The following is a 115,343-nucleotide window of genomic DNA, read 5'->3' on the forward strand; positions in this document are numbered from 1 at the left end:
GCCCGGCTCGCCCTGACCTGCGGCGCCCCGGTCATCCCCGTCGCACAGTGGGGCTCCCACGAGGTGCTGCCCTACCAGGCGCCCAAGGGTCTCCTTCGCGGCATCGCCCGCGCGCTGGTGCGCCGCCCGACGGTGCGGGTGCACTTCGGCGACCCGGTGGACCTCGCCGACCTGGTCCACGGCGTGCCGGGCGGTGCCCGACGCGCCACCGACCGGATCATCGACGCCCTGACCGACACCCTCGTCCCGCTGCGGCCGGACGAACCCGACCGGCCCCGACACGTGGACCTGGGCCGGCCGGTCGACACCAGCCGCGCCCACCGGCGCCGCCCCGCCGCCGGCTGAGCTGCCCCGTCCGGCTCAGGTCGCCTGCTGCACCGCCCGCAGCACCTCGGTCACGGCCGAGGCCACCGGGGCCACCGGCGCGGCCAGCTCCGCCAGGCGCCGCAGCAACGCCGTCACCCGGGCCGGTTCGGGATCCGGCCGGGCCAGCTGGGCGCGCAGCTCCGCCGCCACCGACCGCGCCTGCTCCGGCAACTCGTCGCGGTGCCGGTCGAGCGCGTCGACCAACTGGGCGACCAGGGCCGGTACGTCGACGCCGGGGGCAGTGGCCCACAACGCACCACCGACCGCCTGGGCGCCGTGACCCACCGCCTGACTGCCGACCTGGCTCACCCCACCGGACTGCTGGATGCCGTAGTTGGCCGACGACTCGGACATGCCTCATCCTCCGCTCTCACGCTGGTCGTGGTTTCTCGCCCGCCGGTGCCGGCTGCGCGTGCTGCTCGGCCCGGGCGCCGGCGCCGACCGCCTGGTTGCCGATCACGCTGAGCCCGCCGGTCTGGATGACTCCCTGGTTGAGGATCATCATCTGCCGGCTGTGGAACTCCGTGGTGTCCACTCCCCGATCGTCGAGAAAGTCCACGATCGCCGCGAGTACGTGCCGCTCCACCACCTTCAGATGCTTCGCGGCGTCCAGCATCTGGAAGTAGTTGTGGTAGTCGGAGCCGGCCGCCAACTCCCGCGCCCCCGCCCGCGCCCCGTAGTCGTAGCCGAGGTCCTCGCCGGCCAGCCGTCGCAACCGCGCCTGCCGCCGTTGGTGGCGCAGCGTCTGCACCAGCTCGTCGACGAGGCGCCCCACCGCGGTGGCCGCCGTGGTGAGCAGGGCGTGGGAACCGGCCGCGAGCAACTGCACCAGCTGGCTCGCCGGCAGCCACTCGGTCAGCCGGTCGACGTCGTGGTAGGCAAGCCGTGGGGGTTCCAGCACGGTCCGGGCGCACTCCAGGTAGAGCAACCGGCCGTCGGTGGAAAAATGCAGGAAGGTGCTGGCCACCACCTCACCGCCCCAGGACGGCACCATCGCGCACAGGTAGTGCCGCACGGCGCCCTGCGGGTGGGCGGCGACCTGGTGCACCTGCTCGCTCGTCCAGTGCTGCCGCGGCATCCGCTGCCGCACCGGAAGCAGCCGGGCGTCGTCGGTCAGCAGCCGCCCGACGACGAAGACCCGGTCCTGCAGCACCAGCCCCGCCAGCCGATCAGCGCCGCCGTCGCTGTCCAACGCGGCCAGCCGCTGCCGCACGTGGTCGATCAGTTCGTCGACGACGAAGGGCGTCGGCACCTGGTCACCGTCGGCGCGACGAGGGCCGACGACGTGCTCGGCCGGCCGGATCGGCAGGGCGAACGACCAACCTGCCACCGGGGTGCCATGCCCGACGAAGGGGACGTACCCGCTGTAGACGGTGACATTGCCCCGTTGCGCCTCGTCGACGGCGGCCAGCCGGGCGGCGTACCGGGAGGGCACCGCCGCCTGCGCCGTCGCCTCCGCCGAGAACCGGTCACGTCGCAGTTGGGTCACGAGCAGCCACCGGGTGCCGTGCAGGTGGACCACGAGCGCCAGAAACGCGGCAATGCCGGCCGGCAACGCCAACCACGGCCGGCCGATGAGCCAGTTGGTCCCCTCGTTGGCGGCCACCTGGACCAGCAGCACCATGGCTGCGAAGGCCATCGAGATCATCCCCAGCAGCGGCCCGAGCTGACTCTGCCGGGTCGGCCGGAACGGCGCCAGCGAGGTCGCGGCGCGCATCGCCACGGCCACCGTCACCGTCCACAGCGGTGCGAGCAGCACGGCCAGGGTGCCGAAGAGCAGCAGCAGCAGATCGCGTCGGCGGCGGCGCCGGCGGGCCGCCAGGCAGTGCCGCAGGACGGGCGACAGATCGAAGTCCACCGACGGTGCGACGGCCCGCAGTTCGTCGCCGAGCACCTCGTAGAGCAGCCGGTCGGCGAACGTCTCGTCGACGTGCGCGGCGACGCAGAGGTACCGGGTGGCCTCGGTGTCGGCCAAAGGTTGCGGCGGTCGCTGCGGCGGCACCGTCGGAGTGCTGGATCGTAGAGTCAACTCAGCCACCCTCGGCGGGACGATCGGCCGCGACGGGCCGCGTCACGAGCCAGGCAAGCAGCAGGCCGTAGACCAGACCGCCGGCGAGCGCACCCCAGGTGGCCGTCTCCGCGTCGCTCCACGGGCTACGACGCCCTGCCGGATTGTTGACGACACCGATGAGTGCGATGAATGCGACACAGGCGATGGCGCCGAGGGCGGCCACCACGGCGCTGACCATCGTCGCTCCCAACACCGCCAGCGCCCGGTAGGCCCGGGCCGGCGAGGGCAGAGCGTTCAGCCGGCTCAGCAGCCACAGCGTGAGCGCGACGAACAGCAGGGTGCGGAGGTCGTTCCAGAGCCAGGACGAGTACGCCCGCGGGGTGTCCGGCGGCAGCTCCCACTGCGGCCACATCAATCCGATCAGCACGAACCTGGCCAGCTGCACTCCCGTGGCGGCGATCCCGTCGGCCCGGGGCAGGTCGCGGATCATCCCTGTGAGCAGGTCGTGTCCCGACGGGCTGCCGGCGACCAGCACCAGCGGAACGAACACCCAGGTGCCTGCCGTCAGTCGGCGTACCGGTGGCGGCGGGGCGGGCGGCGTCAGTCGGGGTGGCAGCGGATCCACCGGCTGCGCGGTCAGCGCGCCCTGCGGCGCGGTCAACGTTCCAGGCTCTGCGGACGACGGCCACGGCATCACGTCCACATGGTGCCGGCTGTGACCTGGATCGTGATCGTGACTGTCCGATATTCGGCAGTGGGTGCGGACCGACAGGTGGCACGCTTCCGTCGCCGGCCGGTCGCCCGCAGGTCACCGGGGCCGGGCATACTGCGCGGCGTGCCACCGACCCCGCACCCCTACCTCGACGCTCCGGCACCGCTGGCCTTCGCCCACCGTGGCGGCGCCGCCGACGGCGACGAGAACACCAGCGCGGCCTTCGCCCGGGCGGTCGGCCTGGGGTACCGGTACGTGGAGACCGACGTGCGCGGCACCGCCGACGGGGTGGCCGTGGTGTTCCACGACGACACCCTCGAACGGGTCACCGGGCAGCGCGGCCGGGTGGGCGCGCTGCGCTGGGCCGACCTCGCCTCGGTGCGCGTCGGTGGCGCGGCCGTGGTGCCCCGCCTCGACGAGGTGCTGACCGCGTGGCCGCAGGTGAGGTTCAACATCGACGTCAAGTCCGACCGGGCGGTGGCACCGACGGTGGCCACCGTCGCCCGGGCCGGGGCGGGTGACCGGGTGTTGCTGGCCTCGTTCAGCGACGCCCGGCTGGCCCGGCTGCGGGCCCTCACCCACGGGCGGGTCGCCACCAGCCTCGGCGTGCGCGGGGTGGCCCGGCTGCGGATGGCCTCGCTGACCGGCCGGCCGGTGCGGCTGCCGCCGTCGGTGGTGGCCGCGCAGGTTCCGGTGCGCTACGGCCGGGTGCCGGTGGTCGACCGCCGGTTTCTTCGGACGGCTCACCGGCTCGGTTTGCAGGTGCACGTCTGGACGATCGACGAACCTGCCGAGATGCACGAATTACTTGATCGTGGTGTTGATGGCATCATGACCGACCACGTCGGCGTGCTGCGCGACGTCTACCGCAGCCGCGGCCACTGGGCCGCCTGACCGACCGGGCAAAGGATCTCTCATGGCCGAGACGGCGACGCCTGCCGCGCAGGACAACCCGCCACCGATGAGCACCCGCCGGGAGCGCACCGGCTGGTACTTCTACGACTGGGCCAACTCGGCCTTCCAGACCACCGTCATCACGGTCTTCCTCGGGCCGTTCCTGACCAGCGTGGCCAAGGTCGCCGCCGGGTGCGAACTCGGCGCCGACGGCTGCACCGGGTACGTCTACCCGCTGGGCATCAAGGTGGCCGCCGGCTCGTACTACCCCTACCTGATCTCGCTGTCGGTGCTGCTGACGGTCTTCGTGCTGCCGGTGATCGGGGCGATCGCCGACCGGTCGCTGCACAAGAAGCGGCTGCTGGCCGCCACCGCCTTCACCGGCGCCGGTGCGACCGTCGGCATGCTCTTCGTCACCGGCGACCGGTATCTGCTCGGTGGCGTGTTGTTCATCGTCGCCAACATCAGCTTCGGCGCGGCGATCGTGGTCTACAACTCGTTCCTGCCACAGCTGGGCGGGCCGGACGAACGCGACGCCATCTCCAGCCGCGGCTGGGCGCTGGGCTACCTCGGCGGTGGCCTGCTGCTGGCGTTGAACCTCGTCGCGGTGCAGTCGTTCGACAACGGCACCGCCGAGCGCACGCTCGACCTGGCCCGCTGGTCCATCGTCTCGGCCGGCCTGTGGTGGGCGGCGTTCACCCTGGTGCCGCTGCGGTGGCTGCGCGAGCATCCCACCGCCGCGGCACTCGCCACCGGTGGTCGTGGCAACGTGCTCACCGACGGGTTCCGGCAGCTCGGCCGCACGCTGCGGGAGATCAAGGCGTACCCGCTGACGCTGTTCTTCCTGCTCGCGTTCCTGGTCTACAACGACGGCATCCAGACCGTCATCACGCTGGCCAGCCAGTACGGCACCGAGGAACTGCGGCTGGGGCAGAGCACCCTGATCGTGACGATCCTGCTGGTGCAGTTCCTCGCCTTCGGCGGCGCGCTGGCGCTCGGTGCGCTGGCCGGGCGGATCGGGGCGTGGAAGACCGTGCTGCTGAGCCTGGTGCTGTGGACCGTGGTGATCGTCGCCGCGTTCCGGCTGCCCGCCGAGGCGCCGCTGCCGTTCATGGTGCTCGGCGCGGCCATCGGCCTGGTCCTCGGCGGCAGCCAGGCGTTGAGCCGGTCCCTGTTCAGCCAACTGATCCCCGCGGGCAAGGAGGGTGAGTACTACGGCTTCTACGAGATCAGCGACAAGGGCACCAGCTGGCTCGGCCCGCTCGCGTTCGGGCTGGTGTTCCAGCTGACCAACTCCTACCGGGTCGGCCTGGTCTCTCTGTTGATCTTCTTTGTGGTGGGTTTCCTGCTGCTGCTGGCCGTGCCCGTCCGGCGGGCGATCGTCGCCGCCGGCAACACCCCGCCCCGGGTGCTCTGACCGGGCCGGCCTCCGGCCGCCGGTGGTGCGACGACCGACACCACCGGCCGGACCACCCGGTGAACGCCGGGAGACATCGCACTAGGCTGCCGGTCCGTGACCACCGACGACGCCGTACCAACCTGCCTGGCCCGCCCCCCGCTGCCCGCGGAGGGCGACAACCCCGCCGGGTGTGTCGCCGCCCGCGGCGTCGACGGCCGGCCGGCACACGCCGCCGCGCTGCGGTTCTACTGGGGGCCGATGGACTGCGGCAAGTCCACGATGGCGCTGCAGATGAACTACAACCACGCCCGGCAGGGCCGCCGGGGTCTGGTGACCACCCGCATCGACCGGTCGCTCGGCCCGCAGGTCACCACCCGCATCGGACTGGCCCACGAGGCGGTCGAGGTCACCGACTCCCTCGACCTGCGCACCCTGGTCCGCGACGCCTGGGCCGATGGGGTCCGCGTGGACTACCTGATCTGCGACGAGGCCAGCTTCTACTCCGTCGAGCACGTGGAACAGATGGCCGAACTTGTCGACAGCTACGACGTCGACGTGTACGCCTTCGGCCTGGCCACCGACTTCCGCTCCTGCCTGTTCCCGGCCGCGCAGCGGCTGTTCGAACTGGCCGACTCGGTGGCCCGCATCCAGGTGGAGGTGCTCTGCTGGTGCGGCCGGGAGGGCCTGCTCAACGCTCGCGTCGCCGGTGGGCGGGTGGTCCGCGAGGGCGAACAGGTCGTCATCGGTGACACCGCCGACACCGTCGACACCGCCGAGCTGCGCTACCAGGTGCTCTGCCGGCGGCACCACCGCACCGGCGACCTGGGGCCCCGCGGCACCACCGGCGGCGCCTGAGCGTCCCACCCGGCAGCACGCATAACGAAACGATCACTGCGCGAACCTTTCCCGAGTGCCCGCCCCTCCTGGTGGGTGGCAGTAGGCGACCACGGGCCGTACCGGCCCGCGAACCGGCGGGGGTAGAGGACGAATGAGGTTCGCGTTGCGGCGCGTCCGGGCCACCAGCGGACTGCTGCTGGCCGCGGCCGGGGCGGCGCTGGTGGCGACCGTCGCGCTCACCGGCCTGGCCGCGTACAACCGGGACGTCGTCGACGCCGGCACCCGCAACGTGCTGGGCGCGGCCACCGCCGAGGAACGATCGATCCTGGTACGGGCCTCCGCCGGGCGCACCGCCGAGGCGCTGCGGGAGCGGGACACCGCGCTGCGGGAACGGGTGACCGCCGACCTGCGTGGACTGCCCGCCCAGGTCGCCACCGCCGGGTACGCGGCCGGCCGGCAGCTGCGCGGCGACACCGGTGACGCCGTCGCCGACCGCACCGGCGCCACCTACGCGTCGGTGATGTTCCTCGACGACCTGCCCACCCACGCCCGACTGACCTCCGGTGCCTGGCCCGAGGCCGGGGCGCTGCCGGTGCAGACCGCCATCGCCGAGGCGGCGGCGACGACGCTGCGGGTGGGCGTCGGTGACCGCATCCCGATCACCGACGGGCTCAGTGGGCAGGTCACCGAGGTCACCGTGACGGGCGTGTTCACCCCCGTCGACCCCGACGCCGCGTACTGGCGGCTCGCGCCGGAGACCGCCACCGGGACGCTGCCGCAGGCGGCCACCTACGGCCCGATGGCGGTCTCCCGCGACGACTTCGTCACCCGCTTCCTGGCCAACGCCTCCGCCGGCTGGCTGATCGAGCCCGACCTCGCCGGGATCAGTCCCACGGTCCTGGACCGGCTGGGTGCCGCCGCCGCGCAGATCACCGGCGGCACCCCGGCCGAGGCCGGACTCGGTGACTCCGCGGTGACCAGCAGCGACCTGGTCGCCCTGGTGCGCCGCCTGCAACAGGCCACCCTCGCCGGTCGGTCCGCCCTGGTCACCCCGATGCTGCTGGTGGTGGTCCTCGGCGGGTACGCGCTGCTGCTGGTCGCGGTGCTGCTGACCGAGCACCGCCGCGCGGAGACCGCGCTGCTGCGGGCCCGGGGCGCGGCCCGCTGGCAACTGGCCGGGCTCACCGCCCGCGAGGCCGCCCTGGTCGTCCTGCCCGCCGCGGTCCTCGCCCCGCCGCTCGTCGTCGAGTTGCTGGGTCTCGCCGACCGGCTGCCCGGACTCGCCGCCGTCTCGCTGCGCCCGGACGCCCCGCCCGGCCCGATGCTCTGGCTGGTCGCCGGGATGGCCGCCGCCGGCTGCGCGCTGGCGATGATCGGGCCGAGCCTGCGCCGCGGCGACAGCTACGTCGCCGACCTGGCCAGCCGCTCCCGACCGAGCCGGCGCGGCATGGTGCAGCGGGCCGGGCTGGACGTCCTGCTGGTCGGTCTGGCCCTGCTCAGCTGGTACCAGCTCAGCCGGTACTCGTCGCCGCTGTCCCGCTCCCTCGGCGGCGAGTTGGGCCTGGACCCGATGCTGGCCGCCGCGCCCACGCTCGGCGTACTGGCCGGGGCGGTGCTCGCGCTGCGGCTGCTGCCACCGCTGGTCCGGCTCGCGGAACGCTGGGTGAATCGCAGGGCGTGGCCCGCCACCATGCTCGGCACCTGGCAGGCCGGCCGCCGACCGCACGCCGGCCCGGTGCTGCTGCTGGCCCTCGCGGTGGCGGTCGGCACCCTCGCCTGGTCTCTCGCCGGCACCTCGCAACGTTCCCTGGACGACCAGGCCGCTCACCGGGTCGGCGCCGACCTGCGGTTGACCGAGAGCAACGGCTCCGCTCCCGAGGACCGGGCCGACCAACTCGCCGCCCTGCCCGGCGCGCAGGCCGTGCTGGCGGCCTGGCGGGACACGGTGCGTCTCGGGCCGGCCGCCGAGCCGGCCACCATGCTGGCGGTGGACGCCGGCGCCGCCGGCCAGGTGGTGCAGTTGCGGGCCGACCTGGCCGGCGGATCCACCGACCGGTTGCTCGGCGCCCTCGGCGACGAGCGGGTCGAGGCGCCGCAGACTTCCCTGCCGGCGGGTACCCGGCGGCTGACCGGGCAGCTGCGTACCCGCGTCGACGACTTCGACTCCGGCCCGCCCATCCGTCACCACGCGGTGCTCACCGACCCCGGCGGCGGCTACCGGCGGGTGGCGCTCGGCTCCACCGGCCGCGACGGCGCCGCACTGCGGTTCTCCGTCGAGCTGCCGGCCGGCGACGGGCCGTGGCGGCTGGCCGGCTTCACCGCCGAGACCGTCGGTGGGTCGCGACTGACCTTCGACTGGCGGCTGGCCGGTCTGCGGGCCAGCCCGGACACCTCCGCCGGCACGCCGGTCGACCTGGCCGCGGACGGGCCGTGGCGGCTGGTGGACCGGGCCGGCGCCGCCACCGGGTCGACCGCGTCCGGCGGCACGCTGACCGCCCGCTACGAACGCGACCTGCCGGCGGGCTGGTTCTCCCGCGGGACGCCCCTGCAACTGGCTGTCTCCCGGCCGGCCGGCGTGGCGCCGGTGCCGGTGGTGGCCACCCCGCGGGCCCTGGACATGCTGCATGTGGACGTCGGGACGCGGACCCGGCTGTTCCTGGGCGGTGCCGAGGTCGACGCCGCCGTGGTCGACGGCGTGACCGCCCTGCCCGGCGACGCCGAGGACGCGGCGCTGCTGGTCGACCTGCCGTCGTTGAGCACCCGGCTCTTCCACGACCACGGCATCGTCCGCTCGCCGCAGGAGTGGTGGGTCTCCGCCCGGCCCGGTGCGGCGCAGCAGGCTGCCGCGGCGGCCGCCGCGCTCGGCGGGTTGACCGTGCTGGACCGTGCGGACGTCGCCGCCGACCTGGCCCGTGACCCGTTCGGTGTGGGAGCGCGCGGGGCGCTGTTCGCCGCCGCCCTCGCCGCGGTGCTGCTGGCCGCCGTGGGTGTCGCCGTGGACGTCAGTGCGACGGCGCGGCGACGGGCCACCGAACTCGCCGTGCTGCACACCCTCGGCGCCGGTCACCGCCTGGTGGCCCGGTCCCTGCTGGCCGAACAGTCGTTCCTCGCGGGCATCGGTGTGCTGGTCGGGCTGGCCGTCGGTGTCGGTGTGGCGGGGACGATGGCCCCGCTGGTCATCCTGACCCCGGCTGCCGACCGGCCCGATCCGCCGCCGCTGCTGAGCGTCGACTGGCCGCCGGTGCTGGCCACCGCCGTGGGCCTGCTGGCGCTGGCGCTGGTGTTCAGCGCGGCCGTGTCGATGGGCACCCGTCGGCGGCTGACCGCCACCCAACTCCGCATCGGGGAGGCCCGGTGAGCGCGAGGAACGCAGCGCAGCGGAGTCCCGCAGTCGCGAACGAAAGGCCGGCCCGGTGAGCGCGAGGAACGCAGCGCAGCGGAGTCCCGCAGTCGCGAGGCGGATCAGGGCGTACGGCGCCCATGTGGCGCTGCTGGCGGCGTTGGGTCTGGTGGCGGCCCTGCTGGTCACCGCCGCGCCCCGGCTGTCCAACGGGTACGCCGACCGGGGCTGCGCGCCGACGTGGCCCGGCTGCCGCACCTGGTGCGTGACCTGTCCCTCGCCGCCGAGCGGCCCGTGCCGGCCGCGGCCGGCCAGGCCGAGTTGGACCGGTACGCCGCCGCGCTGCCGCAGCCGCTGCCCGGCCTGGTGGACCGCCGGTGGTACGCCGCCTCGCTGGACGAGGAGCGGCTGCTCGCCATGGGCGACGACCCGCCGATGGACGGTGGCGCCTCGAAGATGTTCGGCCTTCGTGCCCAGACCGGCGTGGCGGAGGCGGCGGAACTGACCGCCGGGCGGTGGCCGCGCACCGGGGCGGACGGTCCGGCGGAGGTGACGGTGTCGGCGGCGGTGGCGCAGACGCTGTCCCTGCGTACCGGCGAGCAACTGCGGTTCATCGGCCCGGACGGTACGGCGCGGGCGCGGATCGTCGGGGTGTTCGAGCCACGCGATCCCGGTGACCCGGTCTGGGACGACCTTCAGCAGGCACTGCACCCGATTCTCCCGCTGCTCGACGGTGACCCCTACATCGTGGTCGGGATCACCGACTGGGCCGGTGTGGACGCCGTCTCCGCCGCCAGCGGCGCGCCGACGGTGAGCGGTTGGCGGTACCGCCTCGACGAGCAGCGGCTGGACACCGCGTCGGTGCCGGCCGTCACCGCGGCGGTGGCCGAGACCCGCCGCATGCGGTGGGCGGCGGAGGCGACGGTGCAGACGTCGCTGGACACCGCGCTGGCCCGCTTCGCCGGGCAGCTGTACGCCGTGCAGGCGCTGCTGGCCGTCGTGCAGGCCGGGCTGGTCGCCAGCCTGCTCGGGTTGATCCTGCTGGCCGCGCGGCTGGCCGTGCTGCGCCGCCGTGACGAGTTCGCGCTGCTGCGGGCCCGAGGCGCGTCGCTGGCCGCGATCGGCCTGCGTACCCTCGCCGAGGCCGCGCCCGTGCAACCGGTGGCCGTGCTGGTCGGCTGGCTGGCCGGCACCCGGGTGCCGGGGCGGGCCGGTGGGGTGCCCTGGCTGGTGCTGCTGCTGGCGGTGCTCACCGTCGCCGTGGTTCCGGTGCTGGCCGTGCTCTCGCAGCGGCGGGTCGGGACGGTCGCCGGGCGCACGGACGTGGCGCGGCAGCGCCCGTCGGTGCGGCGGCTGACCGTCGAGGTGGGCGTGCTGGTGCTGGCGGGTCTGGGTGTGGTGCTGTTGCGGCGCCGGGGCCTCGACCCGGCCGAGGGTGTCGACGCGTACCTCAGCTCGGTGCCCGTGCTGGTCGCGGTCGCCGCCGCGCTGGTGGCGGTGCGGCTGTTGCCATGGCCGCTGCGGCTGGCCGGCCGGCTGGCCGTGCGGGCCCGGGGAGCGTTGCTGTTCCTCGGTGTGGCCCGCGCCGGGCGGGGTGCGCCGGTGTCGCTGGGTCCGCTGGCCGTGCTGATCGTCGCGGTCAGCACGGGCGTCTTCGGTGGGGTGGTCGCCACCACGGTCAGCGCGGCGCGGGACCGGGCCGCGACCCTGACCGTGCCGGCGGACGCCTGGCTGACCGGGTACACCTTCTCCCCCGACGCCGCCGACGCCCTGACCCGGGTGTCCGGGGTGGAGGCGGTGGCTCGGGTGTGGGTGGGCTCCAACCGGCGGCTGGTGCCGGCGGCGGGGGCGCCGTCGCGGCAGATCGGCACGGCCCGGGTGCTGGTCGTCGACGCGCCGGCCTTCGCCGAGGTGGTGGCGCGCAGCGGCGTCGACGTGAATGTGCCGGCCACGTTGCGCGCCGCCGCCCGGGGCGACGGGCCGGTGCCGGCGGTGGTGTCGGCGAAGGTGGCGACGCAGGCCGGCGACCGGGCCGCGGTCGACGTGCAGGGCCGGCTGTACGAGTTCCACGTCGCTGGTGTGGCCGACGCCTTTCCCGGGGTGGGGCTGGGCACGGAACGGTTCGTGGTGCTGCCGTGGCAGGCGCTGCCCGAGTACGAGTACACGCCGATCGTCCCGAACCGGTATCTACTCGCCGGCGACGACATCGACCAGGCGCAGCTGCTCGGGGTCGCCGACGAGACGCAGCGGCAGCGGCAGTCCGCGGTGCTCGGCGTGCCGGTGACCCGGACGCAGCTGCCGGCGGAGTTGCAGACCTGGCGGGCGTACCGCGAGGGGTTGGATCGCACCGGGGCCAACGACGTGCTGACGCTGGCGTTCACCGCCGGCGCGGTCGGCGGTGCCGCGCTGGCCGTGCTGGCCGTCGGCTTCGCGGTGGTCGCCGACGCCGCCGGGCGGGGCCGGATGCTGGTCCCGGCTGCGCACGCTGGGTCTGTCCGCCGGCAGTGGCCGCCGGCTGCTGGTCTACGAGCTGGTACCGCTGGTGGTGGTCGCGGCGCTGACCGGCGCGGCGGTGGGGGCGGCCCTGCCCTGGGTCCTGGGCTCCACCCTGGGATTGTCCGCGTTCGCGCCGGACGTGCCGGTCGGCTACCACCTCGATCCGCTGATCGTGGCGTCGGTGTTGGGGCTGGTGGTGCTGGGCCTGGTGACGGGGCTGGCGGTGGAGAACCTGTCGAACCGGCGGATGCGCCTCGGTGAGGTGCTGCGGCTGGGAGAGGAGAACGCATGACCGAGCGAAGCGGAGTGCCGTCATGACCGTCGTCCGGGACGTACCGGATCTCGCGACCCTGCAACGGCGGGCGGCGGACCGAGCCGCCGCCCGCGCCGGCGGCGCGGACCGGTTGCGTGGGCACATCGTCTGCGACGCACTGGTGCGGATCTTCACCACCGAGGGCGTGGAGGTCGTCGCGTTGCAGGGCCTCGACCTGGTCGTCGACCGGGGTGAGCTGCTGGCCATCGTGGGTGCGTCCGGGTCCGGCAAGTCCACCGTGCTGAACATCCTGTCCGGGCTGGACACGCCGACGGCGGGGATCGCCCGGGTGGCCGGCTACGACCTGCTGACCATGTCGGCCCGTAAGCGCCTGCGGTACCGGCGGCACACCGTCGGGTTCGTGTGGCAGCAGACCGGACGCAACCTGTTGCCGTACCTGAGCGCCCGGGAGAACGTGGAACTGCCGATGCGGCTGTCCCGGCGGGGTGGCCGGTCCGGGCGGCGGCGGGCCACCGAGCTGCTGGAGATGGTCGGCGTCGGCTACTGCGCGGACCGCCGGCCGGGCCAGATGAGCGGCGGCGAGCAGCAGCGGTGCGCCGTCGCGGTGGCCGTGGCCAACGACCCGGAGGTGCTCTTCGCCGACGAGCCGACCGGTGAGCTGGACGAGGCGACGGCCGCGGAGGTGTTCGCCGCGCTGCGCACCATCAATGCCGAGTTGGGGGTGACCGTCGTGGTGGTCACCCACGACCCGCAGGTCGCCTCCCAGGTCCGGCGGACCGTCGCGATCCGCGACGGCCGCACCGCCTCGGAGGTGCACCGCACCGCGCGGGTCGGCGTCGACGGCGTCGAGGAACTGGTCACCGAGGAGTACGCGGTGCTGGACCGGGCCGGACGGATGCAGTTGCCGGCCGGCTTCGTCGACGCGCTGGCGCTGCGGGATCGGGTGCGGCTGACCCTTGAGCCGGATCACGTCCAGGTCCGCTCCGGCGACGAGAGGGGTAACCGGTGAGCGAGCACGATCTGATCCGGGTCGAGGGGCTCAGCCGCGACTACGGCAGCGGCGAGCGGGTGGTCCACGCGGTGCGGGACGTGTCGTTGCGCGCCGGGCGGGGTGAGCTGGTCGCGGTGCGGGGGCGCTCGGGCGCGGGCAAGACCACCCTGTTGAACCTCATCGGCGGGTTGGACCGGCCCACCTCGGGGCGGGTGTGGGTGGCCGGCCAGGAGATCACCGCGGCCGGCGAGAAGGATCTGCTGCGGCTGCGCCGGGACACCGTCGGGTTCGTCTTCCAGTCCTTCGGGCTGATCCCGATCCTGTCGGCGGCGGAGAACGTCGGGGTGCCGATGCGGTTGGCGAAGGTGCCGGCCGCGCGGCGCGAGGAGCGGGTGTCGGTCCTGCTGGAACTGGTCGGGTTGGGGGCGCACGCCGCGCAACGACCGTACGAGATGTCCGGCGGGCAGCAGCAGCGGGTGGCGATCGCCCGCGCGTTGGCCAACGATCCGGCGTTGTTGATCGCCGACGAGCCGACCGGCCAGCTGGACTCGGAGACCGGCCGCGCGGTGATGGACCTGCTGCGGGCGCTGGTGCGTGCCCGGGGAATGACCGCGCTGGTCGCCACGCACGACCCGACGCTGGTGGAGCTGGCCGACCGGGTGCTGGTCCTGCGTGACGGCCGGCTGGTCGAGTCGACCGAGCCGGCACCCGTGTGATCAGTACGGATCGCCGCAGACCCGCCAGCCGCCGTCCTCCCGCACCACCGACAGGTCCCGTTGCTCGGTGTCGCCGGTGTCGCGGGTCAGCCGCACGGTGACCTCGCCGTGCGGCTGACCGCCGCGGGTCGCCACCGACACGTCCACGATCTCGTAGTCGCGCACCACCGGCGGGGTGCGTACCCAGCTGGTGAAGCCGAGCTGGCTCCACCGGGTGCGCGCGTCGGCGCAGAGGCGCTCGTACGCGCTGTCGGTGTCACCCGCGGTGACCTCCCGCAGGAACCCTTCCGCGGTCTCCCGGACCGGGCCGGCGGCCCGGGTGACGAGTTGCACGTTCCAGGCACCCAGCCCGGCGATCCCGACGCAGCACAGCGCCGTCGCCGCCGCGGCGACGGCGAGTCCGGTCCGCGCCGGATGGCGTCGCCGGGCCGGTCTGCTCCACGGTTGTGCAGCGCCCACACCATTCGACGGTAGAGAATCGGCCGCTCCGGCGGGCGGAAAGCCGGCCGGGCGCACCGGCCCGGTGCGCCCGAGGCCGGGCGGCTCGGCTGCGCCGGCCGGCCACGGCCTCGTCTCCGTCCCGGTCGGGGCCGGCCGCGGGTCAGCCCTTGATCTGCCGGCGGCCGTCGCCGGTCGCGCTGATGGTCACCCGGCGGGGCTTGGCCCGCTCGGCCACCGGGATCCGCAGCGTCAACACACCGTTGTCGTAGCCGGCTTCGAGCTTGTCGGTGTCGAGGGTGTCGCCGAGGAAGAGCTGCCGGCTGAACACGCCCATCGGGCGTTCGGCGGCGACGAGCTCGACGGTCTCGCCGGCGGGGCGGCGACGCTCGGCGCGGACGGTGAGCACGTTGCGCTGCACCGTGCAGTCGATGCTCTCCGGGTCGACGCCGGGCAGGTCGAACGCCGCGTAGAAGTGGTCGCCGTCGCGGTAGGCGTCCATGTGCATGACGGCCGGACGGCTGGTGGTGCCGAAGAACTGCTCGGCGAGCCGGTCGATCTCACGGAACGGGTCGGTGCGCATCAGCATCTCGTGCCTCCTCGGTTCTCCTGGCCGAAGGTTCCTAGTTGAGCCTGGTGGACTCAACTTCCACTTCAGTATTTAGCGCTCGCACCGCCGTGCCGTCAACCCGGTCGCGGGTGACGTGGGCGACACCGGTTTCCGCAGCCGGGTGCCGGTGTCGCCCACGCCGGCGTCAGCGGTCGCGCCTCGGCATCAGGGCGATCAGCGCGGCGGGCACCGCCAGGTGCATCGCACCCAGTGCGACCTTGGCGCCGCCCGTCGCGTCGACCTGGAAGAGCGGAACGAACGACAACAGGGCAACCGCCACCGCCAGTGCGATCCAGACGACCGTGGCCCGGCGGCCGACGAATCGCTCCATCAGGGCGAGGGCCGCCCAGCCGAGCAGTGCCGAGCCGAGCGAGAAGGCGACCACCGGGACGAGGTTGACGACCGCCTCCGGCTGCCCCGGGCTGCGCACGGCATAGTCGACGCCGCCGAGCGCGCCGATGATCCAGATCACCACACAGGACGCGGCGGCGACGAGCACGCCGACGGCGCGGCGGCGGCGCGGCGAGGTGGTGCTGCTGACGGGTTGCGCGGTAGTGCTCACGGCCACTCCTCAGGCGGGGGGACACCAACGGCCCGACCGTAACAGATTATCTCGTACGGGACTATATTTTCAGCAGACCGATCCGGTCGTACCACAGGAGCCGGTGCCGGAGAAGCGCTCGTCGACCAGACGCCGGATCGCCCGCAGGAACACCTCCCGGTCGACCTCGGGCAGCGCGGCCAGCACGTCCTCCTCCAGCCGGGCGGCGATCTCCTGTGCCTGACCGAGGACCCGTTCGCCCTCGGCGGTGACCTCGACCAGCCGGGCGCGCCTGTCGGTCGGCGTCGGCACCCGCCGCGCCAGCCCGGCCGCCTCCAACTGGTCCAGGGTCACCACCATGGTGGTCTTGTCCACCCCGCACAGCTCACCGATCTGCCGCTGGGTGAGGCCACCGGCCCGGGCCCGGGCCAGCACGCAGTGGGCCCGGGGTGAGATGCCGAGCTCGGCCAGGCCGGCGGCGTGCTCCGCGCGCAGCGCGTGGCTGGCCCAACTGAGCAGAAACATCAGGTCCGACGGGCGACCCGGCGACGGGAAGGTCATTCACCGAGGCTAACAAGATGTTCCGGCGCGGGATCGTTGTCCGGTCAGGTAGTCGCCGGGCCGGTGGTCGCGGCGCGTGACGTTGGGTGACGGTATGTGTCGGCAACGCCACGCTCCCCCTACCGGCGGGCTAGGGTGCTGCGATGGGCACGCATTCCGCCGCGGTCGAGGCGCTCAAGGCCGACCCCACCACCGCCTCGCTGCGCCGATCGTTGGAGGTCTACTACGGAGACCCGGGGCGGGACGCCGCGATGGACGCCTTCTACGCCCGCTTCGTGCGCCCCGGCGACCTGGTCTTCGACATCGGTTCGCACGTGGGCGACCACATCGGCAGCTTCCGCCGGCTCGGCGCCCGGGTCGTCGCCGTCGAACCGCAACCGCTGTGCCTGCGTGCGCTGCGCGCCATCTACGCCGACGACGACCAGGTCACCCTGGTCGAGGCGGCCTGTGGTGCCCAGCCCGGCCGGATCGGGTTCCTGGTGAACTCCGCCAACCCGACCGTCTCCACCGCCTCGACCGACTTCGTCGCGGCAGCCGCCGGCGCCGGTGGCTGGGAGGGCCAGGTCTGGGACGGCCAGATCGAGGTGCCGGTCACCACCGTCGACACACTGGTCGCCGAGCACGGCACGCCGACCTTCGTCAAAATCGATGTGGAGGGCTTCGAGGACGCCGTCCTCGCCGGTCTGAGCCGCCCACTGCCCACGCTGTCGTTCGAGTTCACCACGATCGGGCGGGCGGTGGCGCTGCGGTGCCTGCAACGGCTCGCCGCACTCGGCTTCGGCGGCTTCGACCTGGCGCTCGGCGACCAGAAGGCGCTGACCCTCGGGCGGTGGGCCGCGGCCGAGGAGATGGCCGCCCACCTCCTCGCCCTGCCGCACGAGGCCAACTCCGGCGACGTGTACTGCGTCAGCCGGCCCTCCTGATCGGGCCGGCGTGGCCCGGCGTCGACCTGCTTACGACCGCATCGGCGCTGTGGTCGGCGGCGGGCAACGCTCGGGCGTCCCCCAGGCTGGCGCTCACCCCGGGCCGGGCCACGGCCTCCGCCACGTGTTCGGGCACCGGATCGACCACATGCACCCGGTAGCCGGCTCACGTCAGTGGCTCGGCGTACACGCCGGTCGCGCCGCCGACATCCAGCACCGTCGCCGGTGGTCCGGGCAACACCCGGGTCAGCACGTCCCACGTACGCAGGAACTCCAACCTGCCCTCACCGGCAGCGCGCCGATCCCGGTCGCCGCCCCGCCGGTAGTAGTCCACGATCTCCGGTCTCAGCATTCCGCCGATACTGCGACCGGCACCGGCGGCGGCCAACCGGTTACCGCTCGCCGCGTCGGCCGGTCAGCCCCGGCGGCGGGCCCGGGCGGCCCAGATCGTGTATGCCGGGTCGCGGTCGAGGTTGTGCCGATCCCGGTCGTACCGGCGGGTGGTGCGCGGGTCGGCGTGACCCATCGCGTCCTGCACGTCCTCCAGCGGCACCCCCTCGGCGCGGGCCGTGGTGGCGAAGGCGTGCCGCAGCGAGTGCGGTGACAGTCGTGCCCACGCGGGTATCCCGGCGCTGCGGGCAAGCCGCCGGACCAGCCGGAACACCGAGTGCCGGTCGAGACGGGCACCGCTGGCGGTGACCAGCAACGGCCCGGTGAGCTGATGGGCTGCCACGCCCTGATTGGCGGCCCGCTGGGCCAGGTAGGCGTCCACCGCGTGCGCCGTGCCGGGGTCAGCGCCCGGCGGCGCGGCCGGCCGCCCTTGCCGACGAAGCGCACGCTGCGATGCCCCTGCTCCACCGCGAGGTCGGTGACGTCCAGCGAGACCAGTTCGCCGACCCGCAGCCCGAGGTCGGCCAGCAGGCTGACGGTGGCGCGATTGCGGGCGGCGGTCGGTCCCGTCTCGGCATCGGCGGCGGCGAGCAGCGCGTCCACCTCGTCGGGGGCCAGGCCGACGGTGGCCGAGTGGTCGCGATCGATCCGGGGCCGGTCGGCGTCGCCGACCGGATTCGCGTCGACCGCCCGCAGTTTGACCAGGAAGTCGTACCAGCTGGACAGGGCGGACAGCTTCCGGGCCACGGTCGCCGGGGTCATCGGGCGGCCGGTGCGGGCGACCAGGGTTGCTTCCAGCGTCCGCCCGTACTCGTTGACGTGCAGGAAGTTCGCCCGCAGCGGATCGAGCCGGCGGGCACTGCACCAGGTCAGCCAGTTGGCGACGTCGCGGCGGTACGCGTCGCGGGTGTGCGCACTCAACCGCCGGTTACGCAACCACGCGTCGGTGACGGCCATCGGCCCGTCGGGCAGGGCCGGGTGGGCCGGCGGGCGATACAGCACCGGAGTGTCGAGCGGACGCATGCGAGAAATGTTCTCAGCCCCGTTTCGGGTTGCCGATCAGGCGCGCCGACGCGATCAACGTCCGGCACGCCGAGGCCGGGACGGATCCCGGCCGCGTTCACCAACCGCCGCGAGGCCGACCGCCGAGCTGGGCCGCGGCGTCGGGCCCGACCCGTACGCTGACGTGGTGCTGTCCCAGATCAACGGTCTGTCCCGACACTTCACCGAGGACACTCTCCGGGCGTACCTGCTGAGCCGATCGGAGCGCACCGAGAGCGGATGTCTCATCGTTCGCGGCTACGGCGACCAGCGCGGCGTGCACCAGAAGCTCGCGGGCCGGGCGTGGGCACACATCGCGGCGTACGTGGTCTTTGCCGGCGGCTACGACCCCGCTCGCGAGATCCACCACGACTGTGCGGTGCCGGACTGCATCGAGCCGACCCACCTACGTCAGCTCAGCCACGCCGACAACTGCCGTGAACGGAGCCAGCGCCCGCGTTGTCGCAACGGACACGACCGGGAGGTCGAGCCGGCGACCGGCCGCCTGCGGCGGTCCTGCCGGATCTGCAACCGCCAGGCGCAGCAGCGCTGGCGCGAGCGTCAGGCCGCGGAAGTCGCCGAAGCACGTGCGTCGTACGGGCGGATTCCTACCTGATCCGCGGCCCGCCGGAGGGATCCGGGTCGAATCGGCAGGGATTTACACCAGCCTAAGTGCTTACGCACACTAACAGCCATTATGGTGTGCTCACAGCATGTCCCTTTTGTGGCTTTGATTATCTGAATGTCGTAACTGGTAATCCGGTAATTAGCTCAGGTCGGTGCGACGCCGGTGACCGAGGCATCCGCCCCGCATCCGCCCCGCATCCGCCCGACTTGATCAGTCCTCGGCGTTCGACCCCGGTGTCGGGCGAGTGCCCAGGACTCTGGCGGTGAAGGCCGCCAGTTGCGTCCGCATTCGTTCGGGCGGTACGCGCTCCTGGCCGGCCAGGTGTTCGACGAGGTCGGCTCGGGTGGCGGCGAGTAGTGCATGGGCGATGAAGTCGCTGTCGGCCATACCGGGAATCTGCTCCAGCATGACCTTGAGCAGGCTGTGCCATCGCTCGTAGTTCGCTGCCCGGTAGGGGCCGGCGCCCGCCGTTCCCTCCAGGGCCAGCGCGAGACGGCGGTTGTCGAGCTTGAAGCACAACAGGGCGTCGAGCAGGGCGGGTATGCGCGCAAGCGGCGGGGTGGTGGGCCCCAGGGGTGGCGGACCTGCCTTGACGGCGTCCATGGTCGGTTCGAGTCGCGCCTCGTACAGCGCCCGGAGCAGCCCGGTGCGGTCACCGAAGGCACGGAACAGCGTTGCTTTGCCGACACCGGCCGCCGCTGCGATGTCAGCCATGGTGAGGTCCTCCGGGCTCTCCCGGCGATTGAAGAGGGCGTCGGCGGCGGCCAGGACGGCCATCCGGTTACGGACGGCGTCCTTGCGGGGCCTGCGCTCGGTCATGCGACTCCCTGTTTGCGATCCGGACCTCGGGTCCGTATCTTTGGGATTCCGGACCGCTGGTCCGGATTTCGAGATGGAGATTACCCATGTCCGTACACACCCCGCCAGCGGACCTGTTCCGCAACAGTCTGCGGCTGCTGCTGGACAAGAACATTGCCGCCTGGGTCGACCTGTGGGCCGAGAACGGGCAGCTGGAGTTCCCCTTCGCCCCCGACGGCTGGCCCAGTCGTCTGGCAGGTAAGGAGGCCATCGCCGCCTACATGCGCCACTACCCCGACCACATCGACCTGCACGACTTCCCCGACCTGACGATCCACCAGACCACCGACCCGGAGACCATCGTGGTCGAGATGCGCGGTATCGGACGCCTGAGGGAGACCGGCAGCCCCTTCGACATGACCTACGTCGCCGTCGTCGCGATTCGGGACGGGCGCTTCACCTCCTACCGCGACTACTGGAACCCCCTCGCCGTCGCCGAGCCCGGCACCGACTTCACCAGGAGCAGCCGATGACCACCACCGGCACCACTCTGGTCATCGGCGCCACCGGCACCACCGGCAGCCGCACCGCCGCACGGCTGACGGCCGCGGGCCACCGGGTCCGAGCGGCCAGCCGGCAGGCCACCCCCGTCCCCGGTACGGAGCCGGTCACCTTCGACTGGTACGACCCGGCCACCCACCTCGACGCCCTCGACGGAACCGACCGCGTCTACCTCCTGCCACCCCTGGGCGAATCCGACCCGGCGCAGGTCATGCTGCCGTTCCTCCACCGGGCCCGCGCCGCCGGCGTACACCGCGCCGTGCTGCTCAGCTCCTCGGCCATCGCCCGAGGCGGCCCGGCGGTGGGAATGGTGCACCAGGCCCTGCCCGACCTGTTCGAACAGTGGGCGGTGCTGCGGCCATCCTGGTTCATGCAGAACTTCACCGGTACGCACGCGCACGCCGTGAGCATCCGTGCGGACGGCACCATCTGGACCGCAACCGGGAGCGGCCGGGTCGGCTTCGTCGACGCCGAGGACATCGCGGCCGTCGCCGTCCACGCCCTGACCGACGAACACGGCCCCAACACCGACCTCATCCTCACCGGTCCCGAGGCACTCAGCTACGACGACATCGCCACGATCATCACCGAGGCCACCGATCGACCCGTGGCCCACCGCCGCCTGCCCTACGAGCACATGCGCGATCGCCTCACGGCGCTGATGCCGGTGGAGTTCGCCGCGATGCTGGCCGACATGGACAGGGCCATCGCCGAGGGGTCCGAAGACCGCGTCACCGACACCGTCCAACGCCTCACCGGCCGGCCCCCACGCAGCTTCCGTGCCCTGCTGGAGAAGGAGACGCCATGGAACGATTGACGTGCACGGACGACCAACAGTGCTGGTTCGAGACCCTGCGCACCTTCGGCCTGGCCGTCGACGCCGGTGGAGCCGGCATTCCAGCGGCGGCATAGCAGCCGCTGCCAGCCTCGGAGATGATCAGGATGTCGCCGCCGCGTCCTCGGCGCCGGTTCCGCCGACTGCCGTGTTGACCGCGTGTCTGGCGGTCCCCGTCGCCGTCGTGCTGGTCGGCTGGTGGCTGCCGCTACTCGTGCCCATCGGTATGCCGCTGGCCGCGATCTGGCTGATCGCACTGTGGCTGTTGCGGGCAGCCCGACGGGTGGACCCACCAACTCGACCAGGCCCACTTTCCGGTCCCACGACGACCCGGTCGATCAAACTGGATTGATGTATTGTCCGGTCATGGCCTTGTCGCAACCCGCTCCGGCGTTCATCCGTCTGGCCGGGCACCCGTTGCGCTGGCAGTTGCTCGCCGCCCTCGCCCGCAGCGACCTGCGGGTCCGTGAGCTGGTCGCCCTGGTCGGCCGGCCGCAGAACCTGGTGTCCTACCACCTGCGGCTACTCCGCGACGGTGGCCTGGTCGCGGCCACCCGCAGCAGCTTCGACGGCCGCGACAGCTACTACCGCCTGGATCTCGACCGCTGCGCCGACGCGCTGGCCGGCAGTGGCGCCGCCCTGCACCCCGCCCTGCACCTGGGCAGCACCACACCGCCCCGGCCCGGCCGGCTGGCCCACCTCTCGGTGCTGTTCGTCTGCACCGGCAACAGCGCCCGGTCACCGATCGCCGAAGCCCTGCTCCGCCGGCACACCGCCGGGCGCGTGCGGGCGACCAGTGCGGGAAGCCACCCCCAAGCACGGCTGCATCCCCACGCGGTGCGGGTGTTGGCCGACCACTTCGACGTCGACGTCGCCGCACAACGCCCCCGGCACCTGGACACGCTCACCGGCGGCCGGTTCGACTACGTGATCACCCTGTGCGACAGGGCCCGGGAGATCGGTCTCGACGTCGGCGGCCGACCCCGCCTGATGCACTGGAGCGTTCCCGACCCGGCCGGCGGCGGTGCCGGCTACTCCGCCTTCACCGCGGTCGCGGCCGGCATCGACACCCGGGTGCGGCAGCTGCTGCCCGTCCTCGCCACCACCAACCCGAAGGAGGTCCAGCCGTGACCGGAGCCGATGAGTACGCCAGCGTCCGCTACCTCGTCGACGACGTACAAGCCGCCGTCGACTTCTACACCACCCACCTCGGCTTCCGCCTCAACACCAGCGCCGCGCCGGCCTTCGCCGACGTGGTGCGCGGGCCGCTGCGGCTGCTGCTGTCCGGATCCGCCAGTTCCGGCGCCCGCGCCACTCCCGTCGACGCCACCGGCCCCGGCCGCAACCGCATCCACCTCGTCGTCGACGACCTGGACGCCGACATCGCCCGTCTTCACGATGCGGGCCTGTCGTTTCGCGGCGAGCCGGTCGCCGGGCCCGGCGGGCGCCAGATCCTGCTCGCCGACCCCGCCGGCAACCTGATCGAGCTGTTCCAACCCGCCCACGAATCCCCTGCCGCGCCCACCGGCTGACCACGGCCCGCCTCGGCAGTGGCCGGACCGCCGGGTGGGACGCCAGACCAGGCTCGTCGCCCGATCGTCGGGTCGTCGCTGGAAGACGCTACGGCCCGGCCGGGCCGACCTCGGTCACCCGCCGCCGGCGGCGGCGGAACGGGAACCAGGACCGCCGGGGCGCGGGCGACGCCGTCGGCGGGCCGGCCGTGGGCGGCGCGCCGGCGGCGGGACGCGGCCCTCGGCCCGCCAACCCGCCACGATGGCGTCGGCGTTGACCGGACGCACCGCGACCCGGGGGCCGGACGGATTGCGCAACCATGCCATCACCTCGGCGTTCAGGTCGGCGACGCACGCCCGTACGGCCTGCTCGGTGGGCAGGTCGCGGACCTCGTCGGGCAGGCGTTCGATCCGGCGGCGCAGCAGCAGCGGGGTCGGCAGCAGCAGGTCCGTGGGCAGCTGCTCACGCTCCAGGAAACTCCTGATCCACCAGGACTCGTCGTAGGGCAGTCCTCGGCCGGGGATCGGTTTGCCTGCGCCGGGCAGGTTGTCGAACTCACCGCGTTCCTGTGCCGACCGGATCTGCGCCTCGACCGAGGCCGCCCACGCCTTGTCCAAGATCCGCCTCCTCCCAGGGCCAACCGTAACGTGCCGGCCGTCTCTCCGAACGGCAGCGCCGCCGCCTGGGCCGGCATTCCCCGGTGGCCTAGGCTCGGGCATGACGTGGGACGGGGGTCACGCAATGGTGAGTACCGCAGGGGTCGTCGGGATCGGGCTGGTCGCCCTGGGGCTGGTGCTGACGCCGGGGCCGAACATGGTCTACCTGGTGTCCCGGTCGGTGACCCAGGGCCGGCGGGCCGGGTTGATCTCGCTGCTCGGGGTGGCGGCCGGTTTCGCGGTCTACCTGGCCGCGGCGGTGGCCGGCATCGCCACCGTGTTCGTGCTGGTGCCCGCGCTGTACACGGCCGTCAAGCTGGCCGGTGCGGCGTACCTGCTCTGGCTGGCCTGGCAGGCGGTGCGTCCGGGCGGGCACTCGCCGTTCACCCCGGCGCCGCTGCCGCCGGACCCGGCCCGGCGGCTGTTCACCATGGGACTGGTCACCAACCTGCTCAACCCGAAGATCGCCATCCTGTACGTCTCACTGCTGCCGCAGTTCATCGACCCCGCCCGGGGCAACGTGGCGGCCCAGAGCCTGCTGCTCGGGCTGACCCAGATCACCGTGGCGTTGACCCTGAACGCGCTGATCGTGCTGACCGCCGGTGGCATCGCCGGTTTCCTGAGCCGGCGACCGCTGTGGCTGCGCGTACAGCGGTTGCTGATGGGTACGGTGCTGGCCGCACTGGCGGTACGGATCGCCGCCGACCGCTCCCGTGCCGCCGTGGCCACGCCCTGACCGGACCGGTCAGCCGGTGCGCTCGCGGAGCACGGCGACGCCGCCGGGCGGCAGGGTCACCGCCGCCTCGACCGGTTTCGCGGAGAGCAGTTCCACTCCCCGGGCCGGTACTCGCTGCTCGCGGTCGGTGTGGTTGAACAGGAACAGCCAGCTCGCGTCCTCGTCGCGGCGGCGTACCGCCTCGACGCCCTCGGGTGCGGTGGCGCAGACGGGGGCGACACCGGCGGTGCGGGCGACGGTGTCGAGCAGCCCACGGTAGGTGGCGCCGTCGGGCCGGGTGGACACGTACCAGGCCGCGCCGGCGCCGGCCCGGTGGCGGGTGACGGCGGGCCGGCCGTCGAGCACGCCCCCGGCGTACGAGGCGACGGTGTCGGCTCCGCTCAGGCGTAGCGTCTCGGCCCAGATCCGGCCGGTCCCGCCGTCGTCGAGGCGGACGTGGTCGTCGTCGGCGAGCGGGTGGAACTCCTCGGCCAGGACGCCGAGCAGGTCGCGCAGGGCACCCGGGTAGCCGCCGAGCCGCACCCGGGCGTGCTCGTCGGCCGCGCCGCTGAGGTACGTCGCCAGGAGGTGACCGCCGCCGCGGACGTACCCGCTCAGCCAGCCGGCGGTGGCATCGTCGACCAGGTAGAGAGCGGGCAGGACGAGCAGCCGGTACCCGTCGAGGGGGTCGCCGGCGGTGACGGTGTCGCAGCCGAACCCGGCGCGCCACAGGGCCCGGTGGACGGCCGCGACCTCCTCGTGGTGGCCCAGTCGGGTCGACGGCAGGCCCGGATGGCGCAGCGCCCAGCCACTGGCCGCGTCCACGACGAGCGCCACGGACGCCTCGACGGTGCCGCGAACCTCGCCGAGCCGGTCCAGCGCGGCACCGAGTTCGACGGCCTCGCGGAACACCCGGCTGTCCGGGCCGGCATGCGGCACCAGCGCGGAGTGGAAACGCTCCGCGCCGCCGGCCGGCGCCCGCCACTGGAAGAACATCGCGCCGTGGGAGCCGCGGGCGACGTGGCCGAGGCTGTGCCGGAGCATCCGCCCCGGCTCCTTGGTGTGCATCCGCCCGGCGGTGTGGATCTGGTTGGGCGCGCTCTCCATCAGCAACCAGGCCCCGGCGGTACCCGGCAGGCCGGCCGGCGGTGGTGCGGTGACCGGCCGGCGGCCGGCGGCGTGCCGGGCCCAGCCCCGGGCCAGGTCGGCGACGAGGGCGGTCTGCTCCTCGGCGGCGCCGTCGACGGCCGACGGGTAGTGGTCGACGGCGACCAGGTCCACCTCGGTGGCCCAGCGGGCGTGGTCGACCGGCACCCAGTCGCCGAGGACGTAGTTGGTGGTGACCGGGATTGCCGGGTTCGCGGCGCGCAGCCGGTCGCGCTGTTCGGTGTACGCGGCGAGCAGCGTGTCCGACCAGAAGCGGCGGAAGTCGAGCAGCTGACCGGGATTGGCCAGGTACTGGGTGGCCCGGGGGGTGCTGACTTGCGCCCAGTCGGAGTAGTGCTGGCCCCAGAAGCTGGTGACCCAGGCGTCGTTGAGACCGGCGAGGTCGCCGTGCCGGGCGGTCAGCCAGCGCCGGAACGCCCGGGCGGTGTGCTCACAGTGGCAGGTGGTGCCGTACTCGTTGTGCACGTGCCACAGCGCGACGGCCGGATGGTGGGCGTACCGGTCGGCGAGGGCGGCGGCGATGCGCAGCGCGGCGGTCCGGTAGGCGGGCGTGGCGGCGCAGTAGGTGTCCCGGCTGCCGTGGTGCAGGCGGACGCCGTCGGCGGTGACCGGCAGCGCGCCCGGATGGGCCAGGGAGAACCACGGCGGCGGCGAGGCCGTGGGGGTGGCCAGGGCGACCCGGATGCCGCCGGTGTGCAGCAGGTCGAGCACGTCGTCGAGCCAGTCGAAGGTGTACCGGCCGGGTGCCGGTTCCAGGCGGGACCAGGCGAACACGCCGACGGTGACCAGGGTGACCCTGGCCTGTCGCATCAGCGCGACGTCCTCGGCCCAGACCCGCGCCGGCCACTGCTCCGGGTTGTAGTCGCCGCCGTAGCAGAGCCGATCGCCGATCCCCATCGCACCACCACCATTTAGTTTAGGATGTGTCCAAACTATGGACCGAATTTGCCCATGTCAACGGCGTCCGCCCGTCTGAGATTGATGACCCTCGTTGACAGTTCGTTGGATACTTAAAGAAACTGTCGGCACCGCCCGAACGTCGTCGAGGAGACGCCGATGCCGTACCGACCGCCCCTGGTGCCGTACGAGACCTTCGTCGCCGACCCACCCGACCTGCCCGTGCGTGCCCCCGGCGAGGGCGGCCCGGCCGTGGTGAGCCGGGCCGAGGTCGCCGGCACCGACCCCACGGCGCGACGTTCAAGGCCGCGCTGGCCGACGGGGTGACCGCGGTCGTGCGGGTGGACGCGGCCGGCGACGGGGTGATCCGGGTACGCCTCGCCGAGGATCCCCGGGCCCGCAGCCGCTCCGCCCGCGTCATGCCGCTGGTCCGGCCACGCGCCCACCCGGCCATGGTCACCGCCGACGACCGGTACGTGCACGTCGACGCCGGTGCGGTGGTCGCCGAGATCCGGCTCGACCCGTTCCGGATCCGGTTCCTGCGCCCCGACGGTTCACCCCTGCTCGAGCAGGACGCCGGTACGGTCGACATCAGCGGCCGGCGGCGCACCCTGCCGTTCGGACACTCCACGGCCGACGGGGTCCGGGTCGCCTGGCACGAGAGCTTCGTCGCGCCGGGCGACGAACGGTTCGTCGGCTTCGGCGAGAAGTTCACCCCGCTGGACAAGCGCGGCCAGCGCGCCCTGATGTGGAACTTCGACGCGTTCGGCAGCGAGTCCGACCGGGCGCACAAGAACGTGCCCTTCTACCTGTCGAACCGGGGCTACGGAATGCTGGTCGACAGCGGGCTGCCGGTGCAGTTCGACGTCTGCCAGTCGACCCACAGCGCGGTGCAGATCCTGGTCCCCGACGAGCTGCTCGACTACTACGTGCTGGCCGGGCCCTCCCCCGCCGAGGTGCTGGGCCGCCTGACCCGGCTGACCGGCCGGCCGTACCTGCCGCCCCGATGGACCTTCGGCACCTGGATCTCCTCGGGCTTCTATCCCGACAGCCAGCAGCAGGTGCTGGATCGGGCGGCCCGCATCCGCGAGCGGGACGTCCCCTGCGACGTGCTGCACCTGGACTGCTACTGGCAGGTCGCCGGGAACTGGTCGGACCTGCGGTGGGACGCCGAGGCGTTTCCCGACCCGGCCGGGATGCTGCGTACGCTCGCCGGGCAGGGGTTCCGGGTCTGCCTGTGGACGAACCCGTACCTGATGACGGCGAGCCCGCTGTACGCCGACGCCGAGCGGGCCGGCTACTTCCTGCGCCGGCCCGACGGCACCACGTACGTCGCCGACGTGTGGCACGGCAGCTATCCGGCCTCGGCCATCGTGGACCTCACCAACCCGGAGGCGGTCGGGTGGTTCACCGGGCTGCTGCGCCCGCTGCTGGAGCAGGGCGTGGCGGTGTTCAAGACCGACTTCGCCGAGGGCGTGCCGGCCGACGCGGTGGCCCACAACGGGATGACCGGCGTCGAACTGCACAACGTGTACGCCCTGCTCTACAACGACGTCGTCGCCGGGGTCACCGACGAGGTGGCCGGCCACCGGGCGGTCTGGGCCCGCTCGTCGTACCTGGGTGGGCAGCGGCACAGCGCGCAGTGGAGCGGAGACGCCAACGCCACCTGGCCGGCGCTGGCCAGCACGATGCGCGGCGGGCTGTGCCACGGCCTGTCCGGGATGCCGTTCTGGAGTCACGACACCGGCGGGTTCCACGGCACCCCCGAGCCCGAGCTCTACGTCCGCTGGTCGCAGTTCGGCGCGCTGTCACCGCTGATCCGGTTGCACGGCACCACCAGCCGGCTGCCCTGGGACTTTCCGGCCGAGGCGGAACGGCTCGCGGTCGACGCGCTGCGGCTGCGCTACCGGCTGATGCCGTACCTCTGGTCGGCGGCGGTGCAGGCGGCTGCCACCGGCGTACCGATGATGCGTGCCCTGCTGCTCGACACGCCGGACGACCCGACGGCCTGGACCACCGACCTGCAGTACCGCCTCGGCACTGACCTGCTGGTCGCGCCGGTCACCGGTCCGTCCGGCCGGCGCGACGTCTACCTGCCCGCGGGCGACGACTGGCTGGACGCCAGCAGCGGCGAACGGCACCCGGGCGGCCGGCACCTGCGGGTGGCGGTGCCGCTGTCCCGGATGCCGCTGTACGTCCGCCGGGGGCGCTGCTGCCGCTGGTCGCCCCGGGCGCCACGGTCGGCGACGGGCCGTTCCGGGACGTCACCCTGGTCAGCTGGGGGGCGGTGGACGGGCACACGGTGGTGCACAACGTCGACGGCGACACGATCATCGAGGCGGTCCGCGACGGCGAGGAGTTGCGGATTCGGACCCGGGGGCCGCTGCGGGTGGGGCAGTTGGCTCTCGCGGGGGTCGGCGACGCCGACCGACCGGCCCGGTCACTGCTCAACGGTGCGGTGGTGACCGTCGTGCCCTTCGCGGGGCTCTTCCCCGCGCCGGGCTGACCGTCCCGCGCGGCGCCCGGCACTGGACGGGGCCGGGCGCCCCGCGGGACGGGGCCGGACCCGCCCGCAGCGACCCGGTCAGCCCTTCACCGCCCCGGTGATCACGCCCTTGGTGAAGTGCCGCTGTACGAACGGATAGATGATCACGGCGGGGACGACCGTCACCACCACCACCGCCATCTTGACCGCGAGCGTCGGTGGGTACGCGGTCACCCCGGGCAGGTTCACCGCCGTACCGGAGACGTTCGGCGACTGTCCGGCCAGGATGTAGCTCTGCAGCACCCGCTGGATCGGGAACTTGTCGTTCGAGTCGATGTAGAGCACCGCGTTGAAGTACACGTTCCAGTAGCCGACGGCGTAGAAGAGCCCGACCACGGCGATCACCGCCCGGGACAGCGGCAGCACGATCCGGGTCAGGATGCGCAGTTCACCGGCGCCGTCGATGCGGGCGCTGTCGAGCAGCTCGGCCGGCACGTTCATGAAGAACGCCCGGATCACCACCAGGTTGAACACGCTGATCGCGCTGGGCAGGATCAGCGACCAGATGCTGTCCTTGAGTCCCAGCCCGGTGACCACGAGGTAGCTCGGCACCAGCCCGGGGAAGATCAGGAAGGTGAGCAGGAAGTAGAAGAGCAGGCTCCGGTGGGCCACCGAGCCGGGTCGCGACAACCCGTACGCGGCGAGCACGGTGAGCACCAGGCTGACCGTGGTGCCGAGCACGGTGACCATGGTGCTGATCCACACGGCCCGGGTCACGTCGCCGCCGCTGAAGATGGTGATGTACGCCGACGGGTCGATCTCCCGGGGCACCATCACCATGCCGCCCGCCTCGTCGATGGTACCCCGGGAGGCCAGGCTGGTGACCAGCACCGCCCACAGTGGCACCAGCACCGCCGCCACCAGCAGGGCGAGCACGACCGCCCCGGCGACCGTGCCGGGCGCCGAGGACGGGCCCTCCCAGACCGGTCGGCCCGACCGCCGCCGTCGACGAGGTGGCGGGGACGCGCTCGCGGGCGACGCCGGCGCCGGGCCGGCGCCACTGACCCGTGCGGTCATTTCGAGTACACCCCCTGCTCGCCCAGCCGGTGGGCGATCTTGTTCGCGGTGAGGATCAGCACCAGCCCGACCACCGCCTTGAACAGGCCCGCCGCGGCGCCGAGCCCTCACTGCTGGGTGCTGATCGCCTGGTAGTAGACGAAGGTGTCGAGCACCTCGGCGGCCTCCCGCCCGACCGCCTCGCGTTGCAGGATGAACTGCTCGAAGCCGACCGACAGCGCGTCGCCGAGTCGTAGGATGAGCAGCAGCACGATCACCGGCCGCAGGCCGGGCAGGGTGATGTGCCACAACCGGCGCCACCGGCCGGCACCGTCGGCCGCCGCCGCCTCGTACAGATTCTGGTCGATGGCCGACAGCGCGGCCAGGAAGACGATCGCACCCCAGCCGAGGTCCTTCCACACCGCCTCGGCGGTCACCAGCACGATGAAGGTGTCCGGGTTGGTCATGATCTCCCAGGGCTCCAGGCCGGCCTGGCGCATCTCCTGGGCCAGCAGCCCGGCCCCGCCGAGCATCTGCACGAAGAACGTCACCACCAGCACCCAGCTGAAGAAGTGCGGCAGGTAGACCACGCTCTGCACGAAGCCGCGCACCCGGCCGGAGACGACGCTGTTGAGCAGGAGCGCCAGCAGGATCGGCAGGGGGAAGAAGAAGACCAGCTGGAAGGCGGTGATGGTCAGCGTGTTGCGCACCGCGTCCCAGAACGCCGGGTCGCGGAAGAGTGCCTCGAAGTTGCCGAAGCCGATCCACTCGCTGTGGAGGAACGCGTCCACGGGATCGTCGCCGACGAACGGGTTGTAGTCCTGGAAGGCGATGATGTTGCCCAGGGTCGGCAGGTAGTGGAAGACCAGCAGCAGCGCCGCCGCCGGCGCGGCCATCGCCAGCAGCGGCCAGTCCCGGCGCAGCCGGGCGCGCAGCGTACGCCGGCCCCGCCGGGTGCGGCGCGGCGGCGGACGCCCGGCCGGTGTCTGCCGGCCGGGCGTCGGTGTGACGGTGGGGGCGCTCACGCCGGCGTTTCCCGGTGCCGCGTTCGCATGCTCACCGGCCGTTGTCGGCGAGCGCCTTCTCGTGGAACGCGCGCCCCTCTTCGCCGCCGGAGTCCATGAACTCCCTGCGCACCTGTTCGAGGTCGCCGACCGGGCGGCGGCCCCGCACGATGTCGCGGATCTTGTCGTCGGTAGGTTGGATGATCTTCGACCAGTTCGCCGGCAGTTCCAGCTTGATCCCGGCGAACAGGTCCTTCTCCATCGAGTCGATGTGCTTGCGGTAGTAGCCGATGTAGTCCTGCACGTAGTCCGGGGTGTCACCGCTGCGTACCTTGACCGGCACCCGGCCACCGATGTGGGTGTACTGGGCACCCAGTTCCGTGCGGCCCAGCTCGGTCGGGGTCGGTGTGCCGTCGGTGCCCCGGGTGAAGTGCTGCCCCTCCGCGCCGTACTCGCGCAGTTCGAATTCCCGGCTGCCGAAGGGCGCCGCGCACCAGTCGAGCACCCGCAGCAGCTCGTCGACCCGCTCGGGAGGCAGGTCCTTCTTGAGGAAGGTGTAGAAGACCGGCTTCTCACCGCCCCAGATGACCGGCTGCGTGCCGCTGGCGCCGAAGACCGGCAGGGGCTGCATGTCGAAGGTGGGCAGTTCCTTGACCCGCTCGCTCTGCATGCCCTGCCAGGCGCCGAGCCCGTCCTGGTACATCAGGATCTTCCCCGCCTTGAACAGCTGCTTCTCGTCGGCGCCCTTGCTGGCCAGGGTGTCCGGGTGCACCAGGCCCTCGGCGAACAGCCGGGCGGTGAACTCCAGCGCGGCGGCGAAGGCCGGGTTCTCGAACTTGTGCTCCAGGCCGCCGTCGGGCGCCTTGCGCCAGGTCTGCTGGCAGCCGAAGAGCTGCTGGACCATCTCGAAGACGCTGCCGAAGGCCCACACCCCCTTGGCCGGGTCGGTGGCCTTCTTGCCGAACTCGTACAGTTCCTCCGGGGTGGTCGGTGCGGCCAGGCCGGCGGGGGCGAGCAGGTCCCTGCGGTGGAACAGGGCGTAGGCGAACGGCCCGTCGGTGGGAAACGGCACCGCGTACAGCCGTCCGCCCCAGACCGAGTACTCCCAGGAACCGGTCGGCAGCGAGGCCAGGTACGGGTACTTCGCGGCGGCGTCGCCCTTGAGGTGGTCGGTGAGGTCGGTGAACAGCGCCTTGACCGCGTCGGAGAATCGCGCGACCTTGTCGACCTCCCAGTTCGGGGCGGACAGCAGGTCGGGCACGTCCCGGGCGCCGAGCATGGCGTTGAGCTTGTCGGCGTACAGGTTGCCGTCCTGCAGGCTCGGGTCGACCTCCACGCCGAGTCGGCCGTTGACCGCCGCCAGGTACGCGTTGCGGCCCAGCGGCGGCGGGGCCGGTCCCCACCAGGGGCTCATCGTCCGGATCGGTGGGCCGCCCCGCCCCGGTGCCTCGGTGACCGCGTCGACGAGTCGGCTCGGGTAGCTGAGGTATCCGTCGGGGATCGGTCCCTCGCCGGCGATGTCCGGCTTGAGCAGCTCGACCCGTTGGTAGGTGGGCAGCACGGAGCGGATGGCGTCGGCGCCGGTGGCACTGCCCTGACTGCCGGCCTCCTTGCTGCACCCGGCCAGGGTGGTGCCGCCGACGGTCGCGGCGGCACCGAGGCCGAGCAGCCGCAGCATGGTCCGGCGGTCGGTGGATGCGCCCGGCAGGGAAGGCTTCACGGCGCACTCCCTTCGTGTTCGGTGGTGGTTTGCTGAGCAGGAGACTCCAGCTAGGATTAGTTGGGGTTCTAGCCGAACAAAGTAATCGACGGTAATCCGTCCCACAAGACAGGGCGGGCGGCCTGGTCGGTCCCGCCAGCGCGGTACGCGATGATGGACGCGCGCCGCGACACCGGCGCAGGGAGCGGGCAGATCGTGATCAGCATCGACAACGAGCCGCAGGCGACCGATCTGGGCGACGTGCGGGTCGCCAACCGGGCGGTGGTGCTGCGGCACGTACGCCTACACGCCCCCTGCTCCCGAGCCGACATCGCCGCCCGCACCGGGCTCAACAAGGCCACCGTCTCCAGCCTGGTGACCGAGCTGATCGGACAACGGCTGGTCCGCGAGACCGGGCTGACCGAGAACCGGGTCGGCCGGCCGGCGACGATGCTCGTGCTCGACGGCGAGCCGTTCGCCGCCCTGGGCCTGCAGATCGGTGCGGACGAGCTGGCGGCCGTCGCCATCGACCTGGCCGGCAACCGGCTGCTCACCTGGCGGCGGGCCTTCGCCGCGACCGCCGCCTCCCCGCCGAGACGCTGGCCGCGCTGGCCGCGCTGGCCCGCCGGGCGATCGGGCGGGTCACCACGCAGGGCCGCGCCGTGCTGGGTCTCACCGTCGGCGTGCCCGGGCTGGTCGACGCGGCCGGCGCCGTGCCACTGGCCACCGCCCTCGGCTGGCGCGACGTCCCGGTCGCGGCCGACCTGCAGGCCGCGCTGCGGAGCCGACCTTCACCGTCGGCGTCGACAGCGTCGCCAACCTCGCCGCCCTGGCCGAGCAGCGGCACGGTGCGTACGCCGGCACGACCGACCTGGTGCACCTGACCGGCGGGATCACCATCGGCGCGGGCATCATCGCCGCCGGCCGGCCGCTGCGCGGCGGGCGCGGCTTCGCCGGCGAGGTCGGGCATCTGCCGCTCGACCCGTCGGGCCCGGCCTGCGCCTGCGGGACACGCGGCTGCCTGAGTGCCCTGGTCGGCCTGCCCGCCGTGGTGCGCCGGCTGCTGCCCGACGCCGAGGTCGACGGCCAGGTCGTCGACTACCTGCCGGAACTGGAGCGCATCGTCGCCCTGGCCCGGCAGGACGACCCCACCGTGTGCAGCGGGCTGGCCGAGACCGGCCGGCACCTCGGTCGCGGCGTGGCGGTCCTGGTCGACCTGCTCAACCCGGAGGCGGTGGTGCTCGGCGACCACTTCGCGGCCCTGGCACCCTGGCTGCTGCCGGCCGCCCGGTCCGAGCTGGCCGCCCGGGTTCACGCGCCCGGCGCCGGCGGCTGCCGGCTGGAGGCCTCCACACTGGATCCGGCCGCCGCCCTCGGAGGTGCCACCGCCGCGCTGGCCGCCGTGGAGGCGGGACGCCTGCCCGCCCGCTGATCCGTCCCGGCCCCGTCGGCGCGGCCGGGGCGGGCCGCCACCTCGTCGAGTCTTGACCCGATCCGTCGTGGGTGCCAACCTCGAAGCAAGCCGTTCCGTTCGGGCATTCGGAGCGGCTTGCTTTCCACGGTTTGTCGAAGCGCTTCGCCAGCGTCCGGGCCGACGACCGTCATCCACCATGACCTGCGATGCCGCTCGGCCATCCGCCGTCGAAGCGCTTCGACCTCCGGCGCGCCGGGCACTGGAAGGCGATCCACCATGACCGACCACCCCACGCCCGCACCCCGCGACCGGGTCGGCGACCTGCTGGCCCGGCTCACCCTGCCGGAGAAGATCGGCCTGCTGCACCAGTGGCAGGCCCCCGTCCCCCGGCTCGGCCTGCCGGCGTTCCGCACCGGCACCGAGGCGCTGCACGGTGTCGCCTGGCTCGGCCCGGCCACCGTCTTCCCCCAGGCTGTCGGCCTGGCCAGCAGCTGGAATCCCGACCTGGTCCGCGCCGTCGGTGTCGCCGTGGGCGACGAGGTACGCGCCAAGCACCACAGCGACCCCGAGCGGGTCGGCCTCAACGTGTGGGCCCCGGTGGTCAACCCGCTGCGCGACCCCCGCTGGGGACGCAACGAGGAAGGCTGGTCCGAGGACCCGTGGCTGACCGGCCGGCTCGCCACCGCGTACGCCGAGGGTCTGCGCGGCGACCATCCCCAGCGGCTGCGTACCGCCCCCACCGTCAAACACTTCCTCGGCTACAACCACGAGACCGACCGGGCCACCACCTCCAGCGACCTGCCGCCGCGGGTGCTGCACGAGTACGAGCTGCCGGCCTTCCGGGCCCCCCTCGCCGCGGGCGCGGCGGTTGCCGCGATGGCCTCCTACAACCTGGTCGACGGGGTGCCGGCCCACCTGAGCCCGCTGATCGACGGCGAGTTGCGCCGGTGGGCGCCGAACGACGTGCTGGTCGTCGGCGACGCGGGCGCGGTGAGCAACCTCGCCGGCGTGCAGGGCCACCTGCCCGACCACGTCAGCGGGTTCGCCGCCGCGTTGCGCGCCGGCATCGACAGTTTCACCGAGGACGACAGCGACAGCGCCCCGACCCGTGGCCGGCTGACCGAGGCCCTGGCCCGAGGGCTGATCACCGCGTCGGACGTGGACCGCGCGGTCCGCCGCGTGCTCGCCCTCCGGCTGCGCCTGGGTGACCTCGACCCGCCGGACACCGACCCGTACGCCGTGACCGGCCCGGACGTCGTCGACTGTCCGGCGCACCGGGAACTCGCCCGCGAGGCCGCCCGCCAGTCGATCGTGCTGCTGCGCAACCGCGGGCTGCTTCCGCTCGCGCCGGGGCCGCGGATCGCCGTACTCGGCCCGCTGGCCGACGTCGTCCAGCAGGACTGGTACAGCGGCACCCTGCCGTACGCGGTCACCGCCTACCAGGCACTGGCCGGGCGACTGGCCGAGGTCACCACCCATCCGGGCACCGACCGGATCGCCCTGCGCGTCGGCGAGCAGTACGTGAGCTGCGTCGACACCGCGGACGGCGGTCCGCTCACCGTCGGCGCCGACCCCGCCTGGTTCGACGTGTTCGACTGGGGACGCGACACGGTGGCGCTGCGCGCCGCCGGCAACGGCCGGCACGTCGGCGCCGGCGACGACGGCGTCCTGCTCAACGACCGTCCCGGACCGGAGGGCTGGGTGGTCCGGGAGACCTTCCAGTTCGACCCGCTGCCCGACGGTGTCGTGCTGCTGCGCCACCTCGGCACCGACCGGTACGTCACCGTCGACGGCGAGGGCGGCTGCGCGTCGGCGGCGACGACCCGCGGGCCGGCACCGCCTTCGGTATCGAACTCGTCGACGACGGTGCCGCCCGCGCCGCCGCGCTGGCCGCCGCCGCCGATGTGGCCGTGGTGGCGCTGGGCAACCACCCGATGGTCAACGGACGGGAGACCGAGGACCGCGTCGACCTGGCCCTGCCGGCCCGGCAGGAGGCGCTGCTGCGCGCCGTGCACGCCGCCAACCCGCACACCGTGCTGGTGCTGACCAGCAGCTACCCGTACGCCGTCGGTTGGGCGCAGGAACACCTGCCGGCGGTGCTGTGGTCCGCACACGGTGGGCAGGAGCACGGCACCGCCCTGGCCGACGTGCTGCTCGGCGACGCCGAACCCGGCGGCCGGCTCACCCAGACCTGGTACGCCGACGCCGCGGACCTGCCCGACCTGCTCGACTACGACGTGATCGGCGCCGACTCCACCTACCTGTACTACCGGGGCGAGCCGCTGTACCCGTTCGGCCACGGGCTCTCCTACACCCGGTTCGACTACACCGACCTGCGGTTGAGCACCGCCAGCGCGATCGCCGGCGAGGAGGTCGAGGTGCGCGTGGACGTCACCAACACCGGCGGCCGGGCCGGCGAGGAGGTGGTGCAGCTGTACACCCGGCAGCGGCGTTCCCGGGTCAAGCAGCCGTTGCGGCAACTGCGCGACTTCGCCCGGATCGTCCTCACCCCCGGTGAGCGGCGCACCGTCACCCTGCGGCTGCGCACCGCCGAGCTGGGCTGGTGGGACGCCGAGCGGGATGCCCTGGTGGTGGAGGATGCCACGCACACCGTGCTGGTCGGGCGCTCTGCGGCCGACGTGCGGCTGGTCGGCGCCGTGGCGGTACGCGGCGAGCCGGCGGGGCGGCCGTCGCGGCTGCGCGCCGCGAGCGGCGCCCGGTGAGCCGGCGGGGACGGGTGCCGTCCGGCCAGCCCACCATCGCCGACGTGGCCCGGCACGCCGGTGTCGCGGTGAGCACCGTGTCGTACGTGCTCAGCGGCAAACGGGCCATCTCCGAGCTGACCCGCAACCGGGTGATGGCCAGCATCCGGCTGCTCGGCTACCACCCGAACGCCGGGGCGCGGGCACTGGCCAGCCGACGCGCCAACGTGATCGCGTTGGTGCTGCCGCTACGCTCGGGCATCCAGGTGCCGGTGGTGATGCAGTTCGCCACGGCCGTGGTGACCGCTGCCCGCCGGCACGACCACGACGTGCTGCTGCTCACCTCCGACGAGGGCCCGGCAGGGCTCCGACGCATCGCGGCCGGCGCCCTGGTCGACGGGGTCCTGGTGATGGACGTGGAGCTGGACGACGTGCGGGTCCCGCTGCTGCGGGAGCTGGGTCGACCCAGCGTGCTGATCGGCCTGCCCGCCGGCACGGACGGGCTGACCTGTGTGGACCTGGACTTCCATCGGGCCGGCCAGGTGTGCGTGGAGCATCTGGCGGGGCTGGGGCACCGGCGTGTCGCGCTGCTCGGTGCCCCGGCCGCCGTCTACGACCGGGGCACCGGGTTCGCACACCGCACCCGGGCCGGCGTGGTCGAGGCGGCGGCCCGGCACGGTGTCGACGCGCTGACCCTGGCCTGCGAGGAGAACGCCGCCGAGGTGCACCGCCGGGTGGTCGACCTGTTCGCGCAGCATCCCGGACTGTCCGGTCTGGTGGTGCAGAACGAGGCGGCGGTCGGTCCGGTGCAGGCGACGCTGGTGGCGTTGGGTCGGCGGGTGCCGCAGGACGTGTCGGTGGTGGCCGTCTGCCCGGACCAGTTCGCCGAGCACGCCAGTCCCCGTCTGACCTCGGTGCCGGTGCCCGCCGAGGAGATCGGCCGGCAGGCGGTGTCGTTGCTGATGCGCAGGCTGCACGACGAGCCGGTGCCGGAGGTGACGCTGCTGCAACCCCGGCTGACCGTCCGGGACAGCACGGCCACGGCCGCCGGACCGGCCGCGGCGCTGGACGGCACGGCCACGGCCGCGCGGGCGGCCGTGGGGTACGGCGGCCCGACGGTGGCGCGGTGACCGGGCCGGTCCACCGGATCTGGGCCACCGCCCCGGCCGTCATCTGGGAGGACGCGTTCCTGTCGGGCAACGGTGAGTACGGGATCATGGTGCACGGCCGGCCGCCCACTAGACTGCCCGTTCGATGGACGACCAGCCCGCCCCCGACATCCGTTCCTGCGCCCACTGCGGACGCGACGTGCCGCAACGTGCCGGTGCCGGCCGCCCCTTCCGGTACTGCCGCGACAACGACGGGGCCTGCCAACGGGCCTCCCGCAACAGCCGGATGCGCCACCGCAACGCCCCGGGCCTGCCCGGCCAGGTGGCCCGCACCTGGGAGGCGGTGGACCGGCTCGACCAGATCGTGGAGACCCTCACCGACGCGCTGCACGCCGAGCTGTCCCCGGCCGGTGTGGAACGGCAGCTGGCCCAGGTCCGCGCCGAGACCGCGCGCGCGGTCGCGGCGGCGCAGACGGAACGCGACGAGGCGCTGCTGGCGGCCGAGGACGCCGCCGCGCGCGCCGAGCGGGACCGCCGGCAGGCGCAGGCCGCGACGGCGCAACGCGACGCCGCCCAGGTCGACGCCGTCCGGGCCGGCGAGCTGGCGGCGGCGGCCACCGACCGCGCCGAGCGGGCGGAGGTGGCCCGCGACGAGGCACGCCGGGCGGCGGCCGCCGCGGAGGCGTTGCGGGCGCAGGCCGAGTCCGACCGGGACGGCCTGCGCGCGCAGGTGGCGTCGCTGCGCGCCGACCTGGACACCGAACGGCGCCGGGCCACCGAGCTGACCGCCGAACGGGACGCCGGCCGCGCCGACGCCCGGCGCGCCGCACGCACCGCCGCCGAGGCGAGCGCGCAGGCCGCGCAGTTGCGGGTCGACCTCGGACAGTTGCGGGTCGACGCCGAGCAGACCCGCGCCGACGCCGCGCGGGCCCGCACCGAGGCCGAGCAGGCCGACGCGCGGGCCGACGCGGCCCGCGCCGACGCCGAGCGGGCCGGGGCGGCCCACGCGCGGGCCGACGCCGATCGTGCCCGGGCGCAGCAGGCGGCCCGGCAGGCCGGCGAGGAACTGGCCGCCGTCACCGCCCGCCTGGAACCGCTGCACACCGACCTGCAGGCCGCCCGCGCGGCGGGGAGCGCCGCCGAGGGTCAGGTGGCCCAGCTGACCGCACGCCTACGCGAGGTCGAGGCCGACCGCGACGAGGCCCGGCAGCGGTGGCGCAACTCGTCGGCCAGGTCGGCGACCTCGCCGCCGCCCTGGCCCGCCTCGCCCCCACCCCCTGACCCGGCGCCGATCACAGGTGTGGCGGCGACGAAAGCCGCCGACGGTACGTCTCGACGACCACAGGCGCATGATCGCCGCGGGCGTCGGGTGTCGGGGCGGCGGGGGACGATGGTGTCATGGGTAAAAGGTATGAACGCATCGACGGGCGGCTACGGGAGTTCATCGAGGCACAGCCGATGTTCTTCACCGGCACCGCGCCGCTGGGCGGCGACGGCACGGTCAACCTGTCCCCGAAGGGCCTGCGCGGCTGCCTCGCCGTGCTCGACGAGAGGACCGTCGCCTACCTGGACTTCGCCGGCAGCAACGCCGAAACCATCGCCCACCTGAGGGAGAACGGCCGGATCACCCTGATGTGGTGCGCCTTCTCCGGCCCGCCGACCATCGTGCGGGTGCACGGCCACGGTGAGCCGGTGTTCCGCGACGACCCCCGCTTCCCGGGCCTGCTGGCGAGCTTTCCGGACATCGACCCGAGCGGGCACGGGCTGCGGGCGATCATCGTGGTGCACGCCCGGCTGATCCGTGACACCTGCGGCTACGCGGTGCCGTTGATGACCTACGACGGCGACCGGGACCTGCACGCCCGGCGGTTCGCCCGGGAGGACGACGTGTCGCTGGGCACCTACTTCGCGGGCAAGGACGACATCGCCACCAGCATCGACGGCCTGCCCGGCCTGCCGTTGCCACTGCCGCCGACCCCGCGGGCCGGCTGACGTCCCCGGCGCGTCACCCGCCGCCGCGACCGTGGGTGCGCCCGGGCCGGTACGATTCCGCTGGCGGCGGCGGTCCGCCGAGACGACCCGGCCGGGACGACCCCGCCGGGCGTGCGTGATGGCCGGTTACCCTTGACCTCGCACCCGCGGGAGCGGGCCCGCGTGGGGCGTGGGGAATGGCCCGGCGCAGGCGGACCGTTACACCGACAGGACCAGCACCACCGAAGAGGGGAAGTCGATCATGGGCGAGCGCATGCTGCGCGGTAGCCGGCTGGGCGCGGTCAGCTACGAATCCGACCGCAACACGGAGCTCGCGCCGCGGCAGACCCGCGAGTACCTGTGCGCGAAGGGACACCAGTTCGAGGTGCCGTTCGCCGTCGACGCCGAGGTGCCGACCACCTGGGAGTGCAAGTTCGACGGCAGCGTGGCCCGGCTGGTCGACGGCAACGAGCCGGAGCAGAAGAAGGCCAAGCCGCCGCGCACCCACTGGGACATGCTGCTGGAGCGCCGCTCGATCGCCGAGCTGGAGGAGATCCTCGCCGAGCGGCTGCAGGAGGTCCGCACCCGCCGCGGTCGCGCCTGAGTCACATCACGACGGCGCCCCCGGGACAGTTCTCCCGGGGGCGCCGTCGTGCGTGTGGGCGGCTCGCTCAGCCGTTGCGCGGCTCCACGATCTCTCCCTCGATGGCCCCCGCATCGTCCACCGGCCGCGGGGCCGACTGCGGCGACGGGCCGGTCGGCTGGGGCGGGGCCGCGGCCGGCTGCTCGGGCGCGCCCCGGTACACCCGTACCCGGCGCGGGCCGAACATGTCCCCGGCGGCCATCGACGACACCCGGCGCTCAGCGGCCCGCTGCATCCCACCGCGGGCCAGCCGCCGCACCGGCGGCACCAGCAACACCAGCCCCACCAGGCCGCTGACCAGCCCGGGGGTTGCCAGCAGCAGCGCACCGAGCAACCCCACCAGCCCCTCGGTCACCTGCCGACCCGGCGGCCGGCCGGACTGCGCGGCCTCCCGGAAACCCCGCCACGCCCGGATGCCCTCCCGGCGCAGCAGCACCAGCCCCACCAGCGAGGCCGCGAACACCAGCAGGGTCGCCGCGCCGAAGCCGATCGCCCGGCCCACCACCACGAACACGGCCAGCTCCGCGGCCACGGACACGAGCAGGGCCAACGGTACGAACCTCAGTGCTCGGCGCATATCACCCCATCCGCCTCACGGCGTCTCGTCGACTCCGCCACACCCGGCGGGCGCAGGCGCCCCGTCCATCCAGCATGACACGCCTGCGCTCACGGCCATCGGGCCTGTCCCGCCGTGGCGCCGAGCAACCCGCGCCGCATCGCCGTACGCCGGTCACGCACCGCCCAGCCGGTGATCCGCCACAGCGCCTCGGCCACGATCAGCGGGCTCATCTTGCTGGCGCCGCGTTCCCGTTCGGCGAACGTGATCGGCACCTCCACGATCCGCGCACCGGCGCGGTGGGCCAACCGGGACAGCTCCACCTGGAACGAGTATCCCTGCGAGCACACCGACTCCAGGTCCAGAGCCTCCAGCACACTCGCCCGGTAGACCCGGTAACCGCCGGTCGCGTCGGCCACCGGCATACCCAACGCCAGCCGCGCGTACAGGTTGCCGCACCGCGACAGCAACAGCCGCCGCAACGGCCAGTTGACCACCCGGGCGCCGCGGGTCCACCGCGACCCGATCACCACGTCGGCGTCGCGGGCCGCGGCCAGCAGCGCCGGCAGATCCTCCGGGGCGTGTGAGCCGTCGGCGTCCATCTCCACCACGGCGTCGAAGCCACGCTGCCGCGCCCACGCGAAACCCGCCAGGTACGCCGCGCCGAGGCCCTGTTTGCCCTCCCGGTGCAGCACGTGCACCCGCTGGTCGGCGCGGGCGATGCCCTCGGCGATCTCGCCGGTGCCGTCGGGGCTGTTGTCGTCGGCGACGAGGATCTCCACCTGCGGCGCGGCCTCGCGGACCCGTCGCACGATCGCCGTGACGTTGTCGGCCTCGTCGTAGGTCGGGATGACCACCAGCACCCGGCCCACTCCGGTCACCACCGCACGGATGTCGGTCCTGTGCACCACCGCTGCCCCCTCACCCCGGGCCGCCGGCCGCCTGTCCGGGTCGGCCGCCCCACCGTCGCCGCAGCACCGCCGCGCCGGCCAGCGCGGCCACGGCCAGCCCGGCCAGTGCCACCTCCGGCAGCACCCCGACCCGGGTGGCCAGCGTGCTTCCCTCGGTCAGCCGCAGCTGCCGCACCACGACCGCGCGGGTGTTGAACCCGGTGGCGTCGCTTACCCGCCCGTCGGGGGTGACGAACCCGGACACCCCGACCGTCGAGGCCATCAACGCCGGCCTGCCGTGCTCGACCGCCCGCAGCCGCACCATGGCCAGCTGCTGACGCGCCTCGGCCACGTCGAACGTGGCGTTGTTGGTCTGCACCACCAGCAACTGCGCCCCGCCGACGACGGTGTCCCGGACCAGCCCGTCGTAGGCGACCTCGAAACAGATCACGTCGCCGAGCACCGTCGCACCGGTGTCCACCACCCCCGGTGCGGTGCCGGCGACGAAGTCGGCCCGTACCCGGTCCACCTGGTCGCTGACCAGGCGGGCGATCCGGCGCAGCGGCACGTACTCGGCGAACGGCACCGGATGCCGCTTGGTGTACAGCTGCTCCAGGTCGGGTCCGCTGCCCGGGCGCCACAGCAGCCCCGCGTTGCGCACCTGTCCCCGCTCCGGCCCGACCAGCACGGCGCCGACCAGGATCGGCACGCCGACGGCGTCCGCGGCGGCCGAGATCCGGCTGCCGGCGGCCGGGTTGCGCAGCGGGTCGATGTCGCTGGAGTTCTCCGGCCACACCACCAGGTCGGGTCGGGGCCGGGTGCCGGCGGCCACCTCGCCGGCCAGCGCGATGGTGGCGTCGGCGTGGTTGTCGAGGACCGCCTGCCGCTGGGCGTTGAAGTCCAGCCCCAGCCGCGGCACGTTGCCCTGCACGATGGCCACCGTGACGGTCCCGCCGGGGCGGGTCGTGGCGACCGGCACCAGCAGCCCACCGGCGAGCAGCAGCACCACCGCGGCGGCGCACCCGGCCGCGGGCACCCACCACCGGCCGTCGGTCGCGCCGCGGCGGGACCGGACCGCCCACCAGGCACCGGTGACGAGCAGCCCACCGGTCAGCGCCACCGCGAACGTCACCAGCGGCGCACCGCCCAGCGCGGCCAGCCGCAGCAGGGGCGAGCCGTCCTGGCCGAAGGCCAGCCGCCCCCACGGGAACCCGCCGAACGGAGTCCGGTCGCGCAGCGCCTCCTGCCCCACCCACAGCACACCGGTCAGTGCCGGCCACCCGGCCGGCACCCGGTCGGCCAGCGGCGACACCCACGCCGTGGCCAGGCCCAGCAGCGCCAGGTAGCCCGCCTGTAGCAGGGACAGCAGCACCCACGGCAGGTAGCCGGTGTGCAGGTTCGTCCAGGCCAGCAACGGCGCGAACAGGGCCAGACCGGTCAGGAAACCCAGGCCGGCGCCGGCACGCAGCCGGCGCCGGTGGGTCGCGGCGGCCAGCAGCGCCACGCCGACCGGCGCCAGCGGCCACCACCCGTACGGGGAAAGGCCACCAGCAGCGCCAACCCGGCCGCCACCGCCATCGCCACGGCCACCGGCAGGCGCACCGGGTCGGGGCGCCCGCGCCGGTCCGCCGGGTCGGCGCGGTCCACGGTCGTCACGGGCGTTTCGGGCGCGATCACGCGCCGAAGGCTACCTGGCCGACCCCGCCGCCCGCGGCGCCGCCCGCCACCGGCTCCCACCCGCTGCCCGCCTGCCTGGCCGACCGGCGGGCGGCCCAGACGGGGCCGGGGCCGAACCGGCTACCGGCGGCGGGTCAGCAGGACGGCGTCGTGGACCGTGCTGTCGCGGCCGTCCGGATCCACCACCGACCGGGGCCGGGCCTGGGCCGCCAGCACCTCGAAGCGCGCCGGGTCCAGTTCCGCGGCGACCTGCTCGGCGGTGAACATCATCTCCGGGTAGTGCATGCGGTGCACCGTGGTCCACAGGTCCGACGGGTGGTGCCCGACGATCAGCAGCCGGCCACCCGGTGCCACCGCGTCGGCGAGCCGGGTGAACAGCTCCCGCCGCTGCTCCGGCGGCAGGTGCATGAACTGCGCCGACACCAGGTCGTAGGCGCCCGCCGCGGGTGGCTGCCGCCGCAGGTCGGCGTGGCTCCACTCGATCCGCCCGGCCACCTCGCCGCCGGCGGCGTCCGCGTGGGCGGCGGCCCGCGCCAGCGCGACGGTGGAGATGTCCACCGCGGTGACCCGCCAGCCCCGCTGCGCCAGCCACACCGCGTCGGCGCCCTCGCCACAGCCCACGTCCAGGGCCCGGCCGGGGGCCAACCCTGCCACCTCGGCGACCAGTTGCCGGTTCGGCCGGCCGCTCCACACCACCGGTGCGGAGCGGTAGCGCTCCTCCCAGGCCACCTCGGTGAACATGACCTCCCGCTGCCGCCGGTGCTCGGTCACCGCGTCGCGGGTGTCCTCCGCCACCAGATCCATGTTGATCATCGCTGCGGCCGTCATGCCGGCGCCGGCGGCGCGGATCACCTGGGCGGACACGTCGGCGACGTTGCCGGCCACCCAGACACCCGGCACGGCGGTGGCGCCGGTCGCGTCGGCCGGGATCTGCCGCCCGACGACATGACCGGCGTTCTCCACGTCGACCGGGGTCAGCCCGAGCGACTCCAGCAACGCCGAACGGGCGGTCATCCGCGACGCGACCACCACCGCGTCGAGCTCGACCACCTCGCCGGAGGCCAACCGCACCCCGGTGAGCCGGTCGTCGACCACCTCCAGCGCGGCGACCCGGCCGGGTACGACGGCGATGCCCCGCGCGGCCAGCCGCTCGGCCTCCTCGGCCCCGGCTGCGCCGCGTCGTGCAGCAGCAGCCGCACGTGCGGGCTCCACTGCCGCCACAGCTGTGCCTGGTGTGCGGCGAGCGGCCCGGTGGCGAGCACCCCGATGCGCCGGTCCCGGGCCTCCCAGCCGTGGCAGTACGGGCAGTGCAGCACGTCGCGGCCCCACCGCTCGGTCAGCCCCGGCACCTCGGGCAACTCGTCCACCAGCCCGGTGGTCACCAGCAGCCGCCGGGCCCGCACCGCGCGCCCGCCGTCGACCGTGACGACGAAGCCGGTCCCGTCGCGGGCGACCGCGTCGACCCGCCCGGCCACGATCTGCCCGCCGTAGCCGGCGACCTCGTCCCGGCCGGCCGCCACCAGCTCGGCCGGGGGCGTCCCCTCCCGGCCGAGATAGTTGTGCACCCCGGCGGCGGGAGCGTTGCGCGGCTGACCTGCATCCACCACCAGCACCGTGCGTCGCGCCCGGGCCAGCGCCACCGCCCCGGCCAGTCCGGCGGCACCGCCGCCGACCACCACCACGTCGTACCGGTCGTCCATCTGGTCCCCCTCGTCGCTCAGTTGCCCACAGCCTGCATCGACCGCCGGAAGACGACAAGTAATCTTGCCGCTATGGCAAACGAGGAGGCGGCGGTGCTGGCGGCGGTGGGTCCCCGGTTGCGGGCCCTGCGTAAACACCGCGGCACCACCCTGAGCGAACTCGCCGACACCACCGGCATCTCGGTGAGCACCCTGTCCCGGCTCGAATCGGGGCAACGCCGCCCCACCCTGGAACTGCTGCTGCCGCTCGCCCGCGCCCACCAGGTGCCGCTCGACGAACTGGTCGGCGCGCCGGCCGTCGGCGACCCCGGGTCCGCGCCCGCCCCATCGTCCGCCACGGCATCACGTTCCTGCCGCTGACCCGCCGCACCGGCGGCCTACAGGCGTTCAAGCAGATCCTGCCACCCCACACCCCCGCCGACCCGCAGCCACAGTCCCACGAGGGCTACGAGTGGCTGTACGTGCTCTCCGGCCGCCTCCGGCTGCGCCTCGGCGAACACGACCTGATCCTCGTCGCCGGCGAGGTCGCCGAGTTCGACACCCGGGTACCGCACTGCGTGGCCAACCCCGATCCGGAACCCGCCGAGGTGCTCAACCTGTTCGGCCCGCAGGGTGAACGACTGCACGTGCGGGCCCGCCCCGCCACCGGCACGACCGGCACCTGACCCTCAGGCGGTGCACGGAGACGAAGTCGGGGCGCGGCGTACGCCGCGCCCCGATGCTCCCAGGCCCCTCCCGGCCGGTGCGGCGGGATGTGGCACGTCGACCTTCGGACCGACCGGACGGCGACTGGCTGCCCCCGTCGGGCCGTTGTCTACTGGCCGTGCACCCCACCCTGCCCGTACACCGGTAACTGCGGCCGGTTCGCGCCGCCCCGCCGACCCCCGCCCGCTGGACCTGGCCGCCGCGACTGAACATGCACCATGTCGCTCGGCCAGCGGACGAAGGGACGAAGCGAACAGCAGCCGCTTCCCGTGGTAGGACTCAAAGACGGTACGTGGCAGACCCCCGACCTTGTCAACCCACCACCGACGAGTCGTCGCGCCCCCTCGGCGTGTCGCACCGGCAGACCGGACGAACCCGGCGCCCGCACCGCCACCACCAACCGCCCGAGCCGCACGACACCCGGGGCACCCTCAGCCGATCAGGGGCCGCAGCAATGCCCTGGCCGCCACCGGATGCTCCGCCGCCAGCAGTCCCGCTGCGGCCAGCACGTAGTCGGTGTCGACCACCGGCCGCGCCGCCCGGGGCAACGCCCACCCACCGGCGTGATCAGCCAACACCGCCGCCAGCACCCCCACCGCGTCGTCGCCCCGGGCATGCCGCAACACCCCACCCGAACCGACCAGCAGCCGCACGTCCCGCAGATCCCGCCCGACCCGCTCCCCGGTGCCCACCCCACGGGCGTGCCGGCGCAGCGCCACCGTCGCCGCCAACGCCGCGATCCGCGCGTCCACCGCCCGCCCGGCGTCGTCGACCGGCAGGAACCCCGGCACCGCCGCCCGGGCCACCGCAGCCGCCGCCAACCCCTCCCGCTCCCCGCCGCCACGAGGCGCTCCTCGGCCGCGGCACGCACCACCCCCGGGGCACTCCACCGCAACCCCAGGTCACCCTCGACGGTCCGGGCCCGCCACAACGCGCCGGCCACCTCCCGACCCGGCCCACCGGCCCGCTCGTCGGGAGTCAGTACCGAATACACGTCCGTGGTGGCGCCACCCACATCGACCACCACCAGGTCACCACCGACCACGTCGGCGAGGCTCTCCACCCCGGTCAGCACCGCGTCCGGGGTCGCCGCCCGCACCAGCCGCACGAACCGGCCACCCCGCGACAACCGCTTGCCGCCGATGACATGCCGCAGGAACACCCGCCGGATCGCCGACCGCGCCGACGACGCCGCCAGCACCCCGATGCGGGGCAGCACATTCTCCGCCACCGTCACCGGCACCCCCGCGGCAGCCAACACCGCCTGCAACCCGTCCCGGACCTCGACGTTGCCGGCGAGCACCACCGGCACCCGCCACCGGGCCCGCGCCAGGCGGGTCGCGTTGTGGGTCAACGTCTCGGCGTCCCCACCGTCGGTGCCACCCACCAGCAGCACCACGTCCGGGCGCGCCGCCCGCAACGCCGTCAGCTCCGCCCGACCCAGCCGCCCGGCGGCCACGTGCACCACGTCCGCCCCGCCGACAGACCCACCCGCCGGCCCGCCTGCGCGGTGACCAGCGACTCGTAGCCGACAACGGCCAGCCGCAACCCACCACCGGCCGACGAGCACACGAACCACGGCACATCGCCGCACCCCAACCCGGCCGTGGCGGCCGCGACCGCCGCGTCCAGGCCGTGCAGCACATCGGAATCCACGGTGGTCGGCGCCGCCGCCGCCGACACCAACCCACCACCGTCGAGGTCCACCACCGCGACCTTCGTGTACGTCGAACCGACGTCGGCGCAGACCGCGACGTTCACGCCGACGCGGGCACGACCACCGTGCCGGTGGCCGTCACCGCCACCACCGGCGGATCGAGCACCTCCGCGGCCGACCCACCCCGGTCCGGGCGACCCCGACACACCACCACACACCTCAGCTCCACCGTGCGGCTGCGCTCACCCACCCGGCTGACCCGACCGGTCACCTCCACCACGTCACCGGCCCGCACCGGCGCGTGGAACCGAACCTCGGCATACCCGGCGAACAGCCCCTCGTCACCGTCGGTCCGGATGCACACCTCCGTGGCCACATCCCCGAACAGACCCAACGCGTACGCCCCGTCGACCAGGTTCCCCGCGTAGTGCGCGTGCGAATACGGCACATACCGCCGATGCGTCACCGTCAAACCCAACCGCGCGTCACTCATGACGGCACTCCGCGGCGCCTCGTGCCGCCACGAGGCACCACGACACCGCGTTGATGATGCACTCGCTGACGCTCGCTCATGCCGACCTCGCCTTCCTGTCCGTGACCAACGCGTGGACCAGATAGGACGCCACCTCACCCGGCGTGGTGCCCCGACCGAAGATCCGATCCACCCCCAACTCGGCGGCCTGCGACTCGTCGAACCGCGGCCCACCCACGATCAGCAACGGCCGCCGGCCCGCCGGCAGCGCCTCCCGGAACGCCGCCGACATCTCCCTCGTGTTGTGCAGATGCGCGTCACGCTGGGTCACCACCTGTGACACCAACACCGCGTCGGCCCGCGCCACCCGCGCCGCCTCGACCAACTCCGGCACGCTGACCTGAGCCCCCAGGTTCGTCACCGACAACTCCCGGTAGTACTCCAGGCCCTTCTCCCCCGCGACGCCCTTCACATTGAGGATCGCGTCGATGCCCACCGTGTGCGCGTCCGTGCCGATGCACGCCCCCACCACCGACAGCTTGCGACGCAACCGCCGCTTCACCACCGCGTTCACCTCCCTGGCGCTCAGCAGCGGAAAGTCCCGCTCCACCACCCGCACCGCCGACAGATCCACCAGATGGTTCACCCGCCCGTACACCACGAAGAAGGTGAACCCGCCACCCATCTGCTTCGCGTGCACCAGCAACGCCGGATCGATACCCATCCGGTTCGCCAACTGGACCGCCGCACCCTCGGCCCGCTTGTCATGCGGCACCGGCAACGTGAACGACACCTGCACCATGCCGTCACCGGTGGTGTCCCCGTACGGCCGCACGACCGCCCCGCTCATACCGGCCGCTCCAGAATCTCGGTGGCCGGGTTGTAGTAGTCCACCTCATGCCGCGCCACCCCGGCCAGACCCTTACCCCGATCCGCCGGCCGCTTCATGATCCCGAACGTGCCCTCGGCGATCGCCGTCAACAACGACTGCTCACCGATCCGCTCCAGCAACCGCACCGCCTCACCCAGCACCCGATGCGCCCGCCGCTGGATGAACCCGCCCGGCGCCGGCAGGAAATCCTCGTGCAAACCGCCCGCCGCACCCAACACGTACCGCACGTTCTGCAACGCGATGTCCCGATCCGACAACCACGGCGTCACCACCGCCTCGGTCATCATCCCCACCAACAGGATCCCCTGCCCGGTCATGGCACCCACCAGGTTGAAGAACCCGTCCAGAAGGTTGCCCCGGAACACGTCACCGGTCATGTGCTTCGTCGGCGGCATCCACTTCAACGGCGCGTCCGGAAACAACTCCCGCGCCAGCAACGCGTGCGCCAACTCCAACCGGAACGACTCCGGCACCTCCGGGTTGATCTCGAACGCGTGCCCCAACCCCAACTGCCAGTCCGCCAACCCCGCCTCGTGCGCGAAGTACTCGTTGAGCAGCTGCGACACCGTCACCGTGTGCGCCTCCTCCACCGCGTCGGCGGTGGTGAGGTAGTTGTCCTCACCGGTGTTGATGACAATCCCCGCCCGCGCGTGCACCTGCCGGGAGAACCGCTGGTCCACGAACGTCCGAACCGGATTGATGTCGCGGAACAGAATCCCGTACATCGAATCGTTGAGCATCATGTCCAGACGCTCCAGACCCGCCAGGATCGCCATCTCCGGCATGCACAACCCCGACGCGTAATTCGTCAGCCGCACATACCGGCCCAACTCCTTCGACGACGAGTCCAGCGCCGCCCGCATCAACCGGAAATTCTCCTGCGTGGCGTACGTGCCCGCGAACCCCTCCCGGGTCGCCCCCTCCGGCACGTAGTCCAGCAGCGACTGCCCCGTCGACCGGATCACCGCCACCACATCCGCCCCCGCCCGCGCCGCCGCCTGCGCCTGCGGGATGTCCTCGTAGATGTCCCCCGTCGCCACGATCAGATAGATCAACGGACGCCGACCGCCACCGCCCGGCCCGTCCACCCCACGCTCCACCGCCGCCCGACCCCCGTACCGCCGCACCAGACGCTCCCGCTCGGCCCGAAGCCGGTCGATCTGCCGGATCCCCACCCCGACCGCCCTACGGGCAGCCCGCCGCGCCACCGTCGCGGCCCTCCCCGACGGCACCGCGAACCGCACCGACCCGGCAGCGGCCTTCTGCGCCAGCAACGTCACATCGGTCATCTGCTCCCGAACGAGCGCGTCGAAGACCGGCCCCGCCACCCCGTGCCCCAACCCGACGTCCGCGACCACCGCGTCCACCAGACGATTCACCCACGGAATCCCGTCCGGATCGGCACCGGCCACCCCGGCCAACCGCAGCACCGCCCGCTCCACCGACACCGTGGTGTGACTACGCGCCAACTCGACCACCGGCCGCCCGGCCGCCCGCGCCAACTCCCGCGCCCGCGCCACCAGCACCGGATCCAGATCCAGCTTGCCGGTCACGCCGCCACCCCCCGCCACCCGACGCCGCACCGACGCACACCCGTGCCGCACACCCTCACGCAACCCCATCCCCATAGATCAACTCACCGCGCAACACCGTCGCCCGGCACACCGGCAACGGCGTCGGATCCGACACCCCCCGCGCCTGGACATCCTCGGCCTGCAACACCGGCAACCCCCGCTCCACCCCCGCCGGGGTGGACCACACCGCGAACGTCGCCGGCGCCCCCAACGCCAGCACCCCCTCACCGTCCAGGTGCACCGCCCGCCACCCGCCCCGGGTGTGCGCCGCGAACGCCGCCCGCACACTCATCCGCTGCACCGGACTGTGATGCGCCGCCGCCGCCCGCACCGACCCCCACGGATCCAACGGCGTCACCGGCGAATCCGAACCAAACGCCAACGCCACCCCGACCGCGTGCATCGCACCCATCGGATTCGACGCCAACGACCGGCCCAACCCCAACCGCGTCTCGTACATCCGGCCCGCGCCACCCCACAACCGGTCGAACGCCGGCTGCATCGACGCCACCACCCCGTACTCCACGAACCCGGCGATCAACCGCCGATCCATGATCTCCGCATGCTCCACCCGGTGCCGCGCCGCCCGCACCCGATCCGTCCCCAACCTCCCCGCCGCCGCCGCGAAACCCTCCAGCACCGTCGAGATCGCCGCGTCACCGATCGCGTGGAACCCGCCCTGCATCCCGTGCGCCGCACAGTCCAACAGATGATCACGAACCTGCTCCGCGCTCAGATACCCGTGACCACACCCGGCACCATCGGCGTACGCCTGCGACAGATGGGCCGTCCGCGACCCCAACGCACCATCGGCGAACAGGTCACCCCCGGCACCCACCGCACCCAGCGCCCGCGCCCGCGCCGCACCACCCAACTCACCCCAGTACCCGTACACCTCCGGCACCCCCGCCCCGGAGATCGACAACAACCCGGTGAAATCCTCCTCGTCGGAGATCTCCGGCCCACCACACTCGTGCACCGCCGCGATCCCCAACGACGCCGCCCGCGCCAACGCCACCCGCTGCGCAGCCACCCGCTGCGCCCGCGTCACCGACGCCCGCGCCACCGCCCGCACCACATGATGCGCATCGCGCCGCAACCACCCCGACCCGTCGTACCCGGCCGCATCCACCGCCTCCGGACACGCCGCCAGCAGCGCCGAGGAGACCAGGGCCGAGTGGATCGACGCCTGCGACAGGTACACCCGCCGGCCGCCGGCCGCCCGACCCAACTCCGCCGCCCCCGGCGGCTGCGCCACCGGCCACGTCGACTCGTCCCAACCGTGCCCCAGCACCACCGCATCCACCGGCAACCGCGCCGCGAACGCCGACACCGCGTCCAGCAGACCACCGGCCGACCGCACTCCGGACAGATCCAGCCCCGACAGCACCAACCCGGTGTCGCTGACATGCACATGCGCATCCACGAACGCCGGCGTCACCAGCGCACCGTCCAGCTCCACCACCCGGTCCGCCGCCGGCGCGTCCACGTCCGCGCCCAGCCAGACGATCCGCCCGTCCCGCACGAGCAGCGCCGTCGCGGACGGGTCCGCCGGGCAGTGCAGCACACCGGCGCGATACAACGTCGAGGGGTTGTTCGTCATGGCCTCAGTCTGCCGCCAGCCGAGCCTCGAACAGACCACGGACCCCCGGCTCGCCGCGCAGCAGACCCAGCGCCAACTCCGCGTGCCCCGGCACGTACCCGTTGCCGACCAGCATCGTCACGTCCGCCGCCAGGCCCTCCGCACCCAGCGCCGCCGCGGCGAAACTCGTCGCCATCGAGAAGAAGATCACCGTGCCGCCGTCCGCGGTGGCCAACACCGCACCGTGCTCGCAGCCCGGCACGTCCACGCAGACCACCGTCACGTCGGCCGGCACACCCAACGCCGCGGTCACCGCCGTCGACAACGCCACCGGGTCACGGGCGTCGGCCAGCGCCACCGCGTCGGCCAGCCCCGCCGCCGCCAGGGCGGCACGCTCCGCGGCCACCGGCACCACCCCGACCGTACGACCCGCACCCGCCCGCCGAGCCGCCGCCAACGACAGCGAACCACTCTTGCCCGCACCACCGATCACCGCCACCGTGACCCGCCGGGCGTCCCCTCGGCCGCCCGCTCGGCCACGTACCGCGACACCACCCGGGCGGTCAGCGCCGGCGCACCGCACACGTCCAGCACCGCCAGGGACAGCTGCGGGTCCAGATCCGCCGGCAGCACCGCCACGATCGACCGGGCGAACAGGATCGCGTGCCCGTCGCAGGGGGCCTGCTCGCCGCGCCCGTCCCAACCGGCCAACCCGTCGGTCACCACCAGCGGGGTCAGCGTCAGCGACACCAGGGTGGCCACCCGCTCGCCCGCCTGGAGCCCCAGCGGCGAGCGCCGCCCGACCTCCTCGACCGTACCGATCAGCATCCCGCCCGAACCGGTCACCGGGTTCTGCATCTTGCCCCGGGTGGTGATGATGTCGAGGACCTCGGCGCGCACCGCGTCGCCGTCCCCACCGTGCCGCTCGAACAACTGCCGGAAGCTCGCCGCGTCCAGGTTGATCCGTTCGACCCGGATCCGCACCTCGTTCGGCCCGATCGTCGGGCGGGCATCCAGCCGCCAGGCGGCCTGCGGCAGCACCCCCGCCGGTTCCACGACGCGGTGCAGACCCACCGGTGATGTCACGCCGACCTCCCTGTCCAGCCGTCTGAAGCCCCGACCCGGGCTCGCACAACGGGAAAACTTCCGGCAGAATAATTTCTTTGCCGGATATTTTCCAGTAGCCTCGGCCCGCTGATCACCGACACAAGCCAGAGGAGGGGCCGTGACCCAGACCCGACCGCCGGTGCAGACCATCCCGGCGCCCCAGCCGGCCCCCACCACCACGCTCACCGGCCAGCCCTACGAATACCGCCGCAACCCACTCGTCGAACCCGACTGGACCCGCTTCCCCGGCTGGCGCCAGGTGACCCGCGACCAGTGGGAAAGCGCACAGTGGCAGCGCGTCAACTGCGTCAGGAACATCAAACAGCTGCGCACCGTCCTCGGCGACACCGTCGACGAGACCCTCTACACCGACCTCGACGCCGACCAACGCGCCCTGGCCACCATGTCCATGCTGGTGACGCCACAAATGATCAACACCATGGTGCCGTTCGCCCCGCTGACCACCGAGGCGTTCCTCGCCGACCCGATCCGGCGATACATGATCCCGGTCGCCTCCGACCGCCGCACCGACTGGCCCTCACACCCGTACGCCACCCGCGACTCACTGCACGAACACGACATGTGGGTCGCCGAAGGGCTCACCCACCGCTACCCCACCAAGGTCCTCGCCGAACTGCTCTCCACCTGCCCGCAGTACTGCGGGCACTGCACCCGCATGGACCTGGTCGGCAACTCCACCCCCGCGGTCGACAAACTGAAACTCGCCCTCAAGCCGGTCGACCGGTACGACGCCCACATCAGCTACCTGAAGGGCCACCCCGGGGTCCGCGACGTCGTCGTCTCCGGCGGCGACGTGGCCAACGTGCCCTGGCGCAACCTCGAGTCGTACCTGATGCGCCTGCTGGAGATCGAGACCATCCGCGACATCCGGCTCGCCACCAAGGCCCTCATGGGCCTGCCCCAACACTGGCTGCAACCCGACGTCGTCGAGGGCCTCGAACGCGTCGGCCGCACCGCCGCCCGCCGTGGCGTCAACCTGGCCATCCACACCCACGTCAACCACGCCCAGTCGCTCACCCCACTCGTCGCCCGGGCCGCCCAGACCGCGCTCGACGTCGGCGTACGCGACGTACGCAACCAGGGCGTCCTGATGCGCGGGGTCAACGCCACCAGCACCGACCTGCTCGACCTCTGCTTCGCGTTGCAGGGCGAGGCCGGCATCCTGCCCTACTACTTCTACATGTGCGACATGATCCCCAACGCCGAGCACTGGCGCGTCCCGGTCTGGCACGCCCAGCAACTCCAGCACGACATCATGGGCTACCTGCCGGGCTACGCCACCCCACGGATCGTCTGCGACGTCCCCTTTGTCGGCAAGCGCTGGGTGCACATGGTCACCGAGTACGACCGCGAGCGCGGGATCTCCTACTGGACGAAGAACTACCGCACCTCCATCGAGTCCGCCGACCTGGCGGCACTCGGCAAGCGCTACGCCTACTACGACCCGATCGACACGCTGCCGGACGCCGGCCGGCGTTGGTGGCAGACCCACCGCGACGGCTGAACCCGAGCCCGCCGGCCGCTGCGCCGCCGGACGGCGCTCAGGTCACCCGGACGGGCCGCCGGATCACCCCGGCGGCCCGTTGCCGTCCTGCGCGGTCACCTGCTGAAGGTGTCCTTCGCGTTGCGGCCGGCATCCTTGACGTTCTCGCCGCCGGCCTGCCGCCCGCGGGCCTCGGTCTGCTCGGTGGCGCCCTCGGCACGCATGCGCTCGTTGTCGGTCATGTCGCCGACGCGCTCCTTCGCGGCGCCGCTCAACTGCTCGACCTTGTTCTTCGCCTTGTCGGTGAAGCTCATGTCGCCTCCCTGCCTACCTCGGCGGTGAAGCGGAGCGGGTAACTCCGCTTCCTGGTGGTCTCCCCCGATGTCGTTGGCTGAAACGGCTGCTGGCCGTGTCGGGTGGGACACATTCGCTATGGCATCCTAGGACACTAGGGTTGCTGTCCCTGCCGTTTCGTGCCCGGCGATCCGGCCCGCCACCCGGCGGCGGGCACGCCTTGCTGGTTGACTGGAGGCATGAGCGAGGTACTGCTCGTCCGGCACGGGGAGACCGCCTGGAGCGCCAGCCGACGACACACGTCGTACACCGATCTGGAGCTGACCCCCGACGGTGAACGGCAGGCCCGCGCGCTCGGTCCGGCGCTCGCCGGCCGACGGTTCGCCGCCGTCCTGAGCAGCCCACGCCGCCGGGCGCTGTACACCGCACAACTGGCCGGGCTGAACGTCACCGGCGCCGACGAGGATCTCGCCGAGTGGAACTACGGCGACTACGAGGGACGCACCACCGCGGAGATCCACGAGGAGCAGCCGAGCTGGAGCGTCTGGACCGACGGGTGTCCCGGCGGCGAGTCCCCCAGCGAGGTGGGCGAGCGCCTCGACCGGCTGCTCACCAAGCTGCACCCGCTGCTCGACCGGGGCTCCGTCGCACTGGTCGGACACGCCCACTCGCTGCGCGTGCTGGGCGCCCGGTGGATCGCCCTGCCACCGTCGGCCGGCGGCCTGCTCCGCCTCGACACGGCCACCCTCAGCCTGCTCGGCCACGAGCACGGGCGGCGGGTCATCCTCCGGTGGAACCAGCCGCCTCCCCCGCCGGCCGGGACCGCGGCGGGGTCGGTGGCCCGACACTGAGCTTCCGGGGCGGGATGCCGGGAGGAACACCGGCACCGACCCGCCCCCACGGGCGATCGGCTCCGGTGCGGCGTCGACGCCGCACCGGAGCCGACCCGCGGCCCTCCTGGAATCAGAGGTGGCGCGCCGCCTCGTCGAGGAAGTGCTGGGCGTATCGCTCCGCCGGGATGTCACCGAGGTAGTACTTCTTGAGATCGTGCCGGCTGGTGGCGAGGGGGTCGCTGCCGAGAAGGTCGTCGAGGGCCGTGTCGAGCCCCTGCACCCGGCCGCCGTGCGCGTCGATCACGTAGCTCGCCCGGGCGAGCGGGAACTCGTCGGTGAACGTGACCGCCGGGGTCGAGACGGCGACCATCGCGAACGGCTTCTCCGAGTACAGGTAGTCGGCCACCACACTCGACACGTCCGACACCAACACATCCGAGGCGTTGAAGCAGTCCACCACCGACATCTTCGCCTCGGCCTGGTTGCCGAAGACGTGGGGCCGCCCGTTGGCCCGACGGTCTTCGGCGAGCAGCGCCTGGATCCGCTCGCACTCACGATTCAACGACGGCGAGCGACGGCTGTACGGGTGCGGCCGGAAGACGATGCTGCAACCACGCGCGACCAACGCCTTGATGATGTCGTAGCCGACCGGCAACGAGGAGTAGTTGGAGTCGGCGTAGAAACCAGCCCACGTCGGCGCGTAGAGGACCCGGGGGCTGGCGATCGAGGAGATCGGCTTGGCGGCGACGGCGACGTTCTCCACCTGGGGGCGCCCGACGACGGTGAACATCTCCGCCGGCATCCGCACCCCGTTGGCCGCGAACCGGTCGATCGCGGCCTGACCGGCGACGAAGTTCTTGTCGTACATCCGGAAGACCGGATTGTGGCTCGGCACCTTGTCGCTGTCGCCGTGGTTGAGCTGGATGTGCGTCAGGTTCGTGTACCGGATGAGGTGGTTGTTCCTCGTCGCGGTGTTGACGTAGAAGGCCACCCGCATGGACGGCGTGACCACGTCGTCCAGGTCCTCCAGCCTCGACCGGAGCACCACCGGGGCCTTGCTGAGCGCCGTCACCTCGCTGAAGTTCGCCTCGCTGCGCACCAGCACGAAGAACTTCCGACCCAGGCGTTCCAGGTACGGCAGCCACATCGCGATCTGGTAGGCGGTGCCCGCCGGTGCGTTCCAGTGCAGGACGAAGGCCGGCTCGTAGGCCGTCAGCGCGGCGAACAGGTTCGCCTCGGCGGTGCGCCGCGCCCGTACCCGGGTCAGCGCCTGGGCCGCGGTGAACAGTGCCAGTCCGAGCGCCGCGGCCGCCACCGCCGCCGCGACCGCCCCGAGGGCGTCGGCGAACGCGCAGACGAGCGCCACCAGCACCGCTACGGCGTTGACCAACGCGACGCGGCTGGTGTTCGGACGGCGGTACGGCCGGGCGCCGATCCCGGGCAGGTTCGCCGAGACGGGATAGGCGGCCCGGGCGATCAGCGCCAGCGGTGCCTCGCTGAGCACCGCCAGGCCGGCGAGGGCGACGCCGACGGCAAGTGCGGGATCGACGCCACCGTCCGCCGCGCCGAGCAGGTACGCGCCGGCGAGCAGCAGGACGCGCGCCACGGCGGCCTTCCCCGCCGCCACCGGGGTGCCGCTCAGCGCACCGCGCCACGTCCAGGCCAGCAGACCGGCGGCGAACACTGCGGGGGGGAGCGCCCAGAGACGGGAACCTCCCACCGCCGCCAGGAGCAGGGTGGCGAGGGCCGACACCTCGATCACCGAGGAGACCAGCCGCGCCCCGGCGCTCGATGCCAGCCACCCGCTCAACCCGGACTTGTCCGGACCCGCCGTCGTCACCGTCCGCCCCCAGTGGACAACGGGTTGATCCGCAGCACCCGACCCATCCGACCTCGCCAACTCGTCAGCGATTCCTGTTGCAGCCTGAGTTCCTTCTCCAACTGAGTTTCCCGCTCCTCAAGCGACTTCGTCCCGCGCGGTTCGCGGAACGGTGGTTCGAAGGCGTCGGCAGGGCGTCCGAGACCGCCGTCGGGTCCCTGCCGGAGCCAGCGCAGGCGCGACATGACCTTGCCGTACGGCAGTGGGGCACCGATACCGACAGCGGTGACCGGCATCTTCAGCCACTCGATGACCTGGGCGAGGCGCTCCAGGTGTGGCAGGAACGTGTCCCGGTACGAGTTTGCCATCGGCAGGACAAACCGGTCGAACTCGCCGGTGGTCCGGCGGATGTGGGTACTGAGATTCACCGGACGTTCATGGACGTGGGAGTTGGCTACCGCCTCGGCCCCGGGCACACTCGGAACCCGGAACACCGCGCTGTGGAAGAGCATGTTGCCGGAGTTGGACCGTGTCATGAGCGGACTCCGGGCACCGCCTGGTCGAACCGCGATCGCACCGATCGGCACATCTCACCCTCCGCTGGAAACCCGTACCGCGACCGGTGACGCCGAGGCGGCAGCAGCCGCGGCCCGGCGCCGGTCATGATCCGGGTCTCACTTTCCGCCGAATCAGGGATGGATCCTAGCCCCGCCCGCTGCGAGTCGGCGGCACGGGGTTGCGGGTCAACCCGCCTGCGGACCCGCCGACTCGACCGGGACTCCCCGGGTGCGGGGCTGGCTCGCCGGGTTCGAGGCGATCTTCGGCGGGCGGTGCTCGTACGGGGTGGACAGAACGACGGTGGTCCGGGTGGTGACGTTGGCCGAGGTCCGGATCTCCTGCAACACCCGCTCCAGGTCAGCCGGACCGGCCACCCGCACCAGCAGCAGGTAGAAGTCCTCCCCTGCCACCGAGTAGCACGAGTCGATCTCCGACAGGTGGGCCAGCCGTTCCGGGGCGTCGTCGGGCTGCGACGGGTCGAACGGCCGGATCGCCACGAACGCCGTCAAGGGCAGGTCGAGCGCCTCGAAGGAGACCTGCGCGGCATAGCCCTTGATCACGCCGCGCTGCTCCAGCCGCCGCACCCGCTGGTGCACGGCGGACACCGACAGGCCCACCCGCTCGGCGAGATCCGTGTACGACAGCCGGCCGTCCACCCTCAGCGCGGCGACGATGGCCCGGTCGATCTCCTCCACGGCGTGCAACCTACCCGCAATGGCCCGCCGATGCGACGACGGGGCCCGCCGAGCGTCGCGCTCCGCGGGCGGACGGTCGCACTCGGTCAGCCCTCGGCCAGCGCCCGGGAGATCACCAGCCGTTGGATCTGGTTGGTGCCCTCCACGATCTGGAGCACCTTCGCCTCGCGCAGGTAGCGCTCGACCGGGTGGTCGGCCACGTAGCCCGCGCCGCCGAGCACCTGCACCGCGTCCGTGGTCACCCGCATCGCCATGTCGGTGGCGAACAGCTTCGCCTTGGCCGCCTCGATCGAGTACGGTCGGCCGGCGTCCCGCAGCCGGGCCGCGGCCAGCGTCAACGCCCGGGCGGCGGAGATCTGGGTGGCCAGATCCGCCAGGGTGAACCCGAGACCCTGGAAGTCGATGATCGACCGGCCGAACTGCTGGCGCTGCCGCGCGTAGTCCACCGCGTAGTCCAGGGCCGCCTGGGCCAGCCCCACGGCGCAGGCGGCGATGCCCAGCCGGCCGGAGTCCAGGGCGGACATGGCGATGGTGAAGCCGATCCCCTCGCCGCCGATCAGCCGGTCGACCGGCACCCGGGCGTCGTCGAAGGCGACCTGCGCCACCGGCGAGGAGCGCAGTCCCATGGTGCGCTCGGCGGCCTGCGGGTGGATGCCGGCCGTGGCCCGGTCGGCGAGCAGGCAGGAGATGCCGCGCGAGCCGGGGCCGCCGGTGCGGCAGAAGATGTTGTAGAAGTCGGCCACCCGGGCGTGGGTGATCCAGGCCTTGGTGCCGGAGACGACGTAGACGTCCCCGTCGCGGACGGCCCTCGTGGTCAGCGACGCGGCGTCCGACCCGCCCTGCGGCTCCGACAGGCAGTACGCGCCGAGCAGCTCGCCACCGAGCAGGTCGGGCAGCAGTTTGCGCTGCTCGGCGCTGCCGAACGCGGCGACCGGGTAGCAGGACAGGGTGTGCACGCTGACCGCCTCGGCGACGGCCAGCCAGCGGCCGGCCAGGATCTCCAGCACCTGGAGGTACACCTCGTACGGCTGGGCGGCGCCGCCGTGCTCCTCCGGATAGGGCAGGCCGAGCAGGCCGGCGCGGCCCAGCGTGCGCAGCACCTCCCGGGGGAACTCGCCACGCTGCTCGTACTCGACCGCCTTCGGGGCGAGTTCCCGGTCGGCGAGTTCGGTGGCCAGCTCCAGCAGGTCGTGAGCCTCGTCGCTGGGCAGGATCCGGTCGACAGTCATAGCGCGATGAGCTCCGTAGGGATGGTGTTGAGTCGTCGCACGCCGTCCGTCGTGCAGACGACGATGTCCTCGATCCGGGCGCCGTGCCGCCCGGCCAGGTAGATGCCCGGTTCGACGGAGAAGGCCATCCCCGCCGCCAGCGGCCGGTCGTTGCCCGCCACCACGTACGGCTCCTCGTGGCCGTCCAGGCCGATGCCGTGACCGGTGCGGTGCAGGAAGGCGTCGCCGTACCCGGCGGCGGCGATCGGCTCGCGGGCGGCGGCGTCGACGGCCTGCGCGCCCACCCTGGGCCGGACCGCCGCCACGGCGGCGCGCTGCGCTTCGTGCAGCACCTGGTAGTAGTCGCCGAACTCGGCCGGCGGTGGACCGCCCGCGACGTAGGTGCGGGTGCAGTCGGAGCGGTAGCCCGAGGGCATGGTGCCGCCGATGTCCACCACCACCGGCTCCCCCGCGCCGATCGGCCGGTCGGCGGTGCCGTGATGCGGGCTGGCCCCGTTCGGCCCGGCGGCCACGATGACGAAGTCGACCGTGGCGTGCCCGGCCGCCCGGATCGCCGCGGCGATGTCGGCGGCCACCTCCACCTCGGTACGCCCCGGCCGCAACCACTCCCCCATCCGCAGGTGCACGGCGTCGATCGCCGCGCCGGCCTCGGCGAGGGCGTCGACCTCGGCGGGCGACTTGTGGATCCGCAGCTCCCGCAGCACCTCGGAGGCGAGCCGCTGGCGGGTGTCGGGCAGCGTCGCGCGCAGCGCGAGGACCTGCTCGGCCCACATCCGGTCGGCCAGCCCCACCGCGCCGGTCGGCCCGTCGAGGGCCGCGGTGACCAACGGGTACGGGTCGGTGCCGTCGGCGTGGTCGACGATGCGTACGCCGGTGCCCGGTGCCGGGGATGCCTCGGCCGCCGGCCGTTCCAGGGTCGGCACGATCAGCGTCGGCTCGCCCTCGGCGGGCACCACCAGCAGGGTCAGCCGCTCGCCGGCGTGCGCGTCGTAGCCGGTCAGGTAGCGCAGGTCGGAGCCGGGGCTGAGCAGCAGCGCGTCCAGCCCGGCCGCGGCGGTGGCGCGCTGCGCGGCGGCCAGCCGCCGCGACGGATACAGCTCCTCGAACCCCATCCAGCTAGCTTAACGGTCGTTTGGGCGATCCGGCGCGGGCGGTGCCGGGCCGTCGCGACAGGCCGGTCAGGAATCGCGTTCACGGTGGCCGTCATCGTCACCGGCCTGTACCTGTTCGTGCTGCCGTACGTCGTCAAGCGGCGCGGCAGGCGTGGTACGGCCGGTGCGAGCTGACGGCACGACGGGTCAATCCGTCAGCCAGAGACAGAACGGGTGGCCGTCCGGGTCCAGGCAGACCCGGACGTGCTCCTGCGGCTGGACTCCGGCCAGCGTCGCACCGCAGGCCAGCGCGTGCTCCAGCGCGGCCGGCAGGTCCTGCACCCCGATCTCCAGGTGCATCATCATCTGCTGCCGGCCGGACTCGGCGGGCCAGGTCGGGCGCACGTACGCCCGCTCCCGCTGGAAGGACAGCCCGACCCCGCCGTCGGGGCACGCAGGATGACGTCGTCGGCCTCCTCGACCTCGATGGTCCAGGCGAGCAGGCGCGCGTAGAAGCGGGCCAGGGCCGCCGGGTCGGGCGTGTCGAGGTTGACCGTGGTCAGCGCCAGCCGGGTCGGTCCGGTCATCGGGCCTTCCTTCGTCGCGTCACCGGATCGCACCGTCGACCTGCCGTGCGCCGTGAACGTCGGTGCGGTGTGCCAGGCTGTCGGGCGTGACAGCGCAGACCCCGATCATGCTCGTCGACGCGCCCAGCCTCTACTTCCGGGCCTACTTCGGCATTCCCGAATCCGCCGCGAAGACCACCGACGGGCAGCCCGTCAACGCCGTGCGCGGCTTCCTCGACATGCTCGCCCACCTGATCCGCACCCGGCGGCCAGGGCGGATGGTGTGCGCGATGGACCACGACTGGCGACCGGCCTGGCGGGTCGCGCTGCTGCCGTCGTACAAGGCGCACCGGGTGGCCGCCGAGGGCGGCGAGGTGGTGCCGGACACCCTCACCCCGCAGGTGCCGATGATCCTCGACGTGCTCGACGCGCTGGGCATCACGGTGGTCGGCGCGGCCGGCTACGAGGCCGACGACGTGCTCGGCACCCTCTCGGTGACCCAGCCCGGGCCGGTGGAGGTGGTCTCCGGCGACCGTGACCTGTTCCAGCTCATCGACGACGCCCGCGGGGTGCGGCTGCTCTACATCGGGCGTGGCGTGGCGAAGCTGGACGACTGCGACGACGCCGCGGTGCGCACCCGCTACGGTGTGCCGGCCGACCGGTACGCCGAGTTCGCCGCGCTGCGTGGCGATCCCAGCGACGGGCTACCCGGGGTGACCGGTGTCGGCGAGAAGACCGCCGCCCGGCTGGTCGACCGGTACGGTGACATCGCCGGCATTCTCGCCTCGCTGGACGACCCGGCCTCCGGCTTCGCGCCCGGGCTACGCACCAAGCTCGCCGCCGCGCGGGACTATCTCGCGGTGGCACCGAAGGTCGTCCGGGTCGCCCTGGACGTGCCGCTGCCGGCGCTGCCCACCGAGTTGCCGGTCTCGCCGGCCGACCCGGAGCGGCTGATCGAGCTGGCGCAGCGGTGGAACCTCGCCGGCTCCACCCGCCGCCTGGTCGACGCCCTCGCCACCCGCGCCACGGCGAGCTAGCGCCGTCCAGAGTCGGACGGGACAGCACCGGCGACCCGGCGGGGGTGTGTCGTCCCCCACCGGCCGGCTCCGGCCGGGTCAGGCGACCTCGCGGAGGTAGCCGTCGAGGGCGGCGGCCAGCACCTGCTCGCCGGGGCGCGACCAGACCGCGGCGTTGAAGACCTCCACCTCGACCGGGCCGGTGTAGCCGGCCGCGTCCACCGCCTCACGCAGGCGGCGCAGCTCGATGCAGCCGTCGCCGGGCAGCGCCCGGCCCAGCAGCACCCCCTCGGGCAGCGGCGTGACCCAGTCGCCGACCTGGAACGCGGCGATCCACTCCCCGGCCCGGGCGATCTGGTGGTAGACCGTGTCGTCCCACCACACGTGGTATGCGTCCACGACCACCCCGACCACGCCCGGGTCGAACCGCTCGGCGATGTCCAGGGCCTGCCCGAGGGTGGCGATGACGCACCGGTCGGCACTGAACATCGGGTGCAGCGGCTCGATGGCGAGCGTCACCCCGGCGGCGTCGGCGTGCGGGGCCAACTCGGCTATCGCGTCGGCCACCCGGGCGCGGGCACCGTCGATGTCCTTGCTGCCGGCGGGCAGGCCACCGGAGACCAGCACCAGCACGGGCGCGCCGAGCGTGGCCGCCTCGTCGATGGCGCGCCGGTTCTCCGCACGCCAGTCGTCGGCGGTGAAGAAGCCGCCGCGGCACAGCGTGGTCACCGCGAGCCCGGCGTCGCGGACCAGCCTGGCGGCCCGGGGCAGCCCGTACTCGGCGACCGGCTCCCGCCACAGCCCGACGCCCGGCACCCCGGCGGCGACGCAGCCGGCGACCAGGTCGGGCAGCGCCCAGCGCTGGGCCGTGGCCTGGTTGAACGAGAACCGGCGCAATGCCGCCCGCCCCGCCGGCCCGGCCACCACCCCGGCACGCTGCGCCGGCCCGCTCACTGGGCCACCCCGCCACGGCGAAGAAGGCGCGGGCCCGGGCGGCGGCCAGGTCGGCGTCGGGCAGCAGGCCGGCGGCGTCGGCGAGGGTGAGCAGGGTGGCCAGGTGCGCCGGCGACCGGCCGGACTGCAGGCCACCGACCATGGTGAAGTGCTCCTGGTGACCGGCCAGCCAGGCCAGGAAGACGATGCCGGTCTTGTAACACCAGGTGGGTGCGGCGAACAGGTGCCGGGCCAGCGGCACGGTCGGTGCGAGGATCTCGTCGTACGCGGCCAGGTCACCCCGGTCGAGGGCGGCCAGCGCGGCCGAGGCGGCCGGGGCGATGGCGGCGAAGACACCCAGCAGCGCGTCGGAGTGGCCGGCCCCGTCACCCCGGATCAACTCCGGGTAGTGGAAGTCGTCGCCGGTGTAGAGGCGCACCCCGGCCGGCAGCCGACGGCGCAGCGCCACCTCCCGGCCGGCGTCGAGCAGCGAGACCTTGATCCCGTCCACCCGCCCGGCGTGGGTCTTGAGCAGCTCGACGACGGTGTCGGCGGCGAGGTCCAGGTCGGCGGAGCCCCAGTAGCCGGACAGCGCCGGGTCGAACATCGGCCCGAGCCAGTGCAGCACCACCGGCCCGCCGGCGGCGTGCAGGAGCTCGTCGTACACCCGCAGGTAGTCCTGCGGACCGCGGGCGGCGGCGGCCAGCTGGCGGCTGCACATCAGCACCGGCACCGCCCCGGCGGCCTGCACGTCGTCGAGCTGCTCGCGGTAGGCGGCGGTGACCTCGGCGAGGGTGGCCGGGCCGGCCGGCAGCTGGTCGGTGACGACCCCGGCGACGATCCGCCCGCCGGTCGCCCGGGCCTCCGCCGCGCTGCGCCGGATCAGTTCCCGGGTGCTCGGGTAGTCCAGGCCCATGCCGCGCTGCGCGGTGTCCATCGCCTCGGCCACCCCCAGCCCGTACGACCAGAGGTGCCGGCGGAAGGCCATGGTGCGATCCCAGTCGAGCACGGCCGGAGTTCCCGGGGTGTTGTCGGCGGCGGGATCGGCCACCACGTGCGCGGCGGCGTACGCGACGCGGCTGCGCGGCGGCCCGTCCGGGCGGGGTGGCCGGCCCCGCCGGCCAGGCGCAGTCGTCCGCCACCGGGCAGGGCCACCTCGGCCCGGGTCACAGCGTCAGCTCCGGCACCTCGACGCGGCGGCCCTCGCGGGCCGAGAGCAGGCCCAACTCGGCCAGCTGCACGCCCCGCGCCCCGGCGAGGAAGTCCCACCGGAACGGCTCGCCGGTGGCGACGTGTCGCAGGAACGCCTCCCACTGCACCTTGAAGCCGTTGTCGAAGTCCTCGTTGTCCGGCATCTCCGCCCACTGTGCCCGGAAGTCCTCGGTCGCCGGCAGGTCCGGATTCCACACCGGTTTCGGGGTGACCGCGCGGTGCTGCACGCGGCAGCGGCGCAGCCCGGCCACCGCGCTGCCCTCGGTGCCGTCGACCTGGAACTCGACCAGTTCGTCGCGGTGCACCCGCACGCACCAGGACGAGTTGAGCTGGGCGATCACGCCGCCGGCCAGCTCGAAGACGGCGTAGGCGGCGTCGTCGGCGGTGGCCGGGTAGGTCCGGCCGGCCTCGTCGACCCGGCTCGGTATGTGGGTGGCGACGGTGGCGGTGACCGCGCGTACCTCGCCGAACAGTTCCGCCAGCACGTAGTGCCAGTGCGGGAACATGTCCACCACGATGCCGCCGCCGTCGCTGGCCCGGTAGTTCCACGACGGACGCTGCGCCGGCTGCCAGTCGCCCTCGAAGACCCAGTAGCCGAACTCGCCGCGTACCGACAGCACCTGGCCGAAGAAGCCGCCGTCGAGCAGCCGCTTGAGCTTGCGCAGGCCCGGCAGGAACAGTTTGTCCTGCACCACGCCGGTGCGTACCCCGGCGGCACGGGCCGCGCGGGCCAACTCCAGGGCGGCGGCGGTGTCCTCGGCGAGGGGCTTCTCGGTGTAGATGTGCTTGCCGGCCTCGACGGCCTGCTGGATGGCCTTCTCCCGCTGCTGGGTGACCTGGGCGTCGAAGTAGACCTGGAGGTCGTCGCGGGCCAGTGCGGCGCCCAGGTCGGTGGTCCAGTCGTCGAGGCCGTGCCGCTCGGCGATCGCGCGCAGCTTGGCCTCGCTGCGACCGACCAGGACGAGATGGGGCCAGGCGGTGGTGCCGTCGGCCAGCGGCACGCCACCGGCGGAGCGGATGGCCAGCAGGGAGCGCACCAGATGTTGCCGGTAGCCCATCCGGCCGGTGACGCCGTTCAGGATGATGCCGATCGGCCTGCGGGTCATGGGGTCCTTCCGCCGAACGGGGAGTCAGGTAAGCGCTTTCCCCGCCAGACTAGGCGCCCTCCACCGACCGCGGCAAGGGCTTTCCCGGGCGTCGTCTCCACCACCACCGACGCCGGCCGCCGGGCGCCACCGCCACCCGACAACGGGGCAGGTCACCTGCCCCGTGTCGAAACGATAGGCCGTGACCTGCTCGAACCAGGGATCGGGAAGGTTGCCCACACTGCGGTACGGTGACGCTGGCCGCCACGCGTGCGGCACGCGTGGGCGTGAGGGGGCGGTACGTGGCGACTCTGTCCGATGTGGCCCGGCGAGCCGGTGTCTCACCCGCCACGGCCTCCCGGGTGATCAATGGCAGCAGCAAGCCGGTCACCGACGAACTGCGCGAGCGGGTGCTCCAGGCCGTCGCCGAGTTGCAGTACGTACCCAACGCCCACGCCCAACTGCTGGCCCGCTCGCACCGCGGCCCCGTCGGCGTCGTCGTGCACGACGTGTCCGACCCGTACTTCTCCGAGATCACCCGGGGTTTGCAGCGGGTCGCCACCGACCAGGGCCGGCTGCTGATGATCTGCAACAGCTACCGTGACCCGGACCGCGAACTGGAGTACGTCGAGCTGCTGCGGGGGCACCAGGTGGCCGCGATCATCCTGGCCGGCTCCGGCTATCACAACGCCGAGTTCGTCCGGCTGCTCAACGGGAAGCTGGCGGCGTACGAGGCCACCGGTGGACGGGTCGCGGTGATCGGCCGCCACGAGCACTCCGGCGACGCGGTGATGCCGGACAACCACAGGGGCGGCTGGCTGCTCGGCCAGGAGCTGTGCCGCCTGGGTCACGATCGGATCGGGGTGGTGGCCGGCCCACGGGTGCTGACCACCACCACCGACCGGTTGACCGGGCTGCGCGAGGCGCTCGTCGAGCACGGGCGGCACCTGCCCGCGGAGCACATCCGGTACGCCGACTTCGACCGGGACAGCGGCGCCGCCGCCACCGCCGCGCTGCTCGATGCCGAGCCCGGGCTGACCGCCATCGCGGCCCTCAACGACTCGATGGCCATCGGCGCGCTGTCCCTGCTGCGTTCCCGCGGGGTGTCGGTGCCGGAGCAGGTCAGCGTCTTCGGCTTCGACGACATGCCGACGGCCCGCGACGTCACCCCGACGCTGACCACCGTCCGGCTGCCCCTGGTCGAGATGGGCGTCCGGGCGATGGCGCTCGCGCTGGACGCCGGTGGCACCGGCCCCCGGGTCGAATCGCTCGCCGCCGAACTCGTCCGCCGCGACAGTTCCGGCCCGGCAAAGGGAGGGGCCCTTCTTGACTGACCCGCCGCACGAGGTTGCCCGCCTGGGATAGACAGTTCCCCATGCGTAGATTCCTGATGTCGGCCGCGCTCGCCGTGGCACTGGTGACGGGGGCAACCGGGCAGGCGACCGCCGATCCGGCCGGGAGTTCTCCTCCCCGCCGGCGGCGGCCGGCTGGTCGGTGACCGACGGCGAGCTGACCTGGCGCTCCGGCCAGCGAGTGCCGATGGGTGACGCCGCCGTCGAGTTCTGGTCCGGCGACAAGCGACTCGGTCGCGCCCGCCCGCACCCGGACGGTCGGACCTTCAGCCTCGACCTGGCCGGCCCTGCCCGGCTCGGCGACCTGACGGTGCGCGCCGGCGGCAGACGACTCGACCAGGTGCCACCGCGCGGCGCCCGCCGACCGGCGCCGGTGCCCGCGGTGCCGGCCACACCGTTGGCCGGCGCCGTCGACCCCGGCATCGCCGGCCCCTACCGGCACATCACCGGCGAGTACGACCTACCCGCCGTCAAGCTGCCCGACTTCCCGGAGCGCGTCGAGATGCGGGCGGTCGTGGTCGCGCCGCAGGGTGCCTCCGGCAGCCGGCCGCTCGCCCTGTTCCTGCACGGCCGCCACGCCCTCTGCTACCGCGCAGACGAGGCGGTGCCCCAGCAGTGGCCGTGCCCGGCCGGCACCGACCCGATCCCGAGCCACCGTGGCTACCTGCACGCCCAGCAGTTGCTCGCCTCGCAGGGGTACGTGACCGTGTCCATCTCGGCGAACGGGATCAACGGCCAGGACTGGGAGCCCGAGGACGGCGGCGCGCAGGCGCGCTCCTCACTCGTTCGGCGGCACCTGGCGAAGTGGGCCGGTTGGGCTGCCGCCGGCCGCGCCGGTGCGCCGGCGATCGTCCGTGCCGCGCCCCGCGCCGACCTGTCCCGGGTGCTGCTGGTGGGTCACTCCCGCGGTGGTGAGGGCGTCAGCCGGGCCGCCATGGACTCGCTCACCGCACCGCCGGCCGCGGTGGACGGGTATCACGGCAGGGTCCGCTGGACGGTGCGCGGCATGCTGCTGATCGGCCCCACCATCTTCGGCCAGAACCCGGTGCCGGACGTACCGTCGGTGACCATCCTGCCCGGCTGCGACGGTGACGTGCTGGACCTGCAGGGCCAGATGTTCGTGGACGAGACCCGGGGCATCAGCGGCAGCCGGGCGCTGCACAGCGCGCTGTACGTGGTCGGGGCCAACCACAACTTCTTCAACTCCGAGTGGACGCCCGGCCAGTCGGTGGCACCGTCCATCGACGACTTCATCCCCGGTGACGAGCCGGACCCGGTGTGTTCACCCGGCACGGCGACCCGGCTCACCGCGACCCAGCAGCAGACCGCCGGCGCGACCTACATCGCCGCCGCCGCGCGGCTCTTCGTCGGCGGCGACGACCGGATCCGACCGCTGCTCGACGGCAGCGGCCGGCGGGCACCCTCGGCCGGCCCGGCCCGGGTGCTCAGCCACGCGCTCGGCGGCAACCGTACGCCGCTGATCACCGTCGACGCGTCGACGCGAGTGTCCGGCGGGGCGCGGATCTGTGACCAGGTCACCGACGACGCACAACGGTCCTGCCTGGACCCGGCGGAGCGCGACGCCCTGATGGCGCACTTCGTGCCGTTCCGCTGGACCGTGCCCGAACCCGGCCGGTACGCGGCGGCGCTGAGTTGGTCCACCGCCGGCAGCCCGATCCGGCTGGCCCCGGCCCGGCCCGTCACCGTCGCCGGTGCCCGCGACCTGACGCTGCGCGTCATCGTCCCACCCAACACGACCGGATCCCGGTTCGACGTCGCCGTCGTCGGCACGGACGGCCGCCGCAGCCGGTTGGGCGGGGTCCGGCTCGACGGCCTGCCCGGGAGCGACAGAACGACCTCGTACTGGGCGCAGGAGGTGCGGGTGCCGCTCAAGGGCGCACCCGCGCGGGTCGCCGCCATCGAACTCACCCCGCGCACGGCGGGTGGCCGCGCCTGGCTGCTCGACGCATGGGGCTGGCGGCCGGGCACACCCGATGACGGCCCGGATCACCTGCCGCGGCTGGACATCGGCACCCTACAGGTGCAGGAGGGCGACTCCGGCACCACGACGTACGACGTCCCGGTGACCGTCACCGGACGCGGTGGCGGCGCGGTGCGGCTGTTCTATTCCGACGACGCCACGTTCACCAGCCGCTCCTGGCTGGCCACCGTCCGGCCCGGTCAGCGCAGCATCCGGGTGCCGGTCGAGGTCGTCGGCGACGGACTGTGGAACTACACCGAGGGGCACACGTTGGCCGCGAAGGCGGAGCGGGGCTTCATGATCGGCAGCTACAGCGGTGGACTCGCGGTCCTCAACGACGACCCGGACCCGGGCGTCTCCGTCGAGTCCACCGGCCTACGGGTCGCCGAGGGCGAGACACTGACCTGGCGCTTCACCACGACCACGCCGACCGAGGCGGGCATCTTCGGGTACGCCCTGCCGCAGGCCCCGGCGACCGGGGCGGAACTGTCCAGCACCGATGTCGACCCGGAATGGTTCACCTACCAGGCATGGGAGCCGGTGGAACCGTCACGGCCGCTGTCGCAGACCTGGCTGGCCGTGTACCTGTCCATCCCGCCGGACGTGACCAGCGGCGAGATGACCATACCGACGATCACCGACTCGGTCGCCGAGCCGGACGAGTCGGTCGAGCTGCACTTCTCCGATACATCGGACGGACCGGTGCTGCCCGACGTGCTGACCGGCGTGGTCAGCAACGGCTGACCGGCAGGTTCGGGGCCGCGCCGGCGGCGCGGCCCCGAACCTGCGCCCTCAGTCGAGACAGAACTCGTTGCCCTCGACGTCCTGCATGACGAGGCACGACTCGTTGACCCCGTCGGCACGCAGCAGCCGCACGCGTACCGCGCCGAGCGCGACCAGCCGGGCGCACTCGGCCTCAAGTGCGGCAAGGCGCTCCTCACCCACCAGGCCGGTGCCGACCCGCACGTCGAGATGCAGTCGATTCTTCACGACCTTGCTCTCGGGAACCCGCTGGAAGAACAGGCGCGGGCCTACGCCTGAGGGATCAACGCACGCGAAGGCGGACCCCTGCTGCTCGGACGGCAACGCGCGATCGAAGTCGCCCCAGGTGGCAAACCCCTCCGGTGGCGGCGGCACGACGTACCCCAGCACCTCGCACCAGAAACGGGCGACGCGCTCGGGCTGCGCGCAGTCGAACGTGACCTGGACCTGCTTGACCGGTGCCATCGGTACACCATAGCTGCGGGGTCGATCAGCCAGGCGGGGTGTGATCGAATCAAGCCTGCTCCGCCACCGGGCTGGCGGGCATGGATCACGCCGGGCCAGTTGACCTGCTGGACCTATGGCCGACCGAACAACCAGCCGGAGGCATCCTCGTGGCCCACGCGCACCTCACCATCAACCCGGCATTCACCATCGGACCGGTCCGTCGACGGCTCTTCGGTGGTTTCGTCGAACACCTCGGTCGCCACATCTACGACGGCATCCACGAGCCCGGGCATCCGAGCGCCGGACCGGACGGGTTCCGCCGCGACGTGATCGATCTGGTCAAGGAGCTCGGGATCAGCACGGTCCGGTACCCGGGTGGCAACTTCGTCTCCGGCTACAACTGGGAGGACGGCGTCGGGCCGGTGGCCGAGCGTCCGCGCCGACTCGATCTCGCCTGGCACTCCACCGAGACCAACCAGGTCGGCCTGCACGAGTTCCAGCACTGGCTCGACCTGGTCGGCAGCGAGTTGATGCTGGCCGTCAACCTCGGCACCCGAGGCCCGAAGGACGCCGCCGAGCTGCTGGAGTACACAAACGTCCCGGGCGGGACCGCGCGGGCCGCGCAGCGGGCCGCCAACGGCCGGGAGGAACCGTTCGGAATCGCCATGTGGTGCCTCGGCAACGAGATGGACGGTCCCTGGCAGCTCGGCCACCGCGACGCCGAGGACTACGGCAAGCTCGCGGCGATGACGGCGAAGGCGATGCGGCAGGTGGACCGCGATCTGGAGCTGGTCGCCTGCGGATCGTCCGGCCGGGGCATGCCGACCTTCGGTGAGTGGGAACGCGTCGTGCTGGCCCACGCGTACGACGACGTCGACTACATTTCCTGCCATGCGTACTACCAGGAGCACGACGGTGACCTGGGCAGCTTCCTGGCCTCCGGGGTCGACATGGACAGCTACATCGAGTCGGTGGTGGCGACCGTCGACCACGTACGCACGGTCAAGCGGTCGTCCAAGCGGGTGGATCTCGCCTTCGACGAGTGGAACATCTGGTACATGAGCCGGTGGCAGGAGCAGGCCCGCACCTTCACCATCGACGAGTGGCCGGTGGCGCCCCGCCTGCTTGAGGACCGGTACACCGTCGCCGACGCCGTCGTCCTCGGCGGTCTGCTGATCTCCCTGCTCAACCACGCCGACCGGGTCACCTCGGCGAACCTCGCGCAGCTCGTCAACGTCATCGCGCCGATCATGACCGAGCCCGGCGGCCCGGCCTGGCGGCAGACGACCTTCTTCCCGTTCTCGGTCACCTCGCGGGCCGCCCGGGGCGACGCGCTGCGGGTTCTGGTCGACGCCGACGAGACGACCACCGCGACCTTCGGCGCGGTACCGGTGGTGGCCGCCGCCGCGACCAGCGAGGGGCCCACGCTGGCGGTCTTCCTCCAGAATCGGCATCTCACCGAGGCGACGACGGTGACGATCGACCTGCGCGCATTCCAGCCCACCGGTGCGGTCTCGGCCCGGGGAATCTGGGACACCGACGTACGTGCCGCCAACGACCTGCGCGACACGCAGCGGGTGGGGTTGCGCACCAACGACACCGCACGGCTCTCCGACGGCCTGCTGACCGTCGAGCTACCGCCCGTGTCGTGGACGGCGCTGACGGTCGCCCGCACCGGTTCCGACGAGGTCTGACCGTTCCGGCGGCCGGCTCGTATCCTGCCTGCCGTGACGTCTGCGCCGGGGCAACTCACTGCGCAGCAGCGGGAGCTGCTGGAGCGGTGGCTGCCAGGCGCGACCGTCGAGGCGGACCACAGCTGGGGGTTGGTGGCCACCACCGTGCTGGAGGTGACCTGCGCCGGTTCGCGGTTCATCGTCAAGGCCGGCGGCGAGGAGGACCACGGCATCCGGCGCGAACTGGACGCCCATGCCGCCTGGCTGCGTCCTCGGACCGAACGGGGGCGCGCGCCGGCTCTGCTGCGCGGCGACGCGGACGCCAAGCTCCTCGTCACCCGTTACCTGCCTGGTGAGCTGGTGCTCGGCACCGAGCACGCCGATGATCCCCGCGTCTACCGGCAGGCCGGTGAGCTGCTGGCGCTGTTGCACGCCCAGGACGTCGTCATCGACGACGACCACGAGCGACGCGAGAACGAGAAGTCCCTGGCGTGGCTGGGCCGCCCGCACCGGATCGCCGCGCACACCGTGCGGCGGCTACGGGCCGAGATCACCGGCTGGCCGACCCCGCCGGCGTCCGTCGTACCCACCCACGGGGACTGGCAGCCCCGGAACTGGCTCGTCCACGACGGCGTGGTCGGCGTCATCGACTTCGGCCGGGCGGCGATGCGCCCCGCGTTCACGGATCTCGGGCGGCTGGCCGCGCAGTGAGCACCGCACCGGCCAGTCGCCGGGCGCGGGGAACAGCGCGCTGCCCGTTCAGGGTCGGCGGCCGCTCCCCTTTCCCTTTGCGATGAGCCGCCGGAGCTTCTCCTGGTTACCGGGCTTCGCCAACTCGCGCCGTCCCCGATCAACAACCTGGCGGCCCTTGGGGCTGTTGAGAAAGGACATGATTCGCTGCACGATGGATGCCATTTCCCCAGCCTAGCTCGATCGGAACGTCGGTCGACCCGGGTCGTGATGCGGTGCCTCGCTCGCGACAACCCAGTCGAGAGTCAGGACGGCGCGAAGCGGGCCAGCGGGTTGGTCAGGGCACCGACCAGTTGCAGGGCGGCGGACGGGTCGGCGAGGTCGACCATCTGCTGGTTGTCGCGCAGTTGCAGCCGGTTGAGGCAAGAGAGCGCGAACTCCGGGGCGAACAGGTCGTAGCGGGCGAGCCGGTCGGCCAGGTGCGGCACCCGGTCGGCGTACTCGGTGGCGCAGTCGGCGACCGTCCGCCAGAAGGTCTCCTCGTCCACGACGCCCTGATCGTCCAGCACCGCGCCGAGGAAGCGGAAGAAGCAGTCGAACACGTCGGTGAAGATCGACAGTAGCTTCATGTCCTCCGGGATGTCGGCCCGGATCCGCTCGACCGCGGGCGGGAGCGCCACGTCGGTGCCCATCACCACGATCTCCTCGGCGATGTCCTTGAAGATCACCCGATCGACCGCGCCGTCGCGCAGCACCATGATGACGTTCTCGCCGTGCGGCATGAAGGCCAGGTCGTAGGCGTAGAAGGCGTGCAGCAGCGGGGTCAGGTAGGCGGTCAGGTAGCGGCGCAGCCACTGGGTCGGGGCCAGGCCGGAGGCGGCGATCAGCTCGGCGGCGAACGACCGGCCCTCGGCGTCGACGTGCAGCAGCGACGCCATGGTGGCCAGCCGCTGCCCGGGGGCCAGGCCGGGCACCGGGCTCTCCCGCCACAGCGCGGCCAGCATCTTGCGGTACGGCGAGTAGCGGTCGGTGGCGGCCTCGTACTGCCGGTGCCGGTAGCCGACGGCGGCCCGCTCCCGGATGATCGTCAGGCCGGTGGCCCGGAACACCGCGTCGCCGGCGATCAGGTCGGCCAGCCAGTCGTTGATCGCCGGGGTGGCCTCCATGTACGCGGCCGACAGCCCGCGCATGAAGCCCATGTTCAGCACCGACAGCGCGGTCTTGACGTAGTGCCGCTCCGGATGGCTGACGTTGAAGAAGGTGCGGATGGACTGCTGGGCGAGGTACTCGTCGGGCCCCTCACCGAGGTGGACCAGTCGCTGTCGGGCCACCTCACCGGCGAACGTGACCGACAGCTTGTTCCACCACTGCCAGGGGTGCACCGGGATGAGGTGGTAGTCGGCCAGGTCGAGGCCGAGACCGGCCAGGGTCTCGGCGAACCCGGCAAGGGCGGCCTCGCCCAACTCCGCGCGCAGCAGCGTGTCGTGGTCCAGGTCGGCGGAGCTGGTGAAGGTGGCGTGGTCCCGGTGGGCGGCCAGCCAGATCAGCCGGACCGGGCGGGCGGCCTCCGGGGCGTAGCGGTGGTACTCGTCGACGCCGAAGCCGAGCCGGCCGTTGTTGGCCACGAAACAGGGGTGTCCCTCGGTCATCGACGTCTCGACGGTCTGGAAGTCGGCCTCGACCAGTTTCGCCGCGCTCGGCAGCGCCCGGTCCAGCTTGTACGCGATGCCGGCCAGGGTGGAGCTGATCTCCTCCAGGTAGACCGGCAGGATCCGGTCGCTGAGGCCGAGCGCGCCGCGCAGGTCGAGGCAGAGGTCGACCGCGTCCGGCGGGAGCGTCTCGTCGCCCCGGATCCGGGTGATGCTGTCCGGGTCGATGTCCCAGTGCTCCAGGGTCAGCACCCGGGCGCTGAACCGGTACCGCACCGCGCCGGAGTCGGCGGTCACCGCGTACCACCGCCGGCCGCCGGCGGCCGGGCCGTCCGGCTCGGGGTGAGCAGCCGCTCGTGGGTGAACTCCGCGAGAGCCTTGCGCACCAGCAGCCGGTTGGCCCGCTCCCAGGTCTCCGGTCGCAGGTGGGCGACCAGGTCAGGCGTGGTCAAGGTGATGCTCCTTCGCTTCGGTGGCACCCGAGACCGCGGCCCGGAACCGCTGCCGGGTGCAGATGCTCAGCAGGGCCGTCTTCTCCGGCTTGGCGATCGGGCCGACCACCTCGAAACCGACCGCCGCGTTGAGCGCGTGCACGGCGGTGTTGCGTACGTCCGGCTCGACCACGACCCGGCGGGTGGCGGGGTCGGCGAAGAGCCAGGCCATCACGGTGGTGATGACGGCCCGGGTGAAGCCGTGCACCGGGGTCTCGGCGGGCGCGCAGAGGAAGTGCATGCCCACGTCGCCGGGCTGCGCGTCGTGCAGCCCGACCAGCTCGACCCGGGCCGGGTCGTACCGTTCGGCGAGGAACGCCGGCTCACCCCGCCACAGCCCGAGGTACGCGTCGTGGTGCGGGTGGGCGGCGATGGCCTGGTACTCGGCGGTGACCCGTTCCAGGTCGGCGTCCTGCATCAGCCAGAACGCCGCCCCGGGGTGGGTCACCCAGCGGTGCAGCAGCGGGGCGTCGGCCGCCACATCCAGCGTACGCAGGGCGAACTCGCCGAGCCGCCGGTCGTGTCGGGTGTGGACGAGCGCGGTCACATCGTCACCCCGAACTCCTGGAAGGTGATCGACTTCTCGATCGGGTACGGCTCCCGGCCGAGCAACTCGCGGATGATCCAGCTGTTGCGGTACGGGCCCATGCCGAGGTCCGGCGAGGTGATGCTGTGCGTGTGGGTGCCGCCGTTCTGCAGGAACACGCCGCGACCGGTCACGTCGACGCTGTAGTTGCGGGCCACGTCGAGCCGGCCCTGGCCGTCGAAACGCAGCCGGTCCCGGATCGGCTCCAGGAACGCCGGCACCTGGTAGCGGTAGCCGGTCGCCAGCACCAGCCCCTCGGTCTCCAGGGTGAGGTCCCGTTCCTGCTCGACGTGGCGCAGCCCGAGCGTGTGCACGCCGGTGGCCTCGTCGTACCCGGCGCTGGTCAGTTCGGTGTTGGTCAGCAGGCGGGTGTTCACCGGGCCGCCGACGCTGCGCGCGTACAGCAGGTCGAAGATGTCGTTGACCAGGTCCGCGGAGATTCCCTTGAACAGCCCCTTCTGCTCGGCCTCCAGGCGGTAGCGGGTGGGCTCGGGCAGGGCGTGGAAGTAGTCCACGTAGTCCGGTGAGGTCATCTCCAGGGTCAGCTTGGTGTACTCCAGTGGGAAGAAGCGCGGCGAGCGGGTCACCCAGTTGAGCTGGTAGCCATGGGCGTCGATGTCGGCGAGCAGGTCGTGGTAGATCTCGGCGGCGCTCTGCCCGCTGCCGACGATGGTGATGCTCCGCTTGGCCTTCAGCGCGTCCCGGTGCTCCAGGTAACGCGAGTTGTGCACCGCGTCGGAGGGCAGGCCGGCGCAGGCGTCGGGAAGGTACGGCGGGGTGCCGGTGCCGAGCACCAGGTGCCGGGCCCGATGGGTCACGGTGGCGCCGTCGACGGTGGCGGTCACCACGTACCGCTCGTCCGCCGGGTCGTACTCGACGGCGGTGACCTGGTGGCCGAAGCGCAGCTTGGGCAGCTTCGCGGCGGCCCAGCGGCAGTAGGCGTCGTACTCCACCCGCAGCGGGTAGAAGCTCTCCCGGATGTAGAAGGGGTAGAGCCGGCCGATCTCCTTGAGGTAGTTGAGGAAGGAGAACGGCGAGGTGGGGTCGGCCAGGGTGACCAGGTCGGCCAGGAAGGGGGTCTGTAGCCGGGAGGACTCCAGCAGCATGCCGGGATGCCAGGAGACGTCGGAGCGGGCCTCCAGGAACAGCCCGTCCAGGTCGGCGACCGGCGCGGTCAGGCAGGCCAGGCCGAGGTTGTACGGGCCGAGGCCGATGCCGATGAAGTCGTAGCTTTCCATCCGGCCCTCCAGGCTCGGGTTCTCCGCTGGCATGCTCAGCCGACCGGGCAGGTCAGGTCGGCGGTGGGCGAGCCGGCGTGCTGGTGCACGTACCGGCCGGCGTGCTCGGCGATCAGGTCGAGGACGTAGGCGACGTCGTCGGCGGTGGTGGCCGGGTTGAGCACGGTGAACTTGAGGTACTGCCGGCCGTCGACCTTGGTGCCGGCGACCACGGCGAGGCCGGAGGCGGCCAGCGCCTCCCGGGCCCTCAGGTTGGCCGCGTCGGCCAACTCCCGGCCGGGCCCGGTGGGCCGCCACCGGAAGACCACCGTGCTCAGCTGGGACCGGGTGAGCACCTCGAACCGGGGGTCGGCGGCGACCAGTTCCCACGCCTGCACGGCCCGGTCGCAGACCTCGTCGAAGAGTTCCCCGACGGCGTCCGGACCCATCACCCGCAGGGTCAGCCAGAGCTTGAGGGCGTCGAAGCGGCGGGTGGTCTGCAGGCTCTTGTCGACCTGGTTGGGAATGCGCTGGGCGACCATCCGGGCCGGGTTGAGGTAGTCGGCGTGCCAGGTGGCGTGCCGCAACGTCCGCCGGTCCCGGACCACCAGCGCACTGGAGCTGACCGGCTGGAAGAAGGACTTGTGGTAGTCGACGGTCACCGAGTCGGCCCGCTCGATGCCGTCGAGCAGGTGCCGGCGGGTCGGCGAGACCAGCAGCCCGCAGCCGTACGCGGCGTCCACGTGCAGCCACACCCCGGCGGTGGCGCACACCTCGGCGATCTCGTCGAGCGGGTCGATGGTGCCGAAGTCGGTGGTGCCGGCGGTGGCCACCACGGCCATCACGGTCAGCCCGGCGCGCCGGCAGCGGGCGATCTCGTGCCGGACGGCGCCGGGCCGCATCCGGCGGTCCGGGCCGGTCTCCACCACCACGACCGCGTCCGGTGCCAGGCCGAGCAGCTTGGCGGCCTTCTGCACGCTGAAGTGGCCGGCCGCCGAGGCGATGATCCGCAGCTGGGGCAGCAGGATCCGCCGGTCGGTCGGGGTCGCCCCGGCCAGGGCCTCCTCCCGGGCCAGCAGCAGGCCGTGCAGGTTGGATTGGGTGCCGCCGCTGGTGAATACCCCGTCGGCGGCCGGGCCGAGGCCGATCCGGTCGGCCGTCCACTCGATCAACCGCCGCTCGATGAGGGTGCCGCCGGCGCTCTGGTCCCAGGTGTCCATCGAGGAGTTGACCGCGCTGAGCACCGCCTCACCCAGCAGCGCCGGGATCACCACCGGGCAGTTGAGGTGGGCCAGGTAGCGCGGGTGGTGGAACCAGACCGCGTCGCGCAGGTAGACCTCGTCCAGTTCGTCCAGCGCGGCGGTGGTGTCCCCCAACGGCCGGTCCAGGTCGATCGCCTCCACCAGCGGGGCCAGTTCGTCCGGGCGTACGCCGGTGAACGGTCCGGTCACCTCGGTCATCCGCCGGGCGACCCGGTCGGTGCCGGCGGCGACCGCCCGGCGGTACTGCGTGACTGTGCCGTCGCTGAGCAGGTGGCCCCGGGCGGGTGTGGGCTCGGGCGTCGGGCGGGTCGGCGTTGCCTCGGCGGTGTGCACCGGCAGGGTCATGGATGTGCTCCTCCACGCTCGGCGGTTCGGTATTCGGGCAGCCGGAACCCGCCGCACGACTGGTGGGCGGCGGGCGTTGGGGTCCAGGAGGGTGTCGGAGGGCGGCCGGTGGGTTGGTCACCGCGCCGGCCGCCCGAGGGCGTCAGGTGAGCTTCTTCGCGCCCTGGATCGCCTTGGCGAGGTTCTCCAGCAGCGGAGCCGAGCCGGCGTACGAGAATCGGGGCACCGCGTCCCACGGCGTGACCTGCCCGGCCTGCACGGCGGGCAGTTGCTTCCAGGTGGGCTTGGCGGCCAGGTCGGTGGGTTGCAGGGCGGTGCCGCGGTTGTCGAGCAGGATCAGGTCGGCCGGGAACTTGCCGGCGTTCTCCCAGCTGAGAGCCTCGAAATAGTCGCCGGCCTCAAGCTTGGTCGGCACCACGATGTCGACGCCGAGCTCGGCGAAGTACATCAGGTCGGTGCTGACCTCGGGGTTGGAGACGTAGAACAGGTCGGGGCTGCCGGAGGCGGCCATCACCCGGATGCCCGGGTTGGCCTTGACCGCCTGGCGTACCGCCTCGGCGGCGGCCTCGAACCGCGCCTTCGCGTCGGTGACCTTGGCCGCCGACAGGTCCGCGCCGAGGGACTCGGCGAGCTGCGCGTACCGCTCGATCGGCTTGGTCATCGGCACCCGGGCGGTGGTGACGGTCACCACGGGGGCGAGCGGCAGGATCTTGTCCTTGCTCTCGTCCGGCACGTACCAGTAGGCACCCGGGTCGTACATGTGGGTGACCAGCAACTCCGGGCGCAGCGCGGCGTACTTCTCGACGCTGAACTCGCCCCAGACGTTGCCGAGAATCTCCACGCTCTCCAGGTCCAGGTCGCCGGCCTGCGGCTCGGCGGTGCCGTCCGCCTTCTTCGTCTCGCCGAAGACGCCGACCACCTCGCTGCTCAGTCCGAAATCGACCAGCGCGGCGGCGGCACCGGTGAAGGCCACCACCCGCTCGGGCCGCGCCTCGGCGGTGACCGTCTCGGGGCGGTCGTCGGTGAACGACCACGGTCCGGAGGCGTTGTTTGAGGCGGGCGTGGTGGCGTCGTCCCGGCCGCAGCCGGCGAGCACGGCCGCCACGGCGGCAGCGCCACCGGCGGCGAGCAGTCCCCGGCGGGAGAGGCGGCGGGCAGAGACGGGATGAGGCATGGTGTCGTCTTTCGATCAAGGGTCGGGGGGCGATGGACAGCCGCGGTTAGGCTAACCTAACCTAACCTCCTGTCAAGTCCCGCTCGGCGTTTCGCACCACACTGGAGTTCACACTGTCCGTCATCGAGTCGCCACCCCACGCGACGCCGGCCCGGTCCGCACCGCCGTCCGGGCACCGCCGTGCCGCGCTGCGGGCCGGTGGCCTCGCCGCCGCCGCGCTGGCGCTCCTCGCGGTCGCGGTGCTCAGCATCACCGTCGGCGCCAAGCCGATCCCGCTGCCCGACGTGTGGCAGGCCCTGACGGACCGCGACGCCGACGAGTACGCCGTCGTCCGGCAACTGCGCGTGCCACGTACGCTGCTCGGCCTGCTCGCCGGCACCGCCCTCGGCGTCGCCGGTGCGGCGATGCAGGCGCTGACCCGCAACCCGCTCGCCGATCCCGGCCTGCTCGGCATCAACGCCGGTGCCGCCGCCGCGATCGCCACCGCGGCAGCCCTGTTCGGCGTCGCCGGCGGCACCGGTCAGGTCTGGTTCGCGCTGCTCGGCGCCGCCGTCGTCACCGTCGGCGTGTACGCCGTCGGCGGTGGCCGCACGGCCACCCCGGCGCGGCTGGCCCTGGCCGGTGCGGCGCTCAACGCGGCCCTCTACTCGTACGTCAGCGCGGTGATGCTGCTCGACGCGGCCGGACTGGAACGGCTGCGCTTCTGGACCGTCGGGTCGCTGGCCAGCGCCGACACCGGCACCGTGCTGCGGGTGCTGCCGTTCATCGCGGTCGGGCTGCTGGTGGCGCTGGCCGCGGCCCGTCCGCTCAACGCGCTCGCCCTGGGCGACGACGCCGCCCAGGCACTGGGGCCCGCCCGGCCCTGACCCGGGCGGCGGTGATCGCCGCGATCACCCTGCTCTGCGGCGCCGCCACGGCCGCCTGCGGGCCGATCGTCTTCGTCGGGCTGCTCGTGCCGCATCTGGTCCGCGCCCTGACCGGGCCCGACCTGCGCTGGCTGCTGCCGTACTGCGCGCTGCTCGCCCCGGTGCTGCTGCTCGGCTCCGACGTGCTCGGCCGGGTGGTCGGCCGCCCCGGCGAACTCCAGGTCGGGCTGGTGACGGCGGTGGTCGGCGGCCCGCTGTTCCTCTGGCTCGTGACGCGGACGAGGACGGCCCGCACATGATCGTGATCCGTACCCCCGGACGGCTCTCCCTCCGGCTGCATCCGCGGGCCCTCGCGGTCGGCACCGCCTGCCTCCTGCTCGCCCTCGCCGTCGGCGTGCTCGCCGTCGGGCACGGCGACTACCCGATGTCCCCCGCCGACGTGCTGCGCACCCTGGCCGGTGGCGGGAGCCCCGCCGAGGAGTTCATCGTCACCGAACTACGGCTGCCCCGGCTGGTCACCGGGCTGGCCGTCGGCGCCGCGCTCGGGCTGGCCGGCGCGGTGTTCCAGTCGCTGGTACGCAACCCGCTGGGCAGCCCGGACGTGCTCGGCTTCACCCAGGGCGCGGCGACCGGTGCGCTCGTCGTGGTGGCCGTCGGCGGCAGCAGCGCCGCGCTCGCCGGCTCCGCGGCCCTCGGCGGCGTCGTCACCGGCCTGCTCATCTACCTGATCGCCTGGCGCCGGGGCGTGCACGGCTACCGGCTGGTCCTGGTCGGTATCGGCATGTCGGCCATCCTCACCGGCGTCAACGGCTACCTGATGACCCGGGTGCCGCTGATGAGCGCCGCCCGGGCCATGCTCTGGCTCACCGGCAGCCTGGACGGCCGCGGCTGGTCCGACGCCGCGCCGCTGCTGGCCGCCCTCGCGGTGCTGGTGCCGGTGCTGCTCGCCTGCGGTCCGGCGCTGCGGATGACCGAGCTGGGCGACGACGCCGCCAGCGGCCTGGGCGTGCACGTGCACCGGTTGCGGATGCTGTTGCTCGCCGCGGCCGTCCTGCTGGTCGCCCTGTCGGCCGCCGCCGCCGGCCCGGTCTCGTTCGTCGCGCTCACCGCACCGCACCTGGCCCGGCGGCTGACCCGGGCGCCCGGGGTCAACCTGCTGACGGCGGCGGTGATCGGTGCGCTGATCACCGTCCTGGCCGACCAGGTGGCGCTGCGCGCCCTGCCGGGCCAGCTCCCGGTCGGCGTGGTGACCGGCGTCATCGGCGGCGGCTACCTGGTCTGGCTGCTGGCCACCGAACGCCGGGCGGGCCGACTGTGACGCCGACCAGGCCGGCGGGGCCGGCCGTGACGACGACACCCCACGAGAACGGAGCGACCAGCATGCCGACCTCCCGGCTGGGTGGCAGCGGGCTGCGGCTCGCCTACGACCGGCGGATCGTCGCCGAGGACCTGACCGTCGCCGTGCCCGACCGGTCCTTCACGGTCATCATCGGCCCGAACGCGTGCGGCAAGTCCACCCTGCTGCGCGCGCTGTCCCGGCTGCTCAAACCGGCCGCCGGGTCGGTGCTGCTCGACGGTGAGGACATCCACCGGCGGCCCGCCCGGTCCGTGGCCCGTACGCTCGGGCTGCTACCGCAGTCACCGATCGCCCCGGACGGCATCGGCGTGGCCGAGCTGGTCGCCCGGGGGCGCTACCCGCACCAGGGCCTGCTGCGCCAGTGGTCCCGCGAGGACGAGCGGATCGTGGCCGAATCTATGGCCGCCACCGGTGTCGACGACCTCGCCGACCGGCTGGTCGACGAGTTGTCCGGCGGCCAGCGGCAGCGGGTCTGGCTGGCCATGGCGCTGGCCCAGCAGACCCCCCTGCTGTTGCTGGACGAGCCGACCACCTACCTCGACATCGCCCACCAGATCGAGGTCCTCGACCTCTGCGCCCGGTTGCACGAGGAGCAGGGCCGCACCCTGGTCGCGGTGCTGCACGACCTCAACCACGCCGCCCGATACGCCACCCACCTGATCGCGATGCGCGGCGGGCAGGTGGTCGCCGCCGGCGAACCCCGGCGGATCGTCACCGCCGGCCTGGTCGAGGAGGTCTTCGGCCTGCCCTGCCGGGTCATCGACGACCCGGAGACCGGCACCCCACTCGTGGTGCCGGCCGCCCGCGCCCGAGCCGGTACGGTGGCCCGGTGACCGCCCGACGCTATCGGGACGCGCACGGGATCCCGCACCTGCGCGCCGACGACCACGGATCGCTGGCCTTCGCCCAGGGTCGGGTCACCGCGCTGGACCGCGCCTGGCAGATCGAGGTGGAACGGCACCGGTCCCAGGGCACCTCCGCCTCGTTCCTCGGCACCGAGGCGCTGGCCTGGGACAGCTTCGCCCGCCGGGCCCGACTCGACGACACCGCGCGGCGCTGCCACGCCGCCCTCGGTCCGGCCACCGCCGGCTGGGTGGGTCACTACGTCGACGGGGTCAACGCCGGGCTGGCCGCCGGCGCGGCCCGGGCGCCGGAGTTCACCGCCACCGGCCTGGCCCCGGGCCGGTGGCAGCCGTGGACACCGCTCGCCCTCTGGCTCACCCACCACGTGCTGTTCGCCGGCTTCGGCACCAAACTCTGGCGCGAACACGTCGCCCGCCGGCTCGGCCCGCAGGCGGCCGGCCTGTTCACCGTGGACGGCCACGTCACGTCCGGCAGCAACGGCTGGCTGCTCACCGCCGACCGCACCGCCGGCGGTGCCGCGCTGATCGCCGGTGACCCGCACCGGTTCATCGAGGCGCCCGGCATCTACCAGCAGATCCGCCTGGCCTGTCCCGAGTACGACGTGCTCGGCTTCGCCGTACCCGGAATTCCGGGCATCGCGCACTTCGGCCATGCCGGCGGCGTCGCCTGGGCCATCACCAACGCGTCGGCCGACTACCAGGACGGGTACGCCGAGCGACTGCGCCGCCGGGGCGACCGGGTCGAGGCGTACGGCCCGGACGGGTGGCGGCCCGCGCACCGGCACGTCGAGACGATCGAGGTGGCCGGCGCCGATCCGGTCGAGGTCGAGGTGATCGAGACCGACCGGGGGCCGCTGGTCGCCGGCGGACCCGACGACGACGCGGCCGTCACGGTCAGCCTGCGGTACCCGCCCCGGGTCACCGGTGACCTCGGCTTCGCCGTGCTGCCGGAGCTGCTGCGGGCCCGTACCGTCGGCGACGTCGACGCGGCGCTGGACGGCTGGGTCGAGCCGGTCAACGTGGTGCTCGCCGCCGACACCGCCGGCGGGCTGCTGCATCGGGTCGCCGGCCGGGTGCCGCTACGCGACCCGGACAACGGGCGGCGGGTCGTCCCGGCCTGGGACGCGCGGCACGCCTGGCAGGGCTGGCACACCATGCCGAAGGCCCCGGTCGACCAGGTGGCGGTGATGGCCAACGCGCGCGGGATCGCCACCGCGCTCGGCGTGGAGTTCGCGCCGCCGCACCGGGCCGACCGGATCCGCCAGCTGCTGGACGCGGCCACCGACTGGCGTCCCGAGCGGATGGCGGCCGTGCACACCGACACCTACCTGGCCGCCGCCGGGCCGCTGCTGGAGCTGCTCGCCGGGCTGGAGGGGCTCGGTCCGGCCCCCGCCGGGCTGCGGGAACGCCTGCTGGCCTGGGACCGGCGGATGGCCGCCGACAGCGTCGACGCCGCGGCCTTCGCCGATCTGCGGGCGGCGGTGGCCCGCCGGCTCGCGGCCCACCCCGCGCTGGCGGCGCTGGCCGAACCACCCGCCTACCCGGAGGTGTTCCGGCCGTGGCTGGCCCTGCTGCCCCGGGTCGGCTACGCGATCCTGCCGCTGCTGCACGCCGACCTGCCCGGCCTGGACCGCGCCGCGCTGCTGCGCGAGGCGCTCGACGAGGTGGCCGCCGCCGGTGACACCCGACGCTGGGGCGAGCGGCACCGGCTCGCACCGTGGCGGGCGCTGCCCGACCCGGCCGCGCCGCCGGGGCCACAACTCTCCGGTGACCACGACTGCGTGCTCGCCACCTCCAGCGTTCCCGGCGTCACCGACCTGTGCCTGCGCGGGCCGGCGGCCCGCTACGTGTGGGACCTGGGCCGGCGCGAGGAGAGCCGCTGGGTGGTGCCGCTCGGCGCCACCGGTGCCGGGCCGCACCGCGCCGACCAGCTGCCGCTGTGGGTGCGCGGCGACCTGATCCAGGTGACCTGCGACTGGGACCGGCTGATCGAGGAACACGATGCCTGACGGTCACCACCACGAACGGCACGTGCCCCGGTTCGGCGTGGTCACGTTCCGCCCGGTCGACCCGGACGGCGACGCCGAGGTGATCCACTCCTGGGTCAGCCAGGAGCGGGCCCGGTTCTGGGGGATGCGCGACGCCGACCGGGACCGGGTCGCCGAGATCTACCGGTACGTGGACTCGCTGCCCACCCACCACGCGTACCTCACCGAGCGCGACGGGGAACCGGTGGCGCTGTTCCAGACGTACGAACCGGAACACGACCCGGTCGGCGCGTGCTATCCGGTACGCCCCGGTGACCACGGCGGCCACCTGCTGATCGGCACGCCGGTGCGACCCGAGCCGGGATTCACCGGCACCCTGCTGGGCGAGTTCGTCGCCTTCGTCTTCACCGACCGCCGCCGGCTGCGGCTGGTGATGGAACCGGACGCCCGCAACGACAAGGCGATCGCCCGGCTGCGACGGGCCGGCTTCGTCGAGGGCCCGCTGATCGACCTGCCGGACAAGCGGGCCCGGCTGATGTTCCTCGACCGCCCTGGTCGCGCCGCGGATCACGCCGGCTCGCAGCGCTCCGACAGGGCGTAGCGGGTCAGCACCACGTCGCCGATCTGGCGCGCCTCCACCACCCGGGCCCGCCGCCCCGGATGCCACGGGAAACTGCCGTCGCCGACGAACCTCGGTGCCCGCCGGTCTCCGACGAAGAACGGTGCCACCACCAGGTGCAACTCGTCGGCCAGGCCGCTGGCGAGGAACTGGCCGTGCACCACCGCGCCGCCCTCCACCAGCAGCCGGCGCACGCCCCGGTCCGCCAGGTCGGCCAGGACCCGCACCAGGTCGACCGGGTCGCCGGCGTCGACCACGGTGGCCAGCCCACCCAGCCGGTGCCGGGTCTTGTCCAGCACGCCGCTGGCGCAGTAGACGATCCGGTCGGTGTCACCGACGGTGAACAGGCGGGCCGCCGGGTCCAGGTCGCCGCAGCCGGTCAGCGTCACCCGGGTCGGTGATTCCGGCAGGCCGCGGGCGAGGCGTTCGGCCCGGCGGCGGTCGCAACGCACCAGCAGCCGGGGATCGTCGCGGCGGACGGTGCCGGCGCCCACCAGAATCGCCTCGCAGCCGGCGCGGACCGCGTCGACCCGGTCGAGATCCGCCTCGTTGGACAGCAGCAACCGGTCGTCGGTGGCGTCGTCGATGTAGCCGTCGATGGAGGTGGCGCAGCTGAGCAGCACGTACGGCCGCGGTGCCGTCGATGGGCCGGTCACCGGACGAAGGGGAGGTCGGCGGTGCGGGCGGCGCGGCTGGCCTTGGCCGCGAGGTACCCGGCGTTGGCCGGGGAGAGGAACACCCCGGTGGGCATCTGCTCGGTCACGGTCACCCCGAGCCGGGCCAACTGCTCGGTCTTCTCCGGGTTGTTGCTCAGCACCGCGATCGGCCCGACCCCCAGCGCGGCGAGCATCTGCGCGGCCACCGTGTAGTCACGTTCGTCCTCGGCGTGGCCGAGCGCCACGTTGGCCTCGTAGGTGTCCAGTCCCGCGTCCTGCAACGCGTACGCGTCGAGCTTGGCGTACAACCCGATTCCCCGGCCCTCCTGCCGCAGGTAGAGCAGGTAGCCGCCGACCTCGGCGATCCGCTGCACCGCCTCCCGCAACTGGGGGCCGCAGTCGCAGCGCTGGCTGCCGAACACGTCACCGGTCAGGCACTCACTGTGCGGACGGACCAGCGGCACGGACCCGCCACGCTCCCCCGCGCCGGTGTCGTCACCGAGAGCGAAGGCGACGTGCTCCCGGCCGTCGACCAGCCCGTCGAAGGTGAACAGCCGGGCCGTGGTGGTGTAGCCGTCGGAGAACCGCAGCGGCACGGTGACCTGCGTCCGGATGGTGGCGACAGGCAGTGATTCGGACATGGGTCTCCTCGTCAGACGGTGGCTGGAACACGGACACGTCGGGCCAGCAGGACCGCGGCACCGGGCAGGCTCGCGACGAGCACGAGAGCGCCGTACACCGTCGCGGTGGCCACCCCCTCCGCGGCGGTCAGGCCGGCGGCGGCGAATGCCCACGCGGCCACCCTCGCGGGGGCCGAACCCGGCCACGTTGGCCGGCACCCCCATCGCGAGCAGGGCCAGCAGGGTCAGCGGCAGCAGCAGGGTCAGCGGGGCGGTGGAGCCCGCCGTGCGTGCCGCCACCAGGAACGTCGCGAGGTGCCCGGCGACCGCGATCGCGGAGGCCAGCAGCACACCCAGCCAGGTCCGCCGGCCCAACAGCCCCCGGCGCACGTCGGACACGGCGGTGCCCACGACGTGGGTGAACCGGGAGGCACCCGAGTGCGGCAGCAACCGGGCGGCCAGCAGCACCGCCACCAGCACCGCCACCACCACCGCGGTCGCCACCGGCAGGAACGGCCGCACCGGCGACGGGAAGGCGAACAGCAGCACCACGGCGACCGCGACCAGCACCAGCTGCCCGGCGATCCGCTCCCAGACGACCGCCCGGATGCCGCGGCCGACGTCACCGACGTCGCGGCCGTGACGGACCGCCCGGTGCACGTCGCCGAGGATCCCGCCGGGCAGGGTCGCGTTGAGGAACACCGCCCGGTAGCAGTGGGCCACCGCGTCGCGCAGCGGCAGCCGGACGCCGAGACCACCGGCGACCAGACTCCACCGCCAGGCCGCGCAGACGGTGGTGAGCACACCGATGGCGAGCGCGGCGGCCAGCGCGGGCGCGTCGATCAGCCGCAGCCCGGCCAGGAACGGCCCGGTGCCCAGCCAGCACAGCAACCCGACGAGCACGGCGAGCCCCAGCGCCAGTCGCGCCCATCCCCAGAACGACCGGCCCGCCGGGGCAGCCGTGGACACGTCACCAGCAACTGCATCCCCCACCCGTGCCTCCCCGGCATGACGATCTTTCCTGACAGTACGCACGCAGCTGGCCGGCAACCGGTTCAACGGCGCAGGGCCAGCAGATCCGCGTGGTCGACCAGTACCCCGAGCCCGCCGGTTTCAGCCTCGGCCAGCCGCCGTCGCGCGTACTCCCGGGTGCGGGCGACGAGTTCGGGACGTTGCGCGCAGGCCGCGTCGAGCCAACCGGTGAACCACTGGGCCGCCAGGGTGGCCTGCTCCGGACCGAGCCGCCACGGGCTGGGCCGCACGTCGACGGCCACCCCGTGCCGGGCGAACGCGGCGGCACAGTGCTTTGCGGCGTCCGGCCCGAGCAACCGGCGGCCGTCGACGGTACGGCGCTGGTGGGCGTTGAACGCCGCGGCGACCTCGGCGTCCAGCGGATCCGCCGGGCTCAACCGCACCGCGCCGGTCACCGAGATCAGGAACAGCGCCGGGCAGCCCGCCTTCGCGCAGGCGGCGACCAGCTGGTCGACCTCCTCGGCGGTCAGCATGTCGAGCAGCGCCGAGGCGGTGACCAGGGCGGCGTCGGCCAGCTCGGTGGCGGTCAGCCGGGTCAGGTCACCCTGGCGCGTCTCGACCGTCACCGGTGCGCCGTCGGCGGCGGTGCCGGGCACGCCGGCGCGCGCCGGGCCAGCAGGTCCGGATCCCGGTCGTGGAGGATCCAGTGCTGCGGCCCCGGCAGCAGCGGGGCCAGCCAGCGGCCCAGCGAACCGGTGCCGGCACCGAGGTCGTGCACGACCAGCGGCCCGCCGCCGGCCAGTGCCGCCCGGACCGTGTCGACCAGCTCCATCGACCGGGCCGCCACGTCGGCGGGTTCCCGCACGGCGAGCCACTGCGCGAAATCGGACGGGAGATCGATGCTCATACCGACGCCTCCTTGAGGGCCGTGGTGATCAGGGCGACGGTGGTCGTCCAGTCGGTGAGGGTGGCCCGCCGCTGGCGGGCGAGCCGGCGCAGGTGCACGCGCAGCGGCGCGTCGTCGAGCCAGCGGCGCAGCGCCCCGGCCAGCGCGGCCGGGTCGTCGGGCGGCACGAGCAGGCCGGGCCGTTCACCCGAGGTCGTCCGCCCAAGGGTGTCGGGCAGCCCGCCGACGGCGGTGGCGAGCACCGGGACGCCGCGGGCCAGCGCCTCGGTGACCACCATGGCGTACGTCTCCCCGCGCGACGGGTGCACCAGCAGGTCGGCGGCGGCGTATCCGGCGGCGAGGCGCTCGCCGGTCAGTGGGCCGGTCAGCCGGATCCGGTCGCCGAAGCCGTGGGCGGTGATCCGGTCGTGCAGCCGGTCGACGAACGCGGGATCCCGGTGCAGCGGTCCGACGCAGGTCAGCGTCCAGGGCCGGTCGCTGACCGCCGTGAGCGCCTCGACCAGCAGGTCGTGGCCCTTGTGCGGGGCGACCGCCGCGACGCAGAGCAGCGCGGAACCGGCCGCCGATCCCGGCGCGGGTGACGCCGGATCCACCCCGGGCGGGGCGACGTGCACCCGGTGCGCGGGCAGCGCGTAGCGCCGCAGCAGCGCGTCGCGGGTCCAGGTGCTGGTCGCGACGACGGCCGTGGCGCAGCCCAGCGCCCTGGCCTCGGTGTCGTCGTCGCGGGGCAGGTGCACCAGGACGACCAGGCGCAGCCGCCGGGCGTGCGCGGCGAGGGCGTCCGGCACCACCGAGGCGACCAGGCCGTCGATCAGCACGAGCGCGCCGTCGGGCGGCTGCGCCAGGACCCGGGCCAGGGCCGCCCGCTCCACGGCCGACGGATCGGGCCAGGCGCCGGGCACGGGTGTTCGCGGACCGACCAGCCGGCGTCGGCGAGGCCGGTGCAGATCCGCCGGTCGTAGCCGTTGCCGCCGCTGGGTGACGCCGGGTCGTCGATGTCGCCCGGCAGGATCACGTGCAGGGTCGGCACGTCAGGCGGTGCCCTCGCCCGCACGGTCCGGCCCCGGCAGCGACCGTTCGTAGCTGGCCCAGGCGACGTGCGACTCGTGCAGGGTGACCGTGATCCCGGTCAGTCCGTGGGCCCCGGCGCCGAGGGCACCGGCGCTCACCCGGCCGGCGAGCCGGTCGGCGATGGTCCGGGCCAGCACCTCGGTGGTGGTGTTCGTCCCGGCGAAGGCCGGCTCGTCGTCGAGGTTGCGGTAGTTCAGCTCGGCGAGCACCGCCTTGAGCTGGTCGGTGGCCAGTCCGATGTCGACCACGATGCCGTCGCTGTCGAGGTCGGGACGGCGGAAGGTGGCGTCGACCACGAACGTGGCGCCGTGCAGCCGTCGGGCGGGGCCGAAGACCTCGCCGCGGAAGCTGTGGGCGATCATGATGTGGTCACGGACGGTCACGCTGAACACGGTTCACTCCCCGTCGTAGGTGATGAGGTGGCACAGCGCGGGCAGGTCGCCTCCGCTGAGTCGGGCGAGCACGTCGGGCAGCTCCGCGAACGGCGACCGCCCGGTGATCAGCGCGTCGAAGGCCGGTTCGGCGAGCAGGTCGAGGGCGAGGGCCAGCCGGTCGGCGTAACTGCGACTGCCCCGCCGCGCCGGGGCGACGGTGCCGACCTGGCTGCTGCGGATGGTCAGCCGACCGGAGTGGAACGCGCCACCGAGCGAGAGCTGCACCGGCCGGTCGCCGTACCAGCTCAGTTCGAGCATCGTGCCCTCCGGGGCGAGCAGGTCGAGGCCGCGTTGCAGCCCGGCGGCGGTGGCGCTGGCGTGCACCACGAGATCCCGTCCGCCGACGGCGGTCTCGGGTGCGGCGAAGTCCACCCCGAGCGCGGCGGCCACCTCGGCGCGCGCCGGGTCGGTGTCGACCAGTTCGACCCGGACGCCGGGGAAGCGGGCCAGCAGCGCCGCCACGGCGCAGCCGACCATGCCGCCGCCGACGACGCTGACCCGGTCGCCGACCAGCGGCGGGGCGTCCCACAGCGCGTTGACCGCGGTCTCCACCGTGCCGGCCAGCACCGCCCGGGCCGCCGGGACCCGGTCGGGCACCACGGTCACGGCGTCGACCGGCACCACGTACGCGCTCTGGTGCGGGTGCAGGCAGAATACGGTCCGCCCGCGTAGCTGCGACGGTCCCTGTTCGACCTCGCCTACGCTGAGGTAGCCGTACTTGACGGGGGCGGGGAAGTCGCCCTCCTGGAATGGGGCGCGCATCGTGGTGTATTGGCTGGCGGGAACGCCACCGGCGAAGACCAACGTTTCGGTGCCGCGGCTGACGCCGGAGTAACGGCTGCGGACGAGGACCTCGTCGGGGCCCGGCTCGGGCAGCGTCACCGGTCGGATCTCACCCGCGCCGGGTGCTCGGAGCCAGAAGGCGCGGGCGGCTCGCGTCACGGGTTTTTCTCCTCAGCTGCGTCCGGACCGAACGGATCCGTCGTAATTTCCGTAGTTCCCTGTCAGGGGTCGTCGATCATAACCACGGAGGCATGGTGTCCACAGTTCGAACCGGTCCGCAAATTGGGCTGATCGTCCAGATTGTCCTGCTGGCGACACTCGCCGCGACGGTCGGCCTCGGCGGCGCGGGCTGGCTGGCCGGCCTGGCGTACGGCGCGGTCACCTGCCGGGCACTGGTGCACGGCCTGCGGCACGCCGGCTCGGACCGGCTGGGCCCGGCCGACTGGGTGACGATGGGCCGCGGGCTGCTGGTCGGCGCGGTGACCGCGCTGATCGCCGACGCGCTGGTCGGCGGCCGTCCCGCGCCGGTGGTGGTGCTGGTGGCGATGACGACGGTCGCGCTGGCGCTCGACGCCGTCGACGGCAAGGTGGCCCGGCGCACCAGGACGGTCAGCGCCCTGGGCGCCCGGTTCGACATGGAGGTCGACTCGTTCCTGGTGCTGGTGCTGAGCCTCTACGTCGCCCCCGCACTCGGGATCTGGGTGCTCGCCATCGGCGTCATGCGGTACGCGTTCCTGGCCGCCGGCTGGGTGCTGCCCTGGATGGACGCGCAACTGCCGCCCCGGTACTGGCGTAAGGTGGTCGCCGCGGTCCAGGGGATCATGCTCGCGGTCGCCGCGTCCCAGGTGCTGCCGGTGCCGCTGACGACCCTCGTGCTGGTGGCGGCGCTCGGCCTGCTCGTCGAGTCGTTCGGGCGGGACGTCACCTGGCTGTGGCGGCACCGGACGGCGACCGTTAGGGCGGTGCCGGCCCTGGTCGTGCCGTCGGTGCCGATCGGCGTTCGCCGCGTCGACCGGGTCGACCGGGTCGACGAGCGTGACCTGACCACCGCGCCCGTCCTGTCGCTGCGCTGACCCGGGAGACCCAGTTGTCGACCTCCGACCCGGCCCCCGCGCCGGACGCCGAGCAGCACCCGAACAGCACGACCGAGCCTCCCGTGGCTGAGGTCGGCGCCGGGGCCACCACCCGGGGCCGCCGGATCGCGGCCCGGGTGGTCACGACGCTCGCCGCCGTGCTGGTGCTGGTCACGTTGACCCTGCCCAACCGCCCGTGGCAGCTGGAACCCGGCGCGTTCCTGCGGATCCCGCTGGAGGCGCTGCTGCTGGCCGCGCTGCTGCTCGCGCTGCCCGGGCGGCCCCGCCGGGTGGTGGCGGCGGTGGCCGGTGGACTGCTCGGTCTCGTCGCCGTGGTGAAGGTCGGTGACCTGGGCTTCTATTCGTCGTTGGGCCGCCCGTTCGACCTGGTGCTGGACTGGTCGCTGCTCGACGAGGCGTTCACCTTCGTGGCCGAGTCGATCGGCCGGCCGGGCGCGATCGCCATCGCGCTCGGTGTCGGGCTGCTGCTGCTGGCCGTGCCGGTGCTGACCGCCCTGTCCGCGGTGCGGCTGTCCGGGCTGCTGGCCCGGCACCGCACCGGCACCACCCGGGCCGTCGCGTCGCTGGTCGTGGTCTGGGCGGTGCTGGCCGCCGTCGGGGTGCGGATCGTGCCCGCCATGCCGGTGGCCGACACCAACGCCACCATTCTCGTCCAGGAGCACGCCGCCGAGGTCCGGGACCGGCTGCGCGACCGTCAGGTGTTCGCCAACGAGGTGGGGGTGGACCCGTTCCGGGACGTGCCCGGCGACCAGTTGCTCACCGGGCTGCGCGGCAAGGACGTGCTGATCGCCTTCGTGGAGAGCTACGGCCGCGACGCGGTCACCGACGCCGAGTTCGCCTCCGTCCCCCGGCTGCTCGACGAGAGCGCCGACCGGCTGTCCGCGGCCGGGTTCGCCTCCCGCAGCGGCTTCCTCACCTCACCGACCATCGGCGGCGCGAGCTGGCTGGCGCACGCCACCCTGCTCTCCGGTCTGTGGGTCGACAACAACCAGCGCTACCGGAACCTGCTCGCCACCGACCGGTTCACCCTCGGTGACGCGTTCCGCCGCGCCTCCTGGCGTACGGTCGGGGTGATGCCGGCGGTCAACCAGGCGTGGCCGGAGGGCGCGTTCTACGGCTACGAGCAGTTCTACAGCGGGCCGGACCTGGGCTACCAGGGGCCGAAGTTCGCCTTCGCCCCGATGCCCGACCAGTTCGCCGTGCACACGTTCCACCAGCGGGAACTCGCCGTCGAGCGGGACCGGCCGGTGATGGCCGAGCTGGCCCTGGTCTCCAGCCACTCGCCGTGGACCAAGGTGCCGTCGCTGGTCGACTGGGACGACATCGACAACGGGGAGGTGTTCCGCCAGGGCATCATCGGCACCCCGACGGCGCAGGCCCGCACCGGCTACCGGCACTCGATCAGCTACACGCTGCGTACCCTCGTCTCCTACGTGGAGAGGTACGGCGACGACGACACGGTGCTGGTCTTCGTCGGTGACCACCAGCCGGCGCCGGTGGTGACCGGCGAGAACCCCAGCCACGACGTGCCGATCCACATCGTGGCCAGGGACCCGGCGGTGCTGGCGCGGATCGACGACTGGGGTTGGCAGGACGGCCTCACCCCGGACGCGAGCGCGCCGGTCTGGCGGATGGACTCCTTCCGCGACCGCTTCCTCACCGCCTTCGGCCCCACCGGTTCCCGCCCCCGGGCCCAACCCCGCTGACCCTCGGTCACCCGGGTTTCCGGGCGACCAGGACGTCGCGGACGATGGCCTGGTCGACGCGGTGGGACAGGGCCTGCCACGGGCCGTCGTCGAGAACGGTGAGGCCGGCGGCGGCCAGTTGCTCGGCGGCGGCCTCGCGCCGGGCCACGTTGGTGTTCCACGAGATGCCGAGGGCGCCGCCGGGGCGCAGGAGCCGGGCCCAGCCCGGCACGGCCGCCGCGAGCAACCCGAGCGGGTCGCGGGCCAGTCCGGTCGCGGCGGTACGGCTGCCGTGCTGCACGCCGTACGGGGCGTCGGCCACCACCACGTCGACCGTCTCCGGCCGGAAGAACTCGCCGACCCGGGTGGTGTCGGCGTTGACCACGTCCACCGACTGCACGTCACCGGCCTTGTGTGCCTCCTTCGAGGCGGCCACCTCCAGCCGCAACCGCCGGCCGACCACCTTGCGTTCGCGGCGCACCGGCCCGGACTCCAGCACCCGGTGTTTGACCCGCTTGCGCTTGAGCCAGGTGGTAAAAAACGTCTGGTACGCCTCGAAGTCCTTGCTGTCCCGGTCGAGACCGGCGGCGTCGAAGCCGTACATCACCGCCTGGTTGACGGTGGTGCCCCGGCCGCACAGCGGGTCGAGCACCCGGAACCGCCGGGTGAGCAGGTCACCGGCCCAGTCCGAGGCGAGCAGGGTGACGTTGAGCAGCAGCTTGGTGAACTGCTCGTTGGTCTTGCCCGGGTACTTCTGGATGGTGATCAGGTCGTCGTCGAAGCGGTCCAGCCGGCCCAGCGGCACCGGGCGCAGCAGGTCGCCGACGAACTCGAAGAGCGCGTACACGCTGGAGAGGTTGCCCAGCAGCGCCGCATCCCGTTCGCTGAGCCCCCCGTCGGCGGTGAAGGTGACATAACGCGCCCCGCCGACGGTGGCCGTCTGCACCGCACCGATCCGCCCGCCGAGCACCCGGTCGCCGAAGATCTCCAACTCCGCCCGCGTCAACTCGACCGCAGCCCCCGCATAAACCCGATTGCTCGACGGCAAAATCAACACCCCATACCCACCCACAACCCCCACTATCCCACCCCCACCCCCACCCCCACCCCCACCCGTTACCCCCCACCCCACCCCACCCCCACCCCCCACCCCCGCCCTGCCGATCATGCAGTTGTGGCGCCCGGAACGCCCCTGTTCGAGGCATTCGTGAGGCACCACAACTGCATGATCGACGAGATCGTCAGGCGGGGAGGCCGCCCACCTGGGTGTTGATCCAGGGGGGATGGAGGGCAGGTCGCGGTAGCAGGCACCGGAGCTGCTGGGGTTGTTGGTGCAGATCTCGTACACGGCGTTGATGCCGCTGCACCGGCTGTCCGCCACGGTCGGCGCCGAGCCGCAGCCGCGTACCGGGCAGGTCAGGCCCCAGCCGGTGATCCGGGTGGCGGTGCCGACCGCGCCGGAGGAGGTCGGAATCCGGGCCGGCGCGTAGCTGACCGAGCTGGACAGCTGGAACAGCTTGACGTCGATGCTCGGGTGGTTGACCGCCCGGCTCACCCTGACCACCGTGCCGCCGTACCGCCGCTGCTGCGGTTGGTGCTGCCCACCCGCACCGAGGACGGTGTCGGGCAGTGCTTCGCGGTGACCACCCGGTTGGCCTTGATCAGGGTGCCGGCGCAGCCGGAGGTGTAGACCAGCCAGGGGTAGTTCTCGGTGGCCGGCCGGCCACCGACCACGAGAGTGCCGAAGTCGGTGTCCTCCTGCGCCCAGGTGTACGTCTCGGCGACGCCGGCGGTGCTGCGGCTGCCCGCGAAGAGTTGGTTGACCCGGCTCGCCTCGGCGGCGCTGGGATACGCGTTGGTGCAGGAGACCGGGGCGCTGCTGCCGGACATCAGGTCGGAGCAGAGCCCGGTGCGCCGGTCGGGCAGGCCGAGGATGTGGCCGAACTCGTGGGTGGCGATCCGGGTGCGGTGGTAGCCCTGGTCGACCGCCTGCCAGCCCATCCAGATCCGGCCCGAACCGAGTCCGGTGACCTGGGCCCGGGGCCAGCCGCTGTCGACCAGGATGGTGACGCTGGCCGGCGCGCCGGCCACCAGCCGGACGTTGCCGACCCGGCTGTTCCAGATCTGGGCGGCCTGGTCGAAGTTGGTCCGGAACTCGCCGGCCCGGCTGGCGTCGTAGTAGACGGTCCGGGCGGCGGCGGCACCGGTGGCGGTGACCACCTGGACTCCGGTCGTCGCCAGCACCGCCGCCAGCGCGGCGGTGGCCGCGCGCAGCAGCTGTCGTCGGATCATCACACACTCCCCTGCGGACTTCGCGGCACACGATCCGCCGCAATCGATGTGCATGAGTGTTATTGGCCACCGCTGGCGGGACTGTCATCACAAAAGCGTCATACCGCCCAGCCCTGTTACCCGCGCGTTACGCCGCCGTGAAGCTGCGGCGGCGTACCCCGTAGACGGTGGATCCGACCAGTTCAGTGCCCGTCCGCGACAGCGGCGGGTGGACAGCACGAGGAGAACGACGATGCGGATCAGAAGGACAGCCACCACGCTGGTCGTGGTGCTCACCGCACTGGTCGCCGCGACCGCGGCGGCCACGGCCGCGCCGACCAGCACCCTTTCCGGCACCTCGGCGACCGGTGCGCCGTACTGCGGGATCACCTGGGGCAGCGGGGACAGGGCGGCCGGAACGCTCAGCTCCGCCCCGCTGGTCGAGGTGCGCACCGGCCGGCACGACTGCTACGACCGGGTGGTGTTCGAGTTCGCCGGCACCGTCACCGGCTACTCGGTCGGCTACGGCGAGACGTACACCGAGGGTGAGGGACTGGCCCTGTCGCCGTACACCGCCGGTGACGCGCTGCTGCGGGTCTCGCTGCGCGCCCCGGCGTACGACGACGAGCACGTCGCCACCGTGCCGTACCGGGTCGGCGACCACGTGGCCAACGTGCTGCGTTACCGGACCCTGCGGGACGTGGTCTTCGGCGGCAGCTTCGAGGGCTACGGCACGTTCGCGGTCGGCGTCCGCGCCAGGTTGCCGTTCCGGGTCTTCGTCCTGGCCGGCCCCGGTCCGCACAGCCGGATCGTGCTCGACGTGGCGCACCAGTGGCAGGAATGACCGGGCACGGGTGCGGTGGGCCGGCCTCGGCCGGCCTCCCGCATCCGGCCGTCACGCCGAGCGACACCCCGGCCTCCTCGGACTACCCTGGGTTCATCATGGACGGCCGCGTGCTGGTGGTCGAGGACGACGCCTCCATCCGGGAGGTCACCGCCCTCGGGCTGCGCCGCGCCGGCTTCCGGGTGGACACCGCCACCGACGGCCGGCAGGCCCTCGCCGCCTGGCGGGCCGGGCCGGTCGACCTGATCGTGCTGGACGTCATGCTGCCCGGGCTCGACGGCCTACAGGTGTGCCGGGAGATCCGGCGGACCAGTGCGGTGCCGATCCTCATGCTGACCGCCCGCACCGACACCATCGACGTGGTGGTCGGCCTCGAATGCGGTGCCGACGACTACCTGCGCAAGCCCTTCGATCTGCCCGAACTCGTGGCCCGGGTGCGCTCGGTGCTGCGCCGCGCGGTCGCCTCGCCGGAGCCGGGTCCGCTGCGGGTCGGCGGACTGGAGATCGACCCGGGAGCGTTCGTGGCCCGCCGCGACGGCCACGAGCTGCCGTTGACCACCACGGAGTTCCGCCTGCTGCTGGAGCTGGCCCGCCGTCCGGGCCAGGTCTTCACCCGCGAGTTGCTGCTGGAACTGGTCTGGAGCCACAGCTATCTGGGCGACAGCCGGCTGGTCGACGTGGCGGTGCAACGGCTGCGCGCCAAGGTCGAGCCGGATCCGGGCAACCCCCGGCTGATCCGCACGGTCCGCGGCGCCGGCTACAAGCTCGTCACCGGCTGAGCGGACGCCGGCGATGGGCACCCAGTCCGTGCGGCCCGGCCGGCTGCGCCGGCGGCTGACCATCGCGTTCGTGCTGGTCGCCGGGATCTCCGCCGGGGCGCTCGCCGGCGGGTCGTACCTGCTGCTGCGGCAGGCCCGCTACGACGCGTCGCTGCACGCCGCCGCTGCCGACGCCCGCTACCGGCTGGTGCTGGCCGGGCAGTTCCTGCCGCTGACCGAGCAGCGCCGCACCGAACTGCTGACCAGCTTCGAGGCCAGCGGCCAACACGTGGTGCTGGTCGCCGAGAGAACCTGGCCGTCACACCCGGGCTACGCTCCGGCGCTGGGTGACGGGCTGAAGTCCAGCGTCGCGGCCGGGCAGCTCGGGTACGAACGCGTCGCCGGACCGGCGCCGCTGCTGGTGGTGGGCGGGCGGATTCCCGGCTCCACCGCCGAGCTGTACGTCATCACCGCCGAGGGCGACCTCGCCGCCGACCTGGAGCAGCTGCGCAACGCCCTCGCGGCCGGCTGGGTCCTGGTGCTGCTGTTGGCCGCCACGGTCGGGCACACCCTCGCCCGGCGCACCCTGGAACCGGTGGGCCGGGCCAGCCGAGCCGCCCGGGCGATCACCGAAGGACTGCTGGCCACCCGGCTGCCCGTGCGGGGCCGGGACGAGTTCAGCGCGTGGGCCGCCTCGTTCAACGAGATGGCCGAGGCGCTGGAGGCCAAGATCGCGGCCCTGCACCGTGCGCAGGATCGGGAGCGGCGGTTCACCGCCGACGTGGCGCACGAGCTGCGTACCCCGGTGACCGCCCTGGTCGCCGCGGCCTCGCTGCTCGGCGACCACCTGGACCAGTTGCCCGGCGACGCCCGGCGGGCCGGCGAGTTGCTGGTCACCGACGTGGTGCGGTTGCGCCGGCTGGTGGAGGACCTGATGGAGATCTCCCGGCTGGACGCCGGGCAGGAGGCCGTTGCCGTCGCCGAGGTGGACGCGCCGGCGCTGCTGCGCGCGATCGTCGCCGCCCGTGGCTGGCGGGACCGGGTCGCGGTCGCCGGCGCGCCGCTGCGGCTGCGCACCGACCCGCGCCGGCTGGAACGGGTGCTGGGCAACCTGATCGCCAACGCCGTGCAACACGGCGACGGCGAGATCGGCGCCCGGGTCGCCCGGGCCGGCGACCGGGTGGTCTTCGACGTCGACGACCAGGGGCCGGGCATCCCGGCCGGGCAGCTGCCGCGGCTGTTCGACCGTTTCCACAAGGTCGACCCGGCGCGCTCGGGTGGCGGCAGCGGGCTCGGCCTGGCCATCGCCCGGGAGAACGCCCGGCTGCTCGGCGGCCGGTTGACCGTGCACAGCGTCCCCGGCACCGGCACCCGGTTCCGCCTCGACCTGCCCCACGCCGGCCCGGAGAGCGCCGGCCCGGGTCTCCCCGACCGGCGGGGCGCCCGGTCCGGGCCGGCCGGCGACGGCGCGGGCGGTGCCGGATGAGCCGCCGCCAGGTCGCGGCGGCGGCGCTCGCGCTGCTGCTGGCCACCGGGTGTGCGCCGACGCGCTCCGGATCGCTCGGCCCGGCACCCACCGCCGCCGCGCCGACCACGACCGACCCGACCACCGCCGCCCCACCGGCCACCGCCGCGGCACCGCCCGCCGGCACCACCGCGCCGGCACCGCCGACCACCGGCTCCGCCGGCACCAGCCGGCCCGCGACCCTCACCCTGGAGCTGTGGTACGTCCGCGACGGGCGGCTCGTCCCGACCCGGCGCACCCGGCCGACCACCGTGGCCACCTCCCGGCTGGCCCTGGCCGAACTGGCCGGCGGTCCGACCTCGGCGGAGGCCGCCGCCGGCCTGGTCACCCTGCTGCCCGACGGTGCCGAGGTGAGCCGGATCGTCGCCGGCACCGCCGACGTCCGGCTGGCCGGCGCGGCCGATCCGGCCACCGGCCGGCTGCGCGAGGCGCAGGTCGTCTACACGCTCACCCAGTTCCCCACCGTCGCGCGGGTCGCCTTCGGCAGCGCCGCCCCGGCCGGACGCGACGACTACGCCGACCTGCTGCCCCCGATCGTGGTCACCGGCCCGGCCATCGGTGACCGGGTCACCAGCCCGGTCACCGTCACCGGCACCGCCGACGTGTTCGAGGCGACCGTCAGCGTCCGGGTGCTCGACGCCGCCGGCCGCCAGCTCGCCACCACCTTCACGACCGCCACCTGCGGCACCGGCTGTCGCGGCGGCTACCGGGTCGCCGTCGCCTACCGGCTGGCTCGGGACCAGGCCGGCACGATCGAGGTGTACGAGGTGTCCGCCGTCGACGGCTCACGCGCGAAGCTGGTCGCCGTCGCGGTGACCCTGACCGCCACGCCGTAGGCTCAAGCGGCTCCGCCGGGCACGACCGGTGCCGCTGGCCGGAGCGGGGCCATCACCCGGCTGAACGCGGCGTCGTCTCCTCGGCGCGCCCGGACGAGTTCGGAATCGTCGGCGTCGCGCACCGCCTCGGCGACGGGCCCCGAAAACAGGTCGCTCACGAGCGACGATTCTGCCCGACGTCGGGAGTCTTCTCCTCGACACGGCACGCCCGCCCACTCGGCCGGCGTCGCGGCCCGTCCGCGACGCCGGCCACGACCGGAGGTCCACCGACATGACCGAGCCCGAAGCGAAGCCAGGCCGCCGCGACCGCGCGGACGTCTGGGCACTTGTGCACGCCGAGCGGGCGGCGCTGGCCGCCGACCTCACCGGCCTGGCCGCCGACCGGTGGACGACACCGTCGTTGTGCACGGGCCTGACGGTGCGTGAGGTCCTCGCGCACCTCGCTGCGGCGGCGAGCCTCAACCCCGTGCGCTGGATGCTGGGGGTGCTCCGGTGCCGGTTCGACTTCGACCGGCAGGTGACCATGCGGCTGGCCGAGCAGTTGGGCCGGAGCCCCGACGACACCCTCGACAGGTTCCGTCGGGTCATCCACAGCACCACCAAGCCACCCCTGCCGGTGCTGGCGATGCTCGGGGAGCAGATCGTGCACGGCGAGGACATCCGGCGCCCGCTGGGCATCCGTCACCCGTATCCGATCGATACTCTCACCCGGGTCGCCGAGTACTTCGCCGGCTCCGACCTCACCGTCCTCGCCAAGGGACGGATCGGCGGGTTGCGGCTGGTGGCGGACGACGGTCCGTTCGCCACCGGCTCCGGAGCGCTGGTGTCCGGCCCCACGCTCGCCCTGACCATGGCGATGACCGGCCGTGGCGCCTACGGCGGGGACCTGACCGGTGACGGGGTCACGATCCTGCTCGACCGCTGCCCCGGCGCACGGCCGGACGATCGACCCAACAGTTAACGAGTCGTCCTCGCATTTGGCGTTGACCCCCGCGGCCGGGGCGTGAGATACAAATGGTCACGCGCGTCAATGGCCTACCTGGACGGGCGCGTCGATCCCAGAAGGGCGAGGAATGGCACACCGGTCAACGCCGTCACCGCTTCCGCCGAAACCCAGAACGGTTCGGCCGCCCGGCACGCGGCCCCGGCGCCACCGGCGAGCACCGGTGCGGCGCGCCGCCGGGCCGGCCGCACCCGGGTTCTGATCCCGGCGACACCGGCCGGTGCTCCGGGCTCCACCCGATCGAAGACGTACGAGATGTTGATCCACAGTTGGGAGCTGAGATGCGCCTCGCCCTGGTCGCGGTCCCCGTTTCGCCGCGGGAGCACACCGCGCCCTGATCGGTTGCCGCCGGTGATCGTGCCGGCAGTGCGGTGCTCCTCGCCGCGGAACGGTCCCATGCCGACCGTTTCCTGCCCTGGATCGAGGAGCTCTTGTGCGTGCCCCTGTATCCGCGCGTCTGGGCGCGGACTTCACCAAGCTGTGGACCGCCTCGGCGGTTTCCAACATCGGCGACGGCGTCACCATGGCCGCCGGCCCGTTGTTGGTCGCCTCCATCAGTGACAATCCCGCGCTCATCGCCGGAGCCGTCTTTGCCCAGCAGTTGCCCTGGCTGCTGTTCGCCCTGATCAGTGGTGCCTACGCCGACCGGCTCGACCGGCGCCGACTGGTCGTGGCCGTCAACCTGGTACGCGCCGTCGCCCTAGCCGGTCTGGCGGCCACCGTCGCGACCGAGACAGTCACCGTGGCCATCATCTACGCGGTGCTCTTCCTCCTCGGCTCCGGCGAAACCCTCACGGACACCGCCATGAGCGCGTTGCTCCCGTCGGTGGTCGCGCCCGACAAGCTGCCCAGCGCCAACGCCCGGCTCTACGCCAGCTTCACCATCGGCAACCAGTTCGTCGCCAAGCCGTTGGGCGCGTGGTTGTTCGTCATCTCCGCCGCCCTACCGTTCGGGCTCGACGCGTTCACGTTCGCCGTGGCCGCGGCGCTGATAGCCAATATCCGGCCGGTGCCGGTGCCGGTGCAGCCCCGGCAGCGGGTCTCGTTGGGTGGCGAGATCGCCGCCGGTGTGCGGTGGTTGTGGCGGCATCGGCTGCTGCGGACCCTCGCCGTCACCATGGGATTGGGCAACATCGCGTTCGGTGCCGCGTTCGCGGTGTTCGTTCTCTACTGCCGGCAGCGACTGGACCTGTCCGACGTCGGCTACGGCTTCCTGCTGACCGCCTTCGCGGTCGGCGGCCTGTTCGGTACGACAGTCGCCGCCAGGCTCACCCGAGCCTTCGGCAGCACCACGCTGCTCCGTGCCGGCCTGATCATCGAGGTCGTCACGCACGTGACCCTGGCGACCACCACGACGCCCTGGGTGGCAGCGGTCATCCTGATCGTGTTCAGCATCCACGCCATGGTCTGGGGCATCACCGTCACCTCCGTCCGGCAGCGCACGGTGCCCGCACCGCTACGCGGGCGGGTCGGCAGCGTGTATGCGCTGCTGGATCTGGGCGGAGCCGCGCTGGGCTCGCTACTCGGCGGGCTGTTCGCCAGCGTCTGGGAGATCACCACGCCGTTCTGGATCGCCGCCACGATGATGACCACGATCACCGCCCTCGCCTGGCACCGGTTGCGCGAGGCAACCGCCTGACAACCACACCCCGGCCCCGAACGCGGACATCGCCGCTCGGGGCCGGGGACCTCAGCCGTGGCGCGGGGTGCCCCGACCAGGAATCGAACCTGGGTCTCCGGCTTCGTAGGCCGGCGCTCTCTCCGCTGAGCCATCAGGGCGTACGACCGGCGCCCGCCCCCCGACGGGCGCCGGTCTGGTGCTCATCCCTTCACGCAGATCACCTGCTTGAGGTGCGCGACCACCTCGACCAGGTCCTGCTGCTGTGCCATCACCTCGTTGATGTCCTTGTACGCGCCGGGGATCTCGTCGACCACGCCGGCGTCCTCGCGGCACTGAACGCCCGACGTCTGCGCCCCGCCAGGTCCGCGGTGCTGTACGTCCGCTTCGCCTGGGCCCGGGACATCCGCCGGCCCGCCCCGTGCGAGGCGGAGCAGTACGACCACTCGTGGCCCGTGCCCCGCACGATGTACGAGCCGGTGCCCATCGACCCGGGGATGATGCCCAGGTCGCCGCGGCCTGCCCGGATGGCGCCCTTGCGCGTCACCAACACGTCGACCCCCTCGTAGTGCTCCTCGGACACGTAGTTGTGGTGGCAGCTGATCGGCTCGTCGTAGCCGACCTGCGGGAACCGGTCCCGCGCCACGTTCATCAGCACGGCGAGCAACACGGCGCGGTTGCGCCGCGCGTACTCCTGCGCCCACCACAGGTCCCGGCGGTAGGCGTCCATCTCCGGTGTGCCGGTGAGGAACAGGCAGACCTCGATGAAGTGGTTTCCACCGCCGAGGGTGCCCAGCTGCCGTCGGGCCCGGGTCTCCAGCTGCGCCACCCGCCGGTCGAGGTCGGTGAAGCGCCGCCAGAAGTCGTCCCAGCCGCGCTGCTCCAGGCCCCGGATCCGGCGCGGATCCACCGGTTCGTCGCGCTGGGCGAAGCCGACCGGAATGGCGTCCTCGACTTCCCGGCGCAGTCCGGCGAGGTCGTCGGGCAGGTCGGCGGCGGTCAGCGAGGTGCGCACCGCCGACATGCCGCAGCCGATGTCGACGCCGACGGCGGCCGGCGAGACGGCCTGCCGCATGGCGATCACCGAGCCGACCGTGGCGCCCTTGCCGAAGTGCACGTCCGGCATGACCGCGACGCCCTGCACCCACGGCAGCGCGCCGATGTTGCGCAGCTGCTTCGCGGCCTGCGGCTCGATGGCGTACGGGTCGGTCCACACCCGCACCGGTGCCCGCGTCCCCGCGAGCAGGCTGAAGCCCATGGTGTCTCTCCTGAAGTCTGCGGTGAACCCCGCCGATGCCGCACTCGTTGCCGTCGGACGGGCAGCGACGCATGGTCGAAGGCCGCAGGACGGCGGCGGGGCGGGTTTACGTTTGGGGGGGACCGCCCGGACCCGGTGCGGGTGGGCGGCCTGGCCGATCGTCGGCGGTGCTGGCTAGCTGCGCCGAATCGATCGCCGGGACGACGTGGCCGGGCCCGACATCGTGGCCGGGCCGTCGGCGGGCACGCCGGCGCGACACGGCAGGGACCGGCGGGCCTGGCTGCGGTTCTGTTCTGGCACGGCGTACTCCTTCCGACTTCCGTCGTGATCGACCTGCTGACCAGCAGACTATGGACGGCCGGTCCCGGCCGCAATGGATATTGAGCCGGCGGTCAGTCCCGCGTCGCGTCCGCCCGCTCCCCGGCGGCCCGGTCCAGGTGCGCGGCGAGTTCGTCGGTGACCAGCAGGTCGGTGCGGATGTCGTCGTGCGGGTACGCGGCCCGGCCGACCATGTGCGCGGCAACCGGGGCGGTGGCGAGTTGGAAGATGCCGACCAGCACCAGCGTGGTGATGTCGACCCCGGTGCGCAGCCGCAGCGCGCAGCCGACGAGCACCAGCAGCAGCCCCAGCACCTGCGGCTTGGCCGCGGCGTGCATCCGGGTGAGCAGGTCGGGGAAGCGCAGCAGACCCACCCCGGCGGCGAGGCTGAGCAGCGCCCCGGTGATCAGGAAGGCCCCGGCGGCGATGTCGAGCACGGCGTCGAGGTTCACCTGGCGTTTCTCCGCGTGGCGAAGCGGGCGACGCTGACCGAGCCGACGAACCCGAGGACGGCGAGGACCACCAGCACCGGCAGCGCGGTGGCGTCCCGGCTGTAGGCGGCCTCGGTGGCGATCGCGGCGACGATGATGGCCAGCAGCACGTCGGTGGCGACCGCCCGGTCCAGGACCGACGGGCCACGGATGATCCGGGTGAGGGTGAGCCCGCCGGCCAGGGCGAGCAGCACGGTGACGGTCACGGCGACGGCGGTCATGTCGGTGCCCCTTCCAGATCGACCGGTGGTGCCGGTTCGGCGTCCTGGCGGACGCGGCGTAGTTCGTCGGGTGCGCCGATGGCGGCGACGATGCGGGCCTCGATGTCCAGCACGTGCCGCCGGAACCGGTCGACCTCGCCCAGGTCGTTCACGTTGAGGACGTGGATGTAGAGCGTGCCGGTCCGGCGGTCGGCCTCCAGGATCAGGCTGCCGGGCACCAGGGACAACGCCTCCGCGGTCAGGGTGAGGTTGAGATCGGTGTTGACGCGCAGCCGCACGGCGATGATCGCGCTGCGCGGGGGCGGACCCACGCGCAGGGCCAACCAGGCCACCTGGGCGGAGGCCACCACGAGATCCCACAGGAAGCGCAGCCAGAAGCGCAGCATCGGCAGCGGGCGGATGCGGCCCGAGAAGGTCACCGGCGGCAGCGGGAAGACGACCAGCAGGACGGCGGCCACCACCAGGCCACCGATGACATTGGCCCAGGTGAAGGTGCCCCAGAGCAACACCCAGACGGTCACCAGGCCGAGCACCGCGACGAGCTGGTTGCGGCGGCGGGCCGGCCGGGTCGGTGACCGGCTCGGCGGCCCGGTCGGCTCTGCCTGGTTCATCGGGTCGGGCGTCACGGAGCGCCTCCCGGGAAGACGGCGTCGACATAGGGTGTCCGGCGCAGCAGGTCGTCGGCCGCGTCGGTGCTGAGGTCGAACAGCGGGCCGGCGACCACGGTCAACGCCAGGCCGAAAACCACCAGCGCGACCGTCGGCGCGATCATCAACCCGGGCAGTACCGCCCCCGGCGGCCCGACGCCGCCCTGCTGGGGCTGAGTGGCACCCTCGGTGCGGGCCGCCTGCTCGGCATCGTCGTCGGCCGGCATCGCCGGATGCGGCGCCCGCCAGAAGGCGAGGCTCCACACCCGGGCGACGGCGTAGAGGGTCAGCAGGCTGGTGAGCAACCCGCCGACGACCAGGGTCCAGGCCAGCGGGCCGCCCTCGTCGATGCCCGCCTGGACCAGGCCGAGCTTGCCGAGGAACCCGGAGAACGGTGGGATGCCGGCAAGGTTGAGCGCGGGTACGAAGAACAGCACGGCCAGCAGTGGTGACAACCGTGCCAGACCGCCGAGGCGGTCCAGGGCGGTGCCGCCGCCGCGACGTTCGACCAGCCCGGCGGCGAGGAAGAGGGTCGTCTGGATGGTGATGTGGTGCACGACGTAGAAGATCGCCGCGGACAGGCCGAGTGACGAGGTGAGCCCCACCCCGAAGAGCATGTAGCCGATGTGGCTGATCAGCGTGAACGACAGCAGCCGCTTGATGTCAGACTGGGCGACCGCGCCGAGGATGCCGACGACCATGGTCAGCACCGCCGTCACCAGCAGCAGGGTGGCCGTGCGGCCACCGGGGAACAGCAACGTCTCGGTACGGATGATCGCGTACACGCCGACCTTGGTGAGCAGGCCGGCGAAGACCGCGGTGACCGGGGCGGGCGCCGTCGGGTAGCTGTCGGGCAGCCAGGCCGACAGCGGGAAGACCGCCGCCTTGATGCCGAAGGCGAGCAGCAGCATCCCCTGCAACAGCAGCCGCAGGTCGTCGGGCAGCGCGTCCAGCCGGTCGACGAGTTGGGCGAGGTTGAGCGTGCCGGTCGAGGCGTACACCAGCCCGATCGCGATCAGGAAGATCACCGAGGAGAGCAGGCTGACCACGACATAGGTGGTGCCGGCGCGGATCCGGGTCTCGGTGCTACCCAGGGTCAGCAGCACGTAGCTGGCCACCAGCAGGATCTCGAACCCGACGTAGAGGTTGAACAGGTCGCCGGAGAGGAAGGCGTTGCACACACCGGCGGTCAGCACCAGGTAGGTGGGGTGGTAGACCGACAGCGGCGTCTCCTCGTGGCCGTCGGCCATGCCCTGCCCGATGGAGTAGACCAGCACGCAGAGCGTCACCGCGGCGGAGACCACCAGCATCAGCGCGGCGAGCTGGTCGGCGACGAGCACGATGCCCAGCGGGGCGACCCAGCCGCCGACCTCGACCACGAGCGGCCCGTCCAGGCTGGACCGGACCAGCAGCGTCGCGGCCACCGCCACGGTGGCGGTGAGCACGGTGAGGCTGACCCACCGCTGGGCGCGCGGGCGGCCGAGCAGCAGCAGCGTCAGGGCCGCACCGAGCAGCGGCATCACCACCGGCAGCGGAACGAGCCAGGTCATCCGGCCTTCCCCGTCCGCCGCGGCGGCCACCGCGTCCGGCGCGGCCTCCCCGGTGCTGGCGTCCGCGTCGGCGTCGCCCGGCCCCTCGTCGCGCTCCGCCAGCTCCATGATCCGACGGTCCTCGACGTCGTCCTGCACCTCGTCGTGCCCGCTCAGGTGCCAGCTCCGGTACGCCAGCGCGAGCAGGAAGGCCGTCATGCCGAGGGTGATGACGATGGCGGTGAGGATCATCGCCTGCGGCAGCGGGTCGCTCATCTCCTCCTGGGCGCCGGCGCCGACGATCGGCGGCCCACCGGAGCGCCCACCGGTCAGCAGCAGCACGTTGGCGCCGTTGCCGAGCAGGATGACCCCCATCAGCACTCGGGTGAGGCTGCGTTCCAGCAGCAACGTCACGCCGGCGGCGACGAGCACGCCGACCACGATGAGGTAGGTGAGGTTGGGGGTCACACCAGTTCCCTTTCCCGTATGTCGGCGTCGGCGTCGTGTTCGGTCTCCTGCTGGCGGTCCATCTCGGCGCCGAGGCTGCGCAGGATGTCCAGCACCAGACCGACGACGACCAGGTACACACCGACGTCGAAGAAGACCGAGGTGACGAAGTGGATGTGCCCCAGCACCGGCAGGTGGAAGTCGAGCAGCGCGCTCTGCAGGAACTCGCCGCCGAGCGGCATCGCGACCACGCCGGTGCCGACCGCGACGAACAGGCCGGCACCGAGCACCACACCGGCGTCGACGGGTGCGGCGCCGTTGAGCTCCGTGCGCCCGCCCGCCAGGTACCGCACGGCCAGCGCGAGACCGGCGACCAGGCCGGCGGCGAACCCGCCACCGGGGGCGTTGTGACCGCTGAACAGCAGGTAGACGGAGAACAGCACGATGGCGTGGAACAGCAGCCGGGTGACCACCTGGAGGACGACCGACTGGGCGCGGGTGGTGGCGCCGGTGGTCAGCCAGCGTGGTCTGCCGGACTCCGCCCGGCCGCCGCCGGGGATCTCACCTCGCCGGTGCAGATCGGTCGCGCGCCGGAAGATCAGGCTGGCCACGCCGGTGGCGGCCACCACCAGCACGGCGACCTCACCCATCGTGTCCCAGGCCCGGATGTCGACCAGGGCCACGTTGACCACGTTCTTGCCACCGCCGTACGAGACGGCCTCGTCGGGGAAGGCCACGGAGACCGGGACGGCCTGCCGGGCGCTCGTCGCGACGTACGCCATGCCGGCGGTGACCGCACCGACGGCGACGCCGATGGTGACCCGACCGCGCCGGCTGGCCCGGATCGGCCGCTCGGAGAACTTCACCGGCAGGCGGCGCAGCACCAGCACGAACATCACGATGGTGACGGTCTCCACCAGGAACTGGGTCAGGGCCAGGTCGGGTGCGCCGTGCAGGACGAACAGCAGCGCGGTGCCGTAACCGGCGACGCCGACCAGGATCATCGCGGTGAGCCGGCGCAGGGCACGGGCTGCCATCACGGCCGCCACCACCACCGCGGCGCCGGCCACCGCCTGCAACGGGGTGTCCCAGACGCGGAACTCCCCCGGCCAGGGCATGCCGATCAGCAGCGCCCCGCCCGGCAGGAGGACCAGCATCACCAGGATGACGCCCAGATAGAACGGCAGCGAGCCGCGCTGGGTGGCGCCGGTCAGCTCCACCGCCAGCCGGTCGACGGCGCCGACGACCCGGGTGTAGGCGGCGGCCCCGTCGAAGGGCAGCCGCAGCGTGGCGGGTATCCGGTCGCGGCGCAGCAGGTGGAACAGCAGCGCACCACCGGCCACCGCCAGCACCGACAGGCCCAGCGCCGGGGTCGGGCCGTGCCACAGCGCCAGGTGGTATCCCGGCTCGGCGCTGGGATACCGCTCGGCGTACGGGGCGAGCAGGCGGTCCACCGCCGGGGCGAACAGTCCGGCGGCGACGCCCGCGAGCGCGAGCACGGCCGCCGGAGCGAGGAACGGCCAGGTCACCGGCCCGGCCTCGGTGGGCCGGGTGCCGGCCTTGCCGGCGAAGGCGCCCCAGAGGAAACGCAGCGTGTACGCGACGGTGAGCGCCGAGCCGAGCAGCACGCCGGCCAGCACCGCCAGTTCGGTGGCGCCGCCGTGCAGCAGCGCCTCGACGGCGGCCTCCTTCGCGACGAACCCGGCCATCGGTGGCAGGCCGGCCATCGAGGCCGCCGCGAGCCCGGCCACCACCGCCAGGGCCGGCGCCCGGCGGCCGAGGCCAGCCAGCTCGCGCAGATCCCGGGTGCCGGTGGCATGGTCGATGACCCCGACGGTGAGGAAGAGGGTGGCCTTGAACAGGGCGTGTGCCAGCAGCATGGCCACGCCGGCCAGCGCGGTGTCCCGGGTGCCGCCGCCGAGGATCACCATCAGCAGGCCGAGTTGGCTGACCGTGCCGTAGGCCAGCAGCAACTTGAGGTCGACCTGACGCAGCGCGGCCCAGCCGCCGAGGAACATGGTGACCAGGCCGGCGGCCAGCAGCACCGGCCGCCACGGTGCGCTGCCGGCGAGCGCCGGCCCCATCAGGGCGACCAGGAACACGCCGCCCTTCACCATCGCGGCGGCGTGCAGGTAGGCGCTGACCGGCGTCGGCGCCGCCATCGCCCCCGGCAACCAGAAGCTGAACGGGAAGATCGCCGACTTGCTCAGCGCGCCCAGCAGGATCAGCACCACGGCGACGGCGAGGTAGCCGCCACCGGGCAGGTTCCCGGCGATCTCGGACCATCGGTAGCTGCCGGCGTGCTGGCCGAGCATCACGAAGCCGGCGAGCATCGCCAGCCCGCCCAGCGTCGTCACCAGCAGCGCCTGCATGGCCGCCCGCCGGCTGGCCCGCTTCGCCGGGTCGCTGCCGATCAGCAGGTAGGAGAAGACGGTGGTCAGCTCCCAGAACACGTACAGCAGCAGCAGGTCGTCGGAGACCACCAGGCCGAGCATCGCGCCGGCGAAGGCGACGAAGACGGCGGCGAAGCGGCCCAGCCCGGCATCGTCGTTGCGGAAGTAGCGGGCGCTGTAGGCCAGCACCAGCGCACCGACGCCGCCGACCAGGGCGACCATCAGCCAGGACAGCGTGCCCATCCGCAGGGCGAGTTCCAGGCCGAGTTGCGGCACCCACGGCACCGTCTCGACGACCGGGTCGCCGGAGCGGACCCCGGCGGTCTGCGTGAGCGCCCAGACCAGCGTCGCGCCGGGTGCCAGCGCCACCAGGTAGAGGGCGTTGCGTCCACAGAGCCGCACCAGTGCCGGGGCGATCACGGCTGTCAGCGCATGGACCGCCACCAGTGCCAGCACGCACCCCTCCCCAGAGATCATCAGCCGGTGTAACGACCCTATCCGGCAGCGGCCGTCATCCGCATCCGTGGTGATCCTGGCCGAACGCGGACGCCGTGCCGGCGCGGCTCAGCCGGCGTCAGTTGCCGCCGACGCGGCGCAGTCGCCCGTCGTCGCGGTCGATGCGCAGTTCCCGTTCGAGTTCGACGACGAGCGTTCGCAGGTCGTCCAGGCGTTGGCTGATCGCGATCCGGTCCACCTCGTCCGGTGTCCCGTCGCCGTCGGAGTCGTACCCGGAGGCCAGGCCCTCGGTCATCTCCAGCCGGCGCACCTCCTCCATCGAGTTGACGAAGACCGCGATCAGAATGTTGAGCAAAAGATTGACGGTTATCACCACAAAGCTGCCGTAGTACAGCACCGTCCACGGGGACAACTCCATCCCCTGCGCGACGAGTTCCGGCAGCGTCTCCAGGGACAACAGCACGAACAGCGTCAGCAGGGAGCGTCCGATGTCCCCGTACTCCTCGGGATACGCCTCGCCGAAGATCAGCCAACCGGCCATGCCGTAGACGTAGAGCGTCACCACGGCCAGGGCGAAGAAGCCGCCGATGCCGGGCAGGCTGCGCCACAACGCGGAGACGATCGTCCGCAGCCCGGGCGAGAACCGCACCAGCCGTACCATCCGCAGCACCCGGACGACGCGCAGCAGCGCCGAGTCGCCGTGCAGGCCGGGGACGAAGATCGCGACGATCACCAGGAAGTCGAAGACGTTCCACCTCTGCCGGAAGAAGTCCTGCGGGCGGCGGCCGTAGGCCAGCAGCCGGACGGCGATCTCGACGACGAAGACCGCCCGGAACCCCCACTCCAGCGGGCGCAGCGCGGCACCGACCGGGCCCAGGTCGGGATAGGTCTCCAGGCCGAGGACCACGCCGTTGGCGAGGATGACCACGACGATCGCGATCTCGAACGTGCGGGAAGCGGCGAGCCGGGCGCAGTGCTGGACCAGCCGCTGACCACGTAGGGAGTGGGCCGGTCCGCCCCGCTGGGCCGGCACTGGCGGACCACTCACCGCGCGGCCGGCCCCGCTGCGCGCAGCGGGGCCGGCGGGGTAACCCACCGTGCGTCGTCGGTGCGCTGACGTACGGCCATCATGGGCGACAGACTACGGGTCGGTGCCGGCGGGCCTCAGCCGCCCAGCCGGCGCACCATGTTCATGATCGTCTCTACCTGGGCGCCGCCCTTGATCGGGTAGTTGGTGGCACCGAGGTAGCCCCACCAGTCCCAGCAGCCGTTCGGATTGCTCGCCGCCGTGACGGCCTGGGGGTACAGCACGATCGTGGCGTTCGTGTCGGCGTACTGGTTGAGGTTGGCCCGGTCCACGAAGGCGGTGCCGACCCGGCTGTGACCCTGTAGGCAGCCGTGCAGCGCCACCAGCAGTCGACAGGCAGCCCCGGACGCGCAGGAGGCCGGGACGTAGGCGAACCCGTTGGCGTCCATGCTCAGCGCGTTGGCCCAGCCGCCCACGGCGAAGCTGTGCTGGCTGAACCGCACCAGCGTGCCGCCGAGCGGCCCGGTGTTCGGCGGCTGCACCGAGCCGAACATCTTGCGCAGGAACGTGTGCTGCGGGTCGGTGCCGCAGTTGTTGAGGTACGGCGCGGCCGTGGCCGAGCAGCCCGACGTCCCGTAGGGCGTGACCCAGCCGTGCCCGGCGGGGGATCCGCTGTCGTACTGGACGCTGGCGCCGAAGTGTCGCTGGTAGCGGACCAGGTCGTCGCTGACCGACCGCTTCACGGTGGTGTCCGCGCCACCGTGGAAGACGTAGACCGGCTCGCCGGACAACCCGCTGACCGGGTCGACCCACCCGTACCCGGCCCAGGTGCGGGTGTAGGTCTGTAGGGCGCTCAGGTACGTGGGATAGATGTTGTCGCCGCAGCCGTACAGCGCCTGGACGACGTTGTTCTGGGCGCAGTAGTAGGGACCGGCGGCGAACAGCGCCGCGCCCCTGATCCGCTGCGAGTAGGCCACCTGGAGTTGGGTGGCCAGGTAGGCGCCGGAGGAGACGCCGGCGACGTACACGCCCGAGACGCGGTACGTCGACAGGGTCCCCGACACGGGAGTCTTGGTATGCGGGTCGGTGGCGGCGTACGCGGGTGCCGCCGGAGTCAGCAGCAGGACGGCGACGGCGGCGGCGAGCAGCCGCAGGAGAGGTTTGATCATGACGCTCCCTGGGTCCGGTGAGCGCCGGCGGTGGTGTCGGCGTGCCGCGACGTTAACGTGAGCCGTGTCACCGACGACATGAGCGCATCCCACACGTCACCGGTGCGCACAGTGGTGCCGGTCACTGTCGACCACGTCGACGCCGACGCCATACGTCGACGCCGACGCCATACGTCGATGCCGACGCCGATGCCGTACGCGGCGGCCAGGCGTCGAGCACCTCGCCCGGGTAACCGCGCACAGCCCGTCCCGTCCAGACGAGATCTTGGACAGTACCTGTTAGCAGGTAACAGGAAATGTCCAAGATCTCATGTTCCTGTTCCAGCCAGCGGGACGGGAGATTCCGGAGGTTCATGCGCTTCTGGCGTCCACCGCCACCTCCGGCAGGTCGGCCACCTCGGCGGACCACAACCCCTGCTCCCGGCTCACCGGAACCCCTCTGATTGCGACTGCCGCACGGGAAAGAAGATCGCCACCGGGCCGGTCGATCCATCGACGACCGCGGGCTTGGTGCCACCACTGCTGGACCGGCCCGGTTTCGGTTCGGCCGACCATCCCCCGGGCGGATCTCGCCGCCGGCTGGATGGCGTCAACCTGTTCGTCAGGGCGTTGAAACCACTTCCATCGGGGCACTGCCGCACCTCCCGTGCAGACGACTATCAGGGCCGCTACCAGCCACGATGGGTGGTGGGCAGCGCAGAATGCAACGTCTCACGCCGAATTTTGGGCCGAGAGATTGACGATGTGTCGGCTGGCCCGAAATGCTGTTCCAAGTGAGACACCGGGGTACGCCGAACCGAGACGAGGTGCGATGACCGACATCGGATCTTCAGTGCCCCGGCGACAACTCGGCCGCCTGCTCAGACAGGAAGAGGCCGGCATCAATCTCGAAGCTGCTGCGGAAGCCCTGGAGTGGTCCCGGGCGAAGATGTACCGCCTGGAGAGTGGACAGACCTCGCTGCGCACTCACGATGTCACCCTGATGTGCCAGCACTACGGCACCTCGGCCGAGCTGACCGAGGTGATGGTGTCGCTCGCCAGGGAGAGCAAGGCACGCGGCTGGTGGCACAGCTACGGCGAGGCGATCCCGGCATGGTTCGAGTTGTACGTAGGGCTGGAGGCAGCGGCGAGGCGCGTGCGTCACTACGAGCCGAACGTCGTTCCCGGCCTACTCCAGACACCGGACTACGCGGCCACCATCTTCGGCGGCAAGCCTCGTACGCCTCACGAGGTGGCGCAGAAGGTTGCCCTCAGGTTGGAGCGACAGAAGCTGTTGACCCGGCGCAGACCAGCAGCACCGATCCTTGAGGTGATCATCGACGAAGCGGTCGTTCGCAGGCCCATCCACGATCGTACGAGGCAGCGTGGTCGGCGCTCTGGGGCCTTGCCCTGGATGAGCGTGCGTCGGAGGATCTAGTCAGTGACGTGATCAAGGAGAGCTACGATGAGCGAGATGCCCGATAGGCGGTGGCGCAAGAGCAGCCGCAGCAACGAAGGTGCCTGCGTCGAGGTGGCGGACAACATACCGAGTGTGGTTGGCGTGCGGGACAGCAAGGACATCGACGGCCCGGCGTTGTCGTTCGGTCCGTCCACATGGCGCTCCTTCGTCGAGTCGGTCAAGCTTGACGGGCTGCGCTGACCCCGCCCCACACCTGGAGGGGCCGGCGGCTCGCGCCGTCGGCCGTCAGCGGGCCAGCCCCGGCGGGCAGCCGGGACGTCCTCGGGATCGAGGTCGTCCCGGCAGACGCCATCAGGTGCGGTCAGCCGGTCGAGGAGCGGGCGACCGGCAGGTCGAAGTAGGTGTCGGGCCAGGGCTCATCGCGGTAGCGGAAGTGCCACCATTCCCGGTCGTAGCCGACGAACCCGCCGTCGGTCATCAGTCGCCGCAGCAGCCGCCGGTTCGCCCGCGCGGTGGCGTCGACCAGCGCCGAGTCGGTGCGCGCCAGCGGGTCGAAGCAGTCGAAGCCGGTGCCCATGTCGACGCTGTTGTCGGCGAAGCGCTGGCCACGTTCGGCGGTGCAGGCCACCAGCGGCCGACCGGGAGAGTGCCGTGGCTGCTCCGGCGCCGGCAGGTCGACCAGGGTGAGGTCGACGGTGCTGCCCCGGCTGTGTGCGCTCGGTGAACCGAGGTACCCGAGATCGAACAGCTCCGACTTCGCCACCCGGGGGTAGAACTCGGCCTTCATCGCGTCCTGCCCTGGCTGGCGAGCCCAGCGGAGGAAGTCGTCGGTGGCTCGCTGCGGGCGGTAGCAGTCGTACACCTTGAGGCTGCGACCGGCGGCCAGCGCGGCGTCCTGCACGCCGCGCAGCGCCGCAGCGGCCCGACTGGTGAGCAGGCACAGTGGCTCCGGGTAGCCGTCCACCGGTCGGCCGACGAAGTTGTGCGCGGTGGCGTACCGGATGTCGGTGAGGATGCGCCGATCCAGATCGGACAGCGTCACGAAGCCGGGTCGCGGCGGTGCCGGCGACGGCTGGGGCGGCTGCGGTGGTGCCCGCCCACATCCGGCCACCACCAGCGTGACCAGGAGGCCCACGCCCAGCGTCTGCACCCGGCCCCGCCCGGCCGGTGACGGCCGGGGGTCGCCGGAGAGCCCGTGCGGCGGATCCGTCGCCACCGTCATGGTCGGTGTGCGGTCACCCGGTGCGGGACGGGTTTCCCGTCCTGGCGGTGCGCAGCGACCGGCGGCGGCCGAGCAGACCGACGGTGAGCAGGGTCAGGCCGGCGGCGAGGCCGAGCAGGGAGGCCGACCGGAGCGGGCCGGTGAAGGCCCGCCGGTCGGACGCCTCCGCGCCAGACGCACCGCCGGGCAGCGCCAGCGGCGCGGCGGAGGTGGGCGGCACCGAGGCGGTGGCGGCGCCGGGACGCACCAGCACCCCGACCGAGGCGTCCCGGGGCAGCGTGAACCCCCAGTCGAGCAGGGCGGCCCCCTGCTGCCACCCCCGCTGGTC

At 73.1% G+C, this 115,343-nt stretch carries 92 protein-coding genes, 1 tRNA gene and 22 pseudogenes (2 of these 115 cut by a window edge); 50 read left to right on the top strand and 65 right to left on the bottom strand.

The features are described from left to right. Window positions 1-345, top strand: the final stretch of a protein-coding gene (locus KIF24_RS14115) for a lysophospholipid acyltransferase family protein (protein WP_221084428.1). 435 nt of this gene lie to the left of the window's left edge; 345 of the gene's 780 nt are visible here — the last part of the coding sequence; its start codon lies beyond the left edge, outside the window; the stop codon is at window positions 343-345. Between the two features lie 15 nt (window positions 346-360). Here the strand turns inward: KIF24_RS14115 and KIF24_RS14120 are convergent, their stop codons facing one another. From KIF24_RS14120 to KIF24_RS14130, 3 genes are read right to left on the bottom strand one after another with little or no spacing between them, the layout of a single operon-like run. Next, window positions 361-720, bottom strand: a complete 360-nt coding sequence (locus tag KIF24_RS14120) for a hypothetical protein (RefSeq protein ID WP_221084429.1) — start codon at window positions 718-720, stop codon at window positions 361-363. A gap of 16 nt (window positions 721-736) precedes the next feature. Beyond that, window positions 737-2,395 carry a hypothetical protein gene (locus tag KIF24_RS14125; RefSeq protein ID WP_221084430.1) on the bottom strand — a complete coding sequence of 553 codons (1,659 nt, stop codon included), beginning with the start codon at window positions 2,393-2,395 and terminating at the stop codon, window positions 737-739. Between the two features lies 1 nt (window position 2,396). After that, window positions 2,397-3,038 carry a hypothetical protein gene (locus tag KIF24_RS14130; RefSeq protein ID WP_221084431.1) on the bottom strand — a complete coding sequence of 214 codons (642 nt, stop codon included), beginning with the start codon at window positions 3,036-3,038 and terminating at the stop codon, window positions 2,397-2,399. Between the two features lie 174 nt (window positions 3,039-3,212). On the opposite strand from KIF24_RS14130, the gene KIF24_RS14135 reads away from it, so the two are divergent. From KIF24_RS14135 to KIF24_RS14165, 7 genes are all read left to right on the top strand, one after another. After that, the gene (locus KIF24_RS14135) at window positions 3,213-3,983 is read left to right on the top strand and encodes a glycerophosphodiester phosphodiesterase (RefSeq protein WP_331461126.1); all 771 of its coding nucleotides are present in this window, start codon (window positions 3,213-3,215) and stop codon (window positions 3,981-3,983) included. A gap of 22 nt (window positions 3,984-4,005) precedes the next feature. Beyond that, window positions 4,006-5,400: an MFS transporter gene (locus KIF24_RS14140; protein ID WP_221084433.1), complete on the top strand. Its 1,395-nt coding sequence runs from the start codon at window positions 4,006-4,008 to the stop codon at window positions 5,398-5,400. Window positions 5,401-5,526: 126 nt separating this feature from the next. Continuing rightward, a complete protein-coding gene (locus tag KIF24_RS14145) occupies window positions 5,527-6,237 on the top strand; it encodes a thymidine kinase (protein WP_407939997.1) in 711 nt (236 codons plus the stop codon). A 133-nt stretch (window positions 6,238-6,370) separates the two neighbouring features. Continuing rightward, window positions 6,371-9,577: an ABC transporter permease gene (locus tag KIF24_RS14150; RefSeq protein ID WP_221084434.1), complete on the top strand. Its 3,207-nt coding sequence runs from the start codon at window positions 6,371-6,373 to the stop codon at window positions 9,575-9,577. 222 nt (window positions 9,578-9,799) lie between these two features. After that, window positions 9,800-12,316, top strand: a complete 2,517-nt coding sequence (locus tag KIF24_RS32825) for an ABC transporter permease (RefSeq protein ID WP_230415591.1) — start codon at window positions 9,800-9,802, stop codon at window positions 12,314-12,316. A gap of 53 nt (window positions 12,317-12,369) precedes the next feature. Continuing rightward, a complete protein-coding gene (locus KIF24_RS14160; protein ID WP_221084435.1) occupies window positions 12,370-13,338 on the top strand; it encodes an ABC transporter ATP-binding protein in 969 nt (322 codons plus the stop codon). Continuing rightward, window positions 13,335-14,036, top strand: coding sequence for an ABC transporter ATP-binding protein (locus tag KIF24_RS14165; RefSeq protein WP_221084436.1), 702 nt, complete (start codon window positions 13,335-13,337; stop codon window positions 14,034-14,036). The genes KIF24_RS14160 and KIF24_RS14165 overlap by 4 nt, the downstream gene beginning before the upstream one ends. Here the strand turns inward: KIF24_RS14165 and KIF24_RS14170 are convergent, their stop codons facing one another. From KIF24_RS14170 to KIF24_RS14185, 4 genes are all read right to left on the bottom strand, one after another. Continuing rightward, entirely contained in the window at window positions 14,037-14,495 is a 459-nt protein-coding gene (locus KIF24_RS14170; protein WP_221084437.1) for an Rv0361 family membrane protein, read from the bottom strand. A gap of 142 nt (window positions 14,496-14,637) precedes the next feature. Further along, on the bottom strand, window positions 14,638-15,063 hold the full coding sequence (locus tag KIF24_RS14175; protein WP_221084438.1) for an Hsp20/alpha crystallin family protein: 426 nt from the start codon (window positions 15,061-15,063) through the stop codon (window positions 14,638-14,640). 166 nt (window positions 15,064-15,229) lie between these two features. Next, complete coding sequence (locus tag KIF24_RS14180; RefSeq protein WP_221084439.1) at window positions 15,230-15,646, bottom strand: DUF6069 family protein; 417 nt, start codon at window positions 15,644-15,646, stop codon at window positions 15,230-15,232. A 69-nt stretch (window positions 15,647-15,715) separates the two neighbouring features. Further along, on the bottom strand, window positions 15,716-16,186 hold the full coding sequence (locus KIF24_RS14185) for a MarR family winged helix-turn-helix transcriptional regulator (RefSeq protein WP_221084440.1): 471 nt from the start codon (window positions 16,184-16,186) through the stop codon (window positions 15,716-15,718). A 143-nt stretch (window positions 16,187-16,329) separates the two neighbouring features. Here KIF24_RS14185 and KIF24_RS14190 point away from each other — a divergent pair, with 143 nt between their 5' ends. After that, complete coding sequence (locus KIF24_RS14190; RefSeq protein ID WP_221084441.1) at window positions 16,330-17,109, top strand: FkbM family methyltransferase; 780 nt, start codon at window positions 16,330-16,332, stop codon at window positions 17,107-17,109. Here KIF24_RS14190 and KIF24_RS14195 read toward each other — a convergent pair. Both KIF24_RS14195 and KIF24_RS14200 read right to left on the bottom strand, forming a co-directional pair. Next, window positions 17,093-17,461, bottom strand: a pseudogene (locus tag KIF24_RS14195) (class I SAM-dependent methyltransferase). The gene KIF24_RS14190 and the pseudogene KIF24_RS14195 overlap by 17 nt on opposite strands. Window positions 17,462-17,524: 63 nt before the next feature. Further along, window positions 17,525-18,522: pseudogene (locus KIF24_RS14200) on the bottom strand (tyrosine-type recombinase/integrase). 166 nt (window positions 18,523-18,688) lie between these two features. Here KIF24_RS14200 and KIF24_RS14205 point away from each other — a divergent pair. Next, window positions 18,689-19,156, top strand: coding sequence for an HNH endonuclease (locus KIF24_RS14205; RefSeq protein ID WP_221084442.1), 468 nt, complete (start codon window positions 18,689-18,691; stop codon window positions 19,154-19,156). A 222-nt stretch (window positions 19,157-19,378) separates the two neighbouring features. On the opposite strand, the gene KIF24_RS14210 is transcribed toward KIF24_RS14205, so the two are convergent. Next, window positions 19,379-19,987: a TetR/AcrR family transcriptional regulator gene (locus KIF24_RS14210; RefSeq protein WP_221084443.1), complete on the bottom strand. Its 609-nt coding sequence runs from the start codon at window positions 19,985-19,987 to the stop codon at window positions 19,379-19,381. 86 nt (window positions 19,988-20,073) lie between these two features. Here KIF24_RS14210 and KIF24_RS14215 point away from each other — a divergent pair, with 86 nt between their 5' ends. The 5 genes from KIF24_RS14215 to KIF24_RS14235 all read left to right on the top strand — a co-directional run bounded on the left by KIF24_RS14215 (window position 20,074) and on the right by KIF24_RS14235 (window position 22,894). Beyond that, window positions 20,074-20,499 (top strand): nuclear transport factor 2 family protein, encoded by a 426-nt coding sequence (locus KIF24_RS14215; protein WP_221084444.1) that lies wholly within the window; start codon window positions 20,074-20,076, stop codon window positions 20,497-20,499. Further along, window positions 20,496-21,344 (top strand): NmrA family NAD(P)-binding protein, encoded by an 849-nt coding sequence (locus KIF24_RS14220; protein WP_221084445.1) that lies wholly within the window; start codon window positions 20,496-20,498, stop codon window positions 21,342-21,344. The genes KIF24_RS14215 and KIF24_RS14220 overlap by 4 nt, the downstream gene beginning before the upstream one ends. A gap of 169 nt (window positions 21,345-21,513) precedes the next feature. Continuing rightward, entirely contained in the window at window positions 21,514-21,714 is a 201-nt protein-coding gene (locus tag KIF24_RS14225) for a hypothetical protein (protein WP_230415593.1), read from the top strand. Between the two features lie 14 nt (window positions 21,715-21,728). Beyond that, the gene (locus KIF24_RS14230; RefSeq protein WP_230415595.1) at window positions 21,729-22,493 is read left to right on the top strand and encodes an arsenate reductase/protein-tyrosine-phosphatase family protein; all 765 of its coding nucleotides are present in this window, start codon (window positions 21,729-21,731) and stop codon (window positions 22,491-22,493) included. After that, window positions 22,490-22,894 (top strand): VOC family protein, encoded by a 405-nt coding sequence (locus tag KIF24_RS14235; RefSeq protein WP_221084447.1) that lies wholly within the window; start codon window positions 22,490-22,492, stop codon window positions 22,892-22,894. The genes KIF24_RS14230 and KIF24_RS14235 overlap by 4 nt, the downstream gene beginning before the upstream one ends. A gap of 114 nt (window positions 22,895-23,008) precedes the next feature. Here KIF24_RS14235 and KIF24_RS14240 read toward each other — a convergent pair whose 3' ends face one another. Then, a complete protein-coding gene (locus KIF24_RS14240) occupies window positions 23,009-23,491 on the bottom strand; it encodes a DnaJ family domain-containing protein (RefSeq protein WP_221084448.1) in 483 nt (160 codons plus the stop codon). Between the two features lie 124 nt (window positions 23,492-23,615). On the opposite strand from KIF24_RS14240, the gene KIF24_RS14245 reads away from it, so the two are divergent. Continuing rightward, window positions 23,616-24,266, top strand: coding sequence for a LysE family translocator (locus KIF24_RS14245; RefSeq protein WP_221084449.1), 651 nt, complete (start codon window positions 23,616-23,618; stop codon window positions 24,264-24,266). A gap of 9 nt (window positions 24,267-24,275) precedes the next feature. On the opposite strand, the gene KIF24_RS14250 is transcribed toward KIF24_RS14245, so the two are convergent. Further along, on the bottom strand, window positions 24,276-26,309 hold the full coding sequence (locus tag KIF24_RS14250; protein ID WP_221084450.1) for a beta-galactosidase: 2,034 nt from the start codon (window positions 26,307-26,309) through the stop codon (window positions 24,276-24,278). A 159-nt stretch (window positions 26,310-26,468) separates the two neighbouring features. Between KIF24_RS14250 and KIF24_RS32830 the strand changes: the two genes are divergently transcribed. Then, window positions 26,469-26,636, top strand: a complete 168-nt coding sequence (locus KIF24_RS32830) for a hypothetical protein (protein ID WP_230415597.1) — start codon at window positions 26,469-26,471, stop codon at window positions 26,634-26,636. Next, entirely contained in the window at window positions 26,633-28,774 is a 2,142-nt protein-coding gene (locus tag KIF24_RS14255; RefSeq protein ID WP_331461127.1) for a TIM-barrel domain-containing protein, read from the top strand. The genes KIF24_RS32830 and KIF24_RS14255 overlap by 4 nt, the downstream gene beginning before the upstream one ends. Window positions 28,775-28,893: 119 nt before the next feature. Here the strand turns inward: KIF24_RS14255 and KIF24_RS14260 are convergent, their stop codons facing one another. The 3 genes and pseudogenes from KIF24_RS14260 to KIF24_RS14270 form a co-directional block, all read right to left on the bottom strand. After that, window positions 28,894-29,871, bottom strand: a complete 978-nt coding sequence (locus KIF24_RS14260) for a carbohydrate ABC transporter permease (protein WP_221084451.1) — start codon at window positions 29,869-29,871, stop codon at window positions 28,894-28,896. Continuing rightward, window positions 29,868-30,746, bottom strand: a pseudogene (locus KIF24_RS14265) (ABC transporter permease). The gene KIF24_RS14260 and the pseudogene KIF24_RS14265 overlap by 4 nt, the downstream one beginning before the upstream one ends. A 160-nt stretch (window positions 30,747-30,906) precedes the next feature. Beyond that, window positions 30,907-32,574 carry an extracellular solute-binding protein gene (locus KIF24_RS14270; RefSeq protein WP_221084452.1) on the bottom strand — a complete coding sequence of 556 codons (1,668 nt, stop codon included), beginning with the start codon at window positions 32,572-32,574 and terminating at the stop codon, window positions 30,907-30,909. Between the two features lie 153 nt (window positions 32,575-32,727). Between KIF24_RS14270 and KIF24_RS32835 the strand changes: the two are divergent. The 9 genes and pseudogenes from KIF24_RS32835 to KIF24_RS14300 form a co-directional block, all read left to right on the top strand. After that, window positions 32,728-32,904, top strand: a pseudogene (locus KIF24_RS32835) (sugar kinase); the annotation flags it as partial. 311 nt (window positions 32,905-33,215) lie between these two features. Beyond that, complete coding sequence (locus KIF24_RS32840) at window positions 33,216-33,437, top strand: hypothetical protein (RefSeq protein WP_230417264.1); 222 nt, start codon at window positions 33,216-33,218, stop codon at window positions 33,435-33,437. Then, a complete protein-coding gene (locus KIF24_RS32845) occupies window positions 33,383-33,985 on the top strand; it encodes an ROK family protein (protein ID WP_230416419.1) in 603 nt (200 codons plus the stop codon). Before KIF24_RS32840 ends, KIF24_RS32845 begins: the two co-directional genes overlap by 55 nt. 258 nt (window positions 33,986-34,243) lie before the next feature. After that, window positions 34,244-35,095 (top strand): annotated as a pseudogene (locus KIF24_RS32850) (glycoside hydrolase family 3 protein); the annotation flags it as partial. Window positions 35,096-35,769: 674 nt separating this feature from the next. After that, on the top strand, window positions 35,770-36,690 hold the full coding sequence (locus tag KIF24_RS32855) for a glycoside hydrolase family 3 C-terminal domain-containing protein (RefSeq protein ID WP_230416420.1): 921 nt from the start codon (window positions 35,770-35,772) through the stop codon (window positions 36,688-36,690). Next, a complete protein-coding gene (locus KIF24_RS14285) occupies window positions 36,687-37,799 on the top strand; it encodes a LacI family DNA-binding transcriptional regulator (RefSeq protein WP_221084453.1) in 1,113 nt (370 codons plus the stop codon). The genes KIF24_RS32855 and KIF24_RS14285 overlap by 4 nt, the downstream gene beginning before the upstream one ends. Before the next feature lie 124 nt (window positions 37,800-37,923). Next, a pseudogene (locus KIF24_RS33965) lies at window positions 37,924-39,059 on the top strand (hypothetical protein). Between the two features lie 117 nt (window positions 39,060-39,176). Further along, entirely contained in the window at window positions 39,177-39,770 is a 594-nt protein-coding gene (locus KIF24_RS14295; protein ID WP_221084454.1) for a pyridoxamine 5'-phosphate oxidase family protein, read from the top strand. Between the two features lie 241 nt (window positions 39,771-40,011). Next, the gene (locus tag KIF24_RS14300; RefSeq protein WP_221084455.1) at window positions 40,012-40,353 is read left to right on the top strand and encodes an RNA polymerase-binding protein RbpA; all 342 of its coding nucleotides are present in this window, start codon (window positions 40,012-40,014) and stop codon (window positions 40,351-40,353) included. 67 nt (window positions 40,354-40,420) lie between these two features. Here KIF24_RS14300 and KIF24_RS14305 read toward each other — a convergent pair whose 3' ends face one another. From KIF24_RS14305 to KIF24_RS14325, 5 genes and pseudogenes are all read right to left on the bottom strand, one after another. Further along, window positions 40,421-40,969 carry an FxsA family protein gene (locus tag KIF24_RS14305; RefSeq protein WP_221084456.1) on the bottom strand — a complete coding sequence of 183 codons (549 nt, stop codon included), beginning with the start codon at window positions 40,967-40,969 and terminating at the stop codon, window positions 40,421-40,423. An 89-nt stretch (window positions 40,970-41,058) separates the two neighbouring features. Beyond that, the gene (locus KIF24_RS14310) at window positions 41,059-41,859 is read right to left on the bottom strand and encodes a polyprenol monophosphomannose synthase (protein WP_331461129.1); all 801 of its coding nucleotides are present in this window, start codon (window positions 41,857-41,859) and stop codon (window positions 41,059-41,061) included. Window positions 41,860-41,869: 10 nt separating this feature from the next. After that, window positions 41,870-43,494, bottom strand: a pseudogene (gene lnt, locus KIF24_RS14315) (apolipoprotein N-acyltransferase). A gap of 141 nt (window positions 43,495-43,635) precedes the next feature. Then, window positions 43,636-44,256: an SAM-dependent methyltransferase gene (locus KIF24_RS14320; protein WP_230416423.1), complete on the bottom strand. Its 621-nt coding sequence runs from the start codon at window positions 44,254-44,256 to the stop codon at window positions 43,636-43,638. A gap of 15 nt (window positions 44,257-44,271) precedes the next feature. Further along, window positions 44,272-45,215: pseudogene (locus KIF24_RS14325) on the bottom strand (NAD(P)/FAD-dependent oxidoreductase); the annotation flags it as partial. A 72-nt stretch (window positions 45,216-45,287) separates the two neighbouring features. Between KIF24_RS14325 and KIF24_RS14330 the strand changes: the two are divergent. Continuing rightward, window positions 45,288-45,880: pseudogene (locus KIF24_RS14330) on the top strand (helix-turn-helix domain-containing protein). A gap of 471 nt (window positions 45,881-46,351) precedes the next feature. On the opposite strand, the pseudogene KIF24_RS14335 reads toward KIF24_RS14330, so the two are convergent. The 6 genes and pseudogenes from KIF24_RS14335 to kdd all read right to left on the bottom strand — a co-directional run bounded on the left by KIF24_RS14335 (window position 46,352) and on the right by kdd (window position 53,183). Next, window positions 46,352-47,681: pseudogene (locus KIF24_RS14335) on the bottom strand (glutamate mutase L). After that, the gene (gene kal, locus KIF24_RS14340) at window positions 47,678-48,070 is read right to left on the bottom strand and encodes a 3-aminobutyryl-CoA ammonia lyase (protein WP_221084458.1); all 393 of its coding nucleotides are present in this window, start codon (window positions 48,068-48,070) and stop codon (window positions 47,678-47,680) included. Before kal ends, KIF24_RS14335 begins: the two are co-directional and overlap by 4 nt. A 76-nt stretch (window positions 48,071-48,146) precedes the next feature. Next, on the bottom strand, window positions 48,147-48,899 hold the full coding sequence (kamE, locus tag KIF24_RS14345) for a lysine 5,6-aminomutase subunit beta (protein ID WP_221084459.1): 753 nt from the start codon (window positions 48,897-48,899) through the stop codon (window positions 48,147-48,149). Beyond that, window positions 48,896-50,494 (bottom strand): lysine 5,6-aminomutase subunit alpha, encoded by a 1,599-nt coding sequence (gene kamD / locus KIF24_RS14350; protein WP_221084460.1) that lies wholly within the window; start codon window positions 50,492-50,494, stop codon window positions 48,896-48,898. The genes kamE and kamD overlap by 4 nt, the downstream gene beginning before the upstream one ends. 55 nt (window positions 50,495-50,549) lie before the next feature. Beyond that, entirely contained in the window at window positions 50,550-52,118 is a 1,569-nt protein-coding gene (locus KIF24_RS14355) for an amidohydrolase (protein ID WP_221084461.1), read from the bottom strand. 4 nt (window positions 52,119-52,122) lie between these two features. After that, window positions 52,123-53,183, bottom strand: a pseudogene (gene kdd, locus KIF24_RS14360) (L-erythro-3,5-diaminohexanoate dehydrogenase). A gap of 139 nt (window positions 53,184-53,322) precedes the next feature. On the opposite strand from kdd, the gene KIF24_RS14365 reads away from it, so the two are divergent. Continuing rightward, window positions 53,323-54,729 carry a KamA family radical SAM protein gene (locus KIF24_RS14365; RefSeq protein ID WP_221084462.1) on the top strand — a complete coding sequence of 469 codons (1,407 nt, stop codon included), beginning with the start codon at window positions 53,323-53,325 and terminating at the stop codon, window positions 54,727-54,729. A 95-nt stretch (window positions 54,730-54,824) separates the two neighbouring features. On the opposite strand, the gene KIF24_RS14370 is transcribed toward KIF24_RS14365, so the two are convergent. Beyond that, window positions 54,825-55,022 (bottom strand): CsbD family protein, encoded by a 198-nt coding sequence (locus KIF24_RS14370; RefSeq protein ID WP_221084463.1) that lies wholly within the window; start codon window positions 55,020-55,022, stop codon window positions 54,825-54,827. 219 nt (window positions 55,023-55,241) lie between these two features. Between KIF24_RS14370 and KIF24_RS14375 the strand changes: the two genes are divergently transcribed. Next, a complete protein-coding gene (locus KIF24_RS14375) occupies window positions 55,242-55,853 on the top strand; it encodes a histidine phosphatase family protein (protein WP_221084464.1) in 612 nt (203 codons plus the stop codon). Window positions 55,854-55,965: 112 nt separating this feature from the next. Here the strand turns inward: KIF24_RS14375 and KIF24_RS14380 are convergent, their stop codons facing one another. From KIF24_RS14380 to KIF24_RS35075, 6 genes and pseudogenes are all read right to left on the bottom strand, one after another. Beyond that, a complete protein-coding gene (locus KIF24_RS14380; RefSeq protein WP_221084465.1) occupies window positions 55,966-57,675 on the bottom strand; it encodes a CDP-glycerol glycerophosphotransferase family protein in 1,710 nt (569 codons plus the stop codon). Continuing rightward, a complete protein-coding gene (locus tag KIF24_RS14385) occupies window positions 57,672-58,190 on the bottom strand; it encodes a hypothetical protein (RefSeq protein ID WP_221084466.1) in 519 nt (172 codons plus the stop codon). Before KIF24_RS14385 ends, KIF24_RS14380 begins: the two co-directional genes overlap by 4 nt. A gap of 207 nt (window positions 58,191-58,397) precedes the next feature. Continuing rightward, window positions 58,398-58,907 carry an Lrp/AsnC family transcriptional regulator gene (locus KIF24_RS14390; protein WP_221084467.1) on the bottom strand — a complete coding sequence of 170 codons (510 nt, stop codon included), beginning with the start codon at window positions 58,905-58,907 and terminating at the stop codon, window positions 58,398-58,400. 86 nt (window positions 58,908-58,993) lie between these two features. Beyond that, window positions 58,994-60,136 (bottom strand): acyl-CoA dehydrogenase family protein, encoded by a 1,143-nt coding sequence (locus KIF24_RS14395; protein WP_221084468.1) that lies wholly within the window; start codon window positions 60,134-60,136, stop codon window positions 58,994-58,996. Then, window positions 60,133-61,248: a M24 family metallopeptidase gene (locus KIF24_RS14400; RefSeq protein ID WP_221084469.1), complete on the bottom strand. Its 1,116-nt coding sequence runs from the start codon at window positions 61,246-61,248 to the stop codon at window positions 60,133-60,135. Before KIF24_RS14400 ends, KIF24_RS14395 begins: the two co-directional genes overlap by 4 nt. Window positions 61,249-61,434: 186 nt before the next feature. Next, a pseudogene (locus KIF24_RS35075) lies at window positions 61,435-61,814 on the bottom strand (VOC family protein). A 107-nt stretch (window positions 61,815-61,921) separates the two neighbouring features. Here KIF24_RS35075 and KIF24_RS14410 point away from each other — a divergent pair. After that, window positions 61,922-62,830: a 5'-3' exonuclease gene (locus tag KIF24_RS14410; protein WP_221087352.1), complete on the top strand. Its 909-nt coding sequence runs from the start codon at window positions 61,922-61,924 to the stop codon at window positions 62,828-62,830. Window positions 62,831-62,908: 78 nt separating this feature from the next. On the opposite strand, the gene KIF24_RS14415 is transcribed toward KIF24_RS14410, so the two are convergent. From KIF24_RS14415 to KIF24_RS14425, 3 genes and pseudogenes are all read right to left on the bottom strand, one after another. After that, complete coding sequence (locus tag KIF24_RS14415; RefSeq protein ID WP_221087353.1) at window positions 62,909-63,706, bottom strand: sugar phosphate isomerase/epimerase family protein; 798 nt, start codon at window positions 63,704-63,706, stop codon at window positions 62,909-62,911. A gap of 64 nt (window positions 63,707-63,770) precedes the next feature. Then, a pseudogene (locus KIF24_RS14420) lies at window positions 63,771-64,873 on the bottom strand (dihydrodipicolinate synthase family protein); the annotation flags it as partial. Between the two features lie 35 nt (window positions 64,874-64,908). After that, window positions 64,909-66,060: a Gfo/Idh/MocA family protein gene (locus tag KIF24_RS14425; protein ID WP_221084470.1), complete on the bottom strand. Its 1,152-nt coding sequence runs from the start codon at window positions 66,058-66,060 to the stop codon at window positions 64,909-64,911. Window positions 66,061-66,341: 281 nt separating this feature from the next. Between KIF24_RS14425 and KIF24_RS14430 the strand changes: the two genes are divergently transcribed. Together KIF24_RS14430 and KIF24_RS14435 are read left to right on the top strand one after the other, a co-directional pair. After that, the gene (locus KIF24_RS14430; RefSeq protein WP_221084471.1) at window positions 66,342-67,373 is read left to right on the top strand and encodes a LacI family DNA-binding transcriptional regulator; all 1,032 of its coding nucleotides are present in this window, start codon (window positions 66,342-66,344) and stop codon (window positions 67,371-67,373) included. Window positions 67,374-67,533: 160 nt separating this feature from the next. Then, window positions 67,534-70,116: an alpha/beta hydrolase gene (locus KIF24_RS14435; RefSeq protein ID WP_221084472.1), complete on the top strand. Its 2,583-nt coding sequence runs from the start codon at window positions 67,534-67,536 to the stop codon at window positions 70,114-70,116. Window positions 70,117-70,164: 48 nt separating this feature from the next. Here KIF24_RS14435 and KIF24_RS14440 read toward each other — a convergent pair whose 3' ends face one another. Further along, entirely contained in the window at window positions 70,165-70,599 is a 435-nt protein-coding gene (locus KIF24_RS14440; protein ID WP_221084473.1) for a VOC family protein, read from the bottom strand. 80 nt (window positions 70,600-70,679) lie between these two features. On the opposite strand from KIF24_RS14440, the gene arfA reads away from it, so the two are divergent. Together arfA and KIF24_RS14450 are read left to right on the top strand one after the other, a co-directional pair. Then, the gene (arfA, locus tag KIF24_RS14445) at window positions 70,680-72,275 is read left to right on the top strand and encodes an arabinosylfuranosidase ArfA (RefSeq protein WP_230415601.1); all 1,596 of its coding nucleotides are present in this window, start codon (window positions 70,680-70,682) and stop codon (window positions 72,273-72,275) included. Window positions 72,276-72,308: 33 nt separating this feature from the next. Beyond that, a complete protein-coding gene (locus KIF24_RS14450) occupies window positions 72,309-72,965 on the top strand; it encodes an aminoglycoside phosphotransferase family protein (protein WP_221084474.1) in 657 nt (218 codons plus the stop codon). Between the two features lie 284 nt (window positions 72,966-73,249). Here the strand turns inward: KIF24_RS14450 and KIF24_RS14455 are convergent. From KIF24_RS14455 to KIF24_RS14475, 5 genes and pseudogenes are all read right to left on the bottom strand, one after another. Continuing rightward, window positions 73,250-75,045: pseudogene (locus KIF24_RS14455) on the bottom strand (IucA/IucC family protein). Next, the gene (locus tag KIF24_RS14460; RefSeq protein WP_221084475.1) at window positions 75,032-75,631 is read right to left on the bottom strand and encodes a GNAT family N-acetyltransferase; all 600 of its coding nucleotides are present in this window, start codon (window positions 75,629-75,631) and stop codon (window positions 75,032-75,034) included. Before KIF24_RS14460 ends, KIF24_RS14455 begins: the two are co-directional and overlap by 14 nt. Then, window positions 75,628-76,908: a lysine N(6)-hydroxylase/L-ornithine N(5)-oxygenase family protein gene (locus KIF24_RS14465; RefSeq protein ID WP_221084476.1), complete on the bottom strand. Its 1,281-nt coding sequence runs from the start codon at window positions 76,906-76,908 to the stop codon at window positions 75,628-75,630. The genes KIF24_RS14460 and KIF24_RS14465 overlap by 4 nt, the downstream gene beginning before the upstream one ends. Window positions 76,909-76,943: 35 nt before the next feature. Continuing rightward, a complete protein-coding gene (locus KIF24_RS14470; protein ID WP_230415603.1) occupies window positions 76,944-78,494 on the bottom strand; it encodes a pyridoxal phosphate-dependent decarboxylase family protein in 1,551 nt (516 codons plus the stop codon). Between the two features lie 142 nt (window positions 78,495-78,636). Continuing rightward, window positions 78,637-79,668, bottom strand: coding sequence for an ABC transporter substrate-binding protein (locus tag KIF24_RS14475; RefSeq protein ID WP_221084477.1), 1,032 nt, complete (start codon window positions 79,666-79,668; stop codon window positions 78,637-78,639). A gap of 69 nt (window positions 79,669-79,737) precedes the next feature. On the opposite strand from KIF24_RS14475, the pseudogene KIF24_RS14480 reads away from it, so the two are divergent. The 5 genes and pseudogenes from KIF24_RS14480 (at window position 79,738) to KIF24_RS14500 (ending at window position 85,343) form a co-directional block, all read left to right on the top strand. Further along, window positions 79,738-80,833: pseudogene (locus tag KIF24_RS14480) on the top strand (FecCD family ABC transporter permease). Next, window positions 80,830-81,852, top strand: coding sequence for a FecCD family ABC transporter permease (locus KIF24_RS14485; protein WP_221084478.1), 1,023 nt, complete (start codon window positions 80,830-80,832; stop codon window positions 81,850-81,852). Before KIF24_RS14480 ends, KIF24_RS14485 begins: the two are co-directional and overlap by 4 nt. Window positions 81,853-81,914: 62 nt before the next feature. Further along, window positions 81,915-82,724, top strand: a complete 810-nt coding sequence (locus KIF24_RS14490) for an ABC transporter ATP-binding protein (protein ID WP_221084479.1) — start codon at window positions 81,915-81,917, stop codon at window positions 82,722-82,724. Then, window positions 82,721-84,763 carry a penicillin acylase family protein gene (locus KIF24_RS14495; RefSeq protein ID WP_221084480.1) on the top strand — a complete coding sequence of 681 codons (2,043 nt, stop codon included), beginning with the start codon at window positions 82,721-82,723 and terminating at the stop codon, window positions 84,761-84,763. Before KIF24_RS14490 ends, KIF24_RS14495 begins: the two co-directional genes overlap by 4 nt. Further along, window positions 84,756-85,343, top strand: coding sequence for a GNAT family N-acetyltransferase (locus KIF24_RS14500; RefSeq protein WP_221084481.1), 588 nt, complete (start codon window positions 84,756-84,758; stop codon window positions 85,341-85,343). The genes KIF24_RS14495 and KIF24_RS14500 overlap by 8 nt, the downstream gene beginning before the upstream one ends. On the opposite strand, the gene KIF24_RS14505 is transcribed toward KIF24_RS14500, so the two are convergent. From KIF24_RS14505 to KIF24_RS14535, 7 genes and pseudogenes are all read right to left on the bottom strand, one after another. Next, window positions 85,310-86,017 (bottom strand): RibD family protein, encoded by a 708-nt coding sequence (locus KIF24_RS14505; protein WP_221084482.1) that lies wholly within the window; start codon window positions 86,015-86,017, stop codon window positions 85,310-85,312. The genes KIF24_RS14500 and KIF24_RS14505 overlap by 34 nt on opposite strands. After that, entirely contained in the window at window positions 86,014-86,658 is a 645-nt protein-coding gene (locus tag KIF24_RS14510) for a GTP cyclohydrolase II (protein ID WP_221084483.1), read from the bottom strand. The genes KIF24_RS14505 and KIF24_RS14510 overlap by 4 nt, the downstream gene beginning before the upstream one ends. Window positions 86,659-86,669: 11 nt before the next feature. Further along, window positions 86,670-87,606: pseudogene (locus tag KIF24_RS14515) on the bottom strand (lysylphosphatidylglycerol synthase domain-containing protein). Between the two features lie 86 nt (window positions 87,607-87,692). Further along, window positions 87,693-88,516: pseudogene (locus KIF24_RS14520) on the bottom strand (methyltransferase domain-containing protein). After that, a pseudogene (locus KIF24_RS14525) lies at window positions 88,513-89,546 on the bottom strand (glycosyltransferase family 4 protein). Before KIF24_RS14525 ends, KIF24_RS14520 begins: the two co-directional pseudogenes overlap by 4 nt. 1 nt (window position 89,547) lies before the next feature. Next, window positions 89,548-89,979: a 6-pyruvoyl trahydropterin synthase family protein gene (locus KIF24_RS14530; RefSeq protein ID WP_221084484.1), complete on the bottom strand. Its 432-nt coding sequence runs from the start codon at window positions 89,977-89,979 to the stop codon at window positions 89,548-89,550. 3 nt (window positions 89,980-89,982) lie between these two features. Then, complete coding sequence (locus tag KIF24_RS14535) at window positions 89,983-90,963, bottom strand: zinc-dependent alcohol dehydrogenase (protein ID WP_221084485.1); 981 nt, start codon at window positions 90,961-90,963, stop codon at window positions 89,983-89,985. 92 nt (window positions 90,964-91,055) lie between these two features. Between KIF24_RS14535 and KIF24_RS14540 the strand changes: the two are divergent. Both KIF24_RS14540 and KIF24_RS14545 read left to right on the top strand, forming a co-directional pair. Beyond that, a pseudogene (locus KIF24_RS14540) lies at window positions 91,056-91,748 on the top strand (CDP-alcohol phosphatidyltransferase family protein); the annotation flags it as partial. Window positions 91,749-91,891: 143 nt separating this feature from the next. Further along, the gene (locus KIF24_RS14545; protein ID WP_221084487.1) at window positions 91,892-93,604 is read left to right on the top strand and encodes a sulfatase-like hydrolase/transferase; all 1,713 of its coding nucleotides are present in this window, start codon (window positions 91,892-91,894) and stop codon (window positions 93,602-93,604) included. Between the two features lie 7 nt (window positions 93,605-93,611). On the opposite strand, the gene KIF24_RS14550 is transcribed toward KIF24_RS14545, so the two are convergent. Next, window positions 93,612-94,640: a TRM11 family SAM-dependent methyltransferase gene (locus KIF24_RS14550; RefSeq protein WP_331461131.1), complete on the bottom strand. Its 1,029-nt coding sequence runs from the start codon at window positions 94,638-94,640 to the stop codon at window positions 93,612-93,614. 237 nt (window positions 94,641-94,877) lie between these two features. Next, a pseudogene (locus tag KIF24_RS14555) lies at window positions 94,878-95,929 on the bottom strand (snapalysin family zinc-dependent metalloprotease); the annotation flags it as partial. A gap of 178 nt (window positions 95,930-96,107) precedes the next feature. Between KIF24_RS14555 and KIF24_RS14560 the strand changes: the two are divergent. The 4 genes from KIF24_RS14560 (at window position 96,108) to KIF24_RS33970 (ending at window position 99,817) form a co-directional block, all read left to right on the top strand. Further along, on the top strand, window positions 96,108-96,698 hold the full coding sequence (locus KIF24_RS14560) for an AMIN-like domain-containing (lipo)protein (protein ID WP_221084488.1): 591 nt from the start codon (window positions 96,108-96,110) through the stop codon (window positions 96,696-96,698). Window positions 96,699-96,796: 98 nt separating this feature from the next. Then, window positions 96,797-97,477, top strand: a complete 681-nt coding sequence (locus KIF24_RS14565) for a response regulator transcription factor (RefSeq protein WP_221084489.1) — start codon at window positions 96,797-96,799, stop codon at window positions 97,475-97,477. Between the two features lie 13 nt (window positions 97,478-97,490). After that, the gene (locus KIF24_RS14570; RefSeq protein WP_221084490.1) at window positions 97,491-98,942 is read left to right on the top strand and encodes a sensor histidine kinase; all 1,452 of its coding nucleotides are present in this window, start codon (window positions 97,491-97,493) and stop codon (window positions 98,940-98,942) included. Beyond that, a complete protein-coding gene (locus tag KIF24_RS33970) occupies window positions 98,939-99,817 on the top strand; it encodes a Gmad2 immunoglobulin-like domain-containing protein (RefSeq protein WP_221084491.1) in 879 nt (292 codons plus the stop codon). Before KIF24_RS14570 ends, KIF24_RS33970 begins: the two co-directional genes overlap by 4 nt. 2 nt (window positions 99,818-99,819) lie before the next feature. Here the strand turns inward: KIF24_RS33970 and KIF24_RS14580 are convergent, their stop codons facing one another. Further along, window positions 99,820-99,975, bottom strand: a complete 156-nt coding sequence (locus KIF24_RS14580; RefSeq protein WP_221084492.1) for a hypothetical protein — start codon at window positions 99,973-99,975, stop codon at window positions 99,820-99,822. Between the two features lie 113 nt (window positions 99,976-100,088). On the opposite strand from KIF24_RS14580, the gene KIF24_RS14585 reads away from it, so the two are divergent. Next, window positions 100,089-100,778, top strand: a complete 690-nt coding sequence (locus tag KIF24_RS14585; protein ID WP_221084493.1) for a maleylpyruvate isomerase family mycothiol-dependent enzyme — start codon at window positions 100,089-100,091, stop codon at window positions 100,776-100,778. 74 nt (window positions 100,779-100,852) lie between these two features. Here KIF24_RS14585 and KIF24_RS14590 read toward each other — a convergent pair whose 3' ends face one another. After that, window positions 100,853-101,218 (bottom strand): hypothetical protein, encoded by a 366-nt coding sequence (locus tag KIF24_RS14590; RefSeq protein ID WP_221084494.1) that lies wholly within the window; start codon window positions 101,216-101,218, stop codon window positions 100,853-100,855. 35 nt (window positions 101,219-101,253) lie between these two features. Between KIF24_RS14590 and KIF24_RS14595 the strand changes: the two genes are divergently transcribed. Then, window positions 101,254-102,459, top strand: coding sequence for an MFS transporter (locus KIF24_RS14595; protein ID WP_221084495.1), 1,206 nt, complete (start codon window positions 101,254-101,256; stop codon window positions 102,457-102,459). Between the two features lie 68 nt (window positions 102,460-102,527). Here the strand turns inward: KIF24_RS14595 and KIF24_RS14600 are convergent. From KIF24_RS14600 to KIF24_RS14645, 10 genes and pseudogenes are all read right to left on the bottom strand, one after another. Next, window positions 102,528-102,599 (bottom strand) — tRNA-Arg (locus tag KIF24_RS14600). A 42-nt stretch (window positions 102,600-102,641) separates the two neighbouring features. Beyond that, window positions 102,642-103,696, bottom strand: a pseudogene (locus KIF24_RS14605) (RtcB family protein). A gap of 392 nt (window positions 103,697-104,088) precedes the next feature. After that, window positions 104,089-104,466 (bottom strand): monovalent cation/H(+) antiporter subunit G, encoded by a 378-nt coding sequence (gene mnhG, locus KIF24_RS14610; RefSeq protein ID WP_221084496.1) that lies wholly within the window; start codon window positions 104,464-104,466, stop codon window positions 104,089-104,091. Continuing rightward, window positions 104,463-104,726 carry a monovalent cation/H+ antiporter complex subunit F gene (locus KIF24_RS14615; protein WP_221084497.1) on the bottom strand — a complete coding sequence of 88 codons (264 nt, stop codon included), beginning with the start codon at window positions 104,724-104,726 and terminating at the stop codon, window positions 104,463-104,465. The genes mnhG and KIF24_RS14615 overlap by 4 nt, the downstream gene beginning before the upstream one ends. Then, window positions 104,723-105,337 carry a Na+/H+ antiporter subunit E gene (locus tag KIF24_RS14620; protein WP_221087357.1) on the bottom strand — a complete coding sequence of 205 codons (615 nt, stop codon included), beginning with the start codon at window positions 105,335-105,337 and terminating at the stop codon, window positions 104,723-104,725. Before KIF24_RS14620 ends, KIF24_RS14615 begins: the two co-directional genes overlap by 4 nt. Window positions 105,338-105,348: 11 nt before the next feature. Then, window positions 105,349-106,923 carry a Na+/H+ antiporter subunit D gene (locus KIF24_RS14625; protein ID WP_221087358.1) on the bottom strand — a complete coding sequence of 525 codons (1,575 nt, stop codon included), beginning with the start codon at window positions 106,921-106,923 and terminating at the stop codon, window positions 105,349-105,351. Window positions 106,924-106,929: 6 nt separating this feature from the next. Then, window positions 106,930-107,370 (bottom strand): annotated as a pseudogene (locus KIF24_RS14630) (Na(+)/H(+) antiporter subunit C); the annotation flags it as partial. Continuing rightward, complete coding sequence (locus KIF24_RS14635) at window positions 107,367-110,198, bottom strand: Na+/H+ antiporter subunit A (protein ID WP_221084498.1); 2,832 nt, start codon at window positions 110,196-110,198, stop codon at window positions 107,367-107,369. The gene KIF24_RS14635 and the pseudogene KIF24_RS14630, both read right to left, overlap by 4 nt. A 118-nt stretch (window positions 110,199-110,316) precedes the next feature. Then, on the bottom strand, window positions 110,317-111,231 hold the full coding sequence (locus KIF24_RS14640; protein ID WP_221084499.1) for an ion transporter: 915 nt from the start codon (window positions 111,229-111,231) through the stop codon (window positions 110,317-110,319). Between the two features lie 131 nt (window positions 111,232-111,362). Continuing rightward, window positions 111,363-112,394: an extracellular catalytic domain type 2 short-chain-length polyhydroxyalkanoate depolymerase gene (locus KIF24_RS14645; RefSeq protein ID WP_221084500.1), complete on the bottom strand. Its 1,032-nt coding sequence runs from the start codon at window positions 112,392-112,394 to the stop codon at window positions 111,363-111,365. Window positions 112,395-113,205: 811 nt separating this feature from the next. Here KIF24_RS14645 and KIF24_RS14650 point away from each other — a divergent pair. Together KIF24_RS14650 and KIF24_RS14655 are read left to right on the top strand one after the other, a co-directional pair. Further along, window positions 113,206-113,811, top strand: a complete 606-nt coding sequence (locus tag KIF24_RS14650) for a Scr1 family TA system antitoxin-like transcriptional regulator (RefSeq protein WP_407939920.1) — start codon at window positions 113,206-113,208, stop codon at window positions 113,809-113,811. Window positions 113,812-113,847: 36 nt separating this feature from the next. Continuing rightward, the gene (locus KIF24_RS14655; protein WP_407939921.1) at window positions 113,848-114,033 is read left to right on the top strand and encodes a DUF397 domain-containing protein; all 186 of its coding nucleotides are present in this window, start codon (window positions 113,848-113,850) and stop codon (window positions 114,031-114,033) included. A 121-nt stretch (window positions 114,034-114,154) separates the two neighbouring features. Here the strand turns inward: KIF24_RS14655 and KIF24_RS14660 are convergent, their stop codons facing one another. Together KIF24_RS14660 and KIF24_RS14665 are read right to left on the bottom strand one after the other, a co-directional pair. Then, window positions 114,155-115,015 (bottom strand): M15 family metallopeptidase, encoded by an 861-nt coding sequence (locus KIF24_RS14660; protein WP_221084502.1) that lies wholly within the window; start codon window positions 115,013-115,015, stop codon window positions 114,155-114,157. Between the two features lie 13 nt (window positions 115,016-115,028). Then, on the bottom strand, window positions 115,029-115,343 hold the 3' end of the coding sequence (locus tag KIF24_RS14665) for a D-alanyl-D-alanine carboxypeptidase family protein (RefSeq protein WP_221087359.1). Its footprint extends 927 nt past the window's final position; the window shows 315 of its 1,242 coding nt (coding positions 928-1,242); its start codon lies beyond the right edge, outside the window; its stop codon occupies window positions 115,029-115,031.

It is taken from the genome of Micromonospora tarapacensis (genome assembly GCF_019697375.1).
GTDB classification, from domain to species: domain Bacteria; phylum Actinomycetota; class Actinomycetes; order Mycobacteriales; family Micromonosporaceae; genus Micromonospora; species Micromonospora tarapacensis.

Coding starts and splice junctions, on each gene's coding strand:
- KIF24_RS33970 (WP_221084491.1), top strand. CDS start 98,939: ATGAGCCGCCGCCAGGTCGCGGCGGCGGCGCTCGCGCTGCTGCTGGCC.
- KIF24_RS14425 (WP_221084470.1), bottom strand. CDS start 66,060: ATGACCCGCAGGCCGATCGGCATCATCCTGAACGGCGTCACCGGCCGG.
- KIF24_RS14440 (WP_221084473.1), bottom strand. CDS start 70,599: ATGGCACCGGTCAAGCAGGTCCAGGTCACGTTCGACTGCGCGCAGCCC.
- KIF24_RS14625 (WP_221087358.1), bottom strand. CDS start 106,923: ATGACCTGGCTCGTTCCGCTGCCGGTGGTGATGCCGCTGCTCGGTGCG.
- KIF24_RS14500 (WP_221084481.1), top strand. CDS start 84,756: ATGCCTGACGGTCACCACCACGAACGGCACGTGCCCCGGTTCGGCGTG.
- KIF24_RS14140 (WP_221084433.1), top strand. CDS start 4,006: ATGGCCGAGACGGCGACGCCTGCCGCGCAGGACAACCCGCCACCGATG.
- KIF24_RS14355 (WP_221084461.1), bottom strand. CDS start 52,118: ATGACGAACAACCCCTCGACGTTGTATCGCGCCGGTGTGCTGCACTGC.
- KIF24_RS14230 (WP_230415595.1), top strand. CDS start 21,729: ATGGCCTTGTCGCAACCCGCTCCGGCGTTCATCCGTCTGGCCGGGCAC.
- KIF24_RS32830 (WP_230415597.1), top strand. CDS start 26,469: ATGCCGTACCGACCGCCCCTGGTGCCGTACGAGACCTTCGTCGCCGAC.
- KIF24_RS14215 (WP_221084444.1), top strand. CDS start 20,074: ATGTCCGTACACACCCCGCCAGCGGACCTGTTCCGCAACAGTCTGCGG.
- KIF24_RS14375 (WP_221084464.1), top strand. CDS start 55,242: ATGAGCGAGGTACTGCTCGTCCGGCACGGGGAGACCGCCTGGAGCGCC.
- KIF24_RS14190 (WP_221084441.1), top strand. CDS start 16,330: ATGGGCACGCATTCCGCCGCGGTCGAGGCGCTCAAGGCCGACCCCACC.
- KIF24_RS14320 (WP_230416423.1), bottom strand. CDS start 44,256: ATGTTCACCGAGGTGGCCTGGGAGGAGCGCTACCGCTCCGCACCGGTG.
- KIF24_RS14210 (WP_221084443.1), bottom strand. CDS start 19,987: ATGACCGAGCGCAGGCCCCGCAAGGACGCCGTCCGTAACCGGATGGCC.
- KIF24_RS14485 (WP_221084478.1), top strand. CDS start 80,830: ATGATCGTGATCCGTACCCCCGGACGGCTCTCCCTCCGGCTGCATCCG.
- KIF24_RS14295 (WP_221084454.1), top strand. CDS start 39,177: ATGGGTAAAAGGTATGAACGCATCGACGGGCGGCTACGGGAGTTCATC.
- KIF24_RS14470 (WP_230415603.1), bottom strand. CDS start 78,494: ATGACCCTGCCGGTGCACACCGCCGAGGCAACGCCGACCCGCCCGACG.
- KIF24_RS14150 (WP_221084434.1), top strand. CDS start 6,371: ATGAGGTTCGCGTTGCGGCGCGTCCGGGCCACCAGCGGACTGCTGCTG.
- KIF24_RS14645 (WP_221084500.1), bottom strand. CDS start 112,394: ATGATCAAACCTCTCCTGCGGCTGCTCGCCGCCGCCGTCGCCGTCCTG.
- KIF24_RS14475 (WP_221084477.1), bottom strand. CDS start 79,668: ATGCCTCATCCCGTCTCTGCCCGCCGCCTCTCCCGCCGGGGACTGCTC.
- KIF24_RS14185 (WP_221084440.1), bottom strand. CDS start 16,186: ATGACCTTCCCGTCGCCGGGTCGCCCGTCGGACCTGATGTTTCTGCTC.
- kal (WP_221084458.1), bottom strand. CDS start 48,070: ATGAGTGACGCGCGGTTGGGTTTGACGGTGACGCATCGGCGGTATGTG.
- KIF24_RS14660 (WP_221084502.1), bottom strand. CDS start 115,015: ATGACGGTGGCGACGGATCCGCCGCACGGGCTCTCCGGCGACCCCCGG.
- KIF24_RS14465 (WP_221084476.1), bottom strand. CDS start 76,908: ATGGAAAGCTACGACTTCATCGGCATCGGCCTCGGCCCGTACAACCTC.
- KIF24_RS14370 (WP_221084463.1), bottom strand. CDS start 55,022: ATGAGCTTCACCGACAAGGCGAAGAACAAGGTCGAGCAGTTGAGCGGC.
- KIF24_RS14300 (WP_221084455.1), top strand. CDS start 40,012: ATGGGCGAGCGCATGCTGCGCGGTAGCCGGCTGGGCGCGGTCAGCTAC.
- KIF24_RS14400 (WP_221084469.1), bottom strand. CDS start 61,248: ATGGGGTTCGAGGAGCTGTATCCGTCGCGGCGGCTGGCCGCCGCGCAG.
- KIF24_RS14655 (WP_407939921.1), top strand. CDS start 113,848: ATGCCCGATAGGCGGTGGCGCAAGAGCAGCCGCAGCAACGAAGGTGCC.
- KIF24_RS14160 (WP_221084435.1), top strand. CDS start 12,370: ATGACCGTCGTCCGGGACGTACCGGATCTCGCGACCCTGCAACGGCGG.
- KIF24_RS14175 (WP_221084438.1), bottom strand. CDS start 15,063: ATGCTGATGCGCACCGACCCGTTCCGTGAGATCGACCGGCTCGCCGAG.
- KIF24_RS14385 (WP_221084466.1), bottom strand. CDS start 58,190: ATGACACGGTCCAACTCCGGCAACATGCTCTTCCACAGCGCGGTGTTC.
- KIF24_RS14490 (WP_221084479.1), top strand. CDS start 81,915: ATGCCGACCTCCCGGCTGGGTGGCAGCGGGCTGCGGCTCGCCTACGAC.
- KIF24_RS14565 (WP_221084489.1), top strand. CDS start 96,797: ATGGACGGCCGCGTGCTGGTGGTCGAGGACGACGCCTCCATCCGGGAG.
- KIF24_RS14590 (WP_221084494.1), bottom strand. CDS start 101,218: ATGGGACCGTTCCGCGGCGAGGAGCACCGCACTGCCGGCACGATCACC.
- KIF24_RS14650 (WP_407939920.1), top strand. CDS start 113,206: ATGACCGACATCGGATCTTCAGTGCCCCGGCGACAACTCGGCCGCCTG.
- KIF24_RS14305 (WP_221084456.1), bottom strand. CDS start 40,969: ATGCGCCGAGCACTGAGGTTCGTACCGTTGGCCCTGCTCGTGTCCGTG.
- KIF24_RS14410 (WP_221087352.1), top strand. CDS start 61,922: ATGCTCGTCGACGCGCCCAGCCTCTACTTCCGGGCCTACTTCGGCATT.
- KIF24_RS14245 (WP_221084449.1), top strand. CDS start 23,616: ATGGTGAGTACCGCAGGGGTCGTCGGGATCGGGCTGGTCGCCCTGGGG.
- KIF24_RS14570 (WP_221084490.1), top strand. CDS start 97,491: ATGGGCACCCAGTCCGTGCGGCCCGGCCGGCTGCGCCGGCGGCTGACC.
- KIF24_RS14510 (WP_221084483.1), bottom strand. CDS start 86,658: ATGTCCGAATCACTGCCTGTCGCCACCATCCGGACGCAGGTCACCGTG.
- KIF24_RS14395 (WP_221084468.1), bottom strand. CDS start 60,136: ATGACTGTCGACCGGATCCTGCCCAGCGACGAGGCTCACGACCTGCTG.
- KIF24_RS14250 (WP_221084450.1), bottom strand. CDS start 26,309: ATGGGGATCGGCGATCGGCTCTGCTACGGCGGCGACTACAACCCGGAG.
- kamE (WP_221084459.1), bottom strand. CDS start 48,899: ATGAGCGGGGCGGTCGTGCGGCCGTACGGGGACACCACCGGTGACGGC.
- KIF24_RS14620 (WP_221087357.1), bottom strand. CDS start 105,337: ATGAACCAGGCAGAGCCGACCGGGCCGCCGAGCCGGTCACCGACCCGG.
- KIF24_RS14615 (WP_221084497.1), bottom strand. CDS start 104,726: ATGACCGCCGTCGCCGTGACCGTCACCGTGCTGCTCGCCCTGGCCGGC.
- KIF24_RS14120 (WP_221084429.1), bottom strand. CDS start 720: ATGTCCGAGTCGTCGGCCAACTACGGCATCCAGCAGTCCGGTGGGGTG.
- KIF24_RS14560 (WP_221084488.1), top strand. CDS start 96,108: ATGCGGATCAGAAGGACAGCCACCACGCTGGTCGTGGTGCTCACCGCA.
- KIF24_RS14585 (WP_221084493.1), top strand. CDS start 100,089: ATGACCGAGCCCGAAGCGAAGCCAGGCCGCCGCGACCGCGCGGACGTC.
- arfA (WP_230415601.1), top strand. CDS start 70,680: ATGGATCACGCCGGGCCAGTTGACCTGCTGGACCTATGGCCGACCGAA.
- KIF24_RS14220 (WP_221084445.1), top strand. CDS start 20,496: ATGACCACCACCGGCACCACTCTGGTCATCGGCGCCACCGGCACCACC.
- KIF24_RS14260 (WP_221084451.1), bottom strand. CDS start 29,871: ATGACCGCACGGGTCAGTGGCGCCGGCCCGGCGCCGGCGTCGCCCGCG.